The organism is Leptothoe sp. LEGE 181152 (assembly GCF_032906605.1).
Classification (GTDB): Bacteria; Cyanobacteriota; Cyanobacteriia; order Phormidesmidales; family Phormidesmidaceae; genus Leptothoe; species Leptothoe turfae.
In genome coordinates this window covers 1-115,343 of record NZ_JASATU010000065.1, presented here as the reverse complement: position 1 = coordinate 115,343, position 115,343 = coordinate 1, and the positions used below count along the sequence as shown (strand labels likewise).

Here is a 115,343-nt window from a genome sequence, read left to right as displayed (position 1 = left end):
GGCCAGGGCATCAACATTCCACTGGGGACCCATGGCCTCAGATTTTATCTCATACCACTTTTCAATGGTCTCTTCAGCAATGACCTGTACATCACCGGTGGCCGTCGGTTGAATATCTGCAGTCGGCAGCTCAATAGCAGGACGCGTCACATCAATATCTAAAGGATCGCCCTTGATCTTAGGCCCACCAAACAGTCCGCCAAACAAGCTCAATAGCTGAGACATCATGAATCCCAGCACAATCAGGCCACCCAGAGCCAAAAGTAACACCAGTGCTAAGCGCCCCCATTTAGGAGATGAACGCCGTCGAGTTTTCACAACCGGCTCGTCAAACCCAACACTGGCAGTTAATTCATCATCGAGTTGGCCATCAGGAGATAGGTTAGAAACCTCCTCCGCTGTGTAGGCCGTCGGACGCGAGCCAGCAGTAGCGGCGGCACCAGCAGCACCGAGTCCCACCGTGGCCGCTGTACCGACACCAACAGAGGGTGCCGATCCAAACGATGGACGCTCATAATCTGTAGGCACACGACTATAGCCTGACCCACCATAATCTGATGTGCCAAAGCGGCCAATGGGAGGCTGCGGCACTGCATCCTCAGGGGGCATGGATTCTAAGTAAGCTTGCACCTGCGCATTGGCAAAGTAGTCTTTGAGGGTGACATTGCTTTGATCCAAATCCCGAAAGAAGGGAAACACGTCCTGTTGTAACCAGCGTTCAGTGTACAAACACAGCCCAGGCAACAAATCCGGCGCGCCTGCAGAATGCTCCCTAATAAACGCTATGGGTTCATTCTCATGGCTGCGCTCCAGGGCGTAGGTGGCCTCTTCGGTTTGCCCGAGCAGCACTGCACACACAGCCTGTTCTAGATAGACATCCTGGCGCTCTGTTAGCAAGGACAACCGCTGTTTAGCTTGACGCACAAGCTTAGGCTGATGCTTAGCAAAGCCCCTCGCCAAAAGTGCATACACCGATAGATAAACACCAACGGATGACGGTCGCTGAGCTTCACCCTCAAAAATATCCTGTTGCTCTGCCGATGTCAGGTAACTCCGCAACTGCTGCACAAATCGCAAAAAGTCCTCAACGCTTAACCCCGAGGCATCATCATTGGCACCATCAATGCCCCCTCGCGCTTCTAACATGGACTTCAATAAAGCGACACCTTGTTGTCTGGCCGCTTTATCGGCCAGGGGACGCGCCACCAGCTCTAGGATCCGATAGGGCTTAAGTCTATCGAGATCTGCATGAATTTCTGCCTGCATCTCGGGAAATAGGTTTTCCCGAAGCATGAGTTCCTGACCCGTTTCCAAAGACTCTGCTGCATTTTCGTATTGGTGCTGTTGCCACTGCTCTCGCCCTAGTTCCAGACAAGCCAGACCAATGGTCAAGACAACATCGGCAAGGGCATGCTCATCCCCCCCTTCTAGGGCACTAGCTCCGCTAGTTAAGTAAGGTCGTCCCAAGCGAATAACCAGCTCATATTCACCCAGTTCCAACAGCACCAGCAACGCTCCGATAAGCTGCTGCTCATAAATTTCAATTAAAGCGGGCTCAGCACCTGCCGCCAAAAGTTGAGCATCGTAAACCTGACGGGTGCCTGAGTCTTTTAGAGCAACATAGGCGGCATCAATCAGCTGTTTACGGGATTGAATTGCAAACTCCGAATATTCCCGACGAGGTAACTGTAAAGTACGATCACGATGAGCCTGCTCCAGTTGTTCCGCTGTCGCTTGCATGGGCAGCCCCAGAATTCGGTAATAATCTAGCGGAATTTGCACAGTGACTTCCTTAGCACTCAAGTTAACTTCAGCTTGTGTGTGAGGCTTTGCAGAACTCTAGTACAGGCACTAATGAACATCCCTATAATATGGATGGATAGAAACTACCTGAGCCGGGTAAAACAGTTGCCTACTTAAAACCGCATACATAATAGCGATGAAATGCTGATATTTGAAAGCCTACAGCAATGAATCAAACTTTTCAGACAATTGGCTGAGGAAATTAAGGTTATAAAGCCACTGTTTTTAGTGGGCATTTTCCTATGTAGCAGTCCCCATAAATCTACCTGCTTTGCTGGTTCTAGGGCAGAAAGAAACTTCAAAATAAAGTCCTCAGATCTACAATACCAAGCAAATACTAAGGATTGATCTGCCAGGTACGACCACTCAATTTAAGTGGATATTCAAGCAGATTAAAAACATCGGTCACCGGGAAAGCGAGATTGTCGTCTAAAATTATGTTCGGTCGATTTTAACTTAATCGGGCCAACAAATATCCGCGTAAGCGCGCGGTGATCATGAATTGATCACTTTTTTGGAATAATCATAATTTGTATTGCGGCGAGGCGATTGGCAAGCCAATGGTTCAGGAAAGGACATTACCAACATTTCAAGCAACTTCGGCAAAGCTCGATAAGCAGGAGGGCCTGAGGATATACGAAGATATGGTCCTGGGCCGCTATTTCGAAGATAAATGCGCCGAAATGTACTATCGGGGCAAGATGTTCGGATTTGTACACCTTTATAACGGTCAAGAAGCTGTCTCCACCGGAGTCATCAAATCGATGCGCCCTGATGACTATGTGTGCAGCACCTATCGTGACCATGTTCATGCCCTAAGTGCCGGAGTACCCGCCAATGCCGTAATGGCCGAACTCTTTGGTAAAGAGACTGGTTGCAGCAAGGGTCGGGGTGGCTCCATGCATATGTTTTCCAAAGAGCACAATCTGCTGGGGGGCTTTGCCTTTATCGGTGAAGGCATCCCCGTAGCCCTGGGCGCGGCATTTCAGTCGCGATATCGCCGTGATGCCCTGGGCGATGCCTCTGCTGACCAGGTGACTGCCGCCTTCTTTGGTGATGGTACAACGAACAATGGTCAGTTTTTCGAGTGCCTGAATATGGCGGCTCTATGGAATCTACCCATTCTATTCGTAGTTGAGAACAATAAGTGGGCGATTGGAATGGCCCACGAGCGGGCGTCTTCTCAAACCGAGATTTATCGCAAGGCCAGCGTGTTTGGTATGCCTGGCTATGAGGTTGATGGTATGGATGTGCTAGCAGTACGCGAGGTCGCCCAGGCGGCCATTGCCCGCGCCCGTGCGGGTGAAGGTCCCACCTTAATCGAGTGTTTGACCTATCGTTTCCGGGGTCACTCACTGGCGGATCCTGATGAATTGCGATCGCAGGCCGAGAAAGACGAATGGCAGGCCCGCGATCCCCTCGTCCGCATGGAAGCATATTTGATTGAACAAAACCTAGCTGACGAAGCTGAGCTTAAGGCGATTAAAAAGCGGATCGAAGCCCACGTCGAAGACGCCGTCAAGTTTGCCGAAGAAAGCCCTGAGCCCTCTCCCGCTGAGCTTCATCGCTATATCTTTGCGGAAGAGTAATGTGAAATCCGCCTCCTGAATTAATCGCAGTTAGCAAATCAATAGGGTATCTAAATGGCAGAAACACTTTTATTTAACGCCCTGCGGGAAGCCGTGGACGAAGAAATGGGCAGGGATGAAACCGTCTTTGTTATCGGTGAAGATGTGGGCCACTATGGCGGTTCTTATAAGGTCACCAAAGGGCTGTACGAAAAATATGGCCCCCTGCGGGTGCTAGACACCCCCATTGCGGAAAACAGCTTTACCGGTATGGCCGTAGGTGCCGCCATGACTGGCCTAAAGCCCATTGTCGAAGGCATGAACATGGGCTTTTTACTGTTGGCTTTTAACCAAATCGCCAATAACGCAGGCATGCTGCCCTACACCTCTGGTGGTAACTACCATATCCCCATGGTGATTCGTGGACCGGGTGGTGTGGGTCGTCAGTTAGGCGCAGAGCACTCCCAGCGTCTGGAGGCTTACTTCCAAGCGGTGCCCGGTCTGAAAATTGTGGCCTGCTCTACGGCTTACAACGCTAAAGGTCTGCTTAAGTCAGCTATCCGCGATAAAAACCCTGTTCTCTTCTTTGAGCATGTGCTGCTTTACAATCTGAAGGAAGACTTGCCTAGCGATGAGTACTTGGTGCCATTGGATAAGGCTGAAATGGTTCGCCCCGGTAAGGATGTCACTATCCTCACCTATTCTCGTATGCGTCACCATGTACTGCAGGCAGTCAAAGGCATTGAAGCCCAGGGATTTGACCCAGAGGTCATCGACCTGATTTCCCTAAAGCCCATCGACTACGACACCATTGGGGCATCAATTCGCAAAACCCACAAGGTGATCATTGTCGAAGAGTGTATGCGCACTGGGGGAATTGCCGCCGAAATTATTGCATCGATCAACGATCGGTTCTTTGATGAACTAGATGCACCGGTGATGCGTCTGTCTTCCCAAGATATTCCAACTCCCTACAATGGTCGTTTGGAAAGTCTGACCATTGTGCAGCCCAAACAAATTGTTGAGGCTGTGGAAAAAATGATGACTGCACGGGTGTAGGTCATTACTAAATAGGCATCATGAGCACAGAGGATAGCCTTATCTTCTGTGCTTTTTTATTTCTACCAAGGGATTAATGGAACCAATAACGGCAACCTATAATAGGATGTTTGGTTGGATAGCTAGTCACACGTACAAGGACCGGTGTATGGATAATACGGAGAAGGGCCATGGGTAAACAACGCTCGATGTTGGTGGTCATTGTTGGACTTGCGATCGCAGCAGTGTTTACCATTGTGCAACTGCCCACCCAGCTAGGCTTAGACCTGCGAGGTGGTTCCCAACTCACCCTCCAAGTACTAACCAATGAACAGGTCACTCAAATCTCTGAACGAGAGTTAGAAGCCGTCCAACGGGTCATCGAAAACCGAGTTAATGGCCTCGGTGTGTCAGAAGCCATCGTCCAAAGCTCTGGGCAAGATCAGCTGCTGATTCAGCTGCCAGGTGTCAGCGACCCAGCCCAAGCTCAGCGTGTATTAGGGGGTACAGCCCAGTTAGAGTTTCGCTCCCAAAGACCAGGGACTGAAGGCCAACTGAGGGCGATCTCAGATATTGTCAACCAGCAAGAACTTGAGCAGGCAACTATCCTAGCTGTTGGTAATGAGAACATCACCGATGAGCAGCTGGCTGAACTTGACCGGGTTACAGCGAACCTGCAAACCAGCCGTGAAACATTGTTGGAACTGTTCGAAGATACTGATTTGACTGGGGACAAACTCACAGATGCTTTAGCCAGTCCCCTAGGCACCGGTCAATCATGGCAAGTCTCCATTTACTTCAACAACGAAGGCGGTACTCTTTTCACCGAAATGACCCGTAATATCGCAGGCACAGGTCGAGTTTTGGGCATTTTCCTGGATAATCGACTAATTAGTGCCCCCACAGTTGATGTACAGTATGCTGCCACAGGTATTTCCGGCAATAGTGCCACTATCTCAGGTAGTTTCAATGCCGAAGCAGCCAGGGATTTAGAAATTCAATTACGGGGCGGTGCTTTGCCCGTGCCCGTAGAAGTGGTCGAAAATCGCACGGTCGGCGCTACGTTGGGTCGCGATAGCATTCAACGTAGCCTATACGCAGGCCTTGCAGGCCTGATCTTAGTGCTGGTCTTTATGGCCGTTTATTATCGTCTACCCGGACTCTTGGCGGACGTTGCCTTGGTAGTTTATGCCCTGCTCACCTGGGCGGCCTACAACATTTTGGGTGTGACCATGACCCTGCCAGGTATTGCCGGTTTCATTCTCAGTATCGGTATGGCAGTAGACGCGAACGTCCTTATCTTCGAGCGCACCCGCGAAGAATTGCGAGCCGGTAAAACCCTCTACCGTTCCGTAGAGTCAGGATTTTATAGAGCATTCTCCAGCATTCTCGACAGCAATGTCACCACCATCATTGCCTGTGCTGCCTTGTTCTGGTTTGGTGCTGGTTTAGTTAAAGGCTTTGCCCTTACCCTGGCAGTCGGTGTGGCAGTGAGTCTGTTTACAGCCTTCACCTGCACCCGAAATCTTCTTTTCTTTGTGATTAGCTTTCCTCAATTTCGCAAGGTGGGCTATTTTGCCCCGAGCCTAGCCACCGATCTGCCCTCTACTTCGCAACCGTCCCAATCATGAAATTGAACGTCGTTAAACAACGCGGTATCTGGTGGCTCGTTTCTGGTGTCTTGGTCGTCGTCAGCCTTGCGGCCATGGCCCTGTCATGGTCACAGTTTAATGGCCCTGTTAAACCAGGACTAGACTTTATTGGTGGGACACGACTACAGCTAGAACGCAACTGCAGCGATGGGGTAAGCTGCACCGATCCTATTGATATCGTCGAAATTCGCACTATTTTAGATGAGCAAGGGTTGGAAGGCAGCAGCCTACAGCTAGTGGGCGATTCTGGCCAAGCCCTATCCATTCGTACCCGCAACTTAGACGTAGACGAACAAACAGAACTGCGCTCAGCCTTAGAAAGCTATCTCGGTGAGATTGATCCAACAGCTTCAAAAATCGATGTCGTTGGCCCAACCATTGGTGAACAACTTTTAGTGGCTGGTCTGCTCTCTCTATTGGTTGCTTTTGTTGGGATCACTGTTTATTTAAGTCTTCGGTTTAAATTTGACTATGCATTGCTAGCACTCCTAGCCCTGCTGCACGACGTAGTCATCACCCTAGGTATTTTTTCAATTCTGGGGCTCACCATTGGGTACGAGGCAGACAGTTTATTTATTGTGGCACTACTGACAATTGTTGGCTTTTCCGTCAACGACACCGTAGTCATCTACGATCGCATCCGTGAAAATTTCAAACTGATGCCCGATCAGGATATTGATCAAACGGTGAATGATGCTGTTAATCAAACATTAGGGCGCTCCATCAACACCACCATGACAACGGCGCTTCCCCTATTAGCCATCGTGATTTTTGGGGGAGATACCCTTAAGTTCTTTGCCTTAGCACTGATTGTTGGCTTTTTAGCCGGAGCCTATTCGAGTATCTTTATTGCTAGTACGCTGCTGGCTTTGTGGCGATCTAGCTCTAGCTCTAATACAGATATGGCGACATCAGCCACGGAGTAACTTTATAAGCCGTCTATCTTAAATACGTCGCAAAGGAGATTGATTAATCAGAGAGGTGACTTCTTCCAACGGTTCTAAAAACATCGACAGCAATTACACCACAGTCGCCACCGAACGGGCCATTGAAGCTCTGAGACAGCATTCTTTAACGACCTGGTGGCGGTTGACGGTGGGTATATGGCTAACAATTGGGCCGTTAACTCTATGGCAGCTGCGTTCAGAAATCAGCTTACTGTTGGATTATTTCACCTGGACCTCTGTCTACTACGGATTGAAGTATAACTTCTTAGGAGCTGTGGGGTTCTTTTTGTGCGTCGGTTTGGCTAGCACTCTACTAGTCCGTGAAATTCGTCATTTAGTCTTAGGTATTTCTCCTATCGAGCGCCAACGTTTAGAGAGCCAATTAGCTAAAATTCGTCGACAGGGACCCTCCCATCCATTGTGGTCGTTGGTCAGTCGACCATAAAGATTTCGTCGTAGGGTTCTTCCATGGAAGGGTCCTACGGCGAAATCTTCAATAATTACAAAATCATCCATTGATTTTGTGACACCATCGCTAAAATATCGAGTCTATAATCATTGGCTCTACTTTATGCGACTGACAACTGATCGATTAACAATTCGCGATTGGCGTCCGATTTACGACGCTCAGCAAGCATTTGATATTTACGGCGATCCCAGGGTGACACGTTGGCTACAGGGTCAGTCTGACAGTTCTATTCAGATGACCCAAGAACGACTACAGCGCTATTGTGAACGCTGTGTTGACGGCCTAGGAATTTGGGCCGTTGTTGAAAAAGCCATTGATCGAGCCATCGGCAGCATTCTGCTGATTCCTTTACCTAAGAACGACAAAACTGACAGTGGCAAAATTGAAATTGGCTGGCATTTTCGTCCTGCAAGTTGGGGCTATGGTTATGCTACTGAAGCAGCCAGTACCCTTCTTCAGTATGGGTTTCACACAAAACAGCTACCCACTATTTATGCAGTTACTACCCCAGACAATATTCGGTCTCAGCGGGTCATGACTCGGCTCGGAATGGAAGCCTTAGGGTTTACCGATGACTATTACGATCGCACCTTGCAGCTTTATCGTTTGGCATCTACAAACTATTCTTCTGGCCAACTCGCATCAATGGCCGATAGCACCGTATCAACGTCTGTGCCGCTGATGTAGTTGACCATTTCAGCCCAAAACGTACCGGTGCCTACCGCCGCTGGCATCAAGTCAGAACCATCAAAGCGAATGGTTTCGGCTTGGGTCAATACGGCTGCCATTTGGCGCACTCCATCATTGGGGTAGATAGCCAAGTCCACCTCTTGGTGGGGACTAATATAGCCACGGGCAGCCCAACTTTCGTGGGGAGTCACCGTTGTTAGATAGTTAATGGCCGCTTGGGCCGCTGGGGAATTATTGGTGATCGCAATTACCAAACCGCCCGTTAACAGAGGTGATTGCGGCCCATCCCCCGGCAATAAAAAGACCCGAGTGTCTTTCCCTGGCTCAACGGTATCGGGCAAAAAATCGGTAATAAAGCTAGCTTGACGATGCAGATAACAGCCTGGAGGTTGATCAAACATGGGGGCTGACGCATCTCCAAAGGGAGTACTGATGGCACCAACAACGCCACCACGCACATAGCGATCGTTACGCACAATGTCTCCAAACATTTGGAAGGCCTCTTTAACCGGGGGAGAGTTAAAGGGAATCTCATGGGCGACCCACTGGTCATATACCTCAGTGCCTGCCGTTCGCAACAAAATATCTTCTACCCAGTCAGTACCCACCCATCCGGTGGCCTCTCCACTCTCCAGGCCAAAACACCAGGGTGTTTTACCATCAGCTGCAATTCTCTCAGTAAGACCGATCAGTTCATCCCAACTTTGAGGGATGTTATAGCCAGCCGCTTCAAAGGCATCAGGGTTGTACCAAACTAAACTTTTTGGATCGGACCGCATCCACAATCCATAAACTTGTTCATCCACGGTGCCTAAATCGACCCAGTCGGGGCCAAAGGCAGCGGTTAATGCGGGCAGCTCAACAATATCATTTAAGGGAGTCAGGGCTCCTTCTCTTGCCAGATCTCTCATGAGCCCAGGCTGTGGAAAAATTGCTAAATCTGGCACATCTCCTCCCGCCACCCGAATGGGTAACACAGTGGAGAAGGCATCTGTACCTTCATAAACCACCTCAATTCCAGTCTCGGCAGTAAAGGGGGCAAAGGCCTCTTCAACAATCTCCTGACCTACGCCAGTTAAGGATCCTAAGATGACTAATGTATCGCTGCTGTTGTTCTGGGAGTTGCCATTACAGGCGGTTAACAACAATGACAACACACTAACAATGTGGAGAGAACGGGGGGTAAATTTCATGACATCCGATGCCTGGTGACCTTGGCTAGTTTACGCATTGTAGGGGCATTGCCTGCAATCCCCCTAGCTGGATGCACTGGTGTAAAAACGTAATGCAAATCGCCAAAATAAACGGGATACTTGAAATAACCCTAAGGCGAGCAGTCCAGAGCCCGCTAACCAGGTAACTTCAATGCGATTAAGAAACACTTGGGCAGGCACTGTAGTTAAAAAAGCGACCGGAATCACAAAGGTGAAAAATATACGAAACGCAGCGGGATAAGCCACTATCGGAAACCGGCCAGCTTCTAAAAAGCCCCGTAGTACTTCTGTTACGTTATAAATTTTGACAAACCAGATACTCGTGGCTCCTAACATAAACCACAGACTGTATAAACTCATAAAGCCTAAAGCCAGGGGGACCATGGCGGCCAAGTAATTCCCCATACCCAATCCCAGTTGGTTGCCTGCGTATAGGATCATGACAGCCCCTAGCACCAGATCTGGAAATCCCCAAGGTGAAATCGTGCGTGTCGACAGCCAAAACTGAGAGCTAATGGGCTTAAGCAGGACAAAATCTAAGGTGCCGTCCTGTACATGCCTAACAATTCGACTCAGATTAGGGCTCAAAAATGTAGCGGCAAACCCCTGTAGCATGGTAAAAACACCCAATACCACTAGCGCTTCTTGCCATTGCCATCCTTGAAACTCGTAGCCCGTGCGATAGAATAAAAACAAACCAAATAAACTGCCACCCAAGGCCGTTAGGCTACTGAGGGTGGCAATTATAAAATTCAGGCGGTATTCAAGTTCAGCTGCGATCGCAACTTCCCAAAACAGCCGCAATACCCTTAAATAGCGCCGCACTGTCATTAACTCCCAAGTCATCAGCTCCATCGTAGCAACAGGCCTTGGAAGAATCGACAAGATTTCTAACTAGGCAGTATGTTGACCATCGATGTAGCGCTTCAGCTCACCTTGTAGACGATAGCGAGCCCGAGCGATACGAGACTTCACAGTACCCAAGGAAACGCCGGTAATTTCAGCAATCTCTTCGTAGGGCAGACCTTGAATCTCTCTCAAAACAATAGTAGTGCGGAATACTTCAGGTAATTCAGCTATAGCTGCTTGTAAACGCTCATAAAACTCATGGGTCATCATCGTATCCACGGGACTAGGGTCTTCTGAGGCAATCTCCCAATCAACCTGACCATCATCCAAATGCCTAGGGGCGTCTAGAGATAACGTGCCTGCGTGACGCTTACGCTTACGTAGCTCGTCATAAAACAAATTAGTGGTAATACGACTCATCCAACCCTTGAACTTTACGGGTGCCTGCAGACGATTTAGGTTGCGATAGACACGAATCCAAACCTCTTGAGCTAGATCAGCTCGGTCGGACCAATCTGGAGCAAGATGATAAAGCTGACGATCTACATGGGATTTGTAGCGACGCATTAACTCCGAAAACGGTGCCTGCTCTGGATAACGGTTACGCTGACAAACAGTAATTAACTCGGTTAGATCTAACTGATTAAGGTGCTCAGCAATCAGTTTTTGACTGTCGGGTTGAATAGCTTGAAAAGGAGAGATTTTAGTAACAGAATCAAGAACTCCAGTGGATAAAGCGCGTGCGTCAAGTTGGATAGTAGTCATAATAAAAACAATTCAGGAAGTTGTTTAATACGGGGGCTGAATTGGCTAGGTCTTACACCTAAATTTAGTTAGAAATAATGGCAGTGTTCTGACTCTGGAATAACAAAGACTTTCGTGACGATCACTGAGCCCATCAACCAGTGTAATGAAAGCTACCAACATCAAACATCAGCCATCTAACCGAGCGTTGTTCCTAAGAAAACTCTCATTACCACTTTAGTCGGTGGTCTTCAGGTAGTCCGTAAAGTGTTAGTTAAGAGATAGGCAATAAAAGCTTTTGTCTAATAAAAAAGTTCAACTTAATCAGTGAAAATATGGGGGATATAAAGACGATTAGACATGCTTTAAAGTTAAGACGAACAGGCTACATATTAACTTTGCATAACCATCTCTAAGTTTATGTTTTCTACACATACTTAAGTACTGTATGTGCTGTGTTTAAAACAGCTACTTAAGCCCCCATGCCTGAATAGCGCTTTAAACCCTGCCGCCATAGCAAACGATTGAAGCACCAAAAAATTAGACACCATGCCAGGGTAATTAAAATACTCTTACCAATTTGAATAGGTAAACCAACCATCAAACTGGCGGGCACATAAATTAAATAGGGAAATGGAGTCCACATGACAATTGCGCGAACGGTCTCAGGGAATAGGGTAAGCGGTGCCACCATGCCTGAGAAAAAGGTGTAAAGCAAAAACGAGAATTGTTCAATTGCCGTTGCGCGCTCAACCCAAAATGCCATCATGGCATAGGTATATTGCATTAAAAAGCGCAGACAAAAGGCCAAACTAATCGCCACTACCCCCCAAACAATGTGGGTAGGCCTTTGACGAGCGACAGGGTATAAGACTAAAAACAGCGCTACTAAAGCGGCAATAAATGGTAGCCTGGCCAGGCGTTCGGCTAGATGAGATGAAAAGTGACGCCAGCCCGGATCTAGTGGCTGTAGCAATAGCGGCGATAGCTTACCTTCTAAAACCTCACGCTCAAAATCCCAAATAACCCAAACAACGGTCAGCTGTCGCACAACAAAAACCGCTAAAAAATAGCGCACCACATCATCGGGATTCAGTTCAAACTGTCCGCTGCGAGCGGCTTCTTGCCACAACCCCATAAGGATTAACGGAAATGACCCCGAAAGCACCCAAAACATGAGTTCAGCACGATACTCAAGCATGTAAGCGTAGTAAACGGCAAGTAGCGTCGGGATTACTTGCACTAGACGTTGAGGATACTTAAGCAGAGACATCACAACTGAAGCCATAAGGGTTACTAGGCTATTAATTGAGCAGGATTGGCGTTTGAGTTACGAACTTTACGCCCTATTCAAACTTCAAAATTCAGCCTTCAAAACTTCTTTAGAGTTTAGTTGGTTATGCTGAAGGTGGGGCTATGGGAGTAAACGGGCAATGCTGAGGATTTCTAACCAGGTAACCATTCCAGATAGTGAAATTGAACTACAGGCGGTGCGATCGCAAGGTGCGGGCGGTCAAAACGTTAATAAGGTTGCCACAGCCATACACCTCCGCTTTAATATATTGGCCTCATCGCTGCCTGAGCACTATAAAACTAGACTGCTGACCTTAAACGATAGTCGCATAACCAAAGGTGGAGTAATTCATATTAAGTCTCAGGCTTACCGCACTCAGCTCCGTAATAAGACTGACGCCTTAGAACGACTACAGCAGCTGATTAGAGCAGCCATGGTGGTTAAGAAAAAGCGTAAACCCACCAAGCCTAGTAAAGCGGCCAAGCAAAGGCGTCTTGATAACAAAACCAAACGTAGCCAGCGCAAAGCATCACGTGGTCGCGTTAGCTATGACGATTAATGACTTCAATGGATTTGATCTTGCTCCATGGCATGGGTAGGACACCCCTTTCCATGGTGATATTGCAACATCGATTAAAACAGTTGGGCTATCGCGCTCATCTATTTGGATATTCAGCCACCTTTGAATCTCTAAATCGGGTAACGAATCGCCTCATGGCTTTAATTCATCGATTGCATACCAAAAACTATGGCTTGATCGGTCATTCCCTAGGAGCTGTGATCATTCGCAATGCCTTGCCCTTACTGAAACAGCAGCCTAAAGTCTGTTTCTTTCTGGCACCGCCGATGATCGCTTGCAAAGCGGCAAAAGTCTTTTCAAAGCTGTTGCCCTATCGTGTGCTGACGGGTGAAATGGGTCAGATGCTGGGTCAAGATGGTTTTATGAATCAATTGGTTATGCCCGAAAATGTGAAAATCTATGGGGGTACGGCTGGTCCTAGAGCGGCGTGGCTCCCCCTAGGCGATGAGATTAACGATGGTCTTCTCACCATTGCAGAAGCCAGCGGACAGTTTAGTCAAGGTGTAATGCGAGTACCGACCTTACATTCACTCATCATGAATTCCAAAACAGTATTTGAGGATATGGCCATATATTTGGACAAAAATTGCCCCTAAGCTCGAATTACGGTGATGGCTCCCTGTCGTTTTGAGACAACCGTCTTTACTACCAATCTCTCTTCGATGGGTAATGCTTGCGAACATCGAAGTAACACTTCCCGATAATCGGGTTAGCCACCACCAGACCTCCGCCCTGGGGACGCTTAAGCAATCCTAGATCCACCAAATATTGCCGATCATCATTGGCAGTAACGGGAAGTGATAATCCCGCCAACATCAATTCCATAATGGTCTTAACCCAACGAAATAGCTTTCCTGATCAATTAAACGTTGAAGACTAGGAAATGACCAACGGTTTGTGGCCGAAAGCATATAGTGCTTAGTCTGAACACAAGGGCCTATTGTATTAAACCAGCGAGCCATAAGCTACTTAATCATAAAAATTAAAGCTCCAGACTACTATAGCGAGTCCAACTACCACCTAATGTTTCGCGCCAAGCTCCCCAACCAGGTGGTAAATCAGCAATTTCTTTCAGTGTGGGATCAATGTCCACAATACAGCCCATACCCACAACTTTTCCATCCTTGGGGTCATCTGTCGTACCACAGGTAAAGGCCCAGGAATGATCATCTGAATAATGCACAACCCTCAAGATGGAATGATGCTCATCCAAAACCTGTCGAGTCGTAATGGCAGCCACATTTTTAGCTTGATCGAATGGCCAATCGTCATTCATTTTGCTGATTGAGAGGTTAATTTCCTAAGACGATTCTGGATGAAAGTAATCATAGATCTGCTGAGCTAACTTAGGTCCCACCCCCGATACCGCTGTCAGCCGTTCTACGTTGGCCTCACGAATATAGTCGATGGACCTAAACTCAGCTAGCAGCATCTTTTGTCGATGGTGGCCCAGACCAGGAATCTCACTGAGACGAGAACGACGCATGCGATCTGTGCGTTTTTTGCGGTGGAAGCTGACAGCAAATCGGTGGGCTTCATCCCGTAACCGTCGCAATAACTGCACTCCCGGCTGTTCTGCTTCAGTGGGCAATGGCATGGATTCCCCTGGCAAAAAGATCTCCTCGCGTTTTTTCGCCAGACTCACCACATTTAACTCACTGAGCAAGTTGAGATCTTTTAGCACTTCGACCACGGCTGAGAGCTGCCCTTTACCACCGTCAATCATCACGAGGTCAGGCCAGTCTGGATTGCCAATCCGTTCCTTAGACGGATCTTCTGCATATTTGCGAAAGCGACGACGGATCACTTCAGCCATACTGGCGAAGTCATCGGAATGACCGCTGGTAACCTTGGGATTTTTAATCTTGTAGTGACGATAGTGTTGTTTCGCAGGCAGACCATCCACAAATACCACCTGGGAAGCCACGGCATCTGAGCCTTGAATGTGGGAAATGTCATAGCCTTCTATGCGCTTGGGCTGACCCGGTAGATCGACAATTTCCGCCAAATCCTGCATTGCCTGGTTATTGCGATCGGCAAACCGCTGGGTGCGTGCTAGCTCATACTGGGCATTGCGCTCCACCATTTCCACCAACGCTGCCTTAGATTGCCGCTGGGGCACTTCGATGGTAACTTTACGTCCCTTTTGTTGGGTAAGAAACTCCGCCAGCATATCGGCATCCGGCAACGGGTGCTGCACCATGATTTCGCTGGGAATTTCCACCGCATCTACGGTGGGATAATGCGCTTCCAGCACCCGCTGCAAAATTTGCCCCGGTGTGCCTGACTCGGTCTCGGCCACAAAGCCTAAACGTCCCACAAGGCGTCCTGCCCGAATTTGGAATAGCTGAATACAGGTGTGCTGATCGTCACCGGAGAGTGCGATCGCATCCCGCGAAATTGTGTCATCCGGCAACGCCACCTTTTGGTGGGCACTCAACGTTTGCAGGCCACGAATCTGATCCCGCAGTCGTGCCGCATGCTCAAAGTTAAGCTTTTCAGCCGCCTTTTCCATTTGGGCTGCCAAGATTGACTCCAATTCCTGCACCCGCCCCTGAAAAACCATTGCCACCTTTTGGACAATCTTGTGATAATCTCCCGGCGTAATCAGCTGTTGGCATACCCCAGGACATTGGCCAATGTCATAATTCAAGCAAGGTCGATCTTTAAATAAAGGCTGACGTCGCTGCCGCAGCGGAAATATTTTTTTAGAAATATGCAGCGTCCGGCGCAGCAAACCCGTATCTACATAAGGACCGTAGTAGCGATCTTTCTTGGTGGTTTTTCGACGCTTACGAGTAATAAAGATGCGCGGGTAATCTTCTGACCAAGTAATGCAGAGATACGGATATTTTTTGTCATCCTTAAGCAACACATTAAAATAAGGCTGATGCTGCTTAATTAAGTTAGCCTCTAACACCAGCGCCTCGGCCTCAGTATCCGTAACAATAAATTCGATATCCACCACCTGGGTCACCATGACACTGATGCGCGGCGCGTGGTGCTGTTGTCCATTCCTAAAATAGGAACGTACTCGATTGCGCAGGCTTTTGGACTTACCTATATAAAGGATTTGATCATCCCCATCTCGCATGAAATAAACGCCCGGTTCCTGGGGAATTTCCTTGAGACGAGTTGCTAAACGTTCAGGGTCTTTTAGTAGCGTCGTTGCAGCAGCAGCGGAAGGCACTAAGGGTCTCTCCAAATCCGTTCTAGTAGACAGGGGCTATTGCCTTTCTATTCTGCATACATTTGTCCTAACTAGGTTAGCTAGAACATCTTTAGTAATCCTTGCTGACCCACTAATATTTCGCGCAATAGGCTGATAAAGGCCACCCAAATGATGGGAGAAATATCTACTCCACCAAACGGAGGGACTATTTTACGTACGGGCATCAAAAACGGCTCAGTCGGCCAGTACACCAAATTGAAGGGAAACTTGGTGGATTCTGCCTCGGGGTACCAAGTAAGAACGATGCGGAAAATAAACAGTAAGGTCATCACCGCTAGCAGCGGTCCAACGATCCAATTGCCAATTGTGATACCTGACATCGTCAATGTTCCTCGTTAAATGAGTGATTCACTTTAAGGATTGTAAAGCTTAGCTCGATGGCTATGGCCTGCACATTCGCAATCTTTTTAGTAAAAAAACTAAAAAGCCTTGATGTAAAAAGCATTTAGCGTTTTCAAGCACATTAACCCTGTTTTTTGCCCCAATGAAAAGGCTTCTCAAGGTTAACGTTGCTCGATACTATATTAAGCAAGCATTACAAACGTTTGCGGAACTAAAGAGTAAAGCCATGACACCTTCACTGACTAATTTCTTACTGAGCCTGGTTGCTGGAGCTGCAATTGTAGTGATCCCAGTAACTGTTGCTCTTGTCTTTATCAGTCAGCGCGACAAAATCAGACGCTAAACCTTATTGCATTTGGCTTGAAGTAAACATAAGCACTTTAAGTCTTTAAGTATAGGTAAGAGCAGCGATAATTTCCTGGTCAATGTCTTGTGTAAACGAACCGAGAGTACAGCCGATGCTGTGCTCTTTTTTATGACTGCAGTTTGACCATTGACACATTCTGAGCTGATTTATCAAAAGACAAATCCAAAGCTGCCCGCTAGGATAGAATTGGTGGCTATGGAATAGTCATGTCAGGCAAAACGCCTGTTAGAGGGCCACCATAATACGAGGAAGCAATTGTGAATTTTGGTACTCCTGTCCCGCTGCTGGTTGGATTAATACTCATTCTTGGTGCGGTTGGGCTTTTCTTTCTAGACAAATTTAAGCCGGGCTATGAACGCAGCTCTGACAAGGTTTACTCAATCCTACTTTTGCTGTCTGGCGTCTTCCTACTAGCCCATTTAAATATGGAGCTGCTGGCTTCTTTTCAGCAGGTAATGCTAGTGGGGATGCTGACTACCTTGATTATCAACGATATCAGCAAACGAGAGTCTAACCGCGTCAGGTCAGGGGAGCGTGAAGGTCCACCACCACGGCGCTATGAGGAACGTCCCCGTCGGGTTTATCGTGCAGAATTGGACGACTGGGATACACCAGGACCCAGACAACCTCGTATCCCCAGCGATCGCTATCGGGATGATAGCTATGGCGATCGCTACGAGCCACGCCCTTTAGAGCCCCAGCCCCCTGCACCATATCAAGACCGTCGACCACCAGCACGCTTACAGCCAGGGCAGCCAAGACAGGGAGAAGAGTTTGATAACTACTCGAACGATCGGGGTCGACCCGATAGTGGTCCAGGGACTCGTTCAAACAGTTTTTACAACAACCCTCGCTATGATGGCAACGGGGGGCCTTCAGGTCCAGGCAGTCGGCCACAGCGACCAACACAACGCCCACCACAGTCACCACAGCGCCCTCCCATGGATACACCGGTGCCTGCAGGTAATGGCGCTGGCCACAGCTTAGGTGGTTTGCCACAGCCGCCTCGGGAATCAGCCCCCCCCCCTGCTGAGCGTCCTCCCCTTAATGTTCGTCCTCGCCCTACAGACGCCAACGAAGGAAGCTATACTGATTTTCGCCCCACCGCCCCTAACGATGGTGCCTCTGAACCGCGCCCCGATGCGCCACCGCCGCAGCCCCCAGCCAAATACTAACGTTTTTGCATCCTTTTCTTAGAAAGCAGATCAACTCCACAAATGGTAAGAAAGAAACCTACACAGGCCCATATAACCAAGATCATTTCCAAAAGTCAGTCTGAATTTCTCAAAGCACGTACCAAAAAGCAGACGGAATATTATATGGGCGCTAAGTTAATTGAGGTAGGCGTCAACCCAGATAAAGCCATCTATCGATGGAAAATTTTGGACAAGGGTTCCAAAGAAGAATGGACCTACAGCGCCTATTGGGACGATAGCCGCGAAAAAATCGAAGCTGAAGAAGGGTAAGCGCGAGGCTAAGATCTTTGGACAGCCGCTTCAGCCTGTCGCAACAGACTGCCATCAATGGGCTGATTCACTAGCACCATTGTGGTGGTCTCATTTTTTATAAACCCGACACGTTCGTAAAATTGTTTTTGGTTGGTTGTCATCAGGTAAACCCGTTCTACGCTGCTCATATGGGGATGACTTAAAACTGTTTCCACCAATTTACGCCCCAAGCCAGCGCCTTGATAGTCATCATGGATGACCACATCCCAAATAGTGGCACGATAGACACCATCAGATGTGGCCCGAGCAAAGCCAATTAGCCGATCATCATGCCAGGCGACCACCACAGGGCAACTATAGCTAATGGCTTTAGCTAAATCCTCAAATCGTCGCCCCGCAGCCCAAAAAGCAGAGTGATTAAAGAGATTTCTAAGTTGCTCTAAATCTTTTGTTGCTAGCGTTTCGGTATAGCAAAACTGAACAGACCGAAAATCCATAGGTATGAAGCTAAAAAAGAACATTACCTACCCAGTCTGTCTTTAAAGACAAACAGGAATAGTAAAAAAGCTATAATCGCAAAAAGCTAAGGCAATGGGGTGGTAACACGATACATAGACTCAAGCACAGCCACCATCAAATCCACTGATATTTACCATCAAATAGTTTGGTATCGGGGAATACAGATTACCATCTACCAGGGACTGCCAACGAGGGTAAATGCAGCCCAGTAAAAGGGATGACTTAAAACGAGTCCCGTTTCATCGGCCAAGATCGGCGGCATGACTAAGGTGCCACCTGTCCAGACCAGTTGTCCGGCATCCACTGAGACATTGCCCCGTAGCATTGCCAGCTGAGCCTGGCGTAATGCCTCAGCGCGCATGGTGCTGGTGCGTAAATTGGAGTAAAACTCTGTCATTAAACCAGCCGTCCCCACATCATCGACTCGCCAGAGGCTAGCCATGGCGGTTTTCACCCCTGCCTTGACTGCTAAGCCAGCAAAGCCCAACTCCGCTTCTCGGCTGCCGAGGGCTGTGCGACAGGCACTGAGCACCAGCAAATCTACCGGTGGATTATCAAGACTGAGGCGAGAAAGTTGATCAAGGGTAAGGCGCTGATCCCATAACTGGATGTAGGAATTACTGGGATTACCAGCACGAAATTCTCCGTGGGTGGCCAGGTGCAGGATGTCGTAGTCGCCACTTTGACGATTGGCTAAGAGCTGTTCCAGGGTAAAGGATTCATTGAGGAAAAATCGTCCTGGCCAGAGAGTATCGGCAATGGTCCTCAGTTCTAAGGGAACCGCAGGTAGGGCAGGCTGTTCTAAAAAGGTGGAGGCTCCTGCCGCTAAAACCTCAGCAGGCCTAATATCGCTGTAGTCAATATTGGTTAAGCCGACACTGGGCATAATGCCTAAACTGTAACGCTCAATCAAAAAGGTTTCACCATCATGTAGGGCGGCTAGCGGTAGCGATCGCAACCCAGAGGGCAATACAAATGATAAATGACTGATTTCCTGCTCACTAAGTGCACTCTCCAACGGTGAAATCAGCCAGTTGTGTAGTTTTTGAGCTGAACGCAGGTAGCGACGACCAAATGTCACATTAGTCACCCCTCGATGAAATCGAGCAACAATATTTTGCACATCTGCCTTGGTGGTGTCGATGAGCAAACGCTGGGGGGGACCATTCTGAGTCACTAAAACGAGCTCTAACAGATAATTATCCTGGTTTAGCTCCAGTACCTGCTTTGTTTGAGCGCGATCATCAGGCACAAAGTCGATGTATACGATGCCTGGGGTATAGCCAGTTTCTATCGCCACCTGCCCCAACTTTTGCTGAACTTCTGGCAAGGGTAAGTTGGGCTCAGATTCCACCCCCAAGTACTGAGAATATTCTTGGGTTAGAACTTTCTCTTTGCCATCGAGTTTTTCTGCGGTAATTTCAGCATCCTCTAAAACATCAACAGAGAAGTCATCCCCATAGGCAAACTCATCATCGTCAAAGTCGCTGTCGTCGTTCTCATCGTCGTCCTCATCCTCAGCATCATCTGAGTCTGCGGTCTCCTCCGAGTCGTCATCTTCGAAGTCGCCGTCGTCAAAGTCGTCGTCGTCAAAGTCGTCGTCGTCAAAGTCGTCATCTTCGAAGTCGTCATCAAAATCATTATTGTCCTGGACGTCGTCGCCATCCTCATCGCCAGCAATGCTGAGGGGGCTAGAAGAATCGTCTAAAGCACCGTCATCACCAAAGTCGTTGTCTCCAAAATCATCATCAAAATCGTCATCGTCAAAATCATTGCAGTCATTCACACAATCATTTGGATTCGTGCTGCCCGCTGTCACGATGCTGATATTGCCTTGGGAAAAGCTGTCAAGGAATGATCTGACGGGGGTAATGGCATTATTGGTGCTAGTTGCGATCGCACCTGCCGTTCCATTCACTGCCGCATTACCCACAACAAAAGGCGTTTGCCCTCCTCCCCCGTGGCGAATACGAATGTTGCCGTTATTAGCCGTCGTCACTAAGCTTTGACCAGCGCTATTAGTGCCCGTCACCCGCAACAATCCATCGGTTGTAATGTCAATTTCCGTTGCAGCTTGAATGGAATCCAACTCAACATTACCGACCGCATTCACCAATACCCGATTATCCATCAACGCAAATGTCGAGCGGACAGCGGGTTGAGTCGAGCTGCCTGTTTGACCATCCAAGGTCAATTGGTCGCTAATGGTCAGAGTGCCGCCTAAATCAATGCCAATGCCCGTTTGACTCACTCCATTGATTGCGATCGCTCCATTTCCAGCCGTACCAGCCGTATCAATCGAAGTATTGGCCCCAACCAAAACACCTGAATTATTGCTGTGCCGTCCCGCGATCGTGATATTGCCACCACGGGTCTGGAGAGAACTATTTGCCAACAATGAAACACCCGCCGCTGAAACAGTCTGCTCGCCATTGCCCTGAAGCAATAACGCGCCCCCCGACGTGTCGACTAAAACATTGCTAGCAATCTCGACAACACCATTGCCTTGATTGTCCGTATCAGCTCGTAACTGCAGGTTGAGGGGACCAGAGGTATCACCGGGCGTAATGGAAGCCTGAACCCTAATATCGCCAGCCGCCAACAGTTCCAACGTGGCTCCAGGCTGAGCTGAATAGACCAACGGATCAATCAGAGTAATATTTCCAGCGGCTGTCCCCCCATTAGTGGTGGTTGCAACAACAACATTGCCATTGGCTAAACCAGCATTGAGCACACCAATGTCTAAAATGGCCACCGACCCCGTCGCTTCAAACGGAGTTGCGGCAGGGAGGTTCACATTATTACCACCGTTATTACGAATCTCAATATCAAACGGATCCAACAACCACAAACCAGCACGACCCTGTGCAGCGGATACATCCGGGGCTTGAGTCACCTCCAAAAAACCACGACTGCTGGTTTCTATAAACCCTCCATCCCCTGCCTGGGAGCCACCCGTTGCAGAAATTGCCCCATAAATGCGACTACTCTCTTCTGACCAGATAATGATGTTGCCACCGGAGCCACTATCCTGAGCATCCGCGCTGAGCTCCACCGTTGGCGCAACATAAACAGCTCGAGCATTGGGTAGGGGGCCTGTGCCTTCTTGATTACCCCCCAACCAAATATTGCCACCCCCTTGGGTACCAGACACATTGACAGTCCCTGCTAATAGCCCCACCTGCTCCCCCAGGAGTTGCACATTACCGCCTTCTAAGCTGATATCTCCGGTAGACAGCACTGTACCGAGAGAGAGATCCATATCTGCCCCTGCCAGCTGAATACTGCCATCAGCATTCACCACCAATCCTGTTGCCGATGCCACAGAAACATCTGTCAACAAAGTGGGCAAGTCTAACGGGTTAAAACCACTGATAATGTGTTGCGCAGCAAGGTCGTAAGACAACACTGAGCCAGCCGAGCTCAAACGGACGTAGTGACTATCGGGCACTGCCGCCAGAGTGATAGAACCGCTGGTGCCACTCAGATCACCAGTATTAGTCACACTACTGCCGACTAAGGATAGCGAAGCTTCTGGATCAACAGTTAAATCACTGCTATTCAAAATAATGCCAGCAGCTCCAGCCCAGAACTCTAACCCGGTGGGTTCACCTACCAACAAACCATAGTCCACTGAACCAAGGACCGGAAAGGTGCCATTATCGAACGTTACCCCGTCTGCCGTGGTCGCTAAGAAGCTCCCCGGCAAAGCCAGGGTGGCACGCTCACCAAAAATAATGCCCGCAGGGTTAAGCAGAAATAGATCGGCGTTGCTGCCTAAAAGCTGTAGTTGGCCATTGATTAATGAAGCATCCCCACCACTGATCCGTCCTAAAACATTAGCAACACCTGCAGGCACCCAAAAACTAGCCCGTTCAGCCTCATCCAGATTAAAACTCTCAAATCCGTGAAACAGATTTAAACCATCAGCAGACTGTTGGCCACCCGTGATGCTGTACTCATTTGCCCGTTGCTCAACCTGAGTCATGTCCGTAGGCACAATAGACTGTGCCATTACAGGGGTAACCCCCATGAGCCCACTGATCAGACCAATTGACCAAAAACGCACTTGCTTTCACTCCTACAGAGCACCCTCGACCTAGCTTGCCACAGTGTCTGAAACTATGGCGCTATTGAGCACAGCCTTGACACAATCAAAATCAATGTATTTACGAGTGAGGTAAACCGTCCCCAAGTAGGGGGTTTATCGGCTTAGGATATCTAGATAAGATAGGTATCGGGGTATAGTACCCACACTCGCCGTTTACTGCCCAGACATGCTGAAACGACTTTTAGGCGATCCAAACGCCCGTAAGCTCAAGCGCTATCAACCTGACGTCAAAGAGATCGCCCTCCTGGAAGAGGAAATCAAGGCCCTCTCAGATGAGGAATTGCGGGGTAAAACTGCTGAATTTAAGCAGCGCCTTAAGGATGGTGAGGATCTTGATGATCTCCTCACTGAAGCTTTCGCCGTTGTGCGTGAGGCGGGTACTCGGGTTTTGGGGATGCGTCATTATGACGTACAGCTGATTGGCGGCATGGTGCTTCATGATGGCCAGATCGCTGAAATGAAGACGGGTGAAGGTAAAACTCTGGTAGCCACCCTACCTGCATACCTAAATGCCCTATCTGGTAAAGGTGTGCACATCGTTACAGTCAACGACTACCTGGCTCGCCGCGACGCCGAATGGATGGGGCAGGTTCATCGTTTCCTAGGGCTATCAGTGGGTCTGATTCAGCAGGGCATGAGCCCATCAGAACGGCGTAAAAACTATGCTTGTGACATCACCTACGGCACAAATAGCGAGTTTGGCTTCGATTACCTGAGGGACAACATGGCCTCTTCCATTGAGGAAGTGGTACAACGCCCGTTTAACTTTTGTATCATTGACGAAGTTGACTCCATCTTGGTGGATGAGGCTCGTACACCGCTAATCATTTCAGGTCAGGTAGATCGTCCTCAAGAAAAATATGAACGAGCGGCAGACCTGGCCCGCCAGCTAGAAACCGAAGTGGACTACGAGGTGGATGAGAAGGCACGTAACGTTCTCCTCACTGATGAAGGGTTTGAAAAAGCAGAAAACCTTCTACAAGTCACGGATTTATTTGATCCGAAAGATCCCTGGGCTCACTTTGTATTTAACGCCGTAAAAGCAAAAGAATTATTTGTTAAAGACGTTAACTATATTGTTCGTAATGATGAAGTCGTCATTGTCGATGAATTCACTGGTCGGGTAATGCCGGGTCGTCGCTGGAGTGATGGTCTGCACCAAGCCATTGAGGCTAAAGAACATGTCCCTATCCAGCCAGAAACTCAAACTTTGGCATCCATCACTTACCAAAACTTCTTCTTGCTCTATGACAAGCTATCGGGGATGACCGGTACGGCTAAGACAGAAGAAGCTGAATTTGAAAAGATTTACGATATCGAAGTCACGATTATTCCTACCAATCGCCCGATTGCTCGTAACGATAAATCGGATGTTGTGTACAAAACAGAGCCAGCTAAATGGAAAGCGCTCGCCCAGGAATGTGCAGAGATGCATGAAACCGGTCGCCCGGTTCTGGTAGGAACCACCAGTGTTGAAAAGTCAGAGCTGCTATCAGGGCTTTTACAACAGCTCAATGTAGACCACAACCTGCTCAACGCTAAACCAGAAAACGTTGAACGGGAATCAGAAATTGTTGCCCAGGCAGGTCGCAGTGGCGCGGTTACCATTGCCACCAACATGGCAGGACGGGGTACGGATATTATTCTCGGCGGGAATAGTGATTATATGGCACGCCTCAAGATCCGAGAATTTTTCATGCCCAAGATTGTCCGCCCTGAGGATGAACAAGGATTTGGTGTGGCCAAGGTGGCCGCCGCCGGTGGTAGTAGAACCAGTGCCAAAGGATTCCAGAGCAACGGTAAGAAACAAAAAACCTGGAAGGCTTCGCCTGAAATCTTCCCCACTGATCTGTCTAACGAAACTGAAAAGGCATTGAAAGATGCGGTAGCCTTTGCTGTTAAGACCTACGGACATCAGAGTCTATCTGAGCTGGGTGCCGAGGATAAAATTGCCACCGCTGCCGAGAAAGCGCCTACAGAAGACCCAGCCATTCAGAGGCTACGGGATGTCTACAAGCTAATTTTGGCTGAATATGAAGCCTTTACTGACACTGAGCACGACAAGGTAATTGAGTTAGGTGGCTTACACGTAATCGGTACTGAGCGTCATGAGTCTCGTCGGGTAGACAACCAGTTGCGCGGTCGTGCCGGTCGTCAAGGGGACCCCGGTTCCACTAAGTTTTTCTTAAGCTTGGAAGATAACCTACTACGTATCTTTGGCGGTGACCGTGTTGCTGGCCTGATGAATGCTTTCCGAGTAGAGGAAGACATGCCCATTGAATCGGGTATGTTGACTCGCTCCTTAGAAGGCGCACAGAAAAAGGTAGAAACCTACTACTACGACATTCGTAAGCAGGTGTTTGAATACGACGAGGTGATGAATAACCAGCGTCGTGCCATCTATGCAGAACGCCGTCGGGTGCTAGAGGGCGACAAGCTCAAGGAACTGGTCATCGGCTATGGCGAACAGACCATGGATGACATTGTCGATGCCTATATCAACCCTGAGTTGCCTTCAGAAGAATGGGACCTCGAAAATATTGTTGGCAAGGTTAAAGAGTTTATCTACTTGCTCGAAGACTTAACTGCTGACCAATTAGAAAATCTCTCCATGGGAGAAATCAAGACCTTCTTAAGAGAGCAGGTGCATATTGCCTACGACATCAAAGAAGGCCAGGTGGACAAGATGAAGCCAGGTCTGATGCGTGAAGCAGAGCGATTCTTTATTCTGCAGCAGATAGATACCCTATGGCGTGAGCACCTGCAACAGATGGATGCTCTGCGCGAAACGGTTGGTTTACGTGGCTATGGTCAAAAAGATCCGCTGATTGAATATAAGAGCGAAGGTTATGAGGTCTTTTTGGACATGATGACTGGCATTCGTCGTAATGTGGTTTACACCATGTTCCAGTTCCAGCCTCAGCCGCCACCGCAGGCGGCGGCTACTGATGGCCCTATTGATGTAGAGGTCGTGTAGCAATTTTTTAAAAATTTATAGTTAAATCCGGTGATAACTCAAGGTATTCAACGAAATTAGATGCCTTGGGTTATAAATGTTGGGGTAACTTGAAAATCAAGCCTCCATGGTTTTTGTCACTCCCCTGGCGACCCCGCCCCCCGTTATTGCCTTGGTAGATCCCCTGGCGTCTCCGGTAGACGTTGCTAAGGTTGAAACAAGGATCTCAGATACCCTGTTAGCTCAGGCAGTCATCCCTGAGGGTGCCACTAATGTGGAAGTTGATAACGCTCAAATTACCATTAGTGGCGGTGAGCAGGCGGGTTCAAACTTATTTTATGGGTTTGAGCAGTTTAATGTGCCCCCAGATGCCACCGCTGATTTCCTAGCCAATCCAGCTGTGCAGAGAGTGATTGGTCACGTTACTGGCGGTAATAGCTCGACTATCGATGGTCTATTGACCATTACGGGTGGGTCTGCCGATCTATTTATTATTAACCCAGCTGGTGTGCTGTTTGGTCCTAATGCTCGCCTCGATTTACCCGCTACTTTTACAGCAACTACGGCCCATGGTCTTAGCTTTGGCGATCAATGGTTCGATATCACCGGGGAAAATACAATCCAGGAATTAGGGGGTACACCTAGCGGTTTAGCGTTTTCTGAGGCATCGGGTGCCATCGTTAACTTGGCAGATTTATCTGTTGATGGCGGCTTAATGTTAGCAGCAGGCACAGTCATTGATTTAGGGTCTTTGCAATCGGTTAATGGGGCTGTGCAGGTCTTGAGCCAAGATTCAGGGACAGTTGCCCTACAGGAGGGTCTGTTGCGACTAGACTTAACCACTGCAGCATTACCTGAGGAGTTAGGGGGCACAACGGTTTCGCTGGCAGATTTATTAACTGGAGGCATGGCAGAACAAGCAGCTGCCATTACCGTTGATGCTGAGGGCAATGTGGCTTTAGGTAACATTGCGATCGCACCAGGCGACAGCATCCTGCGCCAAGTCAACGGCCAAACGGCTCTTCTAGTGGCTCAGAACAACCTGCATCTCCCTGGTAGCCAGGTAAACACCGCCGAAGCAGCAACCCTGATCGGAGAGCACGTTCATATTACCGACAGTGCATCACAGCCCCTCAACCTGGATGCTGGCGGTAGATTAACCATCCAAGGGGATGACAGCATCGACATCTTAGCGCTGTATAACGATCAAACCTCTATTACTGGAGGTAATGTGGTGCTAGCTAGCAATGGTGAGATTTCTTTAGATGCCCACATTGGTAGCACAGGCGATGTTCAATTTACGACCCTTGATCAACAGTCCGCAAACTTTATCAGTCTCTACGACCCGATTATTAGCGCTGATGGCAATGTCTCATTTGGTAGCTACAGTGGGCCTGCGCTAAAGATTGAAGCAACAGGCAGCATTATTGCCAATGGGGATATTACGATTACGAGTGCCGACACCACCCTGTCACCGTTTCTGAATTGGGAAAGTATTGGCGAGGTGTTATTGGAAACATCCCAGTTTGGCACTGGTCCCACCCCTGCTCCATCTCAAGTATTGCTTGATTCAGGTACTAACGCCGTCAGTCAGGCACAGTTAGAAACATTTCTGGGACTGGCCCCTGGCAGTTTAGATGGTCTGGGCAGCGGCGATGCGGTGAATGGAGCAGGAATCCGTGCAACCTTTACGGCCCAGGCTGGAGATACCGTCTCCTTTGATTGGAACTTTGTCACGGATCAGGACCCAGGATTGGTTTTTGATGACAATGACTTTGCCGTTGTGGTTTTGTCGGGCACGCCAACAGTCTTGGCAGACACAGGGTTTCCAGATGGATCAAGTTCCGGATTAACCGCCAGTCCAGAAGCCTTTGAAAACTTTGGCATCGGCTTTTTCTCATTCGATTTTGGTACCGGTACAGAGTCGTTTTCAACGACAGTGCCTGCCGATGGGAGCTATACATTGGGCATTGCCCTGGTGAATGAAGATAGTGCTTTTGACCAATCCCTATTGCTAGTGGATAACGTCACACCAGAGCCAGTGTTAATTTCCGATGAGTCACTTTTGGCCACTAGCCGTGCACTGATTTTAAGAGCAGGCGAGACTGTATTGCAAAACTCCGCTAACGTACCGCAGCTAGATGTACCGACGCTAGACACCGACTTTGTCGAGACGGGCATGGGCAACAACCCACCCAGCATTAACGTCGATGGCAACATTTTTACTGGAGATACTGGTTTCTCAGAATCTGGTGGTCCTGTGATTTTGTCAGCCCCTGGAACAATTACGGTGAATGGAGACATCAATACGGCTTCAAATGCCAGCGGTGATATTGCCATTGCTGGAGGAGAGATTAACACCGGACGTCTAATTGCAGGCGGTGGGTTTGAAAATACCAGTTCCGTTAATTTAACGGCTAGCAATGGTGACATTGTTGTTGAAACCATCTCGGCGGGAGGCGGTGGCGTTGATATTGATGCGGCTGGTTTATTCCAGGCCACCGACACGTTTGAGACGTCTGTAAGAATTACGCTTGATCCAGTGGAAGATGCGGCACTGATTGCCTTTTTACAGGAAGTTGATGCGGAGGCCTTTAGCCAAATTGACTTAAATGAGCAGATCCAAATTCTGATTCCAGCCAGTATCGCGACCAGCCCTGATTCCGGCAATGGCCTCATTCGTATTCGCCACGGAGCGACAGGCAATACGGTTAGCGATGGCAATTATGATATTCAGGGTACGGGCACCGTTTCGTCGACTCCATTTTTTGTCGGTCCCAATCCAGAAAATGTAACTATTACCATCAATCCTGAAGGCTCATCATTTCAAGCTACGGTTAGTGGGTTTACACCGCTCTTTAGCGACACTGAATTTCCCAGTGACGCCAGTGGAACCAATGGCGCTATTGCCCAGCTAACAGGTGATGGCAGCTTAGCCACAGCCTTTTTCAATGAACCCTTTGTGCCAGAGGTGCCCGGTACCGATCCAGGACCAACGCCAGGTCCCGGTCTGACACCCGGACCCAGACCCGGACCTCAGCCAACGGAGCCGTCTGGACCAGAATTTTCCACAGCGGACACAGATAATTTAGAAGAAACAGAAGATGGAGAAACCGTGGCAACAGAGAGCGATGCTGACAATCTCCTGGCGCTACGGGGAACTGCGGAAGAATGTGATGCAGATACAGTCACTCAGGAGGACGGTGTCACCCAACTATTGGGGGATTGTTTAGAAGAAAACAATGGGGAAGCAAATCAAAGCAGCATCCCCATTGAACAGATTGAACAGTCATTGGATGTGGCACCCGATCTATTACCAGATCTATCATCACCAGATGTATCAATAGATGACGTAACTAGCAGACCATGATGTTCTTTGCTAACCGGCGGCTCAAGAGGACAAGCCGCTTATTTCTGGGCGTCTTGCTAGGACTGTTACTTACATTTCAAAGCGTAGTGACCTTTGCGCAGAGTCCTGTTGAGCTTTTTGTCCTGGGTCGGCAGCAGTATGGGAATCACCAGTATGAGGCTGCGATCGCAACCTGGCAACAAGCCCTAGCCCTTTACGAACGCCCCGCAGACCAAGCCGCCACCCTCAATGGTTTAGCAGCGGCCCATCTTGCCCTGGGCCAAAATCGAGCCGCTGTTGCCTTAGCTAGCCGGGCTCTAGACAGCTCAGCTCAGGTAGACGAACCTGCCATGGCTGCCAGGCTCCAGGCTCAGTCTTTAGGAAATCAAGGCATTGCACAGCGAGCATTGGGGCAGTATTTAGATGCGATCGCCACGTACCAACAGGCCCTAACGCTGATGCAGGACCAGGGCGATCAACTGGGCGAATCAAGGGTACTGGGACTCTTAGGGAACGCCCATGAATCCCTAGGAGATTTTGACCAGGCCATTGCCTTACATCAGCGCAGTCTGGCACTGGCAAAAGACCTGGACAATCCACTACAGGAAAGTGCCGCCTTGAACAACTTAGGTGCTACCTACGCCACAGAAGGGCAGTACCCAGCAGCCATTAAGCTTTACCAACAAAGTTTAACCATTGCCCAATCCCTCCATGACAGCCTGCGCATCGGCTATGCCTTGAACAATTTAGGTACAGCTTTTCATGCCCAAGGCCAGCTAGACCAGGCCATTCAGAACTACGAGCAAAGCCTGGCCCTGGCAACCACCGTGGGCAATACCGGTCTGGAAGTCGATGCCCTCAGCGGCTTGGGACTGGCTTATGAAGAACTTGATGACTATGGCCAGGCGATTGAACTGCACTCTCGTAGCGTTAGCCTTTCAACCGCCATTGATGATCCACGTCGCCAGGGTCGCACCCTAAATAATCTAGGCCATGCCCTATTTGGGGCTAACCGGCTAGCAGAAGCGGAGGCTACACTACGATCCGCTATTCGCACATTAGAAGCACTGCGCCCCAGTCAAGATCAGTACAATATCTCGCTATTTGATACCCATGTGCTCACCTATAATCTGTTGCAACAGATTTTGGTAGCCAAAAACAAACCGGAAGCAGCCCTAGAAATTGCTGAACGGGGACGGGCCCAGGCATTTGTGGAATTACTGGCTCAGCGTTCTGACCAGATTCCTACCACCAAAATTTCTCTTCAGGAGATTCAAACCATTGCCCAGGAACAGCAAGCAACCCTGGTGGAATATACCTTAGTCCCTGATGCTAGTTTTAAGGTGCAGGGCAAACAAAGGGGAACTGCGGAAAGCCTTTATATCTGGGTAGTGCAGCCCACAGGAAAGGTGATTTTTCGGCAAGTTGACCTCAAAGGGAAGGATATTTCCATCGCAGCTTTGGTTGAGACGAGTCGAGATCGCAGCGGCCTGCGTTCTTCAGCAATTCGCCCCGGTGATCAGGTACGCCGTGAAGGAGAACCCACAGATTGGCCCCCCTATGAAGTCACCGCCATCAATCCCCAGGCTCAAACCGTTACCCTCAGCCACCCCGATTTTGTCCTGCCCAATCCAGTTGTCCCCCTGAGTGACGTCTATCAGGTGACAACTTCAGCATTTGCCCCTGTTCTGCAACAACGGCAGTATTGGAAAGAATTGCATGATTTATTAATTGAACCCATTGCCGATTTGCTGCCCAGCGAACCAACCGCAAGAATCTTTTTTATACCGCAAGAACAACTTTTTTTAGTCCCTTTTCCAGCGTTACAGGCAGAAGACAACAGTTATTTAATCGAGCATCACACAATTCTCACAGCCCCTGCAATCCAAGTTTTACAAGGAGCACAACCAACCAACAACGCTCTCTCCCAAGCCGACGATATGCTGATTGTAGGCGATCCGTCTCCCATGCCAGCCAACCTACAGCCCTTACCCTACGCACGGGATGAGGCCAAACAAATTGCCAATCTCTTCAACACCCAAGCCATCATCGGAGATCAAGCTACTGAGCCCACCATTCAGCAAGCATTGTCATCAGCCCGGCTGATTCACCTGGCCACCCACGGGTTCTTTAATGAAACCAACCCTTTAGAAGGATCACTGGCCCTGGCCCCTGGCCCCAATGATCAGCTTGGACCTGGAAGCGATGGGTTTCTAACCGCCAGAGAGATTTTAGACAGCCAGCTCAGTGCCGACTTGGTGGTGCTTAGCGCCTGTGATACAGGGCGAGGACGGATCACAGGCGATGGCGTGGTCGGCCTATCGCGTTCATTTTTGGCAGCAGGAGTGCCCAGGGTCATGGTTTCGCTGTGGCAAGTGCCCGATGAAGCCACCTCAGCCCTGATGCTTCACTTCTATGGGCAGCGCTTGGCAGGCGAAGACAGCGCCCAAGCCTTACGCCAGGCGATGCTATCAATGCTCGATAACTACCCTGCCCCCATTAATTGGGCGGCATTTACATTAGTGGGCGGCTAACCATCATTCGCCTCTAAATAAAGATTCACATCTTCAATAATGCGCGTTAGCTCAGCCTCGGTCGTCAGGCGTATGTGTTCGTCTCGCACGGTAATTAAAAGCTTGGCGGCAAAAGGGCTAGGCCAAATATTGGGGTTACAGAAAATTTCCAAAAATACATCCCCAGTGTGGCGATATTCTGTTGGTTTAACTGGCTTAGGTCTACCCGCACCCACCGCAGCAGCTGCGGAGGTTTTCAGAGTTTGGGTCAGGGTCACTAAGGCTGACTTCAGTTCTTGGGCAGCCGCGACGGAAAAACTAAACTGAACCGAACCTTGAACCAGATTGAGGGTGAGTTGAGAAGCCATGAAAACTAACAATGAGGATTGCTTTGCGATCGTAACGCCAGCCTCTATACAGAAACGTCGCTGTCATAAAGTTTTAGGTTCTCAGCTCTGGCCAGGTAAGTTTTTGCAACTTTTGTTGCACCAGGTTACTGCTATCAGCTGAATATCGGTATAAAGAGCAAAATTTTGGATAGGACAGTGAGCGGTGAGTGGTCGTACTCTAACTCGCTATTCACGACTCACCATTCACCACTCACCTCTAAAAACTCACCCCCATAAGGAGACATCTATGGTTGTAACCTGCGTTCATGTGTTTGTAAAACCAGAACATGTGGATGATTTCATTGCGGCCACAAAGGCAAACCATATTGGCTCAGTGCAAGAAATGGCTAACATCAGGTTCGATTTTTTGCAGGATCCAGATGAGCCAACCAAATTTATGCTCTACGAGGCTTACGAAACCGCAGAAGGGGCTGCTGCCCATAAGCAAACCGAGCATTATTTGACCTGGCGTGAAACCGTTGCTCCTTGGATGGCTCAGCCTCGGCAGGGTAAGCCTTACAACGTCATTGCTCCTTAAACGGCAACTGGAGAAACTCCATGGTATTTGCAGACTTTAGCTTTGCCAAAGTGCCCCCAATTTATTTTGGGGCTGGCAAACGACAGTTAATCCCTTCCTGGCTAAAAAAGAGAGGGCTGTCGCGACTGTTGCTCGTCATTGGTGGGCAGTCTCTGCAAAAAACGGGCAAGCTAGCTCAAATTGAGGCCAGCCTCCAACAAGTTGGGCTAACCTACGAAATTATCAGCTGCACCGGGGAACCGACACCTGCTTTCATTGACGGCATTTGCAAAACCTACAGAGATGAGGGGATACAGGCAGTAGTCGGTATTGGAGGCGGTAGCGTAGTCGATGCAGGTAAGGCAATTTCGGCCATGCTGCCCCATGGCAATTCCATCATGGATCACCTGGAAGGCGTGGGTAAAGGTATTGCCCACAGTGGAGAGAAAATCCCTTATCTAGCGCTGCCCACCACCTCTGGCACGGGCAGCGAAATGACCAAAAACGCCGTCATTAGCAAAGTGGGTCCCCAGGGTTTTAAAAAATCTATCCGCCATGAAAATCTGATTCCTGACGGTGTAATTGTCGATAGCGAGCTGTTAATTACCTGTCCACCCCATATTACGGCTGCCTGTGGTTTAGATGCATTTACTCAACTCCTCGAACCCTATCTGTCCCCTACCGCCAGCCCCATGACAGATGCCTTGGCTTGGAGTGGTTTAACCGCCATTGGCCCAAATCTATTGGCAGCCTGCGGTGACGGTGCTGCCGATTTAACCGTGCGTGAGGCCATGGCCTACGGTTCAATGCTCTCAGGCATTTGCCTAGCCAATGCGGGGCTGGGCATTGTCCATGGATTAGCCTCACCATTGGGTGGATTTTTCCCCATACCCCATGGTGTTGTCTGTGGCACTCTCCTAGCCACTGCCAACCAGACAAATTGGCAAGCGCTTTTAGAGCGAGACCCCAAGAATCCAGCAGTAGACAAGATGGCTAAGCTGGGAGCTTTCTTAGATGGCGAGCCAGGGAAGGAGCCCGTTAAATATGGAGAGTCACTATGTCAGACTTTGTGGAATTGGACCGAGAAACTTGAGATACCTAAGTTAGGTGAGTATGGCGTCGAAGTGTCAGATTTAAAACGGGTAATCGCTAAAACTCGTAATCGCAATAACCCTATTCAACTAACTCAAAACGAGATTAGCACTCTTGTACTCTCTCGTATTTAAATCATGGGGCAACTCAATGCCACTCCCTAAAAATTTAGCTATGGATATTCCTCACAATCCAATAACTAATTGACAGGGCGAGAATCGCAACTGCCAAACCAATAAGGCTAATACCGGTTACCTTTTCTAGATCCAAGATAATAATTTTACGCGCCACCGCTGTCAGTGAGGTAACGATCACCAGCTCTACCTGCACCACATGCTTCTTTAGATAGGCGGTGATATTTTCCAAAATTTCTAGAGCAATTAGGACGCTCAGAAATAGGCCAAAAATTTCACTGAGGGTGTTTTTAAAAAAGCCTGAAGGGCTAGGCTCTAATAATGCCACCGCTAAAAACCGAACCAGATCGACCATGATCACAAAGATCACCACCAGCATGGCAATGGATAACAGCTTCGAAACAATAGTTTCTATGCCATCAATACCGTGGAGAAAGCTTTCAGCACTTAACCAACTCCATCGCTTGCCATTTTTCTTACTGCCCATACAGATGCTCCAGAAAACGGATCCCCTCTAGGAGCACTATACAAGGCAGATGGTGGGGAGCGGGGAATAGGGAGTAGGGAGTAATGAATAGGGAGTGGGCTTTGAGGCGTCAAATTATTAGGGTGCTGATAAGCGGTTAAGATCCCCCCATTGCCCATTGCTTACTACCCGTAGTAGGCCTATTTACATAAACCGACCAGCCATTTTCAAAATATCACCCATATCCACATCGCCATCGCCATCACCATCGAGGAAAGCAGTGACCAGTGGATTGCCTTGGGCTTGAGTCCCAGACTTAGCAGCTCCCTGATTAAGAAACTTCATCACAATGGGAATCACCATGGGCAGCATAGCCTGCACCTGATTGGCATCAAGGCCCGTTTTTTCAGCTACGGCTGCTGCCACCGCACTTTGCTGTGCAGGGCTAAATAGTTGAGGGAGTACACCAGCACCATCTGTCGTACCCTGTTTGACTAAGTCAAGAACAGCGTCCATACCCTGGGCTTGTTGTTTTTCCCGCAGTGCCGATTGAACAAAGCCACCCACCACAGAGGCAGCTTGCTGAGTTGCTGAAGGGTTAGCGTTGTTTGACTGAGCAACCTGCTGCGCCATCGATACAATTTGGCCAAGCTGACCGATGCTAGCTTCACGATTGGGGTCCTGAATGGCTCCCATTACTTGATCAAATATTCCCATGGGGATTAAAGATGTCCTTGGTTAGCAACAATTGGCGACACTCATCCGCCTTGTGTATAGTAGGACGCTACACTAACTCAGGTAAAAAATTGGCAATTTCATTTTATGAATTTAGGCTATATGTCTAATATTCAATCAGCGATGTCACCTAACGACAGCGAGCACCATCTATGCGGCGACCTCTAATCATCGCTATTGCAGTTTTGATTTTTCTCGGTTTGCTGTTATGGCTGATCAGCACCTTGGGGACTCTCTATGCTGGCCTGTCTAACTTACATCCATGGTTGGCTCAGGCAATCACTAGTTTGATCGTGGTGCTTATGCTAGCCGCGTTGGGGGTAGTTGCTTATTATGGCTGGCTGTTTTTGCGTCCGCGTCATCGTGCCCAGCCGCCACCATTGCCCAAAACCACCAGCGAAGCTGCCGTCGCCCAACTGCAAAGTCTGGATCAACAGCTCAGCCACATCCAAGATGAAGTTGCGCGGCAAGCGTTAGTTCAACGGGCGAAAACCGTAACCCATGCCTTTGAACAACAGCGGCTGCATTTAGTGATTGTGGGCAGCGGCTCAGCAGGTAAGACATCTCTGGCCAATGCCCTAATGGGAGAAATGGCTGGAGAAACAGCGGTCACTAAAGGGACAACGACTCAACAGCAAGATTACCGGATAGCTATTCCGGCCATTGATGGGGAAATTATCCTCAGTGATAGTCCCGGTTTACTCGATGTTGGTGCGGCAGATCAAAACACCCGAGAACTCGCAACCCAGGCTGACTTATTGCTGTATGTAGTCGACAATGATTTGCATCGGGCGCAGTATGAGATTTTGATGCAGTTGCTAGCAGTGGGTAAGCGCACCTTGCTAGTGCTGAACAAGATTGATCTTTACACCGATGATGAGGTGGCGCTATTGGTCAGTCGACTGCGGCAGCGGATCGGACAGCAGATGGAGGGTGAGGATGTGGTTGCGATCGCAGCTCATCCCAAAGACGAACCCACCCCCTACATTCAGCCCCTCATCGACCGCATCATTGCCATTCTTCGGGCCGAAGGTCGCGACCTGATTGCCAACAACATTTTGCTACAGTCCCAGCGGCTGAGCATAGAAGCACGACAGCTGCTAACCCAACAACGTCAGCAAAAGGCTGAGGCCATTATTGACCGCTACCAGTGGATTGGGGCAGGAGTATTAGCCGCCACACCGCTACCCGTCGTGGATATGCTAGCCACCGCCGCCGTGAATACCCAAATGGTGGTGGAATTGGGGCAGGTCTATGGCATCTCCGTCAGCATCGAGGATGCCCGCACCCTAGCGATCTCGTTAGCCAAAACCATGGGCAGCTTGGGCCTGGTTAAAGGAGCACTCAAACTATTAACCGTTGGACTCCAGGCAAATCTGGCCACAGCCGTCGCTGGAAAACTTTTACAGGGTGTGAGCGCCGCCTATTTAACCCGCATCGCGGGCAAAAGTTTTGTGGACTATTTTGAAAACCAACAGGATTGGGGTGATGGCGGTATGCAAGCTGTTTTGGAAAAGCACTACCAGCTCAACCGTCGCGACCAAATCGTTCAACAATTTATTCAGCAAGCCATCGCCTCTGTTCGTAGCTGAACCCACTGCTGAGGCCACTACGGATCAGGTTTATGTAACAGAGATGAAGTTACCAAAAATGACTATCTATAAGGAAAACTTGTCCATAGAATGGTGATACAGCGATTAATCTGATGGCATCGTCAGATTAATACTCCTTAAGCCCATTAGATACATCTCTACACCCTAGAGATAACGACAATAGATATTTAAATTGTCCTAGCCCCAATCTACTCAGCCCTGATTAACAATGACCGCTAACAACGCGCAGCCTGCCCCCAGTATTCTCAAGTCAGCTGTCGCCAAGCGCACACCAACGTTTCTAATTATTGGTGTGCAAAAAGCAGGGACGACATCTATATATAACTATCTAAAGCAGCATCCCCAGGTGTACATGAGCCCGGTTAAAGAAACAGACTTCTTTAACAAGGACTGGGACAATGCATCAGCTGAGATGAAACGCCGTAAAAAAAATGGACTTGTTAGTTGGGACCTATATACCCAACTATTTGATGGGGCAACCGATGAGCATCTGGCCCTGGGAGAGGTGTCTCCCAACTACATGCTCAACTACCAAACCTCGGCTGAGCTGATTCAACAGCGTTTACCCAAAGCCAGACTGATTGCCATACTACGTAATCCCGTAGAACGGGCCTGTTCTGACTATTTAATGAACAGGCGCGACGCCATCGGCAAACAGACGCCCCTGGCGGAACAAGTCCGCAGCCGTGGCGACACGTCCTATGTGTTGCTAAAGGGAAAATATTACGAATCCCTAAAGCACTTTTTTGATGTGTGCGATCGCAACCGCATAGATGTCTTCCTCTATGACGACCTGCGCAAAAACTCTCAAACCTTTATGCAGGGCATCTATCAATCCATTGGCGTAAACGCTGATTTTGTGGCAAATACTGATAAAAAGGCCCAAACAGCCAAAGTTCCCAAGAACCAAGCACTCAATCGCCTACTCAAAACCCAAAACCCCATCCGCACGGTTGCCACTGGCATCATGCAGCTCGTTCCCACAGATCTGAGACATCAGCTGCGTGAAAAGCTGATTTCCATAAATTCCCAAGACAAGGACAAAGCGAAGTTCACAGAGGAAGACATGCTCCTCCTACAGCAGTACTATCGCGAAGATATTCTAAAACTCCAGGATCTTTTGCAACGGGATTTGTCGGCCTGGCTGAAGGATGCCAGCTAAGGAAAAGGACTTGAAAAATACAGAATTATTTTTGTAGGGGCGTACAACTGTACGCCCCTACAGAATTTCTTTTAACTGACCAAGAAATTCCCCCAACCCAGCACCAAACTACCCATCGGTGCTGGCACCATTTCGCCACGAAAATCCAGCATCTGCACCAGTAATAAATAGGCAATGGCTAATACTAATGAAATTGCACCCGTAATAATCGCAACAATTTTTGAACGATCCATATTAAAAGAGGTAGTCTAACGTTTTGGCATAGTATGACAGGGCTATTTAAACGCTCTGATAACCTAATCTAGGTTATTGAGAATCTACCCCCTTTCTCAACTATACCGACTAGACCATACCTAATGTGTGCAGCGCCCCGTTAAGGGTCGTATTTTGTGAGTTAATGGACACCGTTTTTCCCACTGGTGCTAACCCGTCTGCCATTGTGCATCGTCCGGTTATCGTTAAAACTCAGGATCTGAGTAAGACCTATCGCACGGGTTTTTGGCTAAATCAAAAGATAACCTCACTACAGCATTGTTCCTTGGAGATATATCAAGGAGAAACGTTTGGATTATTAGGCCCAAACGGTGCTGGCAAAACCACACTCCTCAAACTGCTTTTAGGTATTATCCGTCCCTCTTCAGGCAGTGCTCAGCTGCTTAATCAGCCTGCTGGCGACCCAACTGTTAAGCAGCAAATCGGCTACTTGCCAGAAAATCCTTACTTTTATGACTATCTAACTGGCTGGGAATTTCTCACCTACTCTGCTGGTTTGTTTAATATTCCAGCCTCTATATATAAAGAGCGAATTCCTGAACTTTTGGATCGGGTAGGTTTATCACGACAGGCGGCCATTAAAAAACAGCTGCGCCAGTATTCCAAGGGGATGCTGCAGCGCATCGGCCTGGCCCAAGCCCTAATTAATGATCCAGATATCATTTTCTTAGATGAGCCCATGTCGGGACTGGATCCTACGGGTCGCTACCTGGTAAGGGAAGTCATTCTGTCGCTGAAAGACCAGGGTAAGACGATCTTTTTTAATAGTCATATTTTGGCCGATGTGGAAGTCATTTGCGATCGCATCGCTATCCTTAACGAAGGTGAACTGATCTGCCAGGGCAGTCTCCATGAGCTACTCGGGGCTCCCGATGCCTATTTTGTAAAAGGCCAGGGGGGCAGTCTGGATGTTCTAGAAAAATGGCTGCAAAATCTCACCTTCGAAGGCGGCTACTGGCAAGGTTATCTCCAAGGGAATCCCAACGACTTTATGGCCAGCGTCACCTTGATGAATGGCCGTCTAATTACTCTAGACCTCAGTCGGCTTTCCCTAGAGGCGTTTTTTATTCAGCAAATCAACCAGCAAGGGACAGCACCCAGCAAAACCTAAACACTAATTTCCCGATCAAGGGGACACAATCACCCCCAAATAGCTCTAAAGTATAAACTTCACCACGTAGTGTCTCAGCATTTGTCATGGTCGAAGTCTCTACTACTGCATTTATTGATCGCTCAGATTGGGGGCGGATTCAGATCACTGGAGATGATCGACTCCGCTTTCTCCATAACCAAACGACGAATGCCTTTGAACAATTAGCACCCGGCCAGGGCTGTGAAACAGTACTGGTTACATCCACAGCACGCACCCTGGATCTAGTCAGCGCCTATGTAGATAACAGTAGTGTTCTGCTGATGGTATCTCCTGGCATGGCAGACGAACTGATCGCCTGGATGGACCGCTATATCTTTTTTGCCGACAAAGTTAATCTCAGCAATCAAACCGAAGTAACCTTTGCCATTACCATCCTAGGCCCAGAAACTGACCAGCTTTTAACCAAACTTGAGTTACCTCAACCCGATACTGCCCCTTACAGCCATATCCTGGCCAATTGGCCTGCTGGCAACGTTGAAATTCAAGTTGTCAGAGAAACCGGTTTGGGAATACCTGGCTATACCTTAATCGGTGCTAAAGAGCACGGTCCTGCGTTACAAAACTGGCTAATTGAGCAACAGATATCTTGCCTATCCGCCCAGGAATGGGAAGTACTACGGATTCGTCAAGGTCGCCCTATGCCTGGGAAAGAATTAACCGATAAAGATAACCCCCTGGAAGCTGGACTCTGGCATACAGTTTCCTTTGAAAAAGGCTGTTATATCGGCCAGGAAACCATTGCTCGACTCAACACCTATCAGGGCGTGAAGAAACAACTTTGGGGCTTTAAGCTGGACAAACTAGTACCTGCTGATGCCGCCCTCAGCCTGGAAGGTGCTCCCATGGGCAAAATCACTAGTGTGGTAGCTGACGATACTGGTGTTTGGGGATTAGGGTACCTGCGTACTAAAGCCGGAGGCGCGGGGCTAACTTTAGAGGTAGAAGACACTACGGCTGAGGCAATAGATCTGCCATTTTTATCCCGTGGCTATTTGGATGACAGTCAGTCTCCCATTACTGCTCCCTAGCTCAACGGATAGCAATGTTATTTTTTAATATTTTCTCAGGAATTTCTTTTTTAAAACAGAACAACTAGTAGCTACAATAGGAGAAGCGTGGGTTTTTCGCTGCAGGTTTTTTAAAATTCGTTTCCGAGTGGAAAGACTAACTCTGACATGGGTACTCTGAAAGTGCGTTAAGAGATTCATGCCAGTTTAGTTCTGAAGAACACTCACCGTCTGCAGGAATAGGCCAACGCATCAGGTTTGAAAAAAACTTTATTCCTAAGACTATCCCTACCCCAGGGCAGGGATAGTCAGTTTCATATCAATGTGGCAAATAACAATACTATTTAGAGGCTTTAGTCATGGCAACATCCCCTTGGAGATTACCGCTTGATCGAGCAGTTCGCTACGCTGTTAGTGATGCGTTAGCGTCAGTCAAATCTTACGTGTACGATTTAGAGTATTCTCAGCGTCAGTCCTCCCAGGAGGTCATTCCCTGGAACAATTATTTAGCCGATCTCAGAGCTCTGCATCAGCTGCTGCTGAATCTACCAAGTCTCGAAACGGCTGCATGGTTAACCGACGACGACGCTTACAATGCCCCCACATTTACACCATTTGTTAATGGCATTGCTGACGCCAAAACAAGTATTCGTAGGGTTCACGGCTGGCTACTCTCTCTGTCTCATGCCACAACAGATCATAAGTCTGAACGTCATCCCCGTTCTATCTCCATAGAACAAGAGTATTATTTTCGTCAGATTGATAAGGCGTTAACTCAACTACAATTGATGCCTACACCTGGTAGCGAAGCTTGGTACACCAAGTATGAACCGGCTGTTGAGAAAGTAACATCTGTCACAGCAAGTCAGCAACCTCGAGAACGAGCAGTCGCTTAACCCTAAATGGGCTAAATTTGCTCGGTGTTGCTTTCATATATATATGCTGAACTCTCTATAAAGGGAGCTGCCAATAGGCAGCTCCCTTTAATGCTGATGGTTGTTGATGGACAATCCCATGGGAATATTGGCACAGACAGGTCACGTTACCGTGGCGATAATTCAATAGTTCGATATACTAGATGCTCACGAAACTTATAGCACACTGCTGAATGCATATCTCATCTCCGAAGGAGAGGCTGCATATCTCTGAAGGAGAGGCTGCGCCAAGCCATATGTATAGCAATATAGCCACGATTCTATTGCGATATAATCTAGAGCCTTTATCAGGATTCCAAAGATTTTTCGTTTCAACTCCAGGGTCAATATCAAAAGCAACGGAAATTAGACACCCTTATCGTGTATTTCGTGATCGTGGGTCTTGCATCACTCATTGACCATCAATTCACCTGTCTAGGATCCTGAAACTTGTCTTCCCGCCCTCCTATTAATTCTCTTGATGAAGAATCTGCCCCACAGCAAAAGGCAGATTATGGTCCTCTGCTCATCACAATTTTGATGTTTTTAGGGGTTATTGGGGTGCTTTTCCACTGGGCATCCCCAAAAATGAATTGGCCCTACCGTTTACCAAAAGCATGGTTTGATCCATCTAGGTTATTAGGCCTAGGCTCAGCTAATTGGGTAGAATCCCCATTGCCTTTGGCCATGGTGGGGGGTGATCCATATATACGTGCCCTAATGCGGACCATCTCAGCCAGCGAATCGAATATGGATAAGCCATATCGCCTGCTGTATGGTGGCAAGACCATTGATCAATTGAGTCACCATCCTGATACCTGTGTACCGATCGAAACCGGTCCAAATCTGGGTGACTGCACAACCGCTGCGGGGCGATATCAGTTTTTGACAACAACCTGGCAAGCCAAAGCCGAGCAGTACCATCCCTATCCGCCGGACTGGTTTGAATTTTGGCAAGTCTATGATTTTTCGCCTGAATCACAGGATGTTGTTGTCTATCGCTGGCTGGCTGATCCAGATGCTTGGGGAACGGATATTAGTCAGCAATTACAGGCTGGGAAAATCAATCAGGTATTAGAACTGCTATCAGGCACCTGGACCAGTCTAGGTTATGGCATCGAAACCAATTCTATGTCCGGCCATCTGCCTCGCATCTATGGCGAGATGCTAGAAGAAGAACTCTCAGTCCCCTAGCGGCTGATTGGCAGCGGTGATGGAAATCATTGATTAAACAGCAGAGAGTTGAGGATTCAGTACGGTTGCGATCGCATCTCTAATCTGTTGGCGTTTAGCCTGTACCTGACCAGACTCCAGCAACTGCTGCGCCTGTTGTAAACCATCTGTGAGAGTTGCTGCCACCTCTGCGCGCCATAGATAAAACCCCCCATTCCAAATCACTGAACGGGTTAACTCCGTCGGCTCCCCATAAATTGCCTGTTCTAGATAACGATTAAAATTCTCATCTAAACTCGGATCCGCACCTTCAAACCCATAGTCTCTTGGATGGAGCAACAGACGTTCAAATACAGGTTCTCCATCTTTCAGACTTCCCATGCCAATAATTGCTGTCCGACTGCGGGCTAAATCACAACTGCCTTCTAACCCTTTAACCGTTGTAAATTCTTCGGTATGGCGCAGCTGATAGGTTTCCTGAGTACGGGTTTCTGTAGGCGGATGTACAAAACTACTGACAACATGATGTTTACCATCGCAGGGGGACCACATTAACTCTACGGTAGCCAGTGTGGGTCGTTTGCCAATTTGCTCTCGATATGGAACTAACCCATGGGCTGCAAGAAAGTGTTGAGGCATGTAGACAAAGCCCACATGGGTAAGCTCAAACACTTTTTGGGTTTGGTCAAGCGTTAATGGTCGCCAAGTCAAACCTAAATCATGCCAAATATCAACCAGGGGTAATCCCATTTTGGTGGGCATCCGCTCGCCACCATGTAAAATCACCGGCACCCCTGCAGCAGCCAAAATTAGCGCAGTAACAGGTGTCACCGGAGCATTACGAGCACGACCATCGTAGGGATTGTTTAACACCATCGTCCGATAGTCGGTCAGCGGTGCTGTTAATTTTCCCCCCATTTGATCGTAGCAATCTAGCATGCCAGCAAGTTCTGGAATGGTGGGTCGCTTAATCCTCTGCGCAATCATAAAAGCACCAATCTGAGCAGGGGTTGCCGTTTGCTCAAGCATCATCCGAGTAGCAAGGGCAGATTCTTCTCGACTTAAGTGCTTTGAGGTATGGGTGCCACTACCGATCTTCTTTAAAAGATCTCGAAAGGTGTTGCTCATAATGAGACTGGGGGTGGACGTTAGAGATTGGGGGTATACCCATCAAAATGACCTAGATAGGCCAATTAACTTTAGGCCACTAGGCTAGGTAATTCACTGAGCTGACTAAAGCTTTCATCTGCTAAACGCTGAACCATATCGCAGAACTGTCGTACGGGCGGTAACCGCAGACGATCTTGGGTAGTCACCATGACCACTTGACGAGTCAGAACAGGTGCAGCTGTGCTGCGAACAGCTAAACCAGGATCTCGACGACTTTCAGCCAGGGCCGACTGAGGCAATAGGGCAATCATTTTACCTTGGCGAACAACACCTCGAAATGCATCGAGGGTATTAAGTTCGAGGGCCATTTTTAACTCAGTTTCAGGCACCTGAGATTGAACCAATCGCTGCATGCCATAGCCATCTTTAAAGACCACATGGGGGTAACGGGCAATTTCAGACCAAGGAGCCGGGCTATAGGTTGCCAAAGGATGATCAGCCGCCATCAACACTTCCACCCGATCCTCATATAGAGGAGTGACCGACATCTCTTGGGAATTAGTCAGCATGGGATTGTGCATAACGATGGCGATATCCACCAGGCCATCTCGCAAAACCTTGAGAGATCGATCGCTACCGAGGGCCGTTACCCGCAACTGTACCTTAGGATAGCGCTGACAAAACTGGGTGATAATTGGCGGCAAAAAGTGAGAACACACCGACTGAATCCCCGCAACACAGAGTTCTGGTTGGCGACCTTCCAGCAAATCTGCAATTTCACTCGTGGCCTGCTTCCACTCCTGACAAATCCGGCGGGCCCTGGGCAAAAGCCGTTCTCCACCAATGGTGAGCTTGGCTTGGGCCGTACGATGAAACAAGGGCATACCCAAGTCATCTTCTAAACCACGAATTTGTCGGCTAACGGTGGACTGGGTAATGCCACATTTACGGGCTGCTGACTGAAAACTGCCGGTCTCGGCAATGGCTAAAAATGCTTGTAGCTGCTCTATGCGCATGGACTTACAAGGATTAGGGGCTTAAAAATCACCAAAAATGGCGAAGCCGTTCATCTCCACTCTAGGCAGCCTTAACATTATATTTAGTGCGTCTGGCTACCGGTGGCGGACCAACTAAGCAAATATTGCTAAAGATTTTTAAAACTGCACTATACATTCCAACCAGTAGCAATCCTCACAACCCCCTTAGGGTAGGCCGGTTGCTGCCATTTTTTGAAAATAGCAGTCAAACAAGCACTGAAATAATGCCGTCAGTGTTTATCAAAAGAAATATGGTTCTGAAAATAAGGATTGAGAAACAGGAGATCAGATTTTTATCTTTATTTTAATATTTTCTTAAGCTTATAGGTTGACCTTACTCCTGACTAGGCCTTAATCGGGTAAATTACCAAAGCTTCAGAACATCTGCCTGGTGTTCAGGGCTATCTTCAAGGTAGTTTGAAACTCGTTCCAAACTATGGTCAGGCTCCAAACGTTTTAAGGCAGCAATGGTGTGAATTGGGATAGCATCCGCCGTATGCTTCAGTAATGGTAATAGTGCATCAAATGCCTGGGGGAGTCCCAAACTAGCTAATGCCATAATCACTGCCTGCACGACAGCCTCCGATGGTTTGTTTTGTAACTGTTCAATCAAACTGTGGGTGGCTTGTTCAGACAGGGCTACCTGGCGCATGTCCCCAAGCACACGAACAATAGCTACTAATACCTGCGTTTTTTCTTGAGCAGTAAACAACTCGCTATCGTCAGCCTCTGTAGTTGCAAACTCTTTGAACGCATGGGTCAAGATGGCAAAAGCTCGCTGTGTACTTTGTTCGGTGACAGCGGCAACATGATCGCAATACCACTCCAATGCTCTCACTGTATCGATGCGTAGAGCTATTGGCGTGTGGATTGACAATAGTATCCGTTGGAGCGCATCAAGACTATCTTCATCACCTAAACGACCCAGGGCAAGGGCTGTCTGGCAACAAACACTGACATCAATATCCCATAGCAACGGTTGAAGCATTTGACTGATCTGGTGATGTGCTTGCAAATCGTGACGACGCCCCAACGCCATCACGGCTGCTTTACGCACCGCTGTAGCTGGATCGCCCAGGGCAGTCAATAAAACAGGCGTAACAACACTGCTATGGAAACTGCCTAACGCATCGATGGCATAGTAGCGGACAGTTGCATTTTCATCCCCGGCAACACTGACCATAGCGGGAATAACACCGCTAGATCGTACCTGGTTAAGGGCTTTTGCTGCTAGCAAACGTCGCCTGGGGTTTTGTAATAGCTGACTCAGAACAGTAATGGTAACAGGCCCCATGGCCGCCAACGTCTCAATGGCGAAAGCACTGAGCTCTGCCGCTTGCTCTGCCGTACGATTTACATAGTAAGTCGTATTATCAATCTGCTCGGCAATGGCGGCGATCACCTCAGGTCCAGGGAAATGCCCCAAGGCACGAATGGTAAACCAGTGGGTTTCAGCATCAACGGCAGGATCATTCAGTAACTCTAGGAGGGGTGCGATCGCACTATCCCCTTCTCTCACAATCAGCTTGGCACTGTTCCACTTTTGCTTAAAATCACCCGATTTAAAGTACTGCCAGTGACTTACTCGACTTTCCAACTCTGAGGGTTCCACGCCGCTAAGACCCTTCGATGGTGGCATACATGAACTCCACAGACATCTCGTTCATTATTCCGCGAAAAGGAGCTGGTAGCACATTTACCCATGCATATATCGATTTTTCAAATGCAACATATGCATTATTTTGCCAACGTATCACTGCTTAAGATGGGATCTCATTAAAGTCCCAATAATTAATTGTAGGCATTTACAGATGGCCACACCTACTTTAGAAGCTAGACACTGACTACTATCAAGACAAACCCAGAACGCTCAATTAAACCAACTGAAACCTGTAAGAAACAGAGATCAAAACACCAAATAACGCATCACTCCAATGCAATTCATGCAAGAGTGCATTGGGAATGGTAGTTTTCTATACAAAAAAATAAGGTTTTTCTCAATATTCTTTATTTAACTCGATAGCAAGCGAGCTAAATGAACTCCTGAAGCGGTTCCTTATAAGTGTGTCTAGCGGGGCAGGGCCATAGATTCTTAGGAATCTTGGTGTTTTGCTCCCGTTTTTTTTGCTTCGGCTAGACCGATGAACTGCCTAAGGTTGCACCTATGGCCGATGGGCTCAGGTGTTTTCTGTTAATTATGTTGGGAGTGCTGCTGTGGTCACCGCATCCACTACTGAGAAAAAGGTAAAACTCAATAAGTTTGAAAAATACAAAGCCGAAAAGGATGGCTTGGCAGTTAAGGACGAACTACAAAAGTTTGCCGAAATGGGTTGGGAAGCTGTTGATGAGACTGACTTAACCCAGCGTCTCAAGTGGTTAGGCATTTTCTTCCGCCCCGTTACTCCTGGTAAGTTTATGCTGCGGTTGCGCATGCCCCACGGATTAATTTCGGCCCAACAGATGCGTGTTCTAGCTGAAATTGTTCAGCGATATGGTGACGATGGCAGTGCTGACATTACAACCCGGCAAAATTTGCAGCTACGCGGCGTTCACTTAGAAGATATTCCTGATATTTTCTCCAAAATGCATGCCGTTGGTCTCACTTCGATGCAATCGGGGATGGACAATGTCCGCAACATTACAGGCTCCCCTGTTGCTGGGATTGATGCCAATGAATTAATCGATACCCGAGAATTGGTTCAAGCCGTGCAAGACATGATTACCAACAGTGGTCAAGGTAATTATGACTTCACAAATTTGCCGAGAAAATTCAACATTGCCCTCGAAGGAAGTACCGACAACTCGGTGCATGCCGAGATTAATGACATTGCCTTTGTCCCCGCTTACAAAGATGGCAATCTTGGCTTTAATGTATTAGTCGGCGGCTTCTTCTCATCCACTCGATGTGCGGCAGCCATCCCTCTAGATGTATGGGTTCCAGCAGACAAAGAAGATGTTGTTGAACTGTGTCGAGCCATCTTAACGGTTTATCGCGATAATGGTTCTCGGGGTAATCGTCAAAAAACCCGTTTAATGTGGTTGATTGATGAATGGGGGATGGACAAGTTCCGCACTGAAGTGGAAAAAAGCGTTGGCAAGCCCCTAGCCACAGCCGCACCTGAAGATGCCTTAGATGCTGATAAGCGAGATCACGTCGGTGTCTTTCAACAAAAACAGGAAGGTCTTAACTATATTGGCTTACATATTCCCGTAGGTCGTCTACGGGCAGAACAGATGCTGGACTTAGCTCGTGTAGCTGAAGTTTATGGCAGTGGCGATCTGCGGCTAACCGTTGAACAGAATGTCATTATTGCTAACGTTCCAGATAATCGGTTAGCCGTCTTTTTAGCAGAACCTATTGTTCAGACGTTCCCCATTCAGCCATCTTCTTTAGTGCGCTCTTTGGTGTCTTGTACAGGGGCCCAATTTTGTAACTTTGCCCTTGTGGAAACCAAGATGCAATCCTTGGCCCTCGCGCGACGTCTCGACTCAGAGTTAGATATTTCTGAGCCCGTGCGTATACATTGGACCGGTTGCCCCAACTCCTGTGGTCAGCCTCAGGTGGCACAAATTGGCATGATGGGCACCAAAGCCCGCAAAAATGGCAAAATGGTGCCTGCAGTAGACATCTATATGGGCGGCACCGTAGGCAAAGACGCTCATCTGGGCGAGCGGGTCATGCAAAAGGTACCTTGCGATGAACTCCCCGGCGTAGTGCGCAAGCTGCTGACTGAAAACTTTGGAGCAACCCTCAAACCGGGTGTAGTGATTGACGAGCCTGTTGAAGAAACAGAAACAGCTACTCCTGTTAAAACGAAGAAACCTGCCGTTGTTGTTTTCTCTCAGTCTGACAAAGAGATTAACTGTGATGATGGTCAACCCATTTTGGCAATTGCTGAAGCAGCAGGGATAGACGTTGAAAGCAGTTGTCAGTCTGGTTCTTGTGGCACATGCAAGCTACCTCTGATAGAGGGCAAGATTCGTTATGAAGGCGATCCAGCGGCTCTTGAAGCTGGAGAGAAAGGTGCAGTTTTGACCTGTATCGCGCATGCGGAAGGTCGGGTAGTGATTGACGCTTAAGAAAGCATCATTTTGACAATTGCAAACCTCCTTGACAGGATCAACTATCAAGGGGGTTTTTATTAGGAAAAACGACAGTAAAACACCTGTAAAATGCAAATAATGCATTGGATATATGCAAAATAAAAATCAGTTTGTTAACGCCGTTAAAAATGTTACAGAACTGGCGTATAAACCATGGGCATTATTGGCATCATTAGAAACGCTTTCTAACTAATGGATAATCTAAAGTCATTGATATTTCCTGCTTTCCTGGGTCTTACTGCTGGAGTAGCCCACGGTATTATTTCGCACCAGACTGGATTACCCATGTCATTAACCGAGCAATTTATACAGCCATTCACTGCTTCTGAAACAGTCAGCTACTCGTTTCAAGACTAAATTTCGTAAACAGTATTGTTTGCTACAGAATAATTATGGGATGCTTGAGCTGACATTATAGTTCAGGGTTAGTTATATGGACTCCCAGACTCGTGCCATGTCTACTCAAGTTTCCAGCCTAGATCGAACTTTGGCGGCGGCTCTAGCAGCGTTTTCCATGTTTGTGGTTGGTTACACCGCTGTTCGTGTTTACTTAGCTCAGCCAGCTACAACCGCAGATGTGACTAACGTTACGCCTCACCAGGCTACATTGTGGTCTGAACTTGGCAAGTAGTTGGCATGATTAGCTAGACAAGCTAGCAAGAGCTAGACAAGCTAGCGAGCAACATAGACAGTTGGTTTTTCGATAAAATCTCTTGAAAGCCTGACATTCTCTGAGCGGAATGTCAGGCTTTTTAGCTGAAAAAACTTCTAATATCAGTCACTATCTAAAGTCTTGCATTTAAGCTATGAAACGAGCGCCAGGAATCTTGTAACTACTGGCCACGACATCCGCAGAAGAGTGATCCAATAGTGTGCCCAAACTGCTTTCACTTCAGCATCTTGGGCGACTTTATGCAAAAAACAAACAATCACATGCAAAAAAAGAATTACTTGTCGTTAACGGTAGCGAAAGGCACATTTTTACTTGTTGCTCACCGATAATGTAACGCTATGGTGATTTGGCTTTAGATTTTATCTATTCAACTAATCTTAAATCGGCAGATTTCATCAAGTTTTTGTCAATGATTTTTGTTTTTTAGAGTGAGTTGATTAGAGAGATTCAGGGCTATCCACCATTAAATCTGTTGCGTCGCGTTGTCTGTTGTCCTTTCAGGATCCATAGCATTAGCGATTTTGTTCTAAAAAAGCAGCAGTCTGAAATCTACTAATGAGTGAATTTCAGAAGGAAAGTGAAATGTTTGTCTGTCCAGGAGAATAGAACTGATGCTAGGAGAGATGTGGTCCTTTAGGGGACGCTACAAAATCCTCCACATGACCTGGTTTGCCTTTTTCCTGTCGTTTGTTGTTTGGTTTAACCTGGCACCTTTGGCGACAGCAATTAAGGCGGATTTTGGTCTGGAGGTAGGTCAAATTCGTACCATTGCTATTTGCAATGTGGCTCTTACAGTTCCAGCTCGTGTCATCATCGGCATGTTGTTGGATAAATATGGTCCTCGTTTGACCTATTCGCTGTTGCTCATCTATGCAGCGATTCCCTGTATTATTTTCGCCTCTGCCCAAAGCTTTAACCAGTTGGTGATTGGCCGTCTGCTCATGGGTATTGTGGGTGCTGGTTTTGTCATCGGTATTCGCATGACCGCAGAGTGGTTCCCCCCCAAGGAGATTGGTCTGGCTGAAGGTATTTATGGTGGCTGGGGTAACTTTGGTTCTGCATTCTCTGCATTTACTCTTGTCGGTCTGGCAACTGCTCTCAACTTCATTCCTGGTGCTTTCCAAGTCCCTGACAGTGGTCCATTACTCAATTGGCGCATTGTGATTGCTGCCACTGGTATCATTGCAGCCCTTTATGGATGCTTATACTACTTCAGCGTGGAAGATACGCCCCCTGGTAAGGTTTACCAGCGTCCCCCCAGCACTCGCGGTATGGAAGTCACTACGGTAAGAGACTTCTGGGGTCTGATGCTTATGAATCTACCTCTAACTGGCATTCTGGTTGTTCTGGCTTGGCGTCTTAAGAAAGTTGGTTTCCTCAACGAAGGTACATTTGGTCTTGCGATCGCAGCCCTAATCGCCCTGTATCTCTTCCAGGCTTACAACTGCTGGACAGTCAATAAAGACTTATTGTCTGGTGCTAAGCGCTACCCTGCTGAAGATCGCTATAAGTTTAAGCAGGTTGCCATTCTTGAGCTAACTTACATTGTGAATTTCGGTTCTGAGCTGGCTGTAGTATCCATGCTGCCCGCTTTCTTCGAAGGCACCTTTGGTTTGAGCAAAGCCCTGGCCGGTATGTTGGCCGCAAGCTACGCGTTCATGAATCTGTTTGCTCGTCCTAGCGGTGGTTTGATTTCCGACAGACTCGGTAGCCGTAAAACAACTATGGGGGTTCTAACCCTCTTTATGGGCATTGGTTACCTTGTCATGAGCAGCATCCCTAGTATTCGTGATGCTCTCGGCGGCGGCGGTACCTTTATGGTTGGTCTCGCCGTTATCTTAACCATGGCTTGCTCCTTCTTTGTACAAGCTGGTGAAGGCTCCACATTTGCCATCGTGCCCCTTGTAAAGCGCCGTGTAACTGGTCAGATTGCTGGTAACGTTGGTGCTTACGGTAACGTTGGTGCGGTTGCTTACCTGACTCTTTACAGCTTGGTACCTGAGGGAGATATCGGTAACATCATCTTCTTCCAGACCCTAGGTGTTGCAGCAATTATTGTTGCCTTCCTATGCTTCTTCATCCTCGAAGAGCCCAAAGGTTCCTTTGCAGAGGCCCACGAAGGTGAAGACATATCTAATATATCTGTACCTGCTGATGGTTCCTACGTTGGCTAACGCCACAACAACGTTCGCTTAAGCGAGCAAAACAGCGTCGATACTGGTTGTCATTATCCCAAGTGTTATAGCAACCAGTGATGATAGCAATGTCAACTCAACAGATTGGGGGGCCGGTTTGCGCTCCCCTTTTCTGTCTAAAAAAGATTTAATTTTCGAATTAACATAAGACAGATTTCTTGTGGATGGAGGATGCGATCTATGGCTGATGGAGCAAAAACACTGTGCCCATACTGTGGTGTAGGCTGTGGCCTTGAGGTATTACCTCCTGCGCAACCGGGGCGAGCTGTAAATCGCGATGAACAGGGTAATCCGGTTTGGCAAGCGCGGGGCGATCGCAACCACCCATCAAGCAAAGGTCAGGTATGCATCAAGGGGGGCACCATCGGCGATTCCCTTGATCGGGGGCGATTGCTTCACCCAATGATGAGAGAGTCTCTCGACCAGCCACTACAGCGTGTCTCTTGGGAAGATGCCCTCAATCGCATCACCTATGAGATTCGTAAAACCTTGAATGAACGAGGTCCAGAAGCCATTGCCATGTATGGGTCTGGCCAGTTTCAAACAGAAGATTATTACACCGCACAAAAGTTATTGAAAGGTTGTTTAGGTACTAACAACTTTGATGCCAACTCTCGCCTATGTATGTCGTCAGCGGTAGCGGGCTATATCCAAAGCTTTGGGTCAGATGGTCCCCCTTGTTGTTACGACGATTTAGAACAAACTGACTGTGCCTTTTTAATTGGGACCAATACAGCCGATTGTCATCCAATTGTGTTTAATCGGTTGAAGAAATACCACAAGAAAAACCGCAAGGTAAAGATGATTGTGGTGGACCCGCGCCGCACCGATACTGCAAAGGCAGCGGATTTACATTTGGCCATTAAGCCGGGAACCGATATTGCATTGCTCAACGGCATCGCCCACCTACTCTTGAGACATGGCTGGATCGATCCCAGCTTTATTGACTCCTGTACTGATGGCTTTAGTGACTATGCCCAGGTGGTGAAAAGCTATCCCCCCGAACGAGTGACTGAGATTTGCGGCATCACCCTGAGTGAACTTACCAAAGCAGCTGCCTGGTGGGGCAAATCTCAGCGAGTGCTATCCCTATGGTCTATGGGGGTGAACCAGTCCACAGAGGGAACTGCTAAGTGTCGCACCATCATCAACCTGCATCTGATGACAGGTAATATTGGCAAGCCTGGAGCGGGTCCTTTTTCTCTCACAGGGCAGCCCAATGCCATGGGGGGTCGAGAAGCGGGTGGATTAGCCCACATTTTGCCCGGTTATCGCCTGGTAAAAAACCCAGAGCATCGCCAAACAGTAGAAAAGGTATGGCAGGTGCCTGGGGGCAGTATTTCTCCGGTACCGGGGCTGGCGGCTTGGGATATGATGCTGGCCCTGGAACGAGGGGATCTAGGCGTCTTTTGGGTAGCTGCTACCAATCCCGCCGTCAGTATGCCAGATATTAAGCGCACCCAGGCTGCCCTCAGAAATTCTCCTTTCACCATTTGCCAGGACGCTTATTACCCAACCGAAACTGCTGCCTTTGCCCACGTAGTTCTACCCGCTACCCAATGGGGTGAGAAAGCCGGTGCCATGACTAATTCTGAGCGAGTGGTCACTTACTGCCCTGCCTTCCGTAATCCTGTTGGCGAGGCTAAGGCTGACTGGGAGATTTTTGCTGAAGTGGGTCGTCGATTGGGCTTTGAAAAACCGTTTGCTCAGCGCACATCAGCTGAGGTATATGACGAGTTTGTGACGCTGACAGCCAATCGCCTATGCGATTCTACAGGCCTCAGCCATGGGCGACTGGCGAAGGGACCCATTCAGTGGCCTTGCCCGGCAGGGGAGAGTGATGAGATCGCCTATGGCAAACATGACAAGCGACTATACACGAACTATCGATTTGCCACGCCTAATCAGAAGGCTAAGTTCTGTGCCTTCCATATTAAAGGGCTAGCTGAGCCCCCTAATGAGGATTATCCCTTTGTGCTGACAACGGGTCGACTGTATGGGCATTGGCATACTCAAAGTCGGACGGGACGGATTGAGCGGATTACAAAGCGTTATCCGGAGCCGCTGCTGGAGGTGAATCCTCGGGATGCACAGTTGCTGGAGGTGCAGTCTGGGGATTGGGTGGAGGTGCGATCGCAACGCAGCTTTGCCCAGCTAAAAGTTCTGGTCACGCAAAACATTACCCGTGGCACCATCTTTATGCCCATGCATTGGGGGTTTCTCTGGGGTGACAACATGGAAGTTAATGCCTTGACTCACCCGGAGGTTTGTCCAATCTCCCTGGAACCTGAGCTTAAGGCTTGTGCTGTGCAGGTGATTCCAGTTCCGGCACCTCAGATTTCCGATGAGGCCACTGTTAAGTCTCGGTTCGAAGCGGCCCAGAAAATAGCAATGGAACCTGTGAAAGTTTAAAGTTCGAGCATGGCTAATCCTCGGGAGAATTTAAAAGGCATCTAGGCAAACGCTTGATTGACCATATCTCGACACGGTTCACCGCACTAAGGGTAAGGGGACTGCACAACAATAAAGACCCAGGTTGGGGCTGTAGATGGGTGCATGAGTAATGGGGTAATGGGGTGGTTATTTAAGCGCAAGCGCCTAAGCCATCAGAGCTGTCAAAGCTTTTTAAAATTGATCAATACCTATGCATTAGCAAAGCAGATTAAATAACTAAAAAATCATTAGCTAAGCTTATAAGACAATTAGAGAATTAACATTTTACAGATCCTGATTCTGTCGCCACCATAGGGACAAGTCCATCAAATTTTCAGTCAGGATTTTCACCCTATGGTTACTCTTGCTGCTCCGTCAATAACAACGGCTTCACCAAATAGACTGACAATCCAAACTGCTGAAATTGCCTTGGGTTCTACAGCAATTCGTTGCCTTGACTGGGATCGAGACCGTTTCGATATCGAATTCGAGTTAAAAAATGGAACTACCTATAATTCTTTTCTCATCCGTGGTGATCAAACTGCGTTAGTTGACACATCTCACCAAAAATTTGAAGCGTTATATTTTGAGACTCTCGAAGGTCTGGTGGATCCAACAACAATTGATTATCTTGTCGTCAATCACACTGAACCAGACCACAGTGGCTTAATTGGCCGTTTGTTGGAGATTGTGCCCCAGTTGACAATAGTAGGCTCGAAGGTAGCCATTCAGTTTTTACAACATCAGCTGCATCGTCCATTTGCTTTTCAATTGGTTAAAAGTGGCAGCCAGCTAAATTTGGGGCAGGGACACTGTCTGGAGTTTGTTTCGGCTCCTAATCTTCACTGGCCCGACACAATCTTCACCTACGACAGTGGGACTCAGGTGCTCTATACCTGTGATGTGTTTGGCATGCACTACTGCGATGACGCTCTCTACGACGAGATACCAGAGCTGCTAGAGCAAGACTTTCAGTATTATTACGACTGTTTGATGGGGCCTAATGCCAGGTCCGTATTGGGAGCCTTAAAGCGGATGAATAAGTTGACGGTGACCCTAGTGGCCACCGGACATGGTCCCCTACTGCAACATCACCAGCAGCAATGGCTCGAATACTATCGCACCTGGAGCGAAGCCCAATCTAAGGCGACTCCCTACGTAGCGCTGATTTACACCGATGAGTATGGCCATAGTGATCATATCGCCCGTGCAATTGCTCAGGGTATTCACAAAACCGGCACCGATGTTGAGCTAGTGGACTTAAACGAAACCGATCTCCACGATGTGAGAGAAATTGCCACCACTGCCACCGCCCTGGTGGTAGGGATGCCACCTCAAGCAACCAATAATAGTCACGTCTCTGCTGCACTCAGTACAATTTTGGCGGTGGCCCATCCTAAACAGGCCATTGGCTTATTTGAAACGGGTGGCGGTCACGACGAACCGATTTATCCACTGCGTAATCGGTTTATAGAACTGGGACTAATAGAAGCATTTCCACCAATCTTGATCAAGGCGACCCCATCTGATGCCACTAAGCAACACTGTCAGGAAGCAGGCACTGATCTGGGGCAGTGGGTGAGTCAAAACCATCGGCAGCGTCGCAGAGAAGCCTCAGACTCTAGCTTGGACCAGGCTCTAGGGCGGTTGAGTAGTGGTCTTTATATAGTCACTGCCCGTAAAGGAGATGTCACCAGTGCCATGTTGGCCTCCTGGGTCATGCAGGCTACCGTTGAGCCTTTGGGGCTGGCGGTGGCCGTTGCCAAGGAACGTGCTATTGAATCTCTGCTGCATGGAGAGGATTATTTTGTTCTAAATGTGTTGGAAGAGGGCAACTACCAGCGGTTGATGAAGCATTTCCTCAAGCGCTTTCCCCCCGGTGCCGATCGGTTTATTGGCATTGCCACCTACGATGCGGAGAACGGTTCCCCGATTTTAGCTGAAGCACTGGCATATTTGGAGTGTCGGGTCATCAGCCGTACCGATGCAGGAGATCATTGGATAATGTATTGCGCTGCCGATCGTGGACGGGTGGCTCACCCTGACGGTATCACCGCTGTCCATCATCGCAAAGCCGGTAGTCATTACTAAAAATGGCGACTAATAACAAACTTTTTGGGTGTCATTGCCATGCATGACACTTCATTTTGTACTCACAGAAGTTTTTGCTCTAACCTATCACCAAGAGAACATATACGATGACTTATACAACACCAACAATTTCGTCAACCGGCAGCCGTCCTCGGGATGTGCAGGTGGCAGACATTGGTACACAATCCCAAGTATTACGATCTCGCACCTGGGATCGCCTCAAATTTGAAATTGAATATGGACGGCGGCGGGGCACCACCGCTAATTCCTACTTAATTAAAAGCGAGAAAATCGCCCTTATCGACCCGCCAGGTGAGTCTTTTACAGCTACCTATTTAGCTACGCTACAACAACAGATTAACCCCCATAACATTGACTACATCATCACCAGCCACGTAAATTCTAATCGGATTGTTACCCTCAGGGGCCTACAGCAGATAGCACCCCAGGCAACACTGGTGTGTTCTCACCCTGCCTTCAATACCTTAAAAAAATCAGGTCTAGTTTGGTCGGTGGTCCCTGTCCGTACAGGAGATACGCTAGACTTGAGCCAGGGACATCGCCTCAGCTTTATTAGTGTGCCAACCCCACGCTGGCCCGATGGACTTTGCACCTACGATCCAGCCAGTGAGATTTTATATAGCGATAAGCTATTTGGCAGCCACTTTTGCGGCAACAATATTTGGGATAGCCACTGGCGTGAACTCAATGATGACCGCCGTTACTATTTTGATTGTCTCCAGGCCCCCCAGGCCAAACAGGTAGAAGTCGCTCTAGATCAGTTTGATGCCTTTTCTTTCAAGATTCTCGCGCCAGGCCATGGTCCCTTAGTACGTCATAGCCTGAGTCGATTTCGTCAGGACTATCGACAGTGGTGCCAGGAACAAACCCAACGGACACTGCGGGTTGCCGTACTCTACGCCTCGGCCTATGGTAGTACGTCCACCATCGCCCATGCCATTGCCCAAGGTCTCACAGACAATGGTGTGGCGGTGGAAGCTATTAATTGTGAGTATACTCCCACTGAGACTCTCACTAAAGTTGTTGCCGACTGTGATGGGTTTATTATTGGGTCGCCCACATTGGGTGGCCATGCCCCAGTACAAATTCAAACTGCCTTGGGTACAATCCTGGCAAATATACCTAAAACAAAGTTGACGGGAGTATTTGGCTCCTATGGATGGAGTGGTGAAGCGATTGACTTATTACAACAAAAGTTGCGGGATGCAGGTTATCGGTTTGGCTTTGAGCCAATTCGCGTGCAGTTTAGCCCCGATTCGACTACCCTCAAGATATGTCAAACTGCTGCCACCGCATTTGCTCAGCAGTTGCGTAAGCGTTCCCGTCAGCAGGTACCGCGTCAGACGATGGTCGACATTCAGACTAGCCGTACCGCTCAGGCCCTGGGGCGCATCATCGGCTCTCTATGCGTAGTTACCTTTGAACACCACAGTCACCATCGGGCGATTCTCACCGCCAGGATTTCCCAAGCCAGTTTCGCACCGCCAGGGATTATGATGGCTTTACCTATGGGGGATGATGCGATTTCAAGTCTACAAACCCAGGACTCATTTGTTCTCAACATCCTCAAAGAAGGACGTAGTATCCGCCGCCATTTTTCCTATCAAAAATCCTGTCAGATTCCCGTAGATCAGCTGAACACCGAAATCTTACAAGGGGGAAAACCGATATTTACTGATGCTCTAGCCTATTTAGAGGGTACCATCATCAGTCAACAAACCATTGGCAGCCATCTATTGGTATACGCTCATATCAACAATGGTCAGGTATTAGATAAAGGGGGACTGACTGCCATCCATCAACTGTAAGGCATTAGGGCACCCACAAGAGCTGTCCCTACAGGATCGTATTCCTAAAGAATTTGAGACAAGAACTTCTGGGAGCGCTCTTCTTTAGGGTTATTAAAGAACTCATCCGGCGTGTTCTCTTCCACGAGCACACCAGCATCCATGAGAACAACTCGGTCAGCCACTTCACGGGCGAAACCAACTTCATGGGTAACACAGACCATGGTCATCCCTGTGTCTGCTAGACCACGCATAACATCGAGTACTTCTCGTACCATTTCAGGGTCGAGGGCAGAGGTGGGCTCGTCAAACAGCATAATCTTGGGTTGCATGGCGAGGGAACGGGCAATGGCCACCCGCTGCTGCTGACCACCGGACAACTGCCCTGGAAACTTATTAGCCTGCTCTAAAATGCCTACACGCTCTAACAGCTGCATGGCAATTTCTTCTGCTTCCCGTTTCTTCTGCTTGCGCACCCAAATCGGAGCCAGGGTGACATTTTGCAGAACCGTCAGGTGGGGAAACAGATTAAACTGCTGAAACACCATGCCCACTTCCCGACGAATCTCCTCAATGTTCTTCAAGTCGTGGGAAATCTCAATGCCATCAATAACAATGCTGCCCTTTTGGTAAGGCTCTAGAGCATTAAACGTACGAATAAAGGTGGACTTACCGGAACCCGATGGCCCCATCACGACCACCACTTCCCCCTTATACACATCAAGGCTGACGCCCTTGAGCACATTAAAGCCGTTGTCGTACCACTTCTCTACATCGCTAGCAACGATCACTGCCTCAGCACCGACAGAATTGCCGTTGGCATGATTGGTCATGGATATATCCGCTTGGGTCATCGTTATGGTTCCTCATGGTGGGGAAAAACCCCAGGACTATTTTGGCATTTACTACCCGTGGCGCTGTGGTGGACGACACGGGATTTAACATCGATTAGTACTTAACGTTCAGTGTTTAAGGCCTGCTCAATTCGTCGACTGCCCAAGGACATGGCATAGCAGAAGAACCAATAGAGCACGGCAATAAACAGATACACTTCGGAGTAATCTCCCAAATACTTGGGGTTAGCCAAAATACTGTTACTGATACCCAATAGTTCCACCAGACCTACAATGCCCAGCAGTGTGGTGTCCTGGAAAAGGCTGATAAACTGGCCCACAATCGCAGGAATTGCGGTCTTTAAAGCCTGAGGTAGGACAATCAAGGCCAATGTTAAGGGGCTATTCAGTCCTAACGAGGCTGCAGCTTCAAATTGACCTCGGGGAATAGCCTGCAAACCGGCCCTCACATTCTCTGCCAGATAGGCTGAACTAAACAGGGTCAAACCCACAATGGCCCGCACAATGTTGTCTGGTCGCACACCCTCAGGTAAAAACAGCGGAATCATTACCTGCCCCATAAACAGTATGGAAATCAGAGGTACACCACGAATCAGCTCAATGTAGGCAACGGATAATCCCTTGATGATGGGTAGACTGCTGCGCCGACCCAGGGCCATTAACACACCAATGGGAAAACATAGGGCAATACCAGTAATGGCAAGAAACAGCGTCAGGGTTAAACCACCCCAGTTGTTAGTGCCAATAGGCTTTAGCCCAAAAAAGCCGCCAGCAAGATCAAATATAGAACTGATGGCAAAGCAGCCTAAGCCAAAGGCAACGACGGCAATGACAAATGTAGTCAGGGTTTTACGCTCAGCCAAAATTGGCACCAGCAGCGACACAAAGGAAATATAGGTAACCAATGTAAGCAGCTTTAGGGGTAGCGGCACATTTAAGAACCCATACACTGGCAAGAACAGTGCTACACTGCCCGCAAACCAGAAAATGCGCATCAGCCAAATGCCAATCGGGTTAAGGCTAACGGCATCAATAATTGAAGAATTGGCTAACAGTTTAAGTGCCATTGAGGCTAGCCAAATACTCGCGCCAACGGTAAGTACCAAAAAGATCAGGCTGTTGCGAATATCTCCCCCTGCTAGAATCAGCAGCGAAATAGAGTAAGCAAAAAACCAACCCGCCGACAAAAACTGACTGAGGGTCAGCTTGCGTTGGCCAATAGTTTTAGCCCCCCAGGCACAGGCCAGGGTGAGCACCACCATACCAATCAATGTCAGGGCCGATGGCCGAGTCAGTGGCAAAATAATCAGGCCAGCGCAAAGAATAGCGACGGTGATCAGCCCGCTGCGACCCAAGAGCTTGCTTTGGTTACGCGCTAGCAGTCCCCAGGTAAAACCGCCCATGGCAACATTGACAGCAAGGATGACCCAAATACGTGAACGGATCTCCGATGGGTATAGCCCTGACATAAATAAGGCCAGGTTGTTGGGGATTACGGCCCACTCAGCCAGTCGAATCGCCCAGTTGAGCATGCCCCATAGTGCTGCCAGCATGATGCCGACCAACATGACTGTTAGCAACGCGTTGTACCAGGTGTTGAACAAATGCTTACGCAGCCAGGCTACCGGACCTGCTTGGGCAATGGGCGGCGGGCTAGCGTCAACTACCAAAGGTGAATCAGGTGACGTTGTTGTCATCGCCTCTACCGCTCCTTAAATTGCACAGCACTGTTGAGTTGATTCATATTTACTGAAATCAAAAGGTTGATGATGAGATAGGTGGCCATCATCAGTAAAAAGACTTCGACCGGTCGCCCCGTTTGGTTAAAGGTGGTGTTGGCCACGGAATATAGGTCGGGATAACCAATGGCCAAGGCCAAACTGGAGTTCTTAGCCAGGTTGGCAAATTCACTGTTGAGTGGGGGAATAATCACCCGTAATGCCTGGGGAAACACCACCATACGCATGGCTAAACCTGATGACAGCCCTAGAGAACGGGCGGCTTCCCACTGGCCTTGAGAAACCGATTGAATTCCGGCCCGAACAATCTCAGCAATAAAGGCTCCGGTGTAAAAGGTTAACCCCGTCACAATGGCGGAATATTCTAACGACAGCCTCAGACCGCCAGTAACACCGCCGCTAAATGTACCGTCATCTCTGACACCAGCAACGGGTGCTTCCCAGCCGAGGGCAAAGAGAATAATGAGGACGCCGAGGAGCAGTAGACCTGCGATCGCAATCAGCTGTGGTTTACCCGACTGTCCCTGCTCTACAATCAGCTGTGTCCGCCAGCGGTTCAGCAATACCAAAGGCACAATCATCACTAGCAGCACAATCACCCATAGGCCTTGAGAGCTAGAGAATAGCGCGGGTAATGCACCTTTAAAATAAACCCCCTTACCCGCATTCCAGTTGAACAGCAGAAAGAACTCAGCCAATACCAAAATAGGGATCAAAAGAATGCTAAAGCCATAGTTGAGTAACGGTCCTATGCCGCCCTGATAGCGGCCAGCACGAATGACCCCAATCGAGCGCATCAACACGCCAATCAAAAGCAAGGACACAGCCAACAAAATCAAACTAGTCCACGTTGCTGGTGTAAACGATGGCCCCGGCAAATATATTCCTTTTTTGCTCAGTACCAGCCAGCTAGCATTGGCATTGGGAAAAATAAACGGGCTCCTCGGTGCAGGAAAACTAAAGAAAACCGCCAAATACCAGAAAAACAACTGGAGCAAGAGCGGTACATTACGCACCAGTCCTACATAGGCTCGACTAATTTTGTAAAGTAGCCAATTATCAGAGAAACTGGCCACTCCAGCGGTGATCCCAACCGTAGTTGCCAGAATCACACCGACAATCATCACTCGCAGAGAATTGATGATACCCACCTGGATAACCTTAGTGTAGGTATCCTGCGCCTTATAGTCCAAAAGGCTTTCACCAATCCCAAATCCGGCTGAATTCTTGAGAAAACCAAAGCCAAATTGAATACCTCGACCCAGCATGTTGTCATTGAGCGTGGCTGAGAAATGCCAGAGCAAATTCACCACAAACAACACAATCAGCGCTTGGAACGCAATCTTCCAAAAGCGTTCATCACGGAATAGAGATTGGATACCAGAAATTGGACTGTTACTTCGACTGGTCATAACATAGGAACAACTAAAGGCTTAGCAAAAGCAAATTTAAACCACATCGCACATTAAATTCTCAAATGTGCTCTGATTCTCAGCTGTGCTCTGGGAAAGACATATGTATATACGAACAAAGCTCTTATCATCAACACCTAAGTTCAATCATCATAGGGGGGTGACGATAGGAGATTCTAGCTTTTTTGCCCAGGCCACAAAAACTGTTAGTAAACGTAATGTAATTCCTTAGGTGCCGCAGTACGATGGGCTACCGTGCAACTAACTTCATCATTTGAAATAAAAAAATAGGGGCCTATTAGGCCCCTAAAAACTATCTAATGCTGGTTGTTAAAAAACACCATTAGATAGTTTCAGTTATTTAGCGGAAAGGAGGTGCATACATCAAACCACCATCGGTCCAAAGCGCATTCTGACCACGATCAAGTTCAAACTGGGATTCCTTACCCAAGTTGCGCTCAAAGATTTCGCCATAGTTACCAACGTGCTTAATAGCGCGTAGCATAAAGTCATTGGGCAGACCCATATCATCACCCAAAGTACCTTCAGCACCTACGAAACGTAGAATGTTGGGATCTTCGCTGTTAACGGCTTCTTCAATATTCTCAGAGGTTAGACCAAACTCTTCAGCCTGAATCAAACCGTAAGTAACCCACTTGACAGTATCAAACCAAGCAGAGTCGTTGTTAATGGTTACCGGTCCCAAAGGCTCCTTAGACATGGTGACATCTAACAGAACATGAGCATCGGGCTCGCTGAGGGTACTGCGACGAGCGATTAGCTGAGACTTATCAGAGGTAAAGCCTTCGCAACGACCTTCATCGTAGGCAGCATAGCCAGCATCAGCATCTTGGAAGACAACGGGCTCAAAGCTAACACCACGCTGGCGGAACTGGTCAGTCAGGTTGAGCTCAGTAGTGGTACCGGTTTCAACACAAATGGATAGGCCTTCCATGTCTTCAAGGGTTTCAACACCACTATCAGCACGTACCAGCATGCCCTGACCATCAAAGAATGTAGTAGGAGCAAACTCCATACCTACAGATGTGTCGCGACTGATGGTCCAGGTGGTGTTACGGGAGAGCATGTCCACCTCACCTCCCTTGAGGGCCTCAAAGCGCTCGGTGGAATCTAGACGGCGATACTCAATGGCTTCAGGATCATCAAACAAGGCAGCTGCAACAGCCTTACAGACATCCACATCCAAACCGGAGTAAGTACCGCTCTCGTCAACAAAGCTGAATCCAGGAATACCACCATCAACACCGCAGTTTAGGGTGCCGCGACTAAGAACAGTTTCTAGGCGGCTACCACCGCTAACGGCACTCGAAACCGTATCGACAGCATCACCAGCCGCATCAGTAGCTGTATCAACAGCATCTTGAGCACCACCGCATGCAGCTAGCGGTAGAGCAACAGCAAGTAATGCTGCTAATGAAGAACCCCTTTTTGCCATAGTTACCTCACACACTCCATTGGAATAAATCAAGTCAGCTTAGTGGAAAAACACAGCCTGTAAATCGAGAACCAATGCAGTTTTCAGAACCACGATCCACGACTTATGTAATGTATCTAGGCTGGATTTTTATGCATTCTAAGACGTTATGTTATCGCCTACCAGGAATTAATACGTATAATACGCGGCAGTTATGGCAAGAATATGAGGGCAATAAGGATTGATTTCAAAGAGATAGCAGCACTTTGTATTGCAGATCACTATTTTTGAAATCGAGTAAAACTTAAGACTTACTTAACCAGTGTTATTTAGGTTATCTATCGAAACGATAGAAATAATGCTAGGAAATGAAGTCTATTACTATGAGAATCTCTAATTCCTACCAGACAAAAATGACTGAAAGTTTATTCATTCTGAGCAATATCTCGAATTAGGGGAAGCTTAGAGCGAATGTAGTGGTTGACCTGGCTCAATTCAACTGTATCTAGAGGAGACTGATGACATAGCTGCTCTATCACCCAGTTGGTCAGCCCCTGATCGTCTAGGCTGAGAATATAGTTGCTGTGGGCGGCATCAATCACAGACCAAAGTTGACGAAGCAGAAAAGGAGACATGCAATTTTAATATTGTTTTAACATTCTCGTTTCCATTATCACTATTACATGCCAGGGTTGATGTTTAATTTTGACAAGTTTTCTCACAGACAAGCCGACTTAACTCAGGGTTGGTCGCTGTCATGAGGCTACTTTGTATCAGTAATGGGCACGGGGAAGATCTGATCGCCATCAGAATTTTGCAGGCTCTGCAAGGGTTAGCCCCTCATCTAAAGATGGCAGCCTTACCCATTGTGGGTGAGGGTCGGCAATATCAGAAATTAGGCATTGAAATTATTGGCCCCACGAAGAAAATGCCCTCCGGTGGCTTTATATATATGGACAGTCAGCAGCTGGCTCGGGATTTGCAGGGGGGGTTGCTTCAGCTGACGATTGCGCAGCTACGGGCTATGGGAAAGTGGCTGAATCCAGATGATGTGGTGCTGGCGGTAGGGGATATCGTGCCGCTACTATTTGGCTGGCTCAGCCGCCATTCATATGGGTTCGTTGGCACTGCCAAGTCTGAATACCACGTGCGGGACGAGCAGGGCACATGCCTAGTAAAATCAACGTTGCTTGACGTCCTGGACTTTCAACGGACCTGCGTTTACATGCCTTGGGAGCGCTGGCTAATGAAACGTAGTGCCTGTGTATTCCCCCGCGATGGTATTACCACTCAACGATTACATCGCTGGGCCGTAGAAGCCTATGATGCAGGCAACCCGATGATGGATGGGTTTGCCATTCCTACCAGTCAACAGGCCCACCAACAAGGTCTAACTGTTTTGTTATTGCCGGGTTCCCGTGTACCTGAAGCCTATGAAAATTGGCAGCGGTTACTCCAGGGTGTGGATGACCTGACTCGCCATAGACATGAGCCAACCACTTTTTTGACCGCCGCTGCGCCCAGCTTAGATATGGAAATGCTGACGGAAACGCTCACTCATTATGGTTGGCAGTTTACAGGACAGGACCATCAACGAGGTCAGCATAGGCTACAGCTTGATCAGGGGTTATTTGTGGATTATGCCTATCAGGCTAACGTTGCGATCGCAACCGCCGGTACGGCCACCGAACAGTTTGTTGGCTTAGGTAAACCCGTACTCACCCTGCCGGGCAATGGCCCTCAATTCACCCTAAGTTTTGCCCAAGCCCAGGCTCGCCACCTTGGCCCATCGGTCACCCTGGTGGAGCACCCAAGCCAGATCAACCAAATGCTCACCGCCATCTTAAATGACCCAGAACGCCAGGCTATCATTTATAAAAATGGCTTGCACCGCATGGGTCCTCCCGGAGCGGGCAAGCGTATTGCTGAAATTTTGCTCAAAAAACTGCTATTGGCTGCCTAAATCAAGGGGCAAGGGCGCAGGTTATAGGCGTATGCGCCCCTACGGTTTGCACCATCTAACCGATGACTGCACTCATGGGTGCTTTGGCTTTCAGGTATTCCGTGTTGACTCCAGACTCACGGGTGAGGGCAATTTTGCCAGTGCGGGCAATCTCACGCACACCAAAGCGATCTAATACCTGAACAATAGCCACCATTTTGCCTGGATCGCCAACCACTTCAATGGTCAGCGACTCGTCTGAAACGTCCACCACACGAGCCCGGAAAATTTGGGCAAAATTGATAATCTCAGCCCGCGTGCTGCTAGTTGCATTGACCTTTAGCAACATCAGCTCGCGTTCAACACAGGGCTTCTCAGTAATGTCGTTCACCTTGAGCACATTGATGAGCTTGTAGAGCTGCTTGGTCAATTGCTCAATGACACCGTCATCTCCTGGCACCACCATGGTGATGCGAGAGATACCTGCCTGTTCAGCCGGTCCGACAGCCAGACTCTCGATGTTGAAACCACGGCGGGCAAACAATCCAGCAATGCGAGTCAGAACGCCTGCTTCATCTTCGACCAAAACAGAAAGGGTGTGTTTCATGGGAGGAACAGTGATGGAGATGGATCCAATCATGGGGTAGCCCCAATCATGGGGTAGCCCCCAGCAATGGGGGTGGCCCATTATTTTATTCCAGAACCCTACCTTCGAACACATCAACTTCAAGAAACCAATTTAAGAAACTAGGTTTCTTAAGGTGAAGCATCCCGGAAAGTGAGAATGTCCCTCGAAAATTTTTATACATACGGGCAAAACAGGCAATTAAACAGAAACATTTCAGAAATATTTCAAATAACAGCATTACTAACAGACCTAAAACGCTGTTTATTCAACCCTTTAGGGAGATTGGGAGATATGGGCAAACACATATTGCTGATCGCGGTAAGCACGGATGAATTGGCTATAGACACTATGGAAGAGTCTCCTGCGATCGCAAACGTCACTGCCCTCAGGAAAGCGCTATTAGTTGATTTAGAGGGGCTGCGGGATGATCAGATCATCACCCTAATCAACCCCAATCTGCGACAGATGCGCCATGCCATTGCGCTGATGACCTATCGCTGCCGTCACGATGATCTCTGTTTGATTTACTACACTGGCTATGGTGTGCTTGATCCCCGCACGGGGGCTATTTATCTGCCCGCCAGCGACACTGACCCCCATGCCGTTGCTACCACAGCCATCTCCAGTGACTATATTCGCCAGGCCCTACCGTCACTACAGGAGGGGCTTAATCGAGTCATGATACTAGATTGTCTTTGGAGTTCTTTACCCCAAAGCAACATTGATAATCCAACTATGCTACAAGGGGGAATGTCTCCCAACGGTCACTTACCAATGCCCCATTTGGCAGACTGCAACTGTGCCCTGCTCACAGCCTTAGCTAGCTCCGCAAACCCTTGGCCCACCGTCGATTTAGGTCTATCTCTCTACACTCACTATTTGATTGAGGGGATTACCACAGGATTAGCCGATACGGATGCCGATGGGGGTATCTCCATCGATGACTTACAAACTTACCTGGCGCGGGCACTCAGTGAGAGCCATACGGACATCTTTCCCATTGCTCTCTACACCCACAACGAAACAGCCGACACCCCACTGCTAGCCGTTCCTCCCTATTCTCCTGAACGGGAATATCGCAGTAGCCTTGAGGAATATGCCCACCGCCATCAGGGCCATATTCCACCCGCCAGCCGCAACATTTTAGAATTTCTACGCCATCAGCTGGGCATTAGCGTTTACCAGAGCCAAGAAATTGAAGCCAATGTGATGGCTCCCTACGCCCACCATAAGGACAGTTGCGATCGCTATCGACAGGCCATGCTAGCCGCTTTAGAACTGGAAAACCCCTTGGGCAAACCGCTAAAAAAGTGGCTACAGCATCTTCAGAGTGAGCTTGCTCTGAGTTACGAAGATGTGTGCGCCATTGAAGCCCAGGCCATGACCCACCCAGGCTCTGCAGGGCACCTGCAAACCTTGCCCCGCTGGTTAACCCCCATTGATGATCAACAGCCAAAACTGCCTGCCCATGTCCCCAATGGTCGTAACGGTCAGGACTATTACAACAGCTAGATCGACATTTAAAGATTCCCCTCATTTGGACTGTATGGGCAATATAGTTCAATCGATCACGTCAATTTGCTATTGATGATTGCCAGATGATCCGGTAGCGTCTTTGGCATGATCACCATCGGCTCTGTTTAGCCGTCCTGTTTGACCATGCAGTCAGATTTCTCATATTCCCAGCCCCAGTGGCTCCAGAAAATTTTTACGGCACTGAACCTGCGCCCTGAAGAAGGCCATCGCACTCTGCTGCTGTTTACCTTCTATACCTTCATGTCCATGGGGATTATGTGGCTGGAGGTCAGTTCGGCAGCATTATTTCTAGACAAGTATGGAGCCAAAACACTACCGCTGATCTATTTGTTTACGGCATTGGTAGGGGTAAGTTTAGGCAGCGTCTATTCTTGGCTACAGCGTCTGCTACCCCTGCGCCAGGTGATTGTGTTGATTGCCCTATTAATGACCTTACCCATTGGCCTATTTCGCATTGGGTTAGGCGTTGAGGTTTGGGCCGCCCCCACCATTTTTGCACTGCGTCTGTGGATGGAGGCCATCACTAACCTGAACGAGCTGAATTTATCCGTATTAGCCAATCAGCTGTTTAATATCCGCGAGATTAAACGCACCTTCCCCCTGATCAGCAGTGGCAATTTGGTGGCCGACATCCTCAGCGGGTTTACCCTGTTTGCCCTCCTGACGGTTTTAGATGTCAACAATGTTGTCTATCTGGTACTTGGCATCATGCTGGTGGCAACAGGCGTGCTGTTCTACATCAGCAAAACCTATGAACATGCCTTCCCAGACTCCAAACGCCGGACAGTGGAACTGTCCAATGCCAATTTTTCAGCCAGACGGTTGCGTAAGCTCATTCGCCGTTATGTGCTGCTTTTACTGAGCTTTTTTGTGATCGCCCAAATGCTTCTGTATTTGGTGGAATATCAGTATTTTCTACAGTTGGAAGCCCAAGAATTCAGCATTGATGCCATGGCCAAATTCCTGGGTATTTTCACCGGGGTATTGGGCCTCATGGAATTGCTTACCCAGCTATTTACCTCCAGTCGTTTAATTGAACGGTTGGGATTGTTTATGACAGCAGGTTTATTGCCAGCCTTAATGGCTATCTTCAGCTGTCTGTGCTTAGTGGTAAGTCTACCGGCGGTGGGTGGCGCAACCGGACTGTTTATCGGCCTGATATTGCTGAAGTTTATTGATGAATGGCTACGCTACACCATTGTGGCTAGCAGCCGCCCAGTCCTGTTTCAACCGGTTCCCGCTCAGCCACGGGCCAAGATCCAATCATTGGTCGGTGTAGCAGAATCCATCGCCATTGGCATAGTGGGCATCGGGATTTTACTGGTGATGGCTCTGGCGAATCACATTAGCTGGATGCAGGGGAGCAGCATCTTTTTGTTCATCACCCTCGGTCTATCATTACTGTGGTTAGGCAGCATTTTTTTGTTGCGATCGCAATATCTCAATCTTCTTGTACTCACAGCTGAACGCGGTCTTTTAAGCTTTTCCGACGCCAGTTTACGGGTATTAAAACAGGCGATTATCGAAGCCTTAGACAAACCTGGCCCCGAAGCCGATAAGCGCTCCCTAATTGAGCTGCTCACTCAGATTGAGCCTCGCAGCATCAGCGAAGTGTTGGCTCCCATGCTCAGTGAGCTTTCCCCCAATCTGCAACAGCAGAGTTTGGAGACCATGCTGGTCTATCCAGATCCCACATTTACGGGCTATGTCGACGCTCTCATTTACCCGTCCCAAGAGCCATCCATTTTGGCCTTAGCCCTCCGCTATGTCTGGCTGACCCAGCAAGATGGCGATGTGAATCAGCTCAAGCCCTATCTGAAACCTAGCATTGATCCAGCTGTACGCGGCACGGCTGCTTCCATGATGCTCAGACATGGAAACCCAGCAGAGCGGGCGCGGGCCACATACCTGTTGCAGCAGATGCTCACCCACCAGGAGGAACTGGAGCGGGTGATGGGCTGTCGCGCCTTAGGGGAAGCCGAGTACATGCAAGGACTGCGGCTCCATGTGCCCAATTTGTTGCAGGATGATTCACTGCGGGTACGACGGTCAATGTTGGAAGCGATCTCAGCCACACGGCTAGAAGAACACTATCCCTCACTGCTAAAGGCCCTCAGTTATAAATCCACCCGCGAAGCGGCGATGAAAGCCCTGAGCGAACTGGGCAATGACGCCCTCCCGATGCTAGTCAAGCTGGCCAACGATCCCTATAAAAGTGAAACCTTACGCCACCAGGCTTGGAATGTCATTGGCCGCATCGGCACCCTACAAGCCCTCAACCTATTGTCATCTAATTTGATGACGGCATGGGGAGGCCCCCGTCGCTGGATTTTACGCATTTTGTTAAAGCTCCTGGATGAGCAGGGCTTACGCCGGTCTACGGATATTGATAGTGCCCTTGACCAGCTCGGTCGTCCAGGGGTAGAAACCTTGTTAGATCAAGAGCTACAGTTTATTGGTCAGCTCTACAGTTGTTTGGAGGACTGTTCCGAAGAAAAGGCATCTGGAGAAACCTGCGAATGGCTGCGACGGGCTTTGCAGGATATGAAGGCGGATGCCATGCAACGCATATTGTTACTGCTGCGGTTTCTTTACCCATCTTCAGTGATTCAAGCAGCAGAGCTCAACCTGGATGGCTCAGCCGCCAGTCGAGCCAGAGGTCTGGAGATTTTAGACAATACGTTAAACATTCCTGCAAAGCGCGCCATTCTCACCCTATTTGACCGATCTAATTCTAATAATGAAACGACGCTAGCCGCCCTCCATCCACTGGTCACGTACCAGCCCCTGGAACCCCAGGAACGTCTACGCCAACTCATGGAATTAAGGCATTTTCTATCGGATTGGGCCTTAGCCTGCTGCTTTCATGTAGCCCGCACCGAGCGCTGGCCCCTAAGCGGTGACCATGTGATGGCATCGCTCCGCCACCCGGTCAGCTTTGTGCGAGAAGCCGCTTTAAGCTATTTAGACATGGCTTCACCCAGCAGCCTTCCCAGGTTGCTGCAGTTAATGGAAAAAGACTCTGATCCGCTGGTGGCTGACCAAGTCCAGAAAATGCTGGAAAAGCATGTGGCCACTCAATAAATACACAGTTTGAGGCGGTGGGATTTGGGTATGTTCAGGGTTAAGCAGATGTAGGTTTGGATAATGTATGTGGTCAATGTACTACCCCGTATTGCATCGACTGCCTCCGAGGGTTACACTGCCATAACTGAGCGGCCATCCACCGCTCAACTGTGCTCACTGTGTGGTTTTGACCAAATAGCATATCTAAACCAAGTTCACCATGCTCACCAGCGTTGATCGTTTACTATTCGTGCGGGGTGTCCCCATCTTTAAAGAACTGCGGGACGACTTTCTAGTGCGATTAGCATCCATCATGGATGAGCTGTCTTTTCCTGCAAATCATAGAATTTTTAAGGAAGGTGAAGAGGGCCGTTCTCTTTATATCGTGGTCTCAGGACAAGTACGGGTACATTTGCGATCGCAAAACCTAACCACCCTAGATAAGGGGACGTGTTTTGGTGAAATGTCCCTGTTTGATGCTGAACCACGCTCCGCCTCAGTGACCACCATTAATGCCTGCGATTGTCTGGTTCTGACTCAGCAGCAGCTATACGAAGCCATCGACGAAACCCCCGGCATCGCTGTCAACATTATTAAGCTCCTGTCGCGGCGCATTCGCGAGATTAATAAGGAGCGTAATCAAAAACAAGCCAGTCAACCCACAAAAATCTCACCCATCCTTCAGGATGCGCTGCAAGAAGTCCCCAGGCCTAATGCTAGCAACGGCAATAGCAAGTCCCAGAGCCCTGCCAAAACTCGGCAGAGAAAAGTGCGTCAGACGCCAACAACCACTCGCTATGAAAACCCATGGCCCTATTAGTCACCCCGCTAAACCATGAATAAGACAAAAAAGTGGCTAAAACTGGTGGTAATTGCGATCGCAACCATCGCAGTTATTTGGATCATTCAACGCTATGGCGTTAGTCAGCTACGAGACAACGTTGAAACCTTTGGCGTTTGGGCACCATTAGCCCTATTTTTCCTCAGGTTTACCAGTGTTGTTATTCCCGCTTTGCCAGGCACCGCTTACTCTGTATTGGCCGGGGGCCTACTCGGTTTTTCCCAGGGTCTTTTGGTGATCTGTCTGGCCGATCTCTGCTCTTGCAGCTTGAGTTTCTTTTTATCAAAGCAATTTGGTCGTAGCTTTGTGCAACGCCTGATAGGCGAAAGATTCATCAGCCGCGTTGATAACCTCAGTCAAAGGCACCTAGAACGCAACTTCTTCTTAATGACAGCCTTTCTAATGACAGGTTTTTTTGACTTTGTTGCCTATAGTGTTGGCCTCACAAAAGCACCCTGGTTACGATTTATTCCAGCCCTTATCCTGAGCATTGCCATCTCGAACCCTCCCATCGTCGCACTTGGGGCAGGCGTGTTAGAGCAAGGAAGATTACTGTTAGTTTTTGCAGTTTTAGGAGCCTTTGCCTTAGCACTTTTAACCGGCTTCCTACAGCGCAAGCAGCCCATAAGCTAATGCTTGCGCCCCAACCATAGTCAAAGACTGAATCACATACATAATCAGTCCCATGGAAGAATAATGCAACATTCACTGCTCCAACGTTAGGGAGTCTAGCACCCATGAATGTTGCATCATTTTTTTACTCTTTAGCTAACAGCAACTGGCTGACAACTCCACTGATGCCGTATTAGCTAACAGCAACTGGCTGACGACTCCACTGATGCCGTATTTGTTGACTTAACTCCATCTGTTGTATAGGGGAACCTGCCAATAATACAGTCACCTTACCCGCCTGAATAGTCCCCCAATTAACTAACACAACACCTGTTTTAGTGATTGGGTCAAATTCTAGGCCATCTAAACTCAAGTCCGCCAGTTGTCGACAGTCAGTATGCAAGGTTTCACTACACCAACTTGGTACATTCAACCGAGCGGCAATCTCAGTGGGATACGAGGAACCGTTATATCGAGGGTTGCATTCAATCGCTAAATATAGTGGCCCTGTTGGAAAATCCGCAACCGCCACATCAAACCCAAAGGTCCCCCTCATCCCCTGTTCAAACATCCATTGAGCCATGGGATCTGTAATATGCCATGGCTGATGCAATGTTGGATAACGATTACCGCCATGCACACAACCGTCTAAGATTTGCTCAGACACCAGAGCACGCCTTAATCCCTCCGATGTCACCCGATATTGCAGATTAAGAAAAGCAGAGGCCTGGATCTCCACCTGGACTTGAAAAGGCTTGTCTTTCGGAAACTGTTCTACAGCATCTAACAGATCCGCAGAATTCTCACATCGAAAAATACCAACACCATGATCTGAGACAGCTCGCTTTACATAGCAAGGATAGGAAAAAGCTTCAAGATTTCCTAATTGCGTACGACTTTCAAAACACTCAGTCTGGGGAACAGGAACACCGAGTTGATGAGCCAATGCGACAAAGTTATTCTTAGAATTCATGTATTCAACAACTTTGTACCAGTCGCCATCTAACTGCCTTAGGATCCTGGCATAACCCTGATTATGATCAGAGGAATCATATTCAAACGCATGGCCAAAGAAATAGACCGAGATTTCATCAGGAGACTGTTGAGCCAGCTCTTCAAAAGCAACATCCCAAATAATATCGTGACTATGCTCTAACCCAATGCGCGCATAGTGCTCTCTCAACATTGGCCAATCAGCCATCAAATCTGGATGTAACTGGACTTTATCCCCTGGAGAGCTTAAGCCCAAAGCTCTTCCTGAAAAAAGATGAACCCCCCGATTGGCGTCCAGGGTACTCATCATGATGTCATGGTTAAAGATCTTCATTGTTAAAATTCTCAGAGCGATAGTGAACCTAAATAACTAACGTAAGACTGCGAAGATTGCCCGCTTGCTCTATGTTTCCAGTGTCTGAGAGACAAATCGATTCAGAACACGACCTCCAACCACGGATCAGCATGAAGTATCCTGCATCACTAATGCAATAGTAAAATATTAAATAATTTGAGATATCAATATCTCTAGAGCACAAGCCTCGACTGCACACAGGCACTCCTACCAGCTTCTCAGACTCAACGTATCCAGCAAAAACCTCAATTAAGACACGATTATCAGCCAATCAAAGCTCTTTTCTCCCACTCTAAAAAACAGATTTTTTTGCCCTTAAAATATCTTGTTTTCATGACATGAGAACAGAAAAACTGTAAATCAATACTCTGTTTTGTTTAGAAAATTGTTATATATTCTTCGAACAAATGATTTCCAAGATCAAAATCAAACTTAACTCTTTAGTAAGATTTTAAAATATAAAAAACATTCTCCCGGCATTAAGAAGCCAGGAGAGAATAAAAAACAATGGGGCTTGATCTAACTACTGCTGACTGTAGCAGCAGTTAAACGACCTAATTGCTACTTATGTTGGAGCAATCAAGTTTGAACTGACATCTGCACGGTCAAACCAGCTTTAGTTAGAAGCTGAATCAAATCTTCCACTGAAAACCGGCTAATTTCGCCATTGATCAGATTTTGCATACGAGGAGAAGACTGCCGAAAAGCTTGGGCCGCCTCATCCAATGTCCAATGTCGTTCCTGAATATATAGCCGCAGCGCCAGCATTAACTCTGTCCTAATGCGCAAGCTCTCCAGCTCTGCTATTTCCAAATCTAATGTGGATTGCTCTAATACGGGTAACCCACTCACTCTCAAGTCTTGGAGCAAATTCATGATTAGCAATTAGATATGCTGACTTCAGCCACTACATTATGCGATACTTCTGTAGCCAAAGTAACCGAGTCTAATGCGCTAATAACTGAGTGCGTGAGATAACAGTGGGTTCCAGTTATTTGAAATTTTATTAAGCTATGCCAGATCAATTCTCTCTCATTATCCATGGTGGTGCAGGAGCTTTAGAACAAATAAAGCGTGAGGGAAATGAAACAGAGTTTATGGAAAGTATTCGCAGCATTTTAGAAAGTGGGCGCAGTATTCTAACAGCGGGTGGCAGTGCACTAGATGCAGTTGAACACTGCGCTGCTCAGTTAGAAGATGATCCACTCTATAATGCAGGTCGTGGTTCTGTTTTAAATGAATATGGTGAAGTAGAAATGGACGCTGCCATTATGGATGGCAAAACCTTCCAGGCAGGAGCTGTTGCAGGCATCACCTCAATCAAAAATCCAACTGCCCTAGCGCGCCAGGTGTTAGAGAAAAGTGAGCACGTTATGCTCATTGGGAAAGGGGCCCGTGAGTTTGCTAAATTTTGCGGTTTACCCCGCATGGCCAATGATTATTTCGTGATTGAGACTCGCGTTCGTCAATGGCGTGAGGCTCAAAAGGTAGGGGGCATGATGCTAGACCATGAAGCCGCCACACCTAGCCAAAAACTTGGCACCGTTGGGGCCGTTGCCAGAGATAGTGCCGGGAATCTAGCCGCCGCTACGTCTACGGGAGGGATTGTGAACAAACGCTGGGGGCGTGTGGGGGACAGCCCTATCGTTGGTGCTGGTGTCTTTGCTGATAATGACACCTGTGCTGTTTCCGCCACCGGCTATGGAGAACAGTTTCAACGAACGGTACTGTGCAAAATGATTGCGGATTTTGTTTACTTCCAAAAGTTGGATGCCCAAGCTGCAGCCACTGCTGGCATTGATTACTTAGTGAAAAAAGTCCAGGGTTTAGGGGGGGTCATCGTGATCGATCAAGCAGGCAACTGTGCAGTAGGCCATTCAACATCTGGCATGATTTACGGTTGGATTGAGCATGGCGGCGAAGCCCTATGTAAGTTGGCTTAAATCCATTGGCCATCCATAGGGTTAAATAGTGTGACTAAAATCACTGAATATCAATCAAAATTGTTCTTTAGCGATAAAAATAAAGCTGAATATCGGAGACAAGCCTCCAAAAGTACTCATTTCTGTTGGATTATCTCAAGCTCTTCTGTGTTTTTTGAGAACTATCACTCACCTGAGGTGGAAGCGAATGGGCTTTAGTCGCATCGACAATAATTCCATAGCCATTACAATGTTCACAGGGCCCGCCTGCACCACCGCACACAGGGCATAGCCCCTCGTGAGCCAGGGATTCATTAGATAAACGAATGCTCACGAACATGACGAAGCCTAACGCTGTTAGGATCGCTAAAAAAATCCATAGGGGAAACATCACCTAACCTCTGCATCAGCATTAATTATAGCGAATGTCTATTCACAAGGACGACTCTGATGAAGGCCTTGCATATCTTTAGTCGTATTTATTTCTCCTGTAATTGCCAGGAACCATTCCAACTCTTTTTAGGCGGATGTTTCTGAAGCTGCTGACAACGTTCTAAATAAATCCGTGTTGCTTGATCCTCAGGTGTTTTACGGAGCAACGTCATAAAGGTTTCAATGGCAAGATCAAACTCACGCTGCTCGTACAGCATTCGGCCTTCTTCGTAGAGAGCAATGTGTTCTTGTTGAGTAGAGTTTAGGGGTTGTGATCGCAATCCCAACACTTCATATAAGTGCACTGGCTGCCGTTTACCCCGTACGCATACATAATCCAAATTTCTCACCCAGACGGTCTCCTTGCATAGCTTGTAGGTATTTTCGCTAATGATAATGGGGCAACCATAAAACTTGGTAGCACTCTCAATGCGAGAGGTGAGATTCACCCCATCACCAATGGCCGTAAACTCCATACGTTTACTGGAACCGATATTGCCCGTAATAACATCATCGGAATTAATGCCAATGCCAATTTGCAAAGTAGGCAAGCCCTGTAGCTGTTGTTGTTGATTAAAAACCGTCAGTTGTTGTTGCATACCTAAAGCGGTGGCAACTGCCCGCTGGGCATGATCTTCTTGGGGAAGTGGTGAGCCAAATACCGCCATAATGGCATCACCAATAAATTTGTCTAGGGTACCTCGGTGGGCAAAGATCACATCCACCATGGTCTCAAAGTAACGATTAAGGAGAACAACAATCTCTTCAGGGGCAAGCCGCTCAGTCAGTGCTGTATAGCTGCGAATATCAGCAAATAAAATCGATACAAACTGGCGCGCGCCGCCTAAGGTGGTGTTATTGTTATCCAGTAGTTGTTCAGCCAGATCCTGACTCAAATAGCGATACATAGTAGCCCGCACCGTCTCTGTTTCTCGTAGTGCAGCCTCTGCCCGCTTACGCTCGGTGATGTCCTGTACTGTCCCCGTAATCCGATCGGTTTCGATGTGAACATGCTCATTCACCGTACGCTCTGTACCATCGGGTAAAATCAGCCGATAGTCTAAACGGTAGGGTTTTTGATGGGTCCGTGCTACATTCCAAGCTAACCCCACCCGCCGCTGGTCCTCTGGGTGTACCCGTTCTAGAAATAACGATTGACTGGGTGGGACCGAACCAATAGGGTAGCCCAAAAGGTTATATAGCTCATTGGACCAAATGAGAGAATTATTTTGAGGCGACAGTGTATTGTCTTCCGTTTTTGTCACCACAGCATTGACAGTTTTATCAAGCGCTTTTTCATTCAGACTGATGCTCCAATCCCAGTTACCTAGCTGAGCAATGCGCTGGGCGTTAGCCAAGCTTGCTTCACTCCGGGCTAACTTTGCTCGACTTTGCTGACGTTCTGTCACAACCACCGACAAAACCAACGCCGTCAAGGTAATCACAGCCGCATAGGTCTGGAGTAGCAATATTGCTTCCTCTAGGTTGCCGTCCGCTTTCGTAATAAACGGCCCACCCCGGTGCACGGCCCCTGTCACGGCAATGACTGACACCAGGAAGCTGGCCAGGGTAGTTCCGCGCAACCCCAATCGCAGGGCAGACCAAACTACAAAGGGGAAGGGGAGGTATTCTAAGGGGTATTTTGCGATCGCACTATCCGTATGTGCCCCAAACACCATGGCACTGACGGCCACTAGCAATCCTAAACAAAGGCCTAACTCCCACCGGGAGCCAATGCGAAGGGTCATCTGCCGTTGCCGACCCGCTGCGATCGCTAACAATAGTGGTGTCAGCACCAAAATACCCATGCCATCTCCGAGCCAGATGACGATAGCATTTTGGACCAGCTCTTGCCCTGTTACTGCGCCAAACCCATAGCCCACAATAGTGCTATATACCGCATTAATAATAGGGGTGAGCAATACCCCAAAGCCGATAAAGGTTAGTAGATCATCCAGCTGCCAGTCGTATAGCTGCAAACTTTTCTCCCATCGACGGCGTAAGCAATAACTACCCACCACCGCCTGCAGAGCACTGCCAAAGCAGAGTATCAGAGACATGATCCAGGGTGCTTGATCAGCGAGCGAGGCCCAAAATGCACCCAAGGCAACGCCAACCCAGAGGCTTTGGCCATTTATTAACAGAGCAGCTAGGGCAATGCCAGCCGGTGGCCACAGGGGCGAAGCCGTCGCTTCTATATTCAGCGCGTTGGTGGATAGCTGGGCGGCGAGAAAGAAACAGACGGCCAGACAGCCGATACGCACCCAATAACTGGTGTGCCATTGATGCTCATTTGCCATTGCTCAGTAGATGTCATAATTTCACGCTACACTGGGACAAACCAATGGTTCCAGTGGTCCCCGTTGAAAAAAATGCAGGTGGGTAAGGTCAGGGTACCCAACATTAATACATGTGTTGGCTAATAGTAGCTATTTAGATGCCGGGGCAGTGAAGAGGCAATTAATGGGTAGCAAAGGTACTATTTACCTAGCATTGCTGATCCTCGGAATGATTTTAGTTATGAGACACCGTTAAGTAGCAATGACTTTAGACCGGTTCATCCCCTAAATCAGCAATCGCATTTATCCCAACAAATTCATTCCTTGACCCAGAGGTGACAGTTAAGGCTACAAGAAAGCGGCATTTGCCACAATTCTATCTGCACCTGACAACTAGTAGTCTGTGACATCAGGACGAAAACCACCTTTAGATCACCAGGCAAACTTGCAAAAGAGAGACAAACTTAATCGAAAAGAGTTTTGTTAGATACAATACATGCAGAAACATGTAGAAGCGTCAGCAATCCCTGAGAGGTCTAAATAACAACAAATACAAAGGCCTCAGGCCCATCATTAAAACATTACAACACAATGGGTTAGACCCCCTTACTGTCCCCCATACTACTGCACCACCTCCACTTAAGAACTACAAGGAGACTTTGATTAACAATTTAGACTAAAATCTAAAATATTTGTTAAAATCTTTTAGAGAGCCAGATAGCATTGATATCAGACAAAATGGCCCAGTTATCAAAGTTATCGTTGGACTTATACGTAGCTGATCCCCATAACATCCTCAAGGTCATCCTTTATGCTATGTACATCGAGTATTGAGTGAGGCCACTATGAAGAAAGTTGACAGTAAGGCAACTGGATGCTCCAATCAGCCTGGTCCAATTTCTTGGCAAAGCGTTCCTGAATTTATTCAAAAAGCATTGACTGCGCAGGGTTGCGTTCTACTTAGGCATCGTCAACAACGCCCGTTACTAGCACATATTCGCTTTCAATACACCCCTTTTTCCTATGAGGGCGCACTTTATTACCTACAGTGCTGGTCCCATGATGAATGGGGAGTTTCTCCTAGTCCAATCATCTTTCCCTCTGAAGGCTCTTGTTCTTCTGATGAACTCAACAACGGCAGCCTGCTTTCACTAACTGTCAAAAAAGCTGTTGCTAAGTTTTATGGCATTTTTCCGGACAACTCTCCCTCTACTCCACCGTCACCTACCAAACAGTATGACGATAGATTACTACCGTTAGCTGGTTAAACCCATACGTGACGAATGCTGTCCCACGCTGAGTCGGCAGACAGCATTCCCTATCACTCGATCATTTGTTCTAGCTCAATCAGTGGAATTAGCCAGGCTACATCATAGGCAGCCAAGGTAACACTGAGGGTATCATCAACAATTCGCCAACCGCGACGCCCCATCAGGTCATACCAGTAATTATCCTGAGGAATTGCACAGAAAGGTTTGTTAGATCCATCATGGGACGTGTCTAACCTTTCTGATGACTGGGTATAGACGCCAGCCACCCCTAACCGCTCCAGTGGAATCATAATCTGACAGCGCTGGGGTGTCACATTAGTTAGCGTTAAAATATGTTGCTCACAGTCAGGCGAAATCCGTAGCAACGCAAAAACCGCCGGATCCACTTGAATTATTTTTTGGTCACCATTGGGATGAAAAGCCTTATTGCTGACCCGCACATCCAATAGTCGACTGAGTTGTGTAATCATCTGAGCAGGTCTAGAGTCAAGGTTTTTCAGTTCTTGCTTCAGGTCTGCGTAGTGAATTACAGCACGATTAATATCGCGTTTCACTTTTGTTTTTAGGACCGTCTCAATATTGTTACGGGTGCCAACGAGACCATGCAAGTAAATTCCTGGAATGCCTCTAAGGACTAACGCAATACTGCGAGACGCGACCATACGTTTAATTTGTAACTCTAGATCCTCATATTCACTATCCAAATTCAAGGCGCTAAACCAGGTGGAATTAATCTCATAGGGTTCTTCCACACCTCCTTCAGCCGTTCGATAGGAAATTAAGGCCCCGTGTTCTCTAGCACATCGAATGATAAAGCTAATCTGTTGCTCTGACAAAATATTTTTGACGCCCAATAAACCGATCCCATCATGGGTATCAAGAATATTAAAAAATGTCATCGCATCCGACGGATACTCTAGAGTCTGTACCCATTTGGATAATTCTGTTGCGTCTTCTCGGTAAAAGGTATATAACACCAGCGGTGGCAAAGCGAAGTTATACACCATCTGAGCTTCATCATATCCATTACCGAAATAGGTAATATTCTCTTCATGGGGAATGTTAGTTTCAGTTGTTAAGGCAACTTGTGGTGCTGCAATGTCCAAGACATCCCTAAATAACCGAATCACCTCATGGGTTTGGGCCAGGTTAGCGCAGGGCGTTCCCGGTTCTTCCCATAAATAGGTCACTGCATCCAAACGAACAATATCGGCCCCCCGCCGAACATAGAGCAGTAACGTATCAATTACCTCCAGCAGAACTTTGGGATTCGTAAAGTTCAGATCAATTTGATCTGGTGAAAATGTTGTCCAGACCCAGATGGGACCCTCAATGGACTGATATTGGGTCAAAATATCCGATGTGCGCGGTCGCACAATCATCTCTCGCTGTTCAGGCGTCAGCTCATCGGGTGAACGGTAAGCGGTGGCAAAGTTATGATAATCCGGATTGCCATTCAGCATTTCCTGAAAAGCTTTACTTTGAGAAGATGCATGGTTAAAAACACCATCAAACATCAACCGATAACGTTCTCCTAGGGACTCGATATTCTTCCAGGAACCAAGGTTTGGGTCTACCTCTCTAAAATTGGTAATAGAAAAGCCACGGTCAGAGCTGTAGGGAAAGAATGGCAAAATATGCACAGTATTGAATACCCCGCGCAGACCAGGCGTGCATTCTAAAAAGTCAGCTAGTGTTACCAGGGGAGAGACTGATTCGCTGATCAAAATATCGCCATAGGTAATCAGGGCAATATCTTGTTGTGTAAATCTATCGACAGGATTAAAGTGACCATTCTCTGCCTTCTTCCCAGGTGTTTTGTGGGCATCGTGCACCTTGATCAGTCGCTCTAGCTCAGGGAGAGCTCGAGTAGCATCTGTTTCACCATAGAGAAAGGTCAGTCGTCCTAATAATCGCTGTCGTTGCTCTGAAGAAATCTGTAACAGTGGGCATGTATAGTCTGGGGCAGCACTATAGGCTTTTCTCTTGAGAAAATCAGAGCTTGACATAAAATACAGACCTTAGAGGACGACTAGCCCAGATTCTCCAGTTATCAATAGGCTCATTTTCAGGTGTATCGAACTCTTACCAACAATGGCAAGCATTCCCAAAAATTAGCGCTGGATTCTTGATAAAAATTGAAATTTTGTATCAAACTACACCTTACAAAATTGCGCCCAGGAGACAGGTCTATGCTACCTTTTTGTGGAAATGCTTAAAATCTCCTAGGCCATGTATGGGCATTACAGAGGTATAAACTCTGCATATTCTTTAAGAAGGGGATATGGGCTATCAAGGAGTGTGGCAGCAAATCTGGTAATAACAACAGGTGCTCCACTTCCTGTAAAGAAATGGAGCACCTATGAAGGAAACGCTTGTACTTTCTAGAATATGAGACTAAATATTGGTGCAGGTAATCACCTGACCAACGGCTGCTGAAATAGCTTCAATAAGACGTAAGTATCTAGACTGTGATTTTAGATACCCACTCCTGAACGAATGCGATCGCACTCTCCAACCAGCTACAACCCATAAAGTTGCAAATTTCAATTGTCGCAAGCAGCATAAGGGTGTTCATAATTATTTCTCCAAAACCTTAGCTACCCATACGCCAGCGGTTAGCTTCTCCCAGGGACACCCTCGTAAAGATCATATAAAGTTCTGAAAAGGCTACGGCATTCAAATTTTGAACTGCCTAGGGCATTGCTGATGGCCTCCGGTTAGGCAATAAAATGAGTAGGCCCCACCGGGTTCTTTGTGAGCCAGGTCAATGAACGCATCCATATGATTGCCAATGAAAGTTAGACACCGTTAGGCATATGCATAAAAACAACATTCAACTCGGCGATTAATAAGACCACCACTGTGGCACTACTTGATTCACCATTTGTCGCACCGTCTTATTAATCGCCCGTGCTGCCTGAATGTGGGGTTCATCGGGCACAATGGGGGTAATTTCTGCCGCTGTTCCGGTGCCCAGCATGCTAATTACCTGATTCGCTGCTTCTAAGCCAGTAACATAGGCCTTTTCCTGGGACCAGGAGCCGTGGCGCGTCACAATCCAATCACCACTCATAAACACATTGCTAAAGCTGGTTGTTCCCGGCAGCAGATAGCGATAGCTTCCCGGTGCAAAGTGGCTAACACCCTGGGAGATTCTCACAACGGCTTGGTCGACAACCTGGGCATCAGCAAACTCTGGAATACAGCCTGCCAAGTCTTTTTTCGTCAGGCTAACCACCTGTTCGTCACTTAAAGGCAACAACTGATTTGCATGGTAGTAGTCCACCTCAATCACACTACCGGGTTCATCCTTATACTCATCATGGAGAGCATTTAAGTCAAAGAAGGTCCATCCTGTGGCCTGATGAAAACCAAAGCAGGCATTGGATGGCAATGGTACGTCAATTTTGCGATCAAACCACAGTCGTGTCGCCAACACATCCACACCACCGAGGTTTTGCAAATCCCTAAATTCAGATCGATTGCGTAGAGCGTCACTGGCCGCAACAATCTTTTTCATCCCAGTAATGCCGACTGAGAAAATTACGGCATCTGCATCAAAGGTCTCATCCCCATCCATACCTGTGCAGACTACACCTGTCACGCGGTTATCCTTTACCTGCACATCACTAACTCGCTTATTGGCCAATACTTTGCCACCTAAAGACTCAATCCGTTCTACCCAGGGACGAAAGATCATCTCGCCTACGGTGCCTCGACACCAGCGCACATCAAAGTCAGGCTGGTGGGCCAAAATAAAGTAGTAGAGCATGCCCAATGCCGCCGCTGCCGAACATTGCTCACCCGGGGCAAACAGCCCCACCAGCAACATGGGTTCAAAGGATTCTTTATATAGACGTTCTGAAACACCATACTGCTTAAATAGCTCTCTAGCGGTCATGCCGTCGTAACGTTTCCAGGCATCGTCAGAGTTATCAAAATCCACCACTGCGTATAGCAACGGCAGTGCCGACAGCCGATCTGCCAGGGGTAGCCGCTTAAATTTGGTATGGACAAAGGTGCCCATGGGGCTGGGCAAATAAGGCATTGCCTGGAATAGGGGCGACTCCACCTCTAGACCCGCTGGGGAATATTGAGACGAGCGGGTATAGGGGGTAAACGGTTGAATACCCAGTTCATCCACCAGGCCAAAAATATTGTTGTAGGGATACCAGAAACCGTGAATACCGGCTTCTACAGAACGTCCCCCCGGCGTTTTCCAACCAGCAACTAGGCCACCGGGCTGGGGGCCAGCCTCAAGTAGCGTAACGTCATAGCCTTGCTTGGCTAGATGATAGGTAGCTCCAAGGCCAGCCCAGCCAGCACCAACAACGATTACTTTTTTCTCGGCTGAATTCATAAATTGCTTACTCGCCTACCTTTGTACTGTAGACCAGAAGCTCATCCGGTGCAGCCAGTCGCGATGCTCATCCCTAGTAAAGGGATTCACCAGACATCGCCAGAGGTATTAGCCAATAGCTTGATCAATCCTTTCCAGAAGTTAGGTATTATCCATTTCCATGGGATTGCCAGCGCTGACTAGACTGAGAAGTGGCCCCATCTGTTCCTGCCCATTGAGGGCTAGTTCACTGTGGCACAAATAAAGTCTTTCTGTTGTTCGTCCTAATAAATCTCGCAAAATTCTCTCTAACCTGGCCTCGTGCATGGTCTCTGTATCCGCAGCTGTTACCGGTCGTTCTGGCCAACTGCTTAAGAAAATCTCAGCCCCAAACAGTTCATCACGACCCGTCAGCCAGCGGGGAGAACCGGCATCTAGCCAAAACTGCCAACGGTGGGTAAGTCGCTGGGCTCGATACTGAAATACAGTGGCCAACGTTACCCCTTGCCGCTCTCCATCTAACGATCTGGCCGGATAGGGATTGGCTGATACTGTGCCTCGCTGCAGTAAACGGATAAAACGCCCCACATCACTGAGAGAATCGTCTCCTGGCATACCGCCATAGAGAGCCAAGCGCTGCTCCACATCCCAAAAGTATTGAGCCGTTTCCATCAGTTCTCGCAGAGCTGAAAGCTGATCGATGGGTAGATAGTTACCACGCCATAAAAAGTCTTGCACTGCCCGGTCCAGCATGATCACTGGACTGGTGGGATACCGCTGCTGCTGTTGTTTCTTTTGTTCGCTGAGCCAGTCCAAAATACGATTATAGGACTCTGTAGCCTGGTGGCCCAGACGATCCCACCGGGGAAAATTCTCCACCGGCAGCAGGCGAGGATGCTCAATATCGGGGACAAAACAATGGTCGGCAATTAACTCCGACCGCACTGGATCAATGCGGGTCAGGTCGAACCAGGGCAAACTGGCCTCAGTTTCTGGGGTTTGGCTGAGCACCACTAGCATTTCAGCCACGGCATCACGATTAACCAGTCGTCCTAACCCCGGATAAACCAGAGATAGTAAGGCAAGCAAAGCCCGCACAAATGGAGAACTAATTAAAGGTCGCTGATCTTTAAGGGAGGCAACAACAATGCCTCGATCACTCAAAATCTCGATTAGACTGTAGCGAGCAATGGCGTCTAAACCAGGGCCAATCACCGCAATTTCTGCTGGCGTCACTACTTCACGGTGAATGGCATCGGCCATAAAATCCGCAGTCTGCCGCAGCATTTTGCCTCGGGTGGTGGCTGTGATTAATTGCACCTGCTCGGGCAATTCGGGGATGGTCAACGGGTCTTGCACCCACTGCACCACATCATCGGCCATGGTGTAGCTGAGGCTATCAGTATTGGGGTGGGGCAGCTGTATCTGCTCACAGTCTGTTGCCAATGTTAGAGTGGCCGCAGGGTCAGCTCCTACGCCTAACCGCACTTGACCGCTGGGGTTATAGGTAAATGCCTGGGAGCGACCGGCAGTTTTGAAGATTTGGAAGAGGGGAATTGCGATCGCACTATACTCATCGACATCATCGGCAGCTGTCCCAGCAAATCTCTCTAGCAGCTGCGCCTGATACTGAGATAAAGGCAACAAGTATCGCCAATAAAGCTCCGTCATCAGTCCATAGGTAAGCAACCCTCGTTCCAAACACCAAATGCGCCACTGCAACAGCGCAGCCCCAATCGCTTCCCAGGTGTTGGCTGGTACCAGGTTCGGCATCATTCCCTGTTGCAGTCGCAGGGTAATTTCTTCAGTTGGAATACCTGCCGAAGCTGCCAACTGCAATAAATCTAGAGCCCGTCGCACCGTTTGGGATTCTGGCCAGCCTTCCACTTGCAACTCTTCTGCCAAAAGTGGCTCCCATAGCTGCAACGCCAACAGTTGTTCATTTTCAGGACGCAGCTTGAGGGGAAACTGAGCTTTAAGAACCAGAGACTCTACTAGCAAAGGCCAGAAAAGAATGACTTCATTCTGAATAAAACCAGCGGGCGTAGTTGTGGTGTAAGGTACCTGATCTTGCACAGCAGATGCTAGCCGCTGAGCTAAAGCCATGCGGTTATCACCGTTGGCAGCAAACACTAACCAAGGACGTTCAGCCGTAGCCGTCTGCTGCAATAGCCAATTTATCAAATGCTGGGTTTTACCACTGCGCGTAGGCCCCGTAATCCACATCGATACCATAGCCGCCTCGTCATCCTGGACCATGACATCTGATAGTAGCTCTAATATTCGTTCTTAGTTGTGAGTGATTAGTTGTGAGTAATAAAACCCTTATACAGCAAAGAATAGCAGTTCTTAAATTTTAGGCCTTTGGGCAGTTGTCCCCATCCTTAGAGCGTCTCAATAATAGAAAAGGCTCGCATAATGCGAGCCTTTTCTAAAGGTAATAAGCAGTTAGCCGCTACTCAGGCAAGCCAGTCAAAAATTCAAAGCTGTCTTAGGAAATTACGGTTGTCAAAGCAATCAAGCCAACCACCAGGGCAGCACCAGCAAGACCCAAAATAACGTAGTTACGCTTTTCACTGGCTGTCGGAGGCTGAGCCTCATACATCTTGGGCTCAGAAGCAAAATTGTTAAGGCGTCCACCTTCTTCAGTGGTGTATGGCATAGGTATAAACTCTTACGGCACCATCACCTGTTAGCTTAGCAAAAGTTAGTGTAGTTATTTATCAAATTCGACACATTACACAATAAATCGCAATAATTGCTTCCGCAGGCACTTTCATATCGAGTAGTGAAATCAGCACCTAATCGGGGTGAGATTCCCTCCTAGAGAGCGTTGAACTGATCGATACAATACTATTGAAGGCTCCATGAGGAGATGCGATGGCAGCATCCGCCCAAAATCCCCAGCCCAAAATCCCGTCATCGCAAACGCAGTGCTGGCTAACGACTTGGCATGCAATCAAGTCCGGTATATCTCTAGATCAGGTCACCCAACGAGTGCTGAAATGGTTCGCAGTCGATGATGACCAAGTTGCCAACATCCTGGAAAAAATCAGGGCGGAACTACCTACCACTGAAGCTTGGCTGATCGGCAAACCCCAATCGGGCAAAAGTTCAATCGTGCGTGGGTTAACCGGAGTCTCTGCAGATATTATTGGCCAGGGATTTCGGCCCCATACCCAACACACCCAGCGTTACGCTTATCCATCAGCAGATCTGCCACTGCTGTTATTTACAGATACGGTTGGGCTAGGAGATGTGGACCGCGATGTAGACAGCATCCTACAAGAACTCCAACATGACCTTGCTCAGCAGGCGCGCGGGGCGCGGATCTTGCTGGTGACAGTTAAGGTCAATGACTTTGCAGTGGAGAGTCTGCACCAGATTTTGCGTGGTGTTAGAGCCCAGCATCCAACAATTCCAGTGGTTTTAGTTGTCACCTGTCTGCACGAGCTTTATCCTACCGGGGCTGAGCATTCGCCCTACCCACCTACACAAACATCAATTCAACGGGCCTTTGGTGAACTCAAACGCAGTTTTGACGGTCTCTTTGACAGTGCCATTATGGTTGACTTCACCCTTGAAGAAGACGGCTACACTCCTGTTTTTTATGGGCTGGATGCGCTACTCACTGTCCTATCTGACCAGCTGCCCGAAGCAGAGTCCAATGCTATCCATCAACTGCTAGATCAGGCTGATGACGCCACCACCCAACTAGGGGCGATCTATCGAGATGTGGCTCGACGTTACATTTCAGCTTTTTCCGTGATTGCGGCCACATTAGCTGCGGTGCCGCTACCCTTCGCCACGATGCCAGCGATTACGGCGCTGCAAGTTTCCATGATTGTTGCCCTGGGGCAACTTTATGGTCAACGCCTCAGCTTTTCCCAAGCAGGCGGTGTTGCTAGTACCATCGCTGGAGGTTTCTTGGCCCAAGCCATCGGGCGAGAATTGATTAAATTGATCCCCGGTTTCGGCAGCGTTGTTGCGGCTTCATGGGCAGCAGCTTATACCTGGGCGTTGGGTGAAGGTGCATGCATTTACTTTGGCGATCTGATGGGTGGGAAAAAGCCTGACCCTGAACGCATTCAAGCCGCCATGAAAGATGCCTTTAAATCGGCAAAGGAGAGATTTCGTAAAAACCCCATGTAGGGGCGTTGCATGGAACGCTCCTAAACAACGGATTCGTTTATTATCCAAAATAGGGTGGTTGTGTATTTTTATGGGGCCAACTATTAGAAATGAAGTGCCATAACGTAGGCGCAGCCAAACACAGGCCGATAAGGCCCACCCACCAAGTCTGCTGAAAATCACCAATATCAAATGTTTGGGGACCAGGTGATAGCAATTCCGGTGCAACCGAGACAACATTGTTGAGCGCATGGGCAATAATCGGCACCCACAAACTGCGGGTGCGAATATACAACAGCGCCATAATCACACCAAACATGGTGAGCCCCAAGGGGTTGTTGATGTGTAACATGCCAAACAGTAAAGATGACATGATAATCCCCACAGGCAAATTCCATCGCACAGCCCAGCGTTGTAATAACACACCCCGAAATACAAATTCTTCAGCGATGGGGGCAAAAACCAGAACAACAAACAGCATCAAGTAGCGATATAGACCAGGAGCCACTGTTTCAACATTTAGCAGCTGTTCCGTCAGTCGTTCTTCCACAAACCCAGGAGCAAATAGTGAGACGGGGTAAAACAGCAATAAAAAGCTACTGAAAGAGAAAATCAGCATACTGGAAATTAACAATATGCCATAGGCCCACGGGAAACGCGGCGGCGGCCCAAATAAACGAGTTAGCTGCAAACCAGCTCGCTGCCCGGTGGTGATAAGAACGACACACACCAATCCAAAAATAATTATGAACTGGACAGGTATCCACAGTTTGTCATTTAGGGGCCAGGGCAGCAGCCGTTGATAATCAAGGATGCCATAGATAATTTCTACCAGCAGGTTGCTCACAATAAAAGCAACTAACACATGGGTACGGAATTTGAGTACTTCGAAGGGGTTCCTACCCATGCGAACACCTTAATAATTAGAGTGCATTTAATTTCAAAACAGATGACCCACTCGGGCATTACGGATCTATGCCGTGCATCAGAAACGATATGACGCGTCGGGATGTAACAACATATTTGTACCAGAGCTATGTTAAAACTGCATAGCAGTAGCGGTTTATCAGGATAGATATATGTGCGATCGCACAGACTCACACCCTCGCAAACCCTGGCAGTCCCATACCCTATGGTCCAAACTCCAAGCCCAAACCGAGCATGGCTTAACTACTGAAGCCCTAAAACCCATCGACACCGAGTATGAACTTGTTACCGATGGGTGTGTGGAGTTTATTATAAGAATTTTAACCAACCTAAACCGCAAAGCTCAGGCCCGTAAGGTTCAGGCCAAGAAAAAGACCAATCCGTTTTTACCCTACGACCCCAACCTTTATGTCACAGACATCTCCGACACCCATGTCTGTCTGCTAAACAAGTTTAATGTCGTTGACCATCATTTTCTGATCGTCACCCGTAGCTTTGAGTCTCAGCTCGACTGGCTTAACCTGGCTGATTTTGAAGCCCTTTGCCGCTGTATAGAAGAAGTCGCTGGCTTATTTTTCTACAATGGTGGATCCGCTGCTGGAGCCAGTCAACCCCATAAACACCTTCAGCTTATCCCCCAACAGTCCATGGATTTGCCCATTGAAGCAGCCATCCGCGTCACCAATTTTATTGATGGCATCGGTCAGTCGCCTCAGCTGCCCTATGCCCACCGCATCGTTCAACTCAGTCCTGATGACGGACCGCAGCAATGGCTTCAGCATTATCGACGACTATTACATAGCCTGGCACTAGATGATCCCACCGGACAATGGCAAGGGTCCCAGCGAGATGCCTATAACCTACTGGGCACACGCAACTGGTTAATGGCCGTGCCACGACGTCAGGATGACTATCTGGGCATCTCGGTCAACTCCCTCGGTTTTGCCGGTTCGTTATTGGTCAAAAACCAAGAGCAAATGGACAAACTTAAAGAAATCGGACCGATGACCTTATTAAAGGAAGTCGGCAAGGCAATTTAACTATGTAGGGACGCTCCATGGAACGTCCCTACCATAATGGGAATGTCCCTACACGAGTGGATACAACCCACATCTAAATTAGAGCGGAAATATCTTCGCCGCATTCATCGGCCAAGAAACATAGGGCCCGGAAGCGTAAACCCACTACCTCGTCATATAAAGGGTTAAGCTTACACATCGGAGGGATGTGAGCGATTGTGCGGCCAAACAGGACAATATCACGTTCAAATGGACATTGAGCAGGAACGACGCGAGCAATCCAACGTGCTTGCTCAGGGTCTTTAACATTTAAAGAATCGATCCAGAATCGAAGAGGCTGCAACGGCTTGAACTGGAACTTGATGCCATGGAGAACGTGGTTCTTCAGAAATGCAGTGGCAGAAGACATGAGTTAGAAAGAAAGACTTAATTTTTCAGGAGAACAGATTGTTAGAAGCGCTGACTGTTTAGATAGAAGATTTATAAGGAGTTTAGTTATTAGAAACGCTAACTGTTCAGACAATGGAGTTATAAGGACTTGAGGAGTTGTGTGTTAATTCCCTCTAAGGTAAGCAATTAACGTTGTGCCTAGGTAAAGCGAATAATAACCCTGACGAAAGTTTTCTAAAGGTCTAATAAAGAACGGAAACTATAAAAACAATGTAATTTGAACTGGATTTCAGCCCAAAATAAATGCTAGAAGATGGATCCCAATTTGTGTGTTACGAACGAGACATTTTCTAGAATCTGATGCAAGATACGCATCTGACCTTTACCTTTCCGGATACTCGTAGCCCCTCAGAAAAACTTTGCAAATTTAGTCAAGGCCGTTGGTAGAAAACTAGGGAACGGAATAACACTAAAGTCATCTTGCCCAGATTCCCAAAGTTATTACCTACGAGATTGACGTAACAATAATTACCTCTCTCGGTAAATATATTAGTCAGTATTCAGCGGCATTAGGCAGTTCCCATCAGATTACCGTTGGGTAAAGCACTTAAGACATTGGGCAAGAAATTTGTCAAACCTGATACTCTACGCTGACCATCTTCTAGAGAATTGAATAAACTCAACAAAAGTTGATACGCCAGGTATGGCCACACTGCACAGCTACAGGGAGCATCTGAATTGCGGCATCTGAATTGCGGCATCTGATGGATACTGCGCAGGCAGACCAAGCATGGGGCGGTTCTAAGGATCGGTTATCGCGAATTAAGCAACACCATGTCGTGATATACGCTTAGTTAGCACTCTGACTCAGAGAGTGCTAAGGTCTTTCATTGCAGAGCTAAACGAGCTGACTATGGCGAAACTGGTAGTATTTGATGAAAAGTCCCGCCAGGCTTTAGAACAAGGCGTTAACGCCCTGGCCGATGCGGTCAAAATTACCCTTGGTCCTAAGGGTCGTAACGTTGTTCTTGAAAAGAAATTCGGCGCACCTCAGATTGTCAATGACGGCATCACCATTGCTAAGGAAATTGAGCTGTCTGATCCCTATGAAAACACCGGGGCACGGTTAATCCAAGAAGTAGCTTCTAAAACTAAGGACTTAGCTGGTGACGGTACCACCACAGCCACTGTGTTGGCTCAGGCAATTATCCGTGAAGGCCTCAAGAACGTAGCGGCTGGTGCGAACCCCGTGAGCCTACGTCGCGGTATTGAAAAAGCCGTTGCCAAATTGGTTGATGAGATTGCAGCGGTCGCTAAGCCTGTAGAAGGTAAGGAGATCGCCCAGGTAGCTACGGTATCCGCTGGTAGTGATGAAGCCATCGGCAGCATGATTGCCGAGGCTATGAATAAAGTTACTAAGGACGGTGTCATTACCGTTGAAGAATCTAAGTCCCTCAATACCGAACTCGATGTGGTTGAAGGGATGCAGATTGACCGGGGTTATATTTCCCCTTACTTCGTCACCGATCAAGAGCGAATGATCGCTGATCTTGAAGGTGCACTGGTTCTGATCACCGATAAGAAGATCAGTTCTATGCAGGACCTGGTAGGCGTCCTAGAAAACATCGCCCGTGCTGGCAAGCCCCTCGTCATCGTTGCTGAAGATGTAGACGGCGAAGCGCTGGCAACATTGGTTGTCAACAAGGCTCGTGGCGTCTTGAATGTCGCTGCGGTTAAGGCTCCTGGTTTTGGCGATCGCCGTAAGGCTATGCTGCAGGATATTGCTGTACTGACAGGTGGTCAGGTCATTTCTGAAGACATTGGTCTCAGCCTGGAAATGGCGACGGTCGAAATGCTAGGTACTGCCGATAAGATCACCATTACCAAGGACACCACTACTATTGTGTCTGAGAGTGGCAATAAGGCAGATATCGACGAGCGCATCGGTCAGATTCGTAGAGAGTTGAACGAAACTGACTCTGATTATGACAAGGAAAAGCTATCTGAGCGTTTGGCTAAGCTAGCGGGTGGTGTGGCCGTAATCAAGGTTGGTGCTGCCACTGAAACTGAACTGAAAGACCGCAAGCTACGCATTGAAGATGCCCTAAGCGCAACTAAAGCAGCTGTGGACGAGGGTATCGTTCCTGGTGGTGGTATTACGCTATTGCACCTGGCGCAAAAGCTTGACGACCTTAAAGCTAGCCTCAGCCCTGAAGAGCAGACTGGTGTCGACATCGTTATGCGGGCTGTAGAAGCTCCTCTGCGTCAGATTGCTGACAATGCTGGTGATGAAGGTAGCGTAGTTGTCGAGAAGGCACGTTCACTTCCTTTTAATGAAGGTTACAACGCCCTAACCGGTGCCTACGAAGACCTGATGGCTAGCGGTATTGTTGATCCCGCTAAGGTTGTACGTTCTGCGTTGCAGGATGCTGCGTCTATCGCTGGCATGGTCTTAACGACCGAAGCACTTGTGGTTGAGAAGCCTGAACCTGAAGCTGCTGCACCTGGTGGTGACATGGGCGGCATGGGCGGCATGGGCGGCATGGGTGGCATGGGTGGCATGGGCGGCATGGGCATGCCCGGCATGATGTAACATCCATCCTGTCTTTTTAAGGCCATATTTTGTAGGGGCGTTCCATGGAACGCCCCTACGTTTTTTATGATTGATTGGCGCAGGGATATTAATCGGCTATATTCTAAATAGTACATATTTACTTAGCGATTGGAAAAAGCCAGTGACTCAAGTGTCTGACCCAGCCAAGCTCCATGAGGTGGAACTCAGCCAGCGGATTTTAGAGATGGCAAGGGCAGGTGTGTATCGCGAGTCGCTGTTTGATACGTTTAATGGGGTGGCGAGCAAGCGTCAGGTGCGGGCTGCGATCGCAACCGCCAAACAGTTCGGCCTCCGTTCCAACCCAGCGCTCCGGGATACTGACCTGGGTACTTACTACCACATTGATTCCAAGCAATACGACAGCTTTCAAACGCTACTAGAATCAGCAATTTCGCCTGTATCCACCGATGATGTGGCCACTCGTCTGCGCAAACTAACGGAAGCTGTGCAGATTTTGGTGCGGGTATCGGGTGGCGTTGCGATCGCTCTTCTAATTAGCGGTAGTCTCTGTGTGCTGAATGGCAAGCTGACGCTAGCCGCAACTATCTGGAGCGCATCTCTGGCCGTAAGCCTGGTTTGGATGCTGCAAAAATTATTGGTTGGGTCATTGTTGGATTAAGGTTTTGCCCTCGGTATACCAATAAAAAATTAGATACCCCGCAGGGGCAATCCCTTGTGGTTGCCCCAATTCCTACGGACAACATATTTCTTTCGGGTGGTACAAAATTCTGGCAAATAGCGAGCAATATCGCGGGGTAAGCACGAGGCATTACCCCTACGGTGTTTCCATATATTGGAGATGTCAGGTGACCAACAAGGGGGTTAGGGTTCACCACCTTTTACATGGTCATCTAACCAAGACACCATTTCCCACAACACGTGGCCAACGGCTTCGCGCGAGCGATATACATGGCCCTCTGCCGGTAATGACACATAGCGCACCGTACCACCGAGGCCTTTCATCGCCTCGTAGAGACGCTCAGACTGAATCGGATAGGTACCTGGGTTGTTATCCTCAGCACCGTGGATCAACAACAGTGGCTCATTAATTTTTTCAGCGGCAATAAACGGAGACATGGTTAGGTACGTCTCAGGTGTTTCCCAGAAATTACGCTGTTCTCCTTGGAAACCAAAGGGTGTGAGCGTCCGGTTATAGGCCCCACTGCGAGCAATGCCTGCCTGAAAGAGATCGCTATGGGCGAGCAAATTAGCGGCGGTAAATGCACCATAGGAGTGGCCGCCGATGGCTAAGCGCTGACCATCGCTAACACCTCGTTCTACCAGCAAGTTAACTGCGGCCTCAGCACTCGATACCAGCTGCTCAATGTAGGTATCATTCGGTTGCTTATCCCCTTCACCCACAATCGGCATGGTTGGTCCGTTGAGGACAGCATAACCCTGCGTTAACAAAAACAAAACCGAATCTCGTCCTGGACGAGTGAACGTATACTCTGAGCGAGTATTCTGGCTAGCAACTGCACGATCTTTAAACTCTCGCGGATAAACCCAAAGCACCGTAGGTAAAGGGCCATCGGTCGCTGGATTATAGCCCGGTGGCAGGTATAGAGTGGCTGTCAGCGTGACTCCATCCGCACGGGGATAGCGCACAATTTCTTTTTGTACATCAGCATACCAAGCCAGGGGATCAACAAATTCCGTTAGAGGCTTCTCTTCTCCACTGGACAGCATCAGCTGATGATAGTTGCCTGGGCTAGTCTGAGATTCTCTTCGAACAATAATATTTTCAGCATTAGCATCTAGCAAACGCGTTATCCGACTAAAGACGTCTCCTTCAGCCTGCCAAAGACGCTCTGTTTCTAAGCTAGTCAGATCCAGACGATCTAAAAAGGGAAACACTCCATCGGGTGAAGCACCACCGCCGTTAAGGTACATACTCTTGCCATCCTCACTGAGCATCAGCACTGAACGGCCATAGGGCCCTGGCATCAGAACTGGACTACCTGGATTGGCATAGGCATTCTGAAAGTCTCTTTCATCTAGCAAGACTGGCTCCGAGGCAGTTTGCCCAAGATTAATGGACCAGGCTTTTAATTGACGGCTGTCATACCAGGCTTCTGTCACAACAGCAAAATCTTCTGTGCTCCAGGTAACCCCACGAAATCGCAGGGTGGAGCGCCATAGTTCTGTTGGCTCCCCGTCAAAAGGTGCAGCCAGAGTATACAGCCCATCCCGATGCTCCGCCTCATTGCTGGCATCACCACCGTCTAGGGCCTCTGTCCAGAATAGGGTGGCAGGCTGATCGGTCCGCCAGCCGATGCCCCGTTTACCCTGCCGCACTGAGTCAAAGGCAATGGGAATATCGTCGGCCAGGGGTAAATTCGCTAACTCATGTACCACCTCCCCCTGGCGGTTAAGCACCTCGTAACGCACCGGAAAACGAGATAGGGGAACCTGATAGGAAAAGGGACGATGCACGGTGGACCGTAACAGCCACTGACCATCGGGAGAAACCGTTACATTGCGGAGCAGGCTGGGATCATCCAGCAGGGTAATCTCTCCATCCAGGCTAATGTGGGCGATCTGAGAGGAGAAATAATATTCAAGCAAAGCTTCATCGTGGGGGCTCTGCAACAAATTAGTATAGGTGCGAGTCGCGGCCACCCGTCCCTGGCTGCTTTCAATCACAGGTCCAACAGGCACCTTAGGCTCAGTGGGGGGGACACCTAGCCCCTGGGGTCGCACTTTACAAATCAGCCCCTCATCCCCCGGCAGCCAACGACAAGGGCTGTTATACACACCATTGAGAAGCGGACCGCTCAGGGGTCTTGCCTTAGCTTCCGCCACATCTAAGACCCATAGCTCAATGCCATCAGCCTGGGTCAGCGTAAATGCCAAATAGCGATTATCGTAGGACCAGCGCAGGTTGCGGATCCGTGCATCCGGTGGTAAGTGGATGGGAGTACTCTCTAAGGTCCCTAGACGACGAACCGTCAGTCCTTTATAGGAACCTTCTTGGGCAGGTCCCCAGGTGTTAGGGTTGATTTTTGTACCTGCGATCGCAAGCCAGGGTTCTGATAATTCTGAAATTGGCAGCAGCGCCCGTCGTTCTAGTTCTACCAGCCACTGGTTATCTCGTGAAATCGACACTGCCGGTAGCGGGTCCACATCCAACATCGACGTAATCGGTTCAGGTGGATTTTGCCAGGTGGACAGGGGCTGATCGGTCTGGGCTGAGACAGGCATAGCAATTAAAGGAATAACAACAAGCGGGAGCAAGTGTCGAAACATAGCGTATTTTGGGCTAGAACCTAGAGTCTAGATGCTTCCCGCAGCCTTGTGTTGTGCTGTCATGAAATCTAAAAAACTCAACATACGGGAGTTAAAGGGAATGGGAAGTAGGGGCAATCCCTTGTGGTTGCCCTGAAACGACAAGGCAGAACAGAATCAATTCCTTGTGGTTGCCCTGAGGCAGCATTACATACCAGGAGCAATTCCTGATATTCACCCTCGGCAACAAAAAATAAGGGGCAGTAGAAAAATAAAGGACTGGTTAACAAAGGTATTAGGTTCTAGATAGTTAATCCTGCTGCCCCAAAAGGAATTCCTCCACATTTAGCCTGTCAGCTTCTGGAATGTTCACAACGACAAGATATCCAGCGAAATCTTCGCCATCAATATCCGTCAAGGCGGCCAAAATTTTGGGCATATCAGCCCGTTGTAGCCGCCCCTGATGATCATAGATTTCAATGGCAGACAGACAACCAATGGTAGGATTCCAGCCTGCGCTGGCAGGGTACTGACGGCTATTGGCAAAAAAGCCTGGATCTTCACCGGTACCGTGGATGCGGAAATAGTTACGTCCTGCTTTGCCGGCCCAGTAGGTTTGCTGAATGGGTAAATAATTACGCCAGGTTGGGGGCAGCAACGCCTGGTAGGCAGCCAGTCCACCGCTCCAGGATGCCTGACCTGCCTTAGTTTGGGATGGTAAAAAGGCTTGTACACCGGGTTCGTGGGGCACAAACAGCTGCACCAGGGCAAATTGACCGTAGGGTCGGAAGTAGTCGGTATCGGGCTGGGGAATGGTGCCTTCGATGCGATAAATTCCCTGGGGTGTTTCGCCTCGGGTGAAGTTCCAGGAGAGACCGGTGTGGAGCGATCGCAACCCCAACGGCACAGACCAAAGCTGTCCGTCTGCTTCGCGTACAAATTTGCCCTGGCGATCTTTGAGTACGGCCTGGCACAGCTGGCCTCGGTCAGAAGAGCAGAGCACGTAGAGATGCAACTGCTCAGGGGCAATGGTCCAATCTAATAGCTCATCCAGGGGCGGCATGGCGATCGGGTGATCGATGGCAGCAACATCGTGCAGAGTAGTCCTGAGGTATAGATCTTGGTGCCAGTTGGGGAAGCGTTGGCGGATGCGATCGCTGAGGACATATCGCTGTTGAGGCGTCGTTTCACCTTGAGCCAGGGCAGATAAGGCCATGGCTGACCATTTGGTATTGTGCACCTGGTCAACGGCATCCGCCAAAGACTGCCGAATTTTAGGATGGGCATTTGGAGCGCTTAAATACAGCTGGGTACCGATTTGAAACGCCATTTCTATGGTTTGGCGTTGATTGGCCGATAGCTGAAATGCGTTGGCTTGCCCCATCAGGTATGCAATAGCCTCATCAATGTATGCAGCCCGTGGTTCTAAAATGCCCGTAGACCAGAGGAGGTTTTGCCAGTGGGTCTGGTGCTCTTCGGTAAAGGGATAGAGGACCAGACTGTAGTTGTGGGGTTGGATGTGCGATCGCTGCTCTTCAACATAGGTTTCTCGGGCGGTTGCTGTTGCCACCAGCAGTTGGGTAATGGGCTGGGTGCCATTGCGGGTTAAGTCCTCAACCGCTATGGCGTCTGCCTTGGCGGAAAGTGAGGGACACAAACCAAGACAACAGACCTGAAGAACGACAAGACCGCTGACTCGATTGAGTTGGCTCGGCAGATTGAACATAAGGCTGTATGGGCCAACATTATATTTGGATCATGTTTTAAAGATAAAACATATCCCATACAGCAGCTTACGAGCCCAGACGTTATTGATACCCGTGCTAGTCATATTGTGGGAAAGCAACAATTGAAGGTTAGCCTTTATCCCATAATGCCGTACTCCCAAACCCAATCGGGGGCTAGGTCTTCTTTTTTCATTGTCTCTTGCTTTTTCATCATCTCATGGTGGTTATGGGTATCCCAGGTGAAACCTGATGAGGGAATCTTAGGCATCTCATAGGGACTGCCTTTTTCTTCTATGGTTCTAGTCGAAACAGACTGAACATTGTAAGACTGACTGCCAGGAATGGAGGGTTCAGGTGCCATGGTGATTGCCTTGGGTTGCTTGAGGCTTGTATTTAAATATGGATACATGCCTGTAGCAGTAAGTTCCAAGGAGGAAAAGCTGGTATTTTAATTTTTTCTGATTTTGGAAACCCATTGTTGGGTTGATGGTTGTTGGATTAGGTTGGGAAATACACAACGGTTGGTTTTATTGGGTTCCATAGATTCAACCCAACCAAGCATTGCCATGGGAAAATGTGGATGCATCCCGAAAAATGGAGATAATGTAGAATTAGTCTAGGTTAGACTGTCTGATTTTAATTGATGGACTCATGAGGCTAAAACCATTGATTAGTAAGGTCTGCATAGCCATTTCAACTCCACCATGGAGATTAGTCATGTCAGTGGATAACATTTGTCATAGAAATTTACCTAGCAGTCTCAATATACCTATCTAAGCTCTGTTCATTAGACGTTCTAAACAAAGCCGTTGTTTATCAATGATTGTCATCTAAGAATTCCAAGAGGTATTTAGTGTGATCCAAAATTGTCAAATCGATCAAACCCGCCTTGAACCCATGATGGACTGCATGGAAATCATGGATATCAGTGAGTTAGCTGATTCTGTTCCAGAAGATGAGTGGGACTGGAATATCATCTCAAAAAGAGCGGTTGTTTATTCTTGTGGGATCATTTGTCGAGATGGAGATGTTGTAGAACACAACCACCATCCGACCGAGTTTGACCTATGTCAGCGTCTATCCCAGGAAGCCGCTGACATTATGGATGGCATATATATCAAGATGGCAGATGAAGGCGATCATGACTTCTCACCATTCTATATTGTTGCGAATAGTGGCTCTAGTATTCCAGAAGAGATTACAGAAGACTTAATACGTTCAGCCTTTGGTGGCACCATTCACTATACTGCCAGAATCACGGTTGAGCCATTAGACGGAATCGTCAGTCGGGTAGAAGACAATGCAGACCTGGACTATGGCGAAGATGATGGGGATAAAGTGTACAGGCAAAGTGAAGAACGTTATGTCAAAGCTTGGCAAGCTCTAGCGAAATGGTTTAATGAAACACCAGAGTTACAGGCTCCTGTGTTTGTGAGTATTGACGAAAGAGGTGACGATGATGACGAGTCTATGGTGGGCTCTGTGTTTCCTAGGTTAGTGCTGGCACTGACTAAAAATGGTAGTTTAGTTGGTCTTTTTAGCTGTGTGGTTCATACTTAAACGAATCGTAGCTGTCAGGGTGGATTAGGGGGTTGCGATCGCACCATCGTAGGTTGGGTTTCATCTCATCAAAATCTCTCGCCTGCAAACAACAACCTGATTAACCAAACATTATCAACATCTCAAAACACTTTCGATAGCACGTAGAATATCTCGGACACGTAATTGCCAAGTTCTAGAAGACACGAATTTTATCCTCTAAAACAGGCTGTCTTAAGTGTTCTTTCAATGCGTCTTCAGTGCCAATATCTACAGTATGCTGAAGCAGATCTTGAAGAAATAACCTGATTTTACTCAGACCAAATAGCCCGATAGGACGGGAAAGCTCGACTAAACAATCAATATCACTATCGGCAGTGGCCTGATTTCTGGCAACTGAGCCAAAGAGCTGCAACGAGGAAACACCTAGCTCCTGTAGAACAGGTTGCTGGGCTTTAAGCTGAGCTAGAATTTCGTCTCGAATAGGAACCGACTTCATCCTGGTTATTGGCTAACAAGTATGAGCTTATCGTAGCAAAACATCGCAATCCATTGGTGGCAAGGTTGATGTTACACACCTTGCAGAGATTTATTGAATGGCTCGTAAATCAAGAATCTTACATCATAACTTCTGTTATCACATCACCGTACGATGTAATAATCGAGAATTTCGTCTGATACGCTATGAATGTCGTTCAGTCTTATTGCTAGGTGCCAGGTATTGAATTGACGAAACGGCGAGGATTGGTATGTAGAGACTGTGTTTAAAAAAGTTTAGATCTGGCTGAAGTGTCTATGTGCTATAGTTCACAAGCCTGGATGCGAGAGAAGAGATCACTATGGGAGGTGATGGGAGGTGTCCCAAATGGGAGGTGCCCCACTGAGCTTTGGGTCAAGTCATATCTCATCTGAAATTTCCAGGAGTCGTTTTCACGCCATCCTACCTTTTCTCCAAATTTTTCGAAGGCATCTTCATAGTACTTGTAATCTGCCTTACCGCCACGGTTCAGATAGATTTCTTTTTGCACACTAAAGCCAAAATGCCCGCCACTAAACTTCAGCCATAAATGGTCAATCAGCTGTAAGTCTTCGCAAGGAAAAGCTTTTATGCTGTCAACATTCAACCGTCCCGCTGCTTTCCGATTAGCTACCTCCAGCATCACTTTTTCAGTTTCCTTATCTGCCTCTTGCCACTGGGCGTTAGCCAGATAGTTAATCAAGTTCCCATAGCGAGGATGCACCTTCTCGCGCACAATACATATAGCATTACCGGGGGTATCAGCAGATTGAGTAAAAGGTTGAAGATCTCCACTAGTACATCTTCGCCACTCCTCCTCCGTCGGAAAACGATAATGATACGTTTCTTCATCTGGAACCAAGCCAGCCTGAGCACTTAGCCATGCACAAAACCAACGTGCCTCCTCCCATGTAATTGGGCAATAACAACTTTCATTCGCAACAGATTGCGGACAATTGTCTGGATTCACAGTTGCATGAAACTGCCCATTAGCGACATCTTGCAAAAATAATTGAAATTCTCCCCAAGATGCCAACGTTTTACGAATAGATATATTTTCATCAAGTTGAATAACTTGGCTAAATTTTTCTCTTTGGTCTAAGTCACTTAGAAACTTATCATTTTCTGTCACAAGCGAAACAGACTCAACTTTAGGTATATCTAAAATATTTGGCAATTCTTCTGTAGATGTAATAGGCATAAATGATGTTTCATTTATTTTTACTTTGCGCGTAATAAGAGCGAGTTCATTATCCAAGTGTTGAATGCTTTGTGCTGAGATTTCTCGTCCTTCCGTTCGACAACGATCAGCCAATGCTAAGAGTTCAGTATTATTACCTTGGGAATATTGACTTATTAGGGCATCCACCAATCCTGTTGCATCTTTCTGGGCTGCATAAAAACAAACTACTTCATGCCATCGAGCATTGTCCATATTCTCAAATAATATTGTCTCTCCAGCATCTCCCAATTCCTTTATATGGCAGGCGGCTAAATATTCTTGAAATGTCTGATGGCTAAACTCATACAGTCCTAACTCTTTCTCAACCAACAGGCCAGAAATATCTCGAATCTCTTCCCAAAACTGACCAGGTGCAATAGCTTGATCTTTATTGCATCGTCCTAACTTCTCCTCAACCCAAAGAGTAGCATCCGTCAAGGTAAATTGGGTTACTTCCCGTTGCACCATCTCCCAAGCTAATAACTGCAACAACGCCTTATTCTCTGTCGCAGTCAGACTCAGCTTTGTCCCTTTCGCATAGGGTCGAGTTCCCAGAAATAAATTACAAATCCGCTCGTATAGCTCCACCCGCCGCTTAGGTAAAAATGTATCCGCCCGATGGGTATTAGCAATCAACGTTAGCAACAACGGATTGCTGGCGATGGCCGTTAGTTGAATATCTGCAAACAGCTGCTTCCTTAAGTCAGCCGCACTTTTTTCCACTTCATCATCAATGTGCGCACTAACCTGTTCAGAATCTAGCTGCTCTCCCCGTTCCTGCTGGTTACTACCCCACTCCCGCTCATACAGTGCCCGATACCAGTTATTGATAAAGTTTTCCTTTTGAGGATTATTAAACTTCAGCACCTCTAGCCGAGTATCAATTTCAATTGGATGGCTGGGCTCATCAGGTCGTAGGTCAAAGCCATGGGGCCGCGATGTCAAAATAAACTGTACATTGCCATAATCCTGCATTTGGGTATCCACCCAACGACGAACACTTTGGCGATTTGCTTTGGGTACTTCGTCCAATCCATCAAACAGCACCACGCATTTGCCCTCTTTGAGAACCTGATCAAACCAATGCTTTGAAGGCTTCAGGTTCTTACAGCCTCGCTGTTTTGGAATATGCTCCACAATCAGCTCACTCAAGCTGAGAGATTGTACGATTTGTTCAGAGCCTAGGAGCATGCCATAAATTTCTCGCAGTCGTAGTAGCACCGGAATAAACTGCGGCGTATCCTCCGGTGGGTCAATGGCATAGGTACGGGTCAAATGACGCATCAGCGTCGTTTTGCCATAACCTGGGGCTGCCAAAATTGCGATGCGTCGATGAGGCGACTGGTTCGGTGTTTGATAACGTTTGGGCAAAAAATCCCAAATCGTTTTCTGACCTGATAGATTCAGCTGGTCACGGGTTTGAATCTGCAGCGGCACATAAACCTTATCCAACGCTAGAGGCTGTAAGTTTTGAAAACCTTCTAGCTCAATGCGATCGCATTGAACCTTCAAAGCTTCCAAATATTGCTTATCAAAGCCACGATTTGCCATCAGCTGGGCTGTCTTGCCCATTTCTTGACTAGACGTTTCCCCTACCTGCTCGCCCAACTGCTTTAATCCAGCCTTCCATTTCTCAATTATGGGCCGCCCAAAACTATCGATAAAGCTAGCCCCTAGAGAAACAATGAACGATATAGCCGCTGCAGGAACATCCTTTACATAAAGGTTGTACAAGCCATATCCACCACCGCCATACACTACAGCTTTAGTAACAGCATCAACGAGCTTTTCTTCAAATGATTTCTCAGGCGGCTGCTTTTCAGGTGAAGGCATAGGAAACGGTCATCTGAGGGATTCACGCACCTATTCTACTTACTTAGCATTCTCGTCAACAGCAAAGCTACTTCGGTTCTTCATTAACCGTTTCAGAATCAGTTTTTTGAGTGCTCTCAATAACAAGCTGATATAACCCCGCCTCGGCATAATCCCACTCGATAGAGTCATTTTCCAGAATCAGACCGCAAGGGCTAACCTGTAATGCCTCAAAATCGATATCTGTAGCATTGACTCAATCAGGAAACTGCTTCACAGCCAATGTTCCTTGAGTACCATCTTTAAACTCGATATGAAACTCACCATTTTCATATCGGGCGCTCACAATCTCCCAATGATCAAAATCACGAGCAACAACATTTGTTTCAATTACAGGTTGGGTAGTCATGGATATTAACCGTGAATTTCTTTCCATTTCGCCCAAGCATCACTCCGACGAGGTCTTAGATATGCCACTAAGTCATTGATGGTCGATGTCTTAATTGGGCCACGTACAATTTCAGTATCTCCGATCTGTTACCCATAAGTGCCATCTTGGCTAAAAACCACTATCAAGCACGCATGGCAAATCTCTTTTGTCCCTTGGTAAAACACGCTAATCTGCAATTTATATTTGGCATATTGAGTTACACATAGCTACAGACGAAAGCTGTTCGCGATCGCAAACTAAATGCACCGAGCCAACAAAAAAGAGATTGCTAGACAATATTTTATGCACTGTATAAACGTGATAACTAGCCAAACATTGACAATCAATAACTACGCTTCGTAGGCCTCCATAGGTAAGCAAGAGCAAACCAAGTTGCGATCGCCATAGGCCTGATCGATCCGATTCACCGTCGGCCAGAACTTACGGTTCTTGGTCCACTGCGTCGGATGCACCGCCTGCTCACGACTGTAGGGTCGATCCCAATCAGCCGTCAGATCCACCGTCGTATGGGGCGCATTCACCAACGGATTATTATCCTGGGGCAGTTCACCCGCCTCAATTTGGCGAATCTCATCACGGATGGCAATCATTGCTTCACAGAAGCGATCCAGCTCTGCCAAAGACTCACTTTCAGTCGGCTCCACCATAATGGTACCTGCCACCGGCCAGGACATCGTGGGCGGATGGAAACCATAGTCAATCATGCGCTTGGCAATATCATCCACATTCACATTGGCCGACTTCTTAAAGTCGCGCAGATCCAATATGCACTCATGGGCAACCAAACCAGCATTGCCCTTATAAAGAATGTCGTAGTGACTTGCCAAACGCTTGGCAATGTAATTGGCGCTGAGAATCGCTGTTTCAGTGGCATGGATCAGACCAGCAGTCCCCATCATCTGAATGTACATCCAGGAAATGGGCAGAATGCTAGCGCTTCCCCAGGGGGCAGCTGCAACCGCACCGACGGACTGCTCAGTGCCCAGGGCGGGCGTCAGACTATGGCCAGGCAAGAAGGGCACCAAGTGCTTTTGTACACCAATGGGGCCAATACCCGGGCCGCCACCGCCATGGGGAATACAGAACGTCTTGTGCAGATTCAGGTGACACACATCGGCACCAATGTCCCCCGGGCTACACAGGCCCACCTGAGCGTTCATGTTGGCCCCATCCATATATACCTGACCACCATGCTGATGAATGAGGTCGCACACAGTGCGGATAGTGGCTTCAAATACACCGTGGGTGGACGGATAGGTAATCATCAAAGCCGCTAGCTTATCGCTATGCTTCTCAGCCTTGGCAGTCAGATCCGCCACATCAATGTTGCCGTCGTCATCGCACTTAACGCTGACAACTTTCATACCGGCCATGACAGCACTCGCTGGGTTTGTACCGTGGGCAGATTGAGGAATTAAACAGATATTACGGTGCTCGTCACCTCGTGACTGGTGATATTGACGAATTACCAACAGACCAGCGTACTCCCCCTGGGACCCGGCATTGGGCTGTAGAGAAATGCCAGCAAAGCCAGTAATCTCAGCCAGCCAGGTTTCTAGTTGCCCAAACAAGACCTGATAGCCTTGGGTCTGATCCAAAGGCGCAAAGGGATGAATCTGACCAAATTCAGGCCAGGTGACCGGCATCATTTCAGCGGTGGCATTTAGCTTCATGGTGCAGGACCCCAGGGGGATCATGGCCGAGGCCAGGGACAGATCCTTCATTTGCAGCGCGTACATATAGCGCAGCATCTCGGTTTCTGAGTGGTAGCTGTTGAATACTGGATGGGTTAAGTAGTCGCTAGTGCGGGCTAGCTCTGTGGGGATAGTGGGCTCAGACTTAAGCAGTTCTATGGCTGGCATCGGCAGCTGGCCTGCAAATACCTTAAGGAGATGGATAACAGCCTCAGGGGTGGTGGTTTCATCCAGGGAAATACCAAGGGTGGTGGCATCAATGCGGCGGAGATTAATACCTTGGGTGAGGGCGCGATCGCAAATCTCCCCAGCCTGCTCACCCGCATCCACCGCCAACGTGTCAAAGAATGGCGCTGGCGGCAGCTCAAACCCTAGCTTACTCAGCCCTGCCGCCAGAACCACCGTCAACCGATGTACTCGGGTAGCAATGGCCTTAAGCCCAACTGGACCGTGGTACACCGCATACATGCTGGCCATGACCGCCAGCAGCACCTGGGCCGTACAAATATTGCTGGTCGCCGAGTCCCGACGAATGTGCTGCTCACGCGTCTGCAAGGTTAAGCGCAGAGCCGGTCTGCCCTTACTGTCTTTGGAAACACCCACCAGACGACCGGGCAGCTTACGGGCATAGGCCGTCTTGGTGGCAAAGTAGGCAGCATGGGGACCGCCATAGCCCAATGGCACACCCAAGCGCTGGGTATTGCCCACAGCAATATCTGCCCCCATCTCGCCCGGAGCCTTTATCAACGTCAGGCTCAGTAGATCGGCGGCAACGGTCACCAGCGCCCCCGCTTCGTGGGCAGTGGCAATCACATCGGTATAGTCAGTGATTGCTCCAGTACTGGCGGGATACTGCAACAGCAGACCAAACAAAGGTTGACTAAAATCGGGAGCCTCGCTGACCACCACGTTAATTCCCAAGGGCAGCGCACGGGTTTGAATCACTTCAATCGTTTGGGGATGACAGCTGGCTGATACCCAGAATGTCTTGGCGGCCTTGGCGGCTTTGTTTTTGCACACGCCTAGACTCAGGGCCATGGCTTCAGCAGCAGCCGTGCCTTCGTCCAGCAGCGATGAGTTGGCAATTTCCAGCCCCGTCAAGTCGCTGACCATGGTCTGGTAGTTCAGTAGCGCTTCTAAACGACCCTGGGAAATCTCGGGCTGGTAAGGGGTGTACTGGGTGTACCAGCCGGGGTTTTCTAAAATATTGCGCTGGATGACGGGCGGGGTGATGCAGTTGTAGTAACCGAGGCCAATGTAACTGGTAAGGACCTGATTTTGGGTTGCGATCGCACGAATACTCTGTAACGCCCCATGCTCACTCATCCCCTCTCCCACAGACAAGGCACTGGCTAATCGAATCTCACCAGGCACCGCTGTATCAATCAGTGCTGATAGACTGTCATACCCCAGCACCGATAGCATCTGAGCGATGTCCATCTTCGTCAGACCGATGTGCCGTTGAGGAAAATCATTGGGTACAGCTAACTCATTAGCCCAGGTATTTGAAATGGTTGCAGACATCGACTCAGACTGTTCGTAGGACATCAATAGCTCCAGATAAAGCAGTTTTATGGACTGACACCAGCAAGCTGAACACCAGCTGAACCAACAAGCAAAAACCATCAGACATAAGCTGATGGCTACAAGTACTTATTCTTACCTATTTCATTGGGGATTTCACCTGCAATTCAAAGCCTGCTTTTCAAATATGGCACCTCTATAGGGGCGTCGAATGCCCCCCTACAGACCCTCAACCTGTTCGGTATACTCCTCAGCCGTCATCGTATCGTCATCAATATCATCCAAATCATCAGCTTTGACCCGAATCAGCCAGCCATCACCATAGGGGTCATCACCAATTTGCTCCGGGGCATCTAGTAGCTGATCATTGCGCTCAAGAACCTCACCATTCACAGGAGACTTTAGATCTTCTACCGCTTTGACAGACTCAATCGTGCCAAACTTCTCACCAACTTCTACGTTGTCACCCAAATCAGGCAGTTCCAGAAACACAACATCACCCAACTGGTCAATGGCAAATTCTGTGATGCCGATGGTAACGATGTCACCGTCAATCTTTAGATACTCGTGAGTATCGGTATATTGCAAATTGTCAGGATATTCAAAGGCCATGGGGGTTCCTCAACAAGTCCATAACTTGTGAACAATAAGCCGCTGCTGATTTAGAGGATGAATCAATCTGCAAGACGGGCAATTAGCCAAGACTTTACAGATGGAACCATACTCAGGATCAGCAACGCCCACAATGAGACGCCCAATGCCTGTGATCACAGGCCTTAAGCATGTTGCTCCCTGATGGATAGCATTCGTTGATGAAAGTTTGCCACGGAAGTTGGCCCAATTGATAGAGGTTTTAGACTTTTTCTTGGTTTTTATAGGATTTTTTTTGTTAACTTGCCTCAAAAAAACATTGATGCCATACACTAGCCGCAGAACGTATGAGTGACCCATTCGCAGACCCTGGCAAATCCATGGCAAATTTTACTGACGATATCCCTGAAGCTAGGCGTGAAACCTTGATGGCAAGCGCTGAGCCAGCGTTAGCTAATTCTCCTGCAAACATCACACCGTGGATTTTCCTAACGATGGCAGTCTTAGGGTTGGGCAGTGCCGGGTTCTGGTGGCTAAGGCCCAGTACATCACTGACAGATGCACCTGACATTGAAGCACCGCCCGCTACCACAACCAGCTCTGCCGTTGCCGCAGAGACCCCGGAAGTCACTGCCAACACACCAACAGCCACTCCAGACAGCAATGAACCGGGTAGCCCCAATAGTCTTTTGGGCCATCGTCCTTACGATATTGCCGATGCCACTAGTCTGACCCCATTATCGACTAATGCCATGGTGCGGCTCCAACCTGAAGCCGCTCAAAAGGTGGAAACAATGATCACCGATGCTAAAGCGGTGAGTGTACGTTTGGGTGTTATCTCTGGGTTTCGTTCCTTAGAAGATCAGCAATACTTGTTTTTTGACCTGAAGGCAGAACGGGGCCAAACGACTCAAACCCGTGCAGAGGTCAGCGCCCCTCCTGGATATAGCGAACATCACACAGGCTACGCAGTTGATTTTGTTGACCTCTCACAACCTGCCACTGAACTCAACGCCTCTTTTGAAGAGACTCCAGCCTTTCGCTGGCTAAAAGAGAATGCAGCCTACTACGGCTTTGAAATGTCGTTTACTAAAGACAACAATCAAAATGTTGCCTATGAGCCCTGGCACTGGCGCTATGTAGGTAATCAAGAGAGTTTAGAAATGTTCTATCAGGACATTAGAGAATAGTAAAAGCCTCATGATAAAATTTGCATCCAGAGAGCAATAATCACGTCCGATTACATACTGGATAGATTGAGCATAAGAAACAAATATCTCTAAGCTAAGGTAACGCACTTTTAAGATCTTCTCTAATTCTTCTTGCTTTGGATGCTTCAGCACCACTGACGACCAAAAAAACGACATCCAAACTTGAGTTACAAGAGACGAAGACATTGTAGTTATCCTGCTCTCCATACACACCACCTTGGACAGGGTTGATATTTTTTAATCCATAATTAGCAAATGCTCTTGACATGGACTCTAGGCACTGAGCTTCAGAAACTCGTAACTCTTTTGTATGTGTGTGTATATCTGGCCGCTTTACTGAGTTGACAGATTTAGGTTGGTTGACTAAATAAGTCGCTCCAAAAGTTAATAGACTGCTAACAATTGCACCTGTTGCAGCTATGGTTTTCCATCTATTTTCAAGAAACGTTTTCTTATGTTCTAGATTAAGCTTTTCTCGTTCTAATCGCAGCTTCTCTTTCTCTAGCTGTGGCAGATCCTTAGCTAGAGAAACTGTCACCAACAGCTCCTTAGGCCTTGGAATTCCTGATGCCCAACGAATGATATGGCGCTCAATTTCAACGTTTTTAGTATCAGTTCTAGTTCCATCATAGTAAAGCGCCTTAAATTCAGCACCGGGAATAAGTAGGGCATCACAACGCCAACCACCCATCGTTGCTATCCAATCCTCATTTTTAAGATAGATATTTAACTCAATAACCATGGCCAATTTAGACTTAATAAAACTTATAAATATTTAACTTTCAATTTTAAACTGAAATTGTTGGTCTGCTTTTTCCGTTTTCAACTAACTCCTAGCATCAGGTAGTATGATGAAATTTTCATAAAGAAAAAAACTTGTCTCAAAGGCAAATAAAGCAGTGCAGGACAATTTCCAAAAAGCAAGCGTTTTAGGTAATTCTTATAGGAAACAATTCCAAATAAACTCTGCTCTTTGTTGCTCAATATCCATCTCAATAGCTTTAGCTTTTGCAGAAGTTATGAATGCATCCTTTGGAATGTTCATATTTGACAGCTGATTCAAGTGTTGCTCGTACTGCTGTTCCTCAGTAGTCAACTGAAGCGTAGTCGGACTAATCAAGCGTTGCCAGATAGCTTCTGCTTTTTGCATATCCAGACCCAACTCACTAGCTTTAGCCTTGGCAGACACTACAAACGCGTCTTCTGGAACTTTCAAATTCCAAAGCTGAGTCAGATATTGCTCAAATTCATCATATTTTATATCTGAAGCTGCAACTTCAAAGCCAATATGAGTAGACTTTTGCCAAACATGAGGCTGAGTCGATGCCGACTGTTTCTCCGGCTGTGCTACAGCAACATTTTGAACAGACGCCCCAATCCCCTGACCAGTCTTTAGTTTATATTTCGTAATTACATGCTGAACAATCGTCAACTCACGCTTATAGTCTGGGCAATCCTCTCCTCCCTGCTTATCTAACTCATCTTCTCGCAGCTTTAAATAAGTCATCAACTGTTCATAAATCGCCTGTTTTGTCCCTGCATTCTCGGCTGCCGCATCATACTGAGCATTCAACTGTCGCTCAATTTCTTCCTTATCTGGACGACAAGCCAACACCTGCAACGTCTGAGTTACCTCTTCCCAACTCGATGCCAGATCCACATACTCCTTACCCGTCACACTATCTCGCGAATAGCGCACTACTGGCTCCTGAGTACTTTTATTCTCACTAAGCTTCAATATCCCCAGCGCTCTTGCCTGAACTACCAACCAAAAAACCGCCTCATCTTCAGGAAATACATCCCAAAACGGAGCATTCTTTTGAGTATGTACTGGAATCGGCAAATCACGGCTCTCCCCACGCAGCTGTGCCCGCTTTGCCTCGATCATCTCCCCCTTCCAATCTTGATAAGCATTTCGCAACTGCTCCATGCCCTCAACACATCGCAGCGAGAAACCACCAATTTCCTGCACAAAAATAATTCGGTGTCGTTCCTGATCCCCAAGTGGCGTAATCGAATCCGCACTACCTACCAAATTCTGCAAATAGGGCACTAACTTTATCGCTGCCGGATTGCTAGAGTTCCGTCCACCAATCACAGCCACTTTCGTATTAGCAGCAGGCGTAAAGCTAGCAGCCAACAGCTTACCTTCAGAGAGGCGCATCAAGGGCTTTGAACGCTGATTAACTAATCGCAAATTGTTACGAATTTCTTCTGGCTCATTTTGCATGGCCTTAAGAAAGCGATCGCAAGCCGCCAATTCTTGCTTCAACCGTGACGCGTCCGGTGCTTGCTGAACCACCCGCTGAGTATGATCAGCGATCTTTTCCCTAAAATCTTCGTGGTTGACTACTTGCAACTGGGTAATGTCCAATAGTCGCATCACCTCATCTGCCTGACGCGTCTGTTTCCAAAGAGGACTAGTCGCTTTGAGGATATCAGCTGTTAGCGTCTTACACACTTGATCGATGCCCGCAGTATAACGGCTTTGATTAGTACTACCCGTTCCCGCCAATCGCTCAATTAAATCCTGATACAGTCGGTTTAACTCCTCCCGCTCATAAAGCTTCATCCCATTAATTTCTAAAGCATCTGCCCGATCAGCCTCCTGATCTGCCGCTTGCTGAAAATAATCTCGCTGCTGCTGAAGAAACTGCTCAAAACGCGATAGGCGTTCATCTAAATGATCTATCTGATCCCTCATTTGAGCAATTATGTCTAACCCAATTGCTCGTGCCTTACGCTGGATAATCGCAATAAAGCTGCCTTCAAGACCACTCAGAGCCGCTTCACAGCTTCTCTCCATGTCACTCTGTTTGGTGAGGCCAAAACCAGTTCTAGACTCTCCAATTTCACGAATAGCTGCCTCGTACTGTCGTTGACGATTCAGCTCATTCGGTTGCCATACTTTTTCGGATTCACGTCGAAAGTTTTCTGCTGCATTAGTGAATAACTGACGCACATTATCAATAAATGCCCTAGCAAACTTCGGTCCCAGGTTGCGATCTCTAATAATCTTATAAAACTCTTCCTCCAGGGATACTCGCCCTTGGGACATGATGCGATCTCGATTGTCATACATCCGTTGCAAAAAGTCGCCATGGGTGCGTTCATCCACTCCCTGTTCCCGCAGATGATTACTTCGATAGTCATCTATCTTTGGTTGTAGAAAATTCAAAAAGTTGAGAATATTCCCCTTTTCAGGGCCTAGCATATTCACACCCTGAAACGTGCATTGCAGCTTATCTTCATTCGATATCTCATTGCGCAATGCATTGATCCAGGTGCCAATTTCAGCCATCATCGGCTTTTCATTCGCAGCTGAAATATCAGCTAGCAACTCAACTGCTGTCAAACGCATGCGTTTGAGAATATCCCCTTGCACGAGGTCCATTACATTGGGTGGCAACGGTGTAGCGTCATTGAGCCACCAATTCACTAGTTCACTACTAAGCCGATGTGACAGTGTAGTACGAATTTGAGCAATGGGAATCTCAACAGCAGACAGCCCAAAACTCATAAAGTTCTTAGGATATCCTCGTCCCTCTGGATCTGCCTGCGCCCAAGCACCCTTCATGTTATCTCGAATAGAGCGCTTATGCGGCGCAAAATCCGAGGTCAAATCTAAGAAAATATTTTGCGAGATCATCTCCCGTAACTGGTCGAGCTTAAACTCGGTTTCACCGTTCTTTGTACCGACCAGATAGGTAAAATCAAACGGTGGTACGGTATCCCGTACTTCATTAGTCAACCCACTCCCGAATTGAGCTACGTATTCGGTGCGATAGTCCGAAAAGTAACTCATTTCCATCAAAGCCGCATAACCATTTGCCTTGACCCGATCACCAACTTTAATACTGGCAAATGCATTGGGCATGGGCACCATGGCTGTAATTAACGGACTGCTTTGACCCTTGAGCCAGTGACGAATACAGTATCCCAAATCAATCAACATGCCACTTCCGGTACCGCCGGAGAGTGACCCCACAACAAAGACATTCAGACCATTACCGCTAACACGAATGTCATAGGTATCCTGCATATAACCCTCATGGCCTTTGATGCGGGCACAGGCCTCGTGAAAACTCGCTTGAATTTTGTGGTAATTCGCGAAAAAAGCAAAACGGCCATAGGCCCGAATCTGACCGGCACCGGCTTCTAATGCGCCGATGTTCCGCTCTAGCTCCTGCGGAAACCATGTCTCAATCCACGGATATTTATGGAGATTACGCATAATGTCACTGACATCTTTGCCACTGACCTTAGCCCAATATTTCTCATGATCTAAAAGGTGCGGACCTGCCGCCTCCGGGTTAGAAACTTTATAATCCTTATCCGTATCAATCCATAGAAAGCTAATGATAGGTAGCTTCTTAAGTGAACCGTAGCTTTCTACAATCTGACGACGTAGCCGCGACAGCACCTCAGCACCGGTACCACCAACACCCACAATCACAGTGGGCACCATTGTTTTTTCTTCTACTGGCATTAGGGGGTTCTTCCTACCGTGATTGTGAACAAACTAGAGAGTTGCCTGTTTAGTAACGAAGCAAAATTTTCTAAAAAATATCCTCAATGAGGTTATAGCCATATTCTGAGCCAGGTGGATTGTTCTCACCACGACGAACTTCAACCAACAGAGGCTCACTCCGTCGTTCTCCGTCTTCTGTAAATTGAAACGCTTCTCCAGATGTCTCAGCATCGCTTAGGCTGATACCCTTTAGGGCGGCCAACACGCTATTACGAGATGCGTCCTCAGACAGTGCAGCTAAAAAGACTTGAGTCGCGTCGTAGCTCATCGCTGTGCGCCAGTTAACGGCCCCATTCCATCGCTGCTCACCAGAGGCTGCAAAGTCAGCCGATTTAGGAGATGCCGCAAACCATGGAATGGCAACAATCAACCCTTCTACACTTGTTCCGCCATTTGTTAGTGTATCGATACTGTAAAGTGAGTCCCCTGCCAATAATCTTAGTTGATCATTTCCAAGCTGCGCCGTAGCACGGGCTAGTTCAATGGCAACAGAAGTATAGGCTGTATCTGGAAATAGCAAAATAGCTTCAGCATTATCCTTAGATACATTAGTTGCTACCTCAATGCCAGCGTTGAGGTCAGGAGCCGTCATATCTATTGAAGAAACGTCCCCACCCAGAGCAGTAAATTGTGTTTCAAAAGCGGTCTGTAGGCTGGAACTATAGCTACTCTCAGGATTATAGAAAACGGTGGCTTTAGTGATTCCCAAGTTATCGCTAGTGTAGTTTGCTAATTTTTTAGCGGCGGCAGCATCAGAGGGCACCGTTCTAAAAAAAACGTCTCCTTGCAGATCTGTACTGGTACTGGTTGGAGAAATCATGGGTAGATCAGCACGTTCATAGACGTCTAAAGCAGCCTCACTGGCACTACTTGAGTTGTGCCCAATGACACCCAAAACTGTTGGATCATCACTGAGTGCTTCTGCTACCTGAGCCGCAATCTCTGGTTCGTTACCGTCATTGGCAATCACGATTTCAACTAGTCGCCCGTTAATACCATCCCTAGAGTTAAGCTCATCCTGTGCCTGAGCTACACCACGCAGCATTTCTTTGGCAGAATTTTGGCGGTTATCAACAGGTACAACCACCGCGAGTCTTAACGGGTCGCCTTCTTGTCGTGCGATCGCATTGTTATAAAAAATCAGGGGTTCAGGATCATTACGATTCCCTTCAACAGCACGTTTGAATAGCTGACTGGCCTCTGCATAGTCCTCCTGCTGAAAGGCTTTAATTCCCTGATCTCGCAGTTGGTTGCCAACACCTGAAAACAGCGTTTGCTGTCCCCAAGCGAAACGCTTAGGCTCCCAACTGTAGGGATTATCTGGGTCTATGGGTGGATCTGGCGAAGGATCTGGCTTATCCACACATCCTTCGCCAGATGACGACTTGACTTGGCCGTCTGGGCACGGCGAAGGATCTGGCTTATCCACACATCCCTTGCCAGATGGCGACTCGACTTGACCGTCTGGGCAAGATTTGTTGAATGCAAACCAACCGCCGCCACCTAACAACAATAAAGCAACAGCACTTAAGCCTATAGCCTTAAGTGGTACGCTACCGCCACCAGTACCATCACCAATGACTTGTTCTCGTGTCAAGTTACATAAAACACAATCATCACCAAAATTCTCGTAGGGTTCATGGGGACCAGCAGGACTTTGATTGTCATGAATTTGCTGGTCCTTGGCGACTCCTTCACACACCCAAGGCTTTGGCATCACGCACTCCTATACTATTTATAATAATTACTCACAACAGCTTCTAACCCTCAATTAGCAAGGGTGGAGGGGACGCTCGGTCCTAGTTACATCATTTCGATGTGCTGTTATAAATTTGACATGACACTCAACAACATAATTGCTGCACTATGCACTTTCTATACTGTGCACCAGCCCTCACAACAGCCAGGACGATACGATACACTTGTCATGAATTGAAGACATTACTTGTAACATGCCTGATATTACAATATTTAGATTGTCTTGCTTATTACCCTAGACAGTCTAGGAGCACCCTAAATATATATAGCGCCTAGATTTTTAACTTATGCACTTTGACACTACACTGACATAAATGCTTAATCCCTTGAGTGGGATTTTAGTTTATCCAGACAAATTTGATATAAGCCAATATGCTGATTCAGTGGTCATCTGTAAAGACAATGACATTGCGAATCAGCGTTAGAAAAGCTACTGGGGTGAGTGCAATATTCGGAAGTCATAAGGAGGCTGCTGCTGAATTCTATGTTAGGAAAAGCGTCTCACCTTAGATTGTCACCCACTTATACAGAGCCAAGTGCTGAACATAGATTCCAAAGAGGTGGCAAAACGGATGCCATCAAAACCACTATGAGGGCACTCCAAAAAAGAGCGTTTCCTAACGCTATTCGCCCTGTTAAGTTCATGGGGAGCTGTGTCTGTGCTTTTAAGAGTCGATCCAGCGGTAATACAAATGTGAAAGCTAAACTGATGCCAATCAGAGCCCAAATCAGCAGTTTCCAAAATGGAGCACAGGGAATCGCCAATATAGAGGGCACCTCTATTTATTAGGCTTCTGAAAAATCGAGTCTCATCTGAGACTGTTATCCTCCCCTTTTTTAGATGTTGAAGGGTTCCAAACGGACAAAATCTGTTCATGGGGGCTGTTTTAGAGCTGGCTATCCTGTTGCTTAGGCCGTGGCTTCAGCCATGTCTTGCTTTAGCCAGAAGACATAGCGCTTGAAATTATAGGTCAAGTTTTTGAGACCGAGCATGATTTCGGCTCTCGCTAACCCAATGGTTCGAATGACTTTAC

At 48.1% G+C, this 115,343-nt stretch carries 85 protein-coding genes and 1 pseudogene (1 of these 86 running past the window's edge); 42 read left to right on the top strand and 44 right to left on the bottom strand.

Annotated elements, in window-relative coordinates; translation table 11 throughout:
- On the bottom strand, positions 1–1,782 hold the 5' portion of the coding sequence (locus QGP82_RS29630; RefSeq protein ID WP_499061814.1) for an IMS domain-containing protein. Its footprint begins 282 nt before the window's first position; 1,782 of the gene's 2,064 nt are visible here — the first part of the coding sequence; the start codon lies at positions 1,780–1,782; its stop codon lies beyond the left edge, outside the window.
- Between the two features lie 581 nt (positions 1,783–2,363).
- Here QGP82_RS29630 and pdhA point away from each other — a divergent pair.
- The 6 genes from pdhA (at position 2,364) to QGP82_RS29600 (ending at position 8,164) form a co-directional block, all read left to right on the top strand.
- A complete protein-coding gene (pdhA, locus tag QGP82_RS29625) occupies positions 2,364–3,392 on the top strand; it encodes a pyruvate dehydrogenase (acetyl-transferring) E1 component subunit alpha (protein WP_006515269.1) in 1,029 nt (342 codons plus the stop codon).
- Between the two features lie 54 nt (positions 3,393–3,446).
- A complete protein-coding gene (locus tag QGP82_RS29620) occupies positions 3,447–4,430 on the top strand; it encodes an alpha-ketoacid dehydrogenase subunit beta (protein WP_006515268.1) in 984 nt (327 codons plus the stop codon).
- A 170-nt stretch (positions 4,431–4,600) separates the two neighbouring features.
- Complete coding sequence (gene secD / locus QGP82_RS29615; protein WP_163667754.1) at positions 4,601–6,040, top strand: protein translocase subunit SecD; 1,440 nt, start codon at positions 4,601–4,603, stop codon at positions 6,038–6,040.
- Positions 6,037–6,987, top strand: coding sequence for a protein translocase subunit SecF (gene secF / locus QGP82_RS29610; RefSeq protein WP_499061813.1), 951 nt, complete (start codon positions 6,037–6,039; stop codon positions 6,985–6,987). The genes secD and secF overlap by 4 nt, the downstream gene beginning before the upstream one ends.
- 55 nt (positions 6,988–7,042) lie before the next feature.
- Complete coding sequence (locus QGP82_RS29605; RefSeq protein ID WP_163667748.1) at positions 7,043–7,453, top strand: hypothetical protein; 411 nt, start codon at positions 7,043–7,045, stop codon at positions 7,451–7,453.
- A 78-nt stretch (positions 7,454–7,531) separates the two neighbouring features.
- On the top strand, positions 7,532–8,164 hold the full coding sequence (locus QGP82_RS29600) for a GNAT family N-acetyltransferase (RefSeq protein ID WP_499061812.1): 633 nt from the start codon (positions 7,532–7,534) through the stop codon (positions 8,162–8,164).
- Here the strand turns inward: QGP82_RS29600 and QGP82_RS29595 are convergent.
- The 4 genes from QGP82_RS29595 to QGP82_RS29580 all read right to left on the bottom strand — a co-directional run bounded on the left by QGP82_RS29595 (position 8,098) and on the right by QGP82_RS29580 (position 12,262).
- The gene (locus tag QGP82_RS29595) at positions 8,098–9,360 is read right to left on the bottom strand and encodes an ABC transporter substrate-binding protein (protein WP_499061811.1); all 1,263 of its coding nucleotides are present in this window, start codon (positions 9,358–9,360) and stop codon (positions 8,098–8,100) included. The genes QGP82_RS29600 and QGP82_RS29595 overlap by 67 nt on opposite strands.
- Positions 9,361–9,423: 63 nt before the next feature.
- Positions 9,424–10,227 (bottom strand): ABC transporter permease, encoded by an 804-nt coding sequence (locus QGP82_RS29590; protein ID WP_250565698.1) that lies wholly within the window; start codon positions 10,225–10,227, stop codon positions 9,424–9,426.
- Between the two features lie 48 nt (positions 10,228–10,275).
- Positions 10,276–10,995 (bottom strand): sigma-70 family RNA polymerase sigma factor, encoded by a 720-nt coding sequence (locus QGP82_RS29585; protein WP_163667737.1) that lies wholly within the window; start codon positions 10,993–10,995, stop codon positions 10,276–10,278.
- Between the two features lie 451 nt (positions 10,996–11,446).
- Positions 11,447–12,262 carry an ABC transporter permease gene (locus QGP82_RS29580; RefSeq protein ID WP_499061810.1) on the bottom strand — a complete coding sequence of 272 codons (816 nt, stop codon included), beginning with the start codon at positions 12,260–12,262 and terminating at the stop codon, positions 11,447–11,449.
- A gap of 145 nt (positions 12,263–12,407) precedes the next feature.
- Between QGP82_RS29580 and arfB the strand changes: the two genes are divergently transcribed.
- Complete coding sequence (arfB, locus tag QGP82_RS29575) at positions 12,408–12,827, top strand: alternative ribosome rescue aminoacyl-tRNA hydrolase ArfB (RefSeq protein WP_163667717.1); 420 nt, start codon at positions 12,408–12,410, stop codon at positions 12,825–12,827.
- Entirely contained in the window at positions 12,827–13,444 is a 618-nt protein-coding gene (locus QGP82_RS29570) for an esterase/lipase family protein (protein WP_499061809.1), read from the top strand. Before arfB ends, QGP82_RS29570 begins: the two co-directional genes overlap by 1 nt.
- A gap of 49 nt (positions 13,445–13,493) precedes the next feature.
- Here QGP82_RS29570 and QGP82_RS29565 read toward each other — a convergent pair whose 3' ends face one another.
- The 4 genes from QGP82_RS29565 to QGP82_RS29550 all read right to left on the bottom strand — a co-directional run bounded on the left by QGP82_RS29565 (position 13,494) and on the right by QGP82_RS29550 (position 16,400).
- Positions 13,494–13,673 (bottom strand): hypothetical protein, encoded by a 180-nt coding sequence (locus QGP82_RS29565; protein WP_499061808.1) that lies wholly within the window; start codon positions 13,671–13,673, stop codon positions 13,494–13,496.
- Between the two features lie 157 nt (positions 13,674–13,830).
- Positions 13,831–14,124: a hypothetical protein gene (locus tag QGP82_RS29560; protein WP_499061807.1), complete on the bottom strand. Its 294-nt coding sequence runs from the start codon at positions 14,122–14,124 to the stop codon at positions 13,831–13,833.
- Between the two features lie 24 nt (positions 14,125–14,148).
- Entirely contained in the window at positions 14,149–16,038 is a 1,890-nt protein-coding gene (gene uvrC / locus QGP82_RS29555) for an excinuclease ABC subunit UvrC (RefSeq protein ID WP_163667707.1), read from the bottom strand.
- A gap of 80 nt (positions 16,039–16,118) precedes the next feature.
- Positions 16,119–16,400, bottom strand: a complete 282-nt coding sequence (locus QGP82_RS29550; RefSeq protein WP_163697812.1) for a YggT family protein — start codon at positions 16,398–16,400, stop codon at positions 16,119–16,121.
- Between the two features lie 248 nt (positions 16,401–16,648).
- Here QGP82_RS29550 and psbX point away from each other — a divergent pair, with 248 nt between their 5' ends.
- The 3 genes from psbX to QGP82_RS29535 all read left to right on the top strand — a co-directional run bounded on the left by psbX (position 16,649) and on the right by QGP82_RS29535 (position 18,255).
- The gene (gene psbX / locus QGP82_RS29545; RefSeq protein WP_036020238.1) at positions 16,649–16,765 is read left to right on the top strand and encodes a photosystem II reaction center X protein; all 117 of its coding nucleotides are present in this window, start codon (positions 16,649–16,651) and stop codon (positions 16,763–16,765) included.
- Positions 16,766–17,046: 281 nt separating this feature from the next.
- The gene (locus QGP82_RS29540; protein WP_163667701.1) at positions 17,047–17,964 is read left to right on the top strand and encodes a Ycf66 family protein; all 918 of its coding nucleotides are present in this window, start codon (positions 17,047–17,049) and stop codon (positions 17,962–17,964) included.
- A gap of 144 nt (positions 17,965–18,108) precedes the next feature.
- Complete coding sequence (locus QGP82_RS29535; RefSeq protein WP_348918222.1) at positions 18,109–18,255, top strand: hypothetical protein; 147 nt, start codon at positions 18,109–18,111, stop codon at positions 18,253–18,255.
- An 8-nt stretch (positions 18,256–18,263) separates the two neighbouring features.
- Here QGP82_RS29535 and QGP82_RS29530 read toward each other — a convergent pair whose 3' ends face one another.
- Positions 18,264–18,734 carry a GNAT family N-acetyltransferase gene (locus QGP82_RS29530; protein ID WP_163702719.1) on the bottom strand — a complete coding sequence of 157 codons (471 nt, stop codon included), beginning with the start codon at positions 18,732–18,734 and terminating at the stop codon, positions 18,264–18,266.
- A 194-nt stretch (positions 18,735–18,928) separates the two neighbouring features.
- On the bottom strand, positions 18,929–22,825 hold the full coding sequence (locus tag QGP82_RS29525) for a CHAT domain-containing protein (protein ID WP_499061806.1): 3,897 nt from the start codon (positions 22,823–22,825) through the stop codon (positions 18,929–18,931).
- Between the two features lie 208 nt (positions 22,826–23,033).
- Between QGP82_RS29525 and secA the strand changes: the two genes are divergently transcribed.
- The 3 genes from secA to QGP82_RS29510 all read left to right on the top strand — a co-directional run bounded on the left by secA (position 23,034) and on the right by QGP82_RS29510 (position 31,706).
- The gene (secA, locus tag QGP82_RS29520) at positions 23,034–25,844 is read left to right on the top strand and encodes a preprotein translocase subunit SecA (protein WP_499061805.1); all 2,811 of its coding nucleotides are present in this window, start codon (positions 23,034–23,036) and stop codon (positions 25,842–25,844) included.
- 106 nt (positions 25,845–25,950) lie between these two features.
- Entirely contained in the window at positions 25,951–29,193 is a 3,243-nt protein-coding gene (locus QGP82_RS29515) for a two-partner secretion domain-containing protein (protein WP_499061804.1), read from the top strand.
- Positions 29,190–31,706, top strand: coding sequence for a CHAT domain-containing protein (locus tag QGP82_RS29510; protein ID WP_499061803.1), 2,517 nt, complete (start codon positions 29,190–29,192; stop codon positions 31,704–31,706). The genes QGP82_RS29515 and QGP82_RS29510 overlap by 4 nt, the downstream gene beginning before the upstream one ends.
- Here QGP82_RS29510 and QGP82_RS29505 read toward each other — a convergent pair.
- Positions 31,703–32,053, bottom strand: coding sequence for a hypothetical protein (locus QGP82_RS29505; RefSeq protein WP_163702715.1), 351 nt, complete (start codon positions 32,051–32,053; stop codon positions 31,703–31,705). The genes QGP82_RS29510 and QGP82_RS29505 overlap by 4 nt on opposite strands.
- A 268-nt stretch (positions 32,054–32,321) precedes the next feature.
- Between QGP82_RS29505 and QGP82_RS29500 the strand changes: the two genes are divergently transcribed.
- Together QGP82_RS29500 and QGP82_RS29495 are read left to right on the top strand one after the other, a co-directional pair.
- Positions 32,322–32,612 carry an antibiotic biosynthesis monooxygenase gene (locus QGP82_RS29500; protein WP_163667673.1) on the top strand — a complete coding sequence of 97 codons (291 nt, stop codon included), beginning with the start codon at positions 32,322–32,324 and terminating at the stop codon, positions 32,610–32,612.
- Between the two features lie 20 nt (positions 32,613–32,632).
- Entirely contained in the window at positions 32,633–33,817 is a 1,185-nt protein-coding gene (locus QGP82_RS29495) for an iron-containing alcohol dehydrogenase (RefSeq protein ID WP_499061802.1), read from the top strand.
- A 34-nt stretch (positions 33,818–33,851) separates the two neighbouring features.
- On the opposite strand, the gene QGP82_RS29490 is transcribed toward QGP82_RS29495, so the two are convergent.
- Together QGP82_RS29490 and QGP82_RS29485 are read right to left on the bottom strand one after the other, a co-directional pair.
- On the bottom strand, positions 33,852–34,304 hold the full coding sequence (locus QGP82_RS29490; RefSeq protein ID WP_163667667.1) for a phosphate-starvation-inducible PsiE family protein: 453 nt from the start codon (positions 34,302–34,304) through the stop codon (positions 33,852–33,854).
- 183 nt (positions 34,305–34,487) lie between these two features.
- On the bottom strand, positions 34,488–35,000 hold the full coding sequence (locus QGP82_RS29485) for a DUF937 domain-containing protein (protein ID WP_163667664.1): 513 nt from the start codon (positions 34,998–35,000) through the stop codon (positions 34,488–34,490).
- Positions 35,001–35,170: 170 nt separating this feature from the next.
- Here QGP82_RS29485 and QGP82_RS29480 point away from each other — a divergent pair, with 170 nt between their 5' ends.
- Together QGP82_RS29480 and QGP82_RS29475 are read left to right on the top strand one after the other, a co-directional pair.
- Entirely contained in the window at positions 35,171–36,610 is a 1,440-nt protein-coding gene (locus tag QGP82_RS29480) for a YcjF family protein (RefSeq protein ID WP_499061801.1), read from the top strand.
- Between the two features lie 229 nt (positions 36,611–36,839).
- The gene (locus QGP82_RS29475; protein WP_499061800.1) at positions 36,840–37,793 is read left to right on the top strand and encodes a sulfotransferase family protein; all 954 of its coding nucleotides are present in this window, start codon (positions 36,840–36,842) and stop codon (positions 37,791–37,793) included.
- Between the two features lie 71 nt (positions 37,794–37,864).
- On the opposite strand, the gene QGP82_RS29470 is transcribed toward QGP82_RS29475, so the two are convergent.
- Entirely contained in the window at positions 37,865–38,026 is a 162-nt protein-coding gene (locus QGP82_RS29470) for a hypothetical protein (RefSeq protein ID WP_163667656.1), read from the bottom strand.
- Positions 38,027–38,190: 164 nt separating this feature from the next.
- On the opposite strand from QGP82_RS29470, the gene QGP82_RS29465 reads away from it, so the two are divergent.
- From QGP82_RS29465 to QGP82_RS29450, 4 genes are all read left to right on the top strand, one after another.
- On the top strand, positions 38,191–39,177 hold the full coding sequence (locus QGP82_RS29465) for an ABC transporter ATP-binding protein (RefSeq protein ID WP_163667653.1): 987 nt from the start codon (positions 38,191–38,193) through the stop codon (positions 39,175–39,177).
- A gap of 86 nt (positions 39,178–39,263) precedes the next feature.
- The gene (gene ygfZ, locus QGP82_RS29460) at positions 39,264–40,247 is read left to right on the top strand and encodes a CAF17-like 4Fe-4S cluster assembly/insertion protein YgfZ (RefSeq protein ID WP_163667650.1); all 984 of its coding nucleotides are present in this window, start codon (positions 39,264–39,266) and stop codon (positions 40,245–40,247) included.
- Between the two features lie 338 nt (positions 40,248–40,585).
- On the top strand, positions 40,586–41,122 hold the full coding sequence (locus QGP82_RS29455; RefSeq protein ID WP_499061799.1) for a hypothetical protein: 537 nt from the start codon (positions 40,586–40,588) through the stop codon (positions 41,120–41,122).
- A 468-nt stretch (positions 41,123–41,590) separates the two neighbouring features.
- On the top strand, positions 41,591–42,334 hold the full coding sequence (locus QGP82_RS29450; RefSeq protein ID WP_499061798.1) for a glycoside hydrolase family 24 protein: 744 nt from the start codon (positions 41,591–41,593) through the stop codon (positions 42,332–42,334).
- Between the two features lie 33 nt (positions 42,335–42,367).
- Here QGP82_RS29450 and QGP82_RS29445 read toward each other — a convergent pair whose 3' ends face one another.
- The 3 genes from QGP82_RS29445 to QGP82_RS29435 form a co-directional block, all read right to left on the bottom strand.
- On the bottom strand, positions 42,368–43,441 hold the full coding sequence (locus QGP82_RS29445; RefSeq protein ID WP_499061797.1) for an anthranilate phosphoribosyltransferase family protein: 1,074 nt from the start codon (positions 43,439–43,441) through the stop codon (positions 42,368–42,370).
- A 71-nt stretch (positions 43,442–43,512) separates the two neighbouring features.
- A complete protein-coding gene (locus tag QGP82_RS29440) occupies positions 43,513–44,439 on the bottom strand; it encodes a LysR family transcriptional regulator (RefSeq protein WP_006515233.1) in 927 nt (308 codons plus the stop codon).
- A 385-nt stretch (positions 44,440–44,824) separates the two neighbouring features.
- A complete protein-coding gene (locus QGP82_RS29435) occupies positions 44,825–46,099 on the bottom strand; it encodes a HEAT repeat domain-containing protein (RefSeq protein ID WP_499061796.1) in 1,275 nt (424 codons plus the stop codon).
- Between the two features lie 575 nt (positions 46,100–46,674).
- On the opposite strand from QGP82_RS29435, the gene QGP82_RS29430 reads away from it, so the two are divergent.
- From QGP82_RS29430 to QGP82_RS29405, 6 genes are all read left to right on the top strand, one after another.
- Complete coding sequence (locus tag QGP82_RS29430) at positions 46,675–48,540, top strand: ferredoxin--nitrite reductase (RefSeq protein WP_163698290.1); 1,866 nt, start codon at positions 46,675–46,677, stop codon at positions 48,538–48,540.
- Positions 48,541–48,997: 457 nt separating this feature from the next.
- Complete coding sequence (locus QGP82_RS29425; RefSeq protein WP_163667631.1) at positions 48,998–49,195, top strand: hypothetical protein; 198 nt, start codon at positions 48,998–49,000, stop codon at positions 49,193–49,195.
- A gap of 653 nt (positions 49,196–49,848) precedes the next feature.
- The gene (locus tag QGP82_RS29420; RefSeq protein ID WP_163667628.1) at positions 49,849–51,411 is read left to right on the top strand and encodes an MFS transporter; all 1,563 of its coding nucleotides are present in this window, start codon (positions 49,849–49,851) and stop codon (positions 51,409–51,411) included.
- 201 nt (positions 51,412–51,612) lie between these two features.
- A complete protein-coding gene (locus QGP82_RS29415; RefSeq protein WP_499061795.1) occupies positions 51,613–53,844 on the top strand; it encodes a molybdopterin oxidoreductase family protein in 2,232 nt (743 codons plus the stop codon).
- Between the two features lie 375 nt (positions 53,845–54,219).
- Positions 54,220–55,956 carry a diflavin flavoprotein gene (locus QGP82_RS29410; protein WP_499061794.1) on the top strand — a complete coding sequence of 579 codons (1,737 nt, stop codon included), beginning with the start codon at positions 54,220–54,222 and terminating at the stop codon, positions 55,954–55,956.
- A 107-nt stretch (positions 55,957–56,063) separates the two neighbouring features.
- On the top strand, positions 56,064–57,785 hold the full coding sequence (locus QGP82_RS29405; RefSeq protein ID WP_499061793.1) for an oxygen-binding di-iron domain-containing protein: 1,722 nt from the start codon (positions 56,064–56,066) through the stop codon (positions 57,783–57,785).
- A 44-nt stretch (positions 57,786–57,829) separates the two neighbouring features.
- On the opposite strand, the gene QGP82_RS29400 is transcribed toward QGP82_RS29405, so the two are convergent.
- The 5 genes from QGP82_RS29400 to QGP82_RS29380 form a co-directional block, all read right to left on the bottom strand.
- The gene (locus QGP82_RS29400; protein ID WP_499061792.1) at positions 57,830–58,618 is read right to left on the bottom strand and encodes an amino acid ABC transporter ATP-binding protein; all 789 of its coding nucleotides are present in this window, start codon (positions 58,616–58,618) and stop codon (positions 57,830–57,832) included.
- A gap of 101 nt (positions 58,619–58,719) precedes the next feature.
- Positions 58,720–60,315, bottom strand: coding sequence for an amino acid ABC transporter permease (locus tag QGP82_RS29395; protein ID WP_499061791.1), 1,596 nt, complete (start codon positions 60,313–60,315; stop codon positions 58,720–58,722).
- 5 nt (positions 60,316–60,320) lie between these two features.
- On the bottom strand, positions 60,321–61,769 hold the full coding sequence (locus QGP82_RS29390) for an amino acid ABC transporter permease (RefSeq protein ID WP_163667618.1): 1,449 nt from the start codon (positions 61,767–61,769) through the stop codon (positions 60,321–60,323).
- A 361-nt stretch (positions 61,770–62,130) separates the two neighbouring features.
- Positions 62,131–63,225, bottom strand: coding sequence for an amino acid ABC transporter substrate-binding protein (locus QGP82_RS29385; RefSeq protein WP_163667615.1), 1,095 nt, complete (start codon positions 63,223–63,225; stop codon positions 62,131–62,133).
- Between the two features lie 404 nt (positions 63,226–63,629).
- Entirely contained in the window at positions 63,630–63,839 is a 210-nt protein-coding gene (locus QGP82_RS29380; RefSeq protein ID WP_163667612.1) for a hypothetical protein, read from the bottom strand.
- A gap of 122 nt (positions 63,840–63,961) precedes the next feature.
- On the opposite strand from QGP82_RS29380, the gene QGP82_RS29375 reads away from it, so the two are divergent.
- Complete coding sequence (locus QGP82_RS29375) at positions 63,962–65,167, top strand: lipid-A-disaccharide synthase-related protein (RefSeq protein WP_163698284.1); 1,206 nt, start codon at positions 63,962–63,964, stop codon at positions 65,165–65,167.
- A gap of 55 nt (positions 65,168–65,222) precedes the next feature.
- Here QGP82_RS29375 and ilvN read toward each other — a convergent pair whose 3' ends face one another.
- Positions 65,223–65,753 (bottom strand): acetolactate synthase small subunit, encoded by a 531-nt coding sequence (ilvN, locus tag QGP82_RS29370; protein ID WP_163671756.1) that lies wholly within the window; start codon positions 65,751–65,753, stop codon positions 65,223–65,225.
- Between the two features lie 312 nt (positions 65,754–66,065).
- Here ilvN and QGP82_RS29365 point away from each other — a divergent pair, with 312 nt between their 5' ends.
- The 4 genes from QGP82_RS29365 (at position 66,066) to QGP82_RS29350 (ending at position 71,850) form a co-directional block, all read left to right on the top strand.
- Positions 66,066–67,286 carry a caspase family protein gene (locus QGP82_RS29365; RefSeq protein WP_163667607.1) on the top strand — a complete coding sequence of 407 codons (1,221 nt, stop codon included), beginning with the start codon at positions 66,066–66,068 and terminating at the stop codon, positions 67,284–67,286.
- Positions 67,287–67,433: 147 nt separating this feature from the next.
- Complete coding sequence (locus QGP82_RS29360) at positions 67,434–70,394, top strand: HEAT repeat domain-containing protein (RefSeq protein ID WP_163698281.1); 2,961 nt, start codon at positions 67,434–67,436, stop codon at positions 70,392–70,394.
- Between the two features lie 202 nt (positions 70,395–70,596).
- The gene (locus tag QGP82_RS29355; protein WP_163667601.1) at positions 70,597–71,196 is read left to right on the top strand and encodes a Crp/Fnr family transcriptional regulator; all 600 of its coding nucleotides are present in this window, start codon (positions 70,597–70,599) and stop codon (positions 71,194–71,196) included.
- A gap of 15 nt (positions 71,197–71,211) precedes the next feature.
- The gene (locus QGP82_RS29350) at positions 71,212–71,850 is read left to right on the top strand and encodes a TVP38/TMEM64 family protein (protein ID WP_163667598.1); all 639 of its coding nucleotides are present in this window, start codon (positions 71,212–71,214) and stop codon (positions 71,848–71,850) included.
- A 172-nt stretch (positions 71,851–72,022) separates the two neighbouring features.
- Here the strand turns inward: QGP82_RS29350 and QGP82_RS29345 are convergent, their stop codons facing one another.
- A complete protein-coding gene (locus QGP82_RS29345; protein WP_499061790.1) occupies positions 72,023–73,156 on the bottom strand; it encodes an ATP-grasp domain-containing protein in 1,134 nt (377 codons plus the stop codon).
- A 600-nt stretch (positions 73,157–73,756) separates the two neighbouring features.
- Positions 73,757–74,053, bottom strand: a complete 297-nt coding sequence (locus QGP82_RS29340; protein ID WP_163667592.1) for a helix-turn-helix domain-containing protein — start codon at positions 74,051–74,053, stop codon at positions 73,757–73,759.
- A 137-nt stretch (positions 74,054–74,190) separates the two neighbouring features.
- Here QGP82_RS29340 and QGP82_RS29335 point away from each other — a divergent pair, with 137 nt between their 5' ends.
- Entirely contained in the window at positions 74,191–75,120 is a 930-nt protein-coding gene (locus QGP82_RS29335) for an isoaspartyl peptidase/L-asparaginase family protein (RefSeq protein ID WP_006515208.1), read from the top strand.
- A gap of 458 nt (positions 75,121–75,578) precedes the next feature.
- Here QGP82_RS29335 and QGP82_RS29330 read toward each other — a convergent pair whose 3' ends face one another.
- Positions 75,579–77,831, bottom strand: a complete 2,253-nt coding sequence (locus tag QGP82_RS29330) for an MASE1 domain-containing protein (RefSeq protein ID WP_499061789.1) — start codon at positions 77,829–77,831, stop codon at positions 75,579–75,581.
- Between the two features lie 824 nt (positions 77,832–78,655).
- Between QGP82_RS29330 and QGP82_RS29325 the strand changes: the two genes are divergently transcribed.
- A complete protein-coding gene (locus tag QGP82_RS29325) occupies positions 78,656–79,078 on the top strand; it encodes a hypothetical protein (RefSeq protein WP_499061788.1) in 423 nt (140 codons plus the stop codon).
- A gap of 53 nt (positions 79,079–79,131) precedes the next feature.
- Here QGP82_RS29325 and QGP82_RS29320 read toward each other — a convergent pair whose 3' ends face one another.
- The 4 genes from QGP82_RS29320 to psb34 all read right to left on the bottom strand — a co-directional run bounded on the left by QGP82_RS29320 (position 79,132) and on the right by psb34 (position 86,085).
- Positions 79,132–81,090: a sugar phosphorylase gene (locus QGP82_RS29320; protein WP_499061787.1), complete on the bottom strand. Its 1,959-nt coding sequence runs from the start codon at positions 81,088–81,090 to the stop codon at positions 79,132–79,134.
- An 839-nt stretch (positions 81,091–81,929) separates the two neighbouring features.
- Positions 81,930–83,444 carry a hydroxysqualene dehydroxylase gene (locus QGP82_RS29315; RefSeq protein ID WP_163667580.1) on the bottom strand — a complete coding sequence of 505 codons (1,515 nt, stop codon included), beginning with the start codon at positions 83,442–83,444 and terminating at the stop codon, positions 81,930–81,932.
- Positions 83,445–83,585: 141 nt separating this feature from the next.
- Positions 83,586–85,682, bottom strand: a complete 2,097-nt coding sequence (locus tag QGP82_RS29310) for a hypothetical protein (protein WP_499061786.1) — start codon at positions 85,680–85,682, stop codon at positions 83,586–83,588.
- Positions 85,683–85,914: 232 nt separating this feature from the next.
- A complete protein-coding gene (psb34, locus tag QGP82_RS29305) occupies positions 85,915–86,085 on the bottom strand; it encodes a photosystem II assembly protein Psb34 (RefSeq protein WP_163667573.1) in 171 nt (56 codons plus the stop codon).
- Positions 86,086–86,303: 218 nt separating this feature from the next.
- On the opposite strand from psb34, the gene QGP82_RS29300 reads away from it, so the two are divergent.
- Positions 86,304–87,575 carry a GTPase family protein gene (locus QGP82_RS29300; RefSeq protein WP_499061785.1) on the top strand — a complete coding sequence of 424 codons (1,272 nt, stop codon included), beginning with the start codon at positions 86,304–86,306 and terminating at the stop codon, positions 87,573–87,575.
- Between the two features lie 40 nt (positions 87,576–87,615).
- Here QGP82_RS29300 and QGP82_RS29295 read toward each other — a convergent pair whose 3' ends face one another.
- Positions 87,616–88,461, bottom strand: a complete 846-nt coding sequence (locus QGP82_RS29295; protein ID WP_163667567.1) for a CPBP family intramembrane glutamic endopeptidase — start codon at positions 88,459–88,461, stop codon at positions 87,616–87,618.
- Positions 88,462–88,633: 172 nt separating this feature from the next.
- Between QGP82_RS29295 and QGP82_RS29290 the strand changes: the two genes are divergently transcribed.
- On the top strand, positions 88,634–89,521 hold the full coding sequence (locus QGP82_RS29290; protein ID WP_163667564.1) for an ATP adenylyltransferase family protein: 888 nt from the start codon (positions 88,634–88,636) through the stop codon (positions 89,519–89,521).
- A 73-nt stretch (positions 89,522–89,594) separates the two neighbouring features.
- Here the strand turns inward: QGP82_RS29290 and QGP82_RS29285 are convergent, their stop codons facing one another.
- Complete coding sequence (locus tag QGP82_RS29285; RefSeq protein WP_163667560.1) at positions 89,595–89,909, bottom strand: Mo-dependent nitrogenase C-terminal domain-containing protein; 315 nt, start codon at positions 89,907–89,909, stop codon at positions 89,595–89,597.
- 894 nt (positions 89,910–90,803) lie between these two features.
- Between QGP82_RS29285 and groL the strand changes: the two genes are divergently transcribed.
- Positions 90,804–92,483, top strand: a complete 1,680-nt coding sequence (gene groL / locus QGP82_RS29280) for a chaperonin GroEL (protein ID WP_163667556.1) — start codon at positions 90,804–90,806, stop codon at positions 92,481–92,483.
- Between the two features lie 142 nt (positions 92,484–92,625).
- Positions 92,626–93,123, top strand: coding sequence for a hypothetical protein (locus QGP82_RS29275; protein ID WP_163698269.1), 498 nt, complete (start codon positions 92,626–92,628; stop codon positions 93,121–93,123).
- A gap of 203 nt (positions 93,124–93,326) precedes the next feature.
- Here QGP82_RS29275 and QGP82_RS29270 read toward each other — a convergent pair whose 3' ends face one another.
- The 3 genes from QGP82_RS29270 to QGP82_RS29260 all read right to left on the bottom strand — a co-directional run bounded on the left by QGP82_RS29270 (position 93,327) and on the right by QGP82_RS29260 (position 97,820).
- Complete coding sequence (locus QGP82_RS29270; protein ID WP_499061784.1) at positions 93,327–95,708, bottom strand: alpha/beta hydrolase family protein; 2,382 nt, start codon at positions 95,706–95,708, stop codon at positions 93,327–93,329.
- Positions 95,709–96,042: 334 nt separating this feature from the next.
- Positions 96,043–97,458 carry a hypothetical protein gene (locus QGP82_RS29265; RefSeq protein WP_499061783.1) on the bottom strand — a complete coding sequence of 472 codons (1,416 nt, stop codon included), beginning with the start codon at positions 97,456–97,458 and terminating at the stop codon, positions 96,043–96,045.
- Between the two features lie 137 nt (positions 97,459–97,595).
- Positions 97,596–97,820: a hypothetical protein gene (locus QGP82_RS29260; protein WP_163667544.1), complete on the bottom strand. Its 225-nt coding sequence runs from the start codon at positions 97,818–97,820 to the stop codon at positions 97,596–97,598.
- A 494-nt stretch (positions 97,821–98,314) separates the two neighbouring features.
- On the opposite strand from QGP82_RS29260, the gene QGP82_RS29255 reads away from it, so the two are divergent.
- Positions 98,315–99,019, top strand: coding sequence for a hypothetical protein (locus tag QGP82_RS29255; protein WP_499061782.1), 705 nt, complete (start codon positions 98,315–98,317; stop codon positions 99,017–99,019).
- Between the two features lie 175 nt (positions 99,020–99,194).
- On the opposite strand, the gene QGP82_RS29250 is transcribed toward QGP82_RS29255, so the two are convergent.
- A complete protein-coding gene (locus tag QGP82_RS29250) occupies positions 99,195–99,497 on the bottom strand; it encodes a nucleotidyltransferase family protein (protein ID WP_499061781.1) in 303 nt (100 codons plus the stop codon).
- Positions 99,498–99,594: 97 nt separating this feature from the next.
- Here QGP82_RS29250 and QGP82_RS29245 point away from each other — a divergent pair.
- Positions 99,595–99,705: pseudogene (locus tag QGP82_RS29245) on the top strand (transposase); the annotation flags it as partial.
- 93 nt (positions 99,706–99,798) lie between these two features.
- On the opposite strand, the gene QGP82_RS29240 reads toward QGP82_RS29245, so the two are convergent.
- From QGP82_RS29240 to gcvH, 4 genes are all read right to left on the bottom strand, one after another.
- Positions 99,799–102,570, bottom strand: a complete 2,772-nt coding sequence (locus QGP82_RS29240) for a GUN4 domain-containing protein (RefSeq protein ID WP_499061780.1) — start codon at positions 102,568–102,570, stop codon at positions 99,799–99,801.
- 235 nt (positions 102,571–102,805) lie between these two features.
- On the bottom strand, positions 102,806–102,958 hold the full coding sequence (locus QGP82_RS29235; RefSeq protein ID WP_499061779.1) for a hypothetical protein: 153 nt from the start codon (positions 102,956–102,958) through the stop codon (positions 102,806–102,808).
- Positions 102,959–103,329: 371 nt separating this feature from the next.
- Entirely contained in the window at positions 103,330–106,242 is a 2,913-nt protein-coding gene (gene gcvP, locus QGP82_RS29230) for an aminomethyl-transferring glycine dehydrogenase (protein WP_499061778.1), read from the bottom strand.
- 195 nt (positions 106,243–106,437) lie between these two features.
- Positions 106,438–106,830, bottom strand: a complete 393-nt coding sequence (gcvH, locus tag QGP82_RS29225) for a glycine cleavage system protein GcvH (RefSeq protein ID WP_006515337.1) — start codon at positions 106,828–106,830, stop codon at positions 106,438–106,440.
- Between the two features lie 326 nt (positions 106,831–107,156).
- Here gcvH and QGP82_RS29220 point away from each other — a divergent pair, with 326 nt between their 5' ends.
- Positions 107,157–107,999 (top strand): M15 family metallopeptidase, encoded by an 843-nt coding sequence (locus tag QGP82_RS29220; RefSeq protein ID WP_499061777.1) that lies wholly within the window; start codon positions 107,157–107,159, stop codon positions 107,997–107,999.
- Positions 108,000–108,093: 94 nt separating this feature from the next.
- Here the strand turns inward: QGP82_RS29220 and QGP82_RS29215 are convergent, their stop codons facing one another.
- From QGP82_RS29215 to QGP82_RS29205, 3 genes are all read right to left on the bottom strand, one after another.
- Positions 108,094–108,762 carry a hypothetical protein gene (locus tag QGP82_RS29215; RefSeq protein WP_499061776.1) on the bottom strand — a complete coding sequence of 223 codons (669 nt, stop codon included), beginning with the start codon at positions 108,760–108,762 and terminating at the stop codon, positions 108,094–108,096.
- Positions 108,763–108,960: 198 nt separating this feature from the next.
- On the bottom strand, positions 108,961–112,509 hold the full coding sequence (locus QGP82_RS29210; RefSeq protein ID WP_499061775.1) for a tubulin-like doman-containing protein: 3,549 nt from the start codon (positions 112,507–112,509) through the stop codon (positions 108,961–108,963).
- 70 nt (positions 112,510–112,579) lie between these two features.
- Complete coding sequence (locus QGP82_RS29205) at positions 112,580–114,268, bottom strand: ABC transporter substrate-binding protein (protein ID WP_499061774.1); 1,689 nt, start codon at positions 114,266–114,268, stop codon at positions 112,580–112,582.
- Positions 114,269–115,343: the final 1,075 nt, after the last annotated feature.

What these genes read in the sequence shown, in the direction of transcription:
- psb34 (WP_163667573.1), bottom strand. Translation starts at nt 86,085, where the DNA reads ATGCCATACACCACTGAAGAAGGTGGACGCCTTAACAATTTTGCTTCT.
- QGP82_RS29415 (WP_499061795.1), top strand. Translation starts at nt 51,613, where the DNA reads ATGGCTGATGGAGCAAAAACACTGTGCCCATACTGTGGTGTAGGCTGT.
- ilvN (WP_163671756.1), bottom strand. Translation starts at nt 65,753, where the DNA reads ATGAAACACACCCTTTCTGTTTTGGTCGAAGATGAAGCAGGCGTTCTG.
- QGP82_RS29355 (WP_163667601.1), top strand. Translation starts at nt 70,597, where the DNA reads ATGCTCACCAGCGTTGATCGTTTACTATTCGTGCGGGGTGTCCCCATC.
- QGP82_RS29250 (WP_499061781.1), bottom strand. Translation starts at nt 99,497, where the DNA reads ATGAAGTCGGTTCCTATTCGAGACGAAATTCTAGCTCAGCTTAAAGCC.
- QGP82_RS29325 (WP_499061788.1), top strand. Translation starts at nt 78,656, where the DNA reads ATGAAGAAAGTTGACAGTAAGGCAACTGGATGCTCCAATCAGCCTGGT.
- gcvH (WP_006515337.1), bottom strand. Translation starts at nt 106,830, where the DNA reads ATGGCCTTTGAATATCCTGACAATTTGCAATATACCGATACTCACGAG.
- QGP82_RS29595 (WP_499061811.1), bottom strand. Translation starts at nt 9,360, where the DNA reads ATGAAATTTACCCCCCGTTCTCTCCACATTGTTAGTGTGTTGTCATTG.
- QGP82_RS29395 (WP_499061791.1), bottom strand. Translation starts at nt 60,315, where the DNA reads ATGACAACAACGTCACCTGATTCACCTTTGGTAGTTGACGCTAGCCCG.
- QGP82_RS29285 (WP_163667560.1), bottom strand. Translation starts at nt 89,909, where the DNA reads ATGTCTTCTGCCACTGCATTTCTGAAGAACCACGTTCTCCATGGCATC.
- QGP82_RS29360 (WP_163698281.1), top strand. Translation starts at nt 67,434, where the DNA reads ATGCAGTCAGATTTCTCATATTCCCAGCCCCAGTGGCTCCAGAAAATT.
- QGP82_RS29380 (WP_163667612.1), bottom strand. Translation starts at nt 63,839, where the DNA reads ATGTCTCCTTTTCTGCTTCGTCAACTTTGGTCTGTGATTGATGCCGCC.
- QGP82_RS29295 (WP_163667567.1), bottom strand. Translation starts at nt 88,461, where the DNA reads ATGGGTAGGAACCCCTTCGAAGTACTCAAATTCCGTACCCATGTGTTA.
- QGP82_RS29300 (WP_499061785.1), top strand. Translation starts at nt 86,304, where the DNA reads ATGGCAGCATCCGCCCAAAATCCCCAGCCCAAAATCCCGTCATCGCAA.
- QGP82_RS29210 (WP_499061775.1), bottom strand. Translation starts at nt 112,509, where the DNA reads ATGCCAGTAGAAGAAAAAACAATGGTGCCCACTGTGATTGTGGGTGTT.
- QGP82_RS29365 (WP_163667607.1), top strand. Translation starts at nt 66,066, where the DNA reads ATGGGCAAACACATATTGCTGATCGCGGTAAGCACGGATGAATTGGCT.
- gcvP (WP_499061778.1), bottom strand. Translation starts at nt 106,242, where the DNA reads ATGTCCTACGAACAGTCTGAGTCGATGTCTGCAACCATTTCAAATACC.
- ygfZ (WP_163667650.1), top strand. Translation starts at nt 39,264, where the DNA reads ATGGTCGAAGTCTCTACTACTGCATTTATTGATCGCTCAGATTGGGGG.
- QGP82_RS29220 (WP_499061777.1), top strand. Translation starts at nt 107,157, where the DNA reads ATGAGTGACCCATTCGCAGACCCTGGCAAATCCATGGCAAATTTTACT.
- QGP82_RS29580 (WP_499061810.1), bottom strand. Translation starts at nt 12,262, where the DNA reads ATGGCTTCAGTTGTGATGTCTCTGCTTAAGTATCCTCAACGTCTAGTG.
- QGP82_RS29515 (WP_499061804.1), top strand. Translation starts at nt 25,951, where the DNA reads ATGGTTTTTGTCACTCCCCTGGCGACCCCGCCCCCCGTTATTGCCTTG.
- QGP82_RS29455 (WP_499061799.1), top strand. Translation starts at nt 40,586, where the DNA reads ATGGCAACATCCCCTTGGAGATTACCGCTTGATCGAGCAGTTCGCTAC.
- QGP82_RS29620 (WP_006515268.1), top strand. Translation starts at nt 3,447, where the DNA reads ATGGCAGAAACACTTTTATTTAACGCCCTGCGGGAAGCCGTGGACGAA.
- QGP82_RS29385 (WP_163667615.1), bottom strand. Translation starts at nt 63,225, where the DNA reads ATGGCAAAAAGGGGTTCTTCATTAGCAGCATTACTTGCTGTTGCTCTA.
- QGP82_RS29470 (WP_163667656.1), bottom strand. Translation starts at nt 38,026, where the DNA reads ATGGATCGTTCAAAAATTGTTGCGATTATTACGGGTGCAATTTCATTA.
- QGP82_RS29345 (WP_499061790.1), bottom strand. Translation starts at nt 73,156, where the DNA reads ATGAAGATCTTTAACCATGACATCATGATGAGTACCCTGGACGCCAAT.
- QGP82_RS29350 (WP_163667598.1), top strand. Translation starts at nt 71,212, where the DNA reads ATGAATAAGACAAAAAAGTGGCTAAAACTGGTGGTAATTGCGATCGCA.
- QGP82_RS29480 (WP_499061801.1), top strand. Translation starts at nt 35,171, where the DNA reads ATGCGGCGACCTCTAATCATCGCTATTGCAGTTTTGATTTTTCTCGGT.
- QGP82_RS29445 (WP_499061797.1), bottom strand. Translation starts at nt 43,441, where the DNA reads ATGAGCAACACCTTTCGAGATCTTTTAAAGAAGATCGGTAGTGGCACC.
- QGP82_RS29425 (WP_163667631.1), top strand. Translation starts at nt 48,998, where the DNA reads ATGGACTCCCAGACTCGTGCCATGTCTACTCAAGTTTCCAGCCTAGAT.
- QGP82_RS29205 (WP_499061774.1), bottom strand. Translation starts at nt 114,268, where the DNA reads ATGCCAAAGCCTTGGGTGTGTGAAGGAGTCGCCAAGGACCAGCAAATT.
- groL (WP_163667556.1), top strand. Translation starts at nt 90,804, where the DNA reads ATGGCGAAACTGGTAGTATTTGATGAAAAGTCCCGCCAGGCTTTAGAA.
- QGP82_RS29565 (WP_499061808.1), bottom strand. Translation starts at nt 13,673, where the DNA reads ATGGAATTGATGTTGGCGGGATTATCACTTCCCGTTACTGCCAATGAT.
- pdhA (WP_006515269.1), top strand. Translation starts at nt 2,364, where the DNA reads ATGGTTCAGGAAAGGACATTACCAACATTTCAAGCAACTTCGGCAAAG.
- QGP82_RS29440 (WP_006515233.1), bottom strand. Translation starts at nt 44,439, where the DNA reads ATGCGCATAGAGCAGCTACAAGCATTTTTAGCCATTGCCGAGACCGGC.
- QGP82_RS29340 (WP_163667592.1), bottom strand. Translation starts at nt 74,053, where the DNA reads ATGAATTTGCTCCAAGACTTGAGAGTGAGTGGGTTACCCGTATTAGAG.
- secA (WP_499061805.1), top strand. Translation starts at nt 23,034, where the DNA reads ATGCTGAAACGACTTTTAGGCGATCCAAACGCCCGTAAGCTCAAGCGC.
- QGP82_RS29375 (WP_163698284.1), top strand. Translation starts at nt 63,962, where the DNA reads ATGAGGCTACTTTGTATCAGTAATGGGCACGGGGAAGATCTGATCGCC.
- QGP82_RS29315 (WP_163667580.1), bottom strand. Translation starts at nt 83,444, where the DNA reads ATGAATTCAGCCGAGAAAAAAGTAATCGTTGTTGGTGCTGGCTGGGCT.
- QGP82_RS29500 (WP_163667673.1), top strand. Translation starts at nt 32,322, where the DNA reads ATGGTTGTAACCTGCGTTCATGTGTTTGTAAAACCAGAACATGTGGAT.
- psbX (WP_036020238.1), top strand. Translation starts at nt 16,649, where the DNA reads ATGACACCTTCACTGACTAATTTCTTACTGAGCCTGGTTGCTGGAGCT.
- QGP82_RS29420 (WP_163667628.1), top strand. Translation starts at nt 49,849, where the DNA reads ATGCTAGGAGAGATGTGGTCCTTTAGGGGACGCTACAAAATCCTCCAC.
- QGP82_RS29390 (WP_163667618.1), bottom strand. Translation starts at nt 61,769, where the DNA reads ATGACCAGTCGAAGTAACAGTCCAATTTCTGGTATCCAATCTCTATTC.
- QGP82_RS29235 (WP_499061779.1), bottom strand. Translation starts at nt 102,958, where the DNA reads ATGACTACCCAACCTGTAATTGAAACAAATGTTGTTGCTCGTGATTTT.
- QGP82_RS29330 (WP_499061789.1), bottom strand. Translation starts at nt 77,831, where the DNA reads ATGGCAAATGAGCATCAATGGCACACCAGTTATTGGGTGCGTATCGGC.
- QGP82_RS29490 (WP_163667667.1), bottom strand. Translation starts at nt 34,304, where the DNA reads ATGGGCAGTAAGAAAAATGGCAAGCGATGGAGTTGGTTAAGTGCTGAA.
- QGP82_RS29495 (WP_499061802.1), top strand. Translation starts at nt 32,633, where the DNA reads ATGGTATTTGCAGACTTTAGCTTTGCCAAAGTGCCCCCAATTTATTTT.
- QGP82_RS29505 (WP_163702715.1), bottom strand. Translation starts at nt 32,053, where the DNA reads ATGGCTTCTCAACTCACCCTCAATCTGGTTCAAGGTTCGGTTCAGTTT.
- QGP82_RS29510 (WP_499061803.1), top strand. Translation starts at nt 29,190, where the DNA reads ATGATGTTCTTTGCTAACCGGCGGCTCAAGAGGACAAGCCGCTTATTT.
- QGP82_RS29310 (WP_499061786.1), bottom strand. Translation starts at nt 85,682, where the DNA reads ATGGTCCAGGATGACGAGGCGGCTATGGTATCGATGTGGATTACGGGG.
- QGP82_RS29215 (WP_499061776.1), bottom strand. Translation starts at nt 108,762, where the DNA reads ATGGTTATTGAGTTAAATATCTATCTTAAAAATGAGGATTGGATAGCA.
- QGP82_RS29535 (WP_348918222.1), top strand. Translation starts at nt 18,109, where the DNA reads ATGGGCGCTAAGTTAATTGAGGTAGGCGTCAACCCAGATAAAGCCATC.
- QGP82_RS29335 (WP_006515208.1), top strand. Translation starts at nt 74,191, where the DNA reads ATGCCAGATCAATTCTCTCTCATTATCCATGGTGGTGCAGGAGCTTTA.
- QGP82_RS29260 (WP_163667544.1), bottom strand. Translation starts at nt 97,820, where the DNA reads ATGGCACCTGAACCCTCCATTCCTGGCAGTCAGTCTTACAATGTTCAG.
- arfB (WP_163667717.1), top strand. Translation starts at nt 12,408, where the DNA reads ATGCTGAGGATTTCTAACCAGGTAACCATTCCAGATAGTGAAATTGAA.
- QGP82_RS29585 (WP_163667737.1), bottom strand. Translation starts at nt 10,995, where the DNA reads ATGACTACTATCCAACTTGACGCACGCGCTTTATCCACTGGAGTTCTT.
- QGP82_RS29485 (WP_163667664.1), bottom strand. Translation starts at nt 35,000, where the DNA reads ATGGGAATATTTGATCAAGTAATGGGAGCCATTCAGGACCCCAATCGT.
- secF (WP_499061813.1), top strand. Translation starts at nt 6,037, where the DNA reads ATGAAATTGAACGTCGTTAAACAACGCGGTATCTGGTGGCTCGTTTCT.
- QGP82_RS29590 (WP_250565698.1), bottom strand. Translation starts at nt 10,227, where the DNA reads ATGACTTGGGAGTTAATGACAGTGCGGCGCTATTTAAGGGTATTGCGG.
- QGP82_RS29400 (WP_499061792.1), bottom strand. Translation starts at nt 58,618, where the DNA reads ATGACCCAAGCGGATATATCCATGACCAATCATGCCAACGGCAATTCT.
- QGP82_RS29405 (WP_499061793.1), top strand. Translation starts at nt 56,064, where the DNA reads ATGACTTATACAACACCAACAATTTCGTCAACCGGCAGCCGTCCTCGG.
- QGP82_RS29570 (WP_499061809.1), top strand. Translation starts at nt 12,827, where the DNA reads ATGACTTCAATGGATTTGATCTTGCTCCATGGCATGGGTAGGACACCC.
- QGP82_RS29560 (WP_499061807.1), bottom strand. Translation starts at nt 14,124, where the DNA reads ATGAATGACGATTGGCCATTCGATCAAGCTAAAAATGTGGCTGCCATT.
- QGP82_RS29265 (WP_499061783.1), bottom strand. Translation starts at nt 97,458, where the DNA reads ATGTTCAATCTGCCGAGCCAACTCAATCGAGTCAGCGGTCTTGTCGTT.
- QGP82_RS29475 (WP_499061800.1), top strand. Translation starts at nt 36,840, where the DNA reads ATGACCGCTAACAACGCGCAGCCTGCCCCCAGTATTCTCAAGTCAGCT.
- QGP82_RS29550 (WP_163697812.1), bottom strand. Translation starts at nt 16,400, where the DNA reads ATGTCAGGTATCACAATTGGCAATTGGATCGTTGGACCGCTGCTAGCG.
- QGP82_RS29410 (WP_499061794.1), top strand. Translation starts at nt 54,220, where the DNA reads ATGGTTACTCTTGCTGCTCCGTCAATAACAACGGCTTCACCAAATAGA.
- QGP82_RS29320 (WP_499061787.1), bottom strand. Translation starts at nt 81,090, where the DNA reads ATGTCAAGCTCTGATTTTCTCAAGAGAAAAGCCTATAGTGCTGCCCCA.
- secD (WP_163667754.1), top strand. Translation starts at nt 4,601, where the DNA reads ATGGGTAAACAACGCTCGATGTTGGTGGTCATTGTTGGACTTGCGATC.
- QGP82_RS29530 (WP_163702719.1), bottom strand. Translation starts at nt 18,734, where the DNA reads ATGGATTTTCGGTCTGTTCAGTTTTGCTATACCGAAACGCTAGCAACA.
- QGP82_RS29270 (WP_499061784.1), bottom strand. Translation starts at nt 95,708, where the DNA reads ATGCCTGTCTCAGCCCAGACCGATCAGCCCCTGTCCACCTGGCAAAAT.
- QGP82_RS29435 (WP_499061796.1), bottom strand. Translation starts at nt 46,099, where the DNA reads ATGCCACCATCGAAGGGTCTTAGCGGCGTGGAACCCTCAGAGTTGGAA.
- QGP82_RS29465 (WP_163667653.1), top strand. Translation starts at nt 38,191, where the DNA reads ATGGACACCGTTTTTCCCACTGGTGCTAACCCGTCTGCCATTGTGCAT.
- QGP82_RS29240 (WP_499061780.1), bottom strand. Translation starts at nt 102,570, where the DNA reads ATGCCTTCACCTGAAAAGCAGCCGCCTGAGAAATCATTTGAAGAAAAG.
- QGP82_RS29290 (WP_163667564.1), top strand. Translation starts at nt 88,634, where the DNA reads ATGTGCGATCGCACAGACTCACACCCTCGCAAACCCTGGCAGTCCCAT.